A 115,343-nucleotide genomic window follows, 5' to 3' on the forward strand; every position below is an offset into this window, starting at 1 on the left:
TCGAACTCGACGTCGCCGACGGCACCAGCGATGCCGATCTCGACGCGATGTGCGCAAAGCTGCTCGCCAACACGGTGATCGAAAACTACCGCATCGAACGCGCCTGACCACCGCGAAGGAGCCTTGCTCATGAAGACCGCCGTAATCGTCTTTCCCGGCTCCAACTGCGATCGCGACATGGCCGTCGCGCTCGAAACCGTGACCGGCGTCAAGCCCGCGATGGTTTGGCACCGCGAGACGGCGCTTCCGGACGGCACCGATTTCATCTCGCTGCCTGGCGGCTTCTCCTATGGCGATTATCTGCGCTCGGGCGCGATGGCGGCGCGGTCGCCGATCCTGCGCGCCGTCGCCGACGCTGCGACGCGCGGCGTGCCGGTGCTGGGCGTGTGTAACGGCTTTCAGGTGCTGACCGAGGCGCAGTTGCTGCCGGGCGCGCTGATGCGCAACGCGGGCCTCAATTTCGTCTGCCGCACGGTGCCGCTGACTGTCGCCAACAGCCAGTCGCTGTTCACCGCCGCCTATCGCGCGGACGAGACAATCCATATTCCGGTCGCCCATCATGACGGCAATTATTTCGCCGACGCCGACACGCTCGACCGTATCGAGGGCGAGGGGCGCGTGGCCTTTCGCTATGCCGACAGCGTCAACGGCTCGGCACGCGCCATCGCAGGCGTGCTCAACGATGCGGGCAATGTCCTCGGCATGATGCCGCATCCCGAACGCGCGATCGACCGCGCGCATGGTGGCACCGATGGGCTACGCCTGTTCGAAGCTGCGCTCGGCGTTCTCGCCTGATATAGCCGCCGGCGCTGGCGCATCGGCGCGCGGCCCCAGCCAGCGTCCGACGATCAACAGCACCGTCGGCCAGAACATCGTGTTCCAGATATCGTGCCAGTGCGCGGCGTCGGGCTGGATCGCCGAGCGGCCGATCTCGGCCTGAAGGTCGAGCCATTCGCCGCCGCACGCCATGACAAGTACCGCAACCCAGGCGATCAGTCCGCCACCGCGCCGCCGCCAGATCAGCCGCACCGCCAGAAACAGCGCCAGCCCGAAATAGATATGCAGCGCGTCCTTGCCGAGCCCGACCGAGGCGACGATCGACAGCTTGTGCTCCTCGAACAGCGCGGCGAGCAGGGTCAGCGTCACGCGGATCAGACCTTGGCGCGGAAGGGGGTAAAATCGGTTCCCTCGTCAAACACGTCGACGCCCTCGCGGCGCTTGAGCGTGCCGACCACCAGATAGGTGACGGGGGTCAGCGCCGCCTCCCAGGCGGTCTTGATGAACCATTGCGACAGCACGACCTGATAAAGCTGCTCGGGCGGCCAGCCGGCGAGTCCGTAAAAGGCGAGCGGGTAGAAGATCAGGCTGTCGAGCCCCTGGCCGACGATCGTCGAACCGATGGTGCGCATCCACAGATGCCGGCCCCCGGTCCACAGCTTCATGCGCGCGAGGACATAGCTGTTGGCGAATTCGCCGACCCAGAAGGCGGTCATCGAGGCGATGACGATGCGCCAGCTGTTGCCGAACACGAATTCATAGGCCGCTTGCCCCGGCCAGTCGCGCGCCGGCGGCAGCGCGACGACGACCCATGCCATGAACGCCATGAAGACGAGCGCGGCGAACCCGGTCCAGATCACCCGGCGCGCCCGCGCATAGCCATAAACCTCGGTCAGGACGTCGCCGATGATATAGCTGATCGGAAAGAAGAGCACGCCCGCGCCAAAGGCCCATTCGGTGCCCCAGGGCAGGGTGACATAGCTCGGTTTCGATGCCCCGATGATGTTGCTGAGCAGCAGGATCGCGACAAAGGCCGCCATCACCAGATCATAATAGCGGAACTGGTGCACGCTGGCGGCGCGGACGTGCACGGGATGGGCGGGCGGCGGAGACTCGGTCATCGACGCATTGCTTAACCGGCTTTGCAGCCCTCGCAAACCACGCTATTCGCGCGATCCACAGCCTTGGTGCACGCGCCCGTAGCTCAGCTGGATAGAGCACCCGCCTTCTAAGCGGGTGGTCGCAGGTTCGAATCCTGCCGGGCGCGCCAATCCCCCATGAAAGTACGAACTTTGTCGTCGGCTGGCATTTCGCCTGCCGCGGCGAGTTCGAGTGCACGATTGGGGCCGCGGATGATAATCTGTTCGCGGCTCATCACCACCTCGCCGACGAACGCCCGGACATAGCGGCGGCGGACCTGCGGCTCGCCGCCATCGCGGAGCTTGGCCCGCATGGCGGCGGCGAACCGCTCAATCTTTTCGGGTGTGATCCGGCTGCTCTTGGCGCCGATCTGACGTTCGAGCGCGACAATCTCCTCGGCGACCGAGGTGAGCCGCAGTTTGAGCGTTGCCAGCCGTTCCTTGAGAAATGGGTCGTTGGGTGCGGTCGCGCCACTCTCGACCATCATAAACAGCGCGCGGATGGAGTTGGTCACCTCGGTTTCCTCTGTGCGAAGCACGGCGACCTGCTTTCGGCGGCTAGCGTCCGCTGCGGAGGACGCGTCGAGCATTTCGCCGAGCAGAGCCGTCAGGCGCTCGGGCTGGAACAGGCGCGTCTCCAGCGCGGAAACGACGGCTTCATCGACTTTGTCCATCGGCACATTGTTACCGCCGCAGGAAAGGTCCCCTTTCTTGCGGCGGTTGGAACACGCATAGTACCGGTAGCGCCCACCCTTGCCAGTCATCAGCATCATCGTTGATGTACAGCCATTGCAGCCACAGCGACCAATGCCAGATAGTAGCACCGGTGACGTATGCGACCGGGGTGCCGAGATGCGCGGGTTCCGTGCCTTCAGGCGCTTCTGGACTGCCTGGAACCGCTCCTCGCTCAGGATCGCGGGCACTTTGACCTCGATCCACTCCTCACGCGGTCGCATTTCTCCGGTGCGGCTGTTGCGGCATCCGTAATAGTGGCGACCTGCATAAGTTTCGCGGGTCAGAATCGCATAGATCAGACCCGTATGAAAATGCTGATTGCGGTGTGTGTAGCCCCGCTCGCGCAGCCATTTCACGATCGCGTTGATGCCAAGCGGCTCGGTCTTGCCGTCACCTTCGAGATAGAGCCGAAAGATTAACGCGACTAGGGGGCGTTCAGCCGAGTCGATCGCCAGCTTCTTCTTATCCTTCTTGTCGCGCCGTTCCGCGACATATGTGCGGTAGCCAAGTGGCGGTGCCGAGCCGTTATGAAATCCGGCCTCCGCATTGGCGGACATCACTATCTTGACCTGTTCGGCGTTGATCTCGCTCGAAGCAGCATCGAGCGAGGTAAAGATGGATCGAATGAGCCGCGCATGCGGGCCTTCGCCAACGTCCTGCGTCGCCGAGATCAATTTGACGCCGGCCTTCTCGAGCTTCCGGCGGTATCCCTCGCTTTCATACTCGTCGCGGAAGAATCTACTGAAATTGAAGACGAATACGGCGTCGTAGCGTTTCGGCTGCGCGCAGGCGTCGGCGATCATCCGCTGGAGAGCCGGACGGCGGTCGGTCAAGCCGGACTTGCCCGCCTCGACATAGGTTTCGACGATCTCGTAGCCACGCTCCACGGCGGCGCGGGCGATACCCCTTTCCTGCTCGTTGAGCGAGGTTTCGTGCTCTGCCTGACGTTTGGTGCTGACCCGCACATAGGCGCAGGCGCGCAAGGTCATCTGATCAGTCGTCATCGGCAAGTATCCTCGCAAGATCGTCGGCCAAAAGGGCCATCAGCCATTGTGACTCGCCGGGCAGAAGAGGGAAAGAGTCCGCGAGACGATCGATCACCTCGAAGGAGATTTTAGCTGTCCCGGCGCGGGACGACCGATGTCGGCGGTGTTCGCCGCCATCGGCCTCCCCAGGCCGGTTGTCAGAGGTGGGCGCGCCCACGGTCAATCCCTCCGCCAACCCTCGTTCAGTTATGCTGATCCAGACCGAAATGGTGACGGATCACCGCGATGCAGGCTTCGGCTGCGGCTTGGCGTTCCTCGATCGACATATCCGAGACGTCAGGCAGGCTGATGCGGTCGATGTCGTCGGAGAAGCGTTGATAGGCGGCTACCGGCTGGTCGTCGTGGCCGAAGATATCTTCGCTCTTCAGCGGAACGACCGGCTTCGGTTTGACCGTCTTGTTGTCACTCGACGCCTGTGCATCGCCGTCCGGATAAAGCGCAGCCAGCGCTTGGCTGGACTTTAACCTTTCGCCGTTGGCGGCGATGTCCTCGGCGAGTTCGAGCATCGCCTGGAACGCCTCGGGAGGCAATTCCTTCTGCCGCGTCAGGATAGTGGTCCCATAAGAGATTGGAGCCATGTCCGGCTCTTCCAGGATATCGAACAGCATCGGATAGGCCTGCCGCATTCGGGCGGCGATCAGCATGTTGCTAACTTTGTCCTTGGTCAGCCGCGGATAGCGTTCGGCGATCGCGCGCTGACTGATCCCGTTCACCTGCTGGAGGTTGAGCAGCGCCTGGGCCTTCTCCATGGAGCTGGCTTCGATCGTTCCGAGCGCGGTGTCGCACACTGCAACCACTGCATCCGCTTCGGTGCCGGCGTAGCGCACACAGCGAATCTCGACGTCCTCGTTGCCGGCATGCGTCACTTTGAGCGCGTGCCAGAGAAAACGGCCATCGATGATCGGGTAGACACCATCGACCTCATCGAGAACGACGAGCGGGCGAAGGTCATCCGGTTCGGCGGCGGTTAGCGCGAGTGCGTGGAAGTGTTCTCCCTTCTCCCGCGATCCGGCGCGCGGGTGGTAGACCCACTCGGCCAGCTTTGAAAGTGGGAGGCGGAATTCTCCGGGCACCGGCGGCGCGCTGGCGAATGTGCTCGTGAAGTCCCCATCGCCATTCCCGTCGGCGGTGCCTTCGCTTGCGATAACCGCCTCGGCTTGGCGCGGCGCAAAAGCATGCTGGCCCGGGGTCAGCTCGTTTGCAGAAGCCTCAGTGGCGGGCGGCGGCGTGCCGTTGCTTGCTGCCGTTGGTTCGATGGCCGGCTCAAGCTGGGCGGGGTCGGCCTCGAAGGCTTTTTCGGTATTCTCGTCGGTTCTGTTCATGACTGGTCTCCTGCGAGACCCGGCGCATCATGCGCCGCGTCATCGCAGGCAAACCGATCAACCGATTCGCGGCTTGAACCCTCCCGGACAGGATCGGCATTCCAACTGCTCGCTCAAGTGTTCAACGCTCCTTCGCTTGCAATAGCGACCAATTTGTCATCACGATCGCGCCACCAGCGTTCGGCATGTTGTGGATCGAGAGTGATGGGGCTGACCGCGGGAAGCAGGGCGGCGACCTGAGTGAGGGCGGCGTCGCGCCAAGCGCGCTTCTTGGACGCTGATGGGGAGCCGTCGCTGCACCCTCCTTCAACCTGCAGACGATCGAACATATCGCGGAACAGGTCTTGGATGCGTTCGACTGGATGCTGGCGTGGCAGCCCCGTCGCGATGTCGGTCGCTACGACTGGGCGGCAGCCGACGCGTGTCGTCTGCGCTAATGTTGCGTTCAGAGCATCGCGTTTATTGGCCTCAGCCGGATCATAGCGGACATACCGACAACAGTGACGCAGAAACGATACCTCGGCTTTGGGTCGCAGCCACGCCTCGAAGAGGAATCCCTGCGTCCAACCAGGCTGATAGAGCGCTTTCAGTGCATTCGCCCGTTCCATCGCGCGGTCATAGGGGCTGGATCGCCGCGGTCGATCGCAATCGGCATTTCCGGGGATGGGCCATGCCATGCCACCCTGGTGGGCCAATACTTCCACTTGATCCGCCAATGAAGGATTCCGGATCAGGGTCGGCACCACCGCATCGCGCCAAGAGGCATCGCTGCGCCGCAAGCCCATTGCGGCGAGCCCCTCGTTGAGCTTGTCGCGCGGCAGCATTGATCGAGCGGTGGCAGGGCAGATGTTGCTTGTGATCACCACCGCCAGTTCGAATACCAGCGCGCGTCGCTCGTCACTAAGATCGCGAGCGCCACCGCGCTTGTCTCGGAGCCAGAAGCCGTTCTCCCACCGCGCCATATTCCAGATCATCTGGATCAAGGCGACCGGCGCGAGCATCGCGGGTTCGACCCCAAGAAACCACTGCCCCGGCATATTCCCTTCAATCCATTCGATACGCCCTGTTTTCTCCCAAAAACCGCGCGCGTTGAAGAACGCGGTGCGTGCGCCTTCAAGGATCGGGTCTGCTGTCTTGGGCTTCACCTGCTTCGAGTTCATCGTCGGGTGAAGGCTACGAACATGTGCAACCGAACCGTAGATGAACGTCCCAGTTGGGTCCCTGTGAGTGTGCATCGCCGCCATAGACGTGGACGACTTCAAAGTTGTCTGGATTGAGTAGCGAGTGACGCCGCCCGCGAACTTTAGCGTATCGATGATCTCGAACAGCCGTTCGAACTCATTCATCAGCGACGCACCGTTAAGCAGGTGAATCGCAAATTTGCGAACGCTCTTGCGATGGGGCGGTCGCAGCAACCCACAACGGCGGGCGGTTTGCACTTGCTTCATGGCCGACCTCATGTCCCGGCGCCAGATTGTGACGTATAGTGCCGTATGATCGCGCTGGAGCGCGACCAGGTTGTCGCGGTGGATCGCGGCGCTGTACGAGAGTAGCGCTTCCTGCATTTCATCCGTCACGTTGGCCGCGTCATATGCGAGCAAATGAATGAGCGCGGGGGCGACACCATTGGGGACGCCCAGCGCCCCGCGATCTGCCTCGGCGATGTTCTCGGGATCGCGGCGATAGATGAGATGCGGCAGCGCTCGCGAAGAATAGAGCGGGCTATAGCGCTGGACGGTGAACCAATCGGTCTGCGCTTTGCCAGCCGGCAGTGGCACGCCGTCGATTGTGACGACCAGGCCATCGAATTTAAAGCCGTTCAGCTTACTGAGCGCGGCCACGATCGCTTTGTCAGGTGCAGGGATATGTGCGTGCTCAATCACCAGCTTCTCGTGGAGGGCAATGACCACGGGGTGGTCAATACACAAGATGTCGCGCACACCGACCATGCGCCGACCCGCTCTGGCCGCGAGCGTCATTGCTGTCTGTGACACCAACCCGGCGTCGGGATCCTCTTCGAGCCATTCTTCCGACTGTTTTTTGAGTCGATCGGCGATCAACCATATGCCCGGGAACGCCAGAACTTGGGCGCGGGCATGGGGCTTATCGAGGCGGTCGTCATGCATGGCTCGGAAATTTGCGGTCACAAAATATTCCTCTTTGATCGCCAGTCGGCGGCATATGCGGTCCAAGCGGCGTCTTCGCGAACCACCGTCTCGCGATCGAACCTCTCGAGGTCTCCTTGTAGGAGAGAGAGTCGCTCCCAAGAAGTGATCGCTGAGCTGACCGCCTCGTAGAGCCTGTCAGCGGCGGTTATGCTTGCCAGTGCGGGACGCAGTCGGATGAGTTCCTCCGCGATGCAAACCACCTCCCGTTCGATGGCCAGCGGGTCGGCCAGGCGGTGGGCGTGTCCATAGCGATCGACCCAAGCGAACCAGCCGTCCCCGGTCTGCACACCGCGGGCAAAGCGCGGCTGGGTGTCAAGCCATGCCTTTGCTTCCCCTCGCGTTACCGCATCGATAGGCGCGGCGCGCGATGCGCACGCCGCGATCGCACGCCGTTGGATCGCGGTCATTGGCTCGGCGAACATCCGTGCTGGAGTGTCGGACGTATCGTCCATGGCGTCGAGTAGTGGAGCTTGTTCACTGTGCAGTTCTACCACGAGCAGCACGTCGGCAATCATCGTCGGCAGCCGGTCGATCCTTTCGGCCAGCATCGCGGCCTCAGCCCGCGTGGCGGCGATCGCGTGCTCGTTCCAACTGCCTACGTCGGCGCGCAGCTGCTCAAGTCTTGGCTGGAGTTTGCCGATCGAGGCGCGCGCCGCAGCGCGCAGCTGACGATCGCTTGAGTCTAGGAAATCGAAGTATTGTTCCATCTCTAGCGCGACGTGCGCCGCTTCGGCCTCTATGGGAGCCGGGCTTTCGAGTTCGTGCCGCTGTCCGTCGCGATCGATCCAAACGAACGCGCTCACGCGGTAAACTCCCGATAATTCAAGTTGGCGCCGTGAGTTTCCAGCCAGTCGGCGGCGTCGCCGCGCGAAAGATGTCCCGGCAAGTCGATTCCGCGCAACCGACAGGTCACGCGCATGAGCCAGCGTTGGCCGCGCGTCATGCCCTCCGTGCGCCAAGCGCCATTGAGATGAAACTCCTCGTCCCGTGTGAGCCATTGGTTGCGATCCTCATCGTAGGCGGCAAGACGGCGCATCCAGGTCTCATATTGACCTCGCGCAGACATATCTCGATGATTGCCATCAATCATCGTCACGATCGCTTGTCCGAATGACAACGACGGATCGGCATCGATCAGTTCGTCAATGACACCACAGACCTGATCAGCCCGAAAGGCCAGCATCCCCGCCAACGCATCGGCGTCGATCGCCGATAGGCCATGGTTCGCCAATACGCCGCCCAGAGCGATCTTGTGGTGCACCTCGCTGGGCTCGGCAACCACGGTCTTGTAGTGAGGCGCAATGAGTGCTCGGCGGCGCTCTGTGATTGCAGCCCGGTCCTCGCCTAACCGCGCGATATCGGCGTCGGCCTGGGCCAAAATTCGGTCGATGTCCGGCTGGCCATCGGCGTTATCGTCAATTTGCGAATTCATCGTCGCTTCTCCTTTTTGGTTGAAGCAACACCATCGATCGAGTCGATCGTTGAACCTTCCCGGAGACGTGTCCGGGAGGGTTCGCTGATTCGAAGGAGATAGAGTTGGGAGGCATAAGATTGGCGCAAGAAATGTTTCACCGATGGCGAAACCCTCGACACCCTCCCGGGCACTTCGGAATGCCCCCCAACGCAAGGAGCATCGCTATATCGATGCTCTCATCAGCGACGATTTCGGTCGCCCTTCTAAGCTGACTATCCAAAGCGCCAACAGCTTCGCGAAGAAAAAGTTGGATGCCGCTTCACAGTCGCTACAACTCAGGAACGAACAACAGCAAAAGAAGGCCCGCCGGATCGAGGTCCGAGACTGGCGCAATGCGGAGCGCTACATCGCCGCTGAGCTTCGGGACAGCGATCGTCGCTCCCGTGCGCTATGGCGTTCGCTGAATACCAAGGTACGGCCAGACCAAAAAGTCCGTCATACGCCGCCGAGAGAGCGGAAACGCGCGTGGCCGTTCGCATCTGTCGCTTTGCCGAGATATGATGGCCCAGTGATCGACCGGAACCGCCAAAGAGGCGTGTTCATGCGTATGCGCTATTATTCGCGCAAAACCGCCAAGGCGGGCGTGTCGCAGCGGGTCGCCCTATACTGCTACCATGGAGCCGAACTCGACGAGGACGGCGATCCATATGTTGCGACAAATGTCGGCTATAGCATTGAGGAGGCGCTGTGCGGCTTTGACCATCTCGAGCAGATCAACTGGTCGGCGCAGAAGAATGCGAAGCTGCTGATGCACGGCATCCTTGCCGTGGACCATCGACAGTCACCGGACGAGATGATGGCCTGTGGAGTTCGCTGGGCCGAGGGCGCGCTCGGTCGGTTTGATCTGCCGTACCTGGTCACGCTGCATGCGCCGCCGCCAGACGGCGACCAGCGCAACTGGCACCTGCATATCCTCTGGTCATATCGGCCAATGGTTCGCACTGGAGACCATGAATGGGACGTCGGCGCAATGCTGCGCACTGACCTCGACAACCCCAAGGCAATGAAGGCCTTCCGTGAAATGTTCGCCGCCGTTATGACCGAGATGTCTTATGAGGCCGGACAAAACCAGGTCTGGACCGCCAAGAGCAATGCCGACCGCGGACTGCCGCACGAGCCGCAGGTTCATCTCGGCGGTGCAAAGACCAATATGGCGCGTGATGGCGAATATGTTGCCGAGAACGAAGATAACCACGAACGCGTCTTGCGCTCGAAGGCGGCAGCCATCGACGACGCGCTGCGCCATGCAGATGCGGTACTGACCAACGCCCAGATAGTAGCGCGCGCCCTAACCAGGCGTTTCGCTCGGTTACCGATGCTATCGATGCCAGTTCCGCAGCGGGCAGCCTCGGCATTGACGTCGGTGAATACAGAAATCTACAGCGTCGCGCCGCCTCTCTCGATGAAGACGATCGATGTGCCGGCAGTCCCACCGATCAGGCCCGAGGCGACCCGCCTCGTCGGTTCTATGCCGGTGCGTGAGCGAAATATTGCCCGCCGTTCAACGGCGGCGGTCTCGCTATCAGGATGCCCGGCGGCAACTCCGCGTCCGGCGCGGATCGAAATCGCAAATTTGCGAAATTGGCGGCTTCCACCGCTGGCATCGAACCGCGAGCCGAACGTAAAGCTGCCAGCGATCGCGAAGTCGGCAACGATGTCAAAGGTACCGTTTCCGACGCAAGCGCTCCTGCTCCGATCGGTCTACAAGCGTGATCAGAGCATTGAACCGCCGCGCCCTGTCCGGCCGATTGTCCCGCAACTGTCGGAATTCGCAACATCTTGGACCCGGCCAGATTTTGCCGACCCGGATATTCTTGAACGCGTCCTCGCTCGTAACGACGCTGAGCGGAAGCGTGACGAGAAACGCCGCAATCGCGAGGAAGAGACATCCGTGCGCGCGGCCCAGGCTGCCGAAGCAGCCGCCAGCCAACAAGCCACTACACAGCCTCAACCAACGGAGCCGCGCGCGGGAACATCAAATTCCCGTAAGAATGCTTGGCACCTTGCACGTGCAAAGCGGCTCAAGGCGATGATTGAATCGGATGAAGCTGAGCGGCCTGTCGATGGTGCACTGCGCCAACCGGGACGCGCGATCGAACGGCCAGGCGAGAAGCGAGAGGACAAAAATCCGTCAAGTCAATCCCCATTCCCGCGTTGGCCGGGGCAGGGCGTCTCCGAATGACCGCAGCTACTCCGGATCGCCGCTTTCCGACTTGAGCGCATCAATTCGCGCATCGCACGCCGTCACCACACGTCGCCCGTCATACATTACACCGCGATATGCAGTGCAAAAACATTCCAGCGTCGCGTGACGTGGCTCTTCGCTTGGTTTGGAGGGCGGGTGCTCCAATTTATACCACTGCGCCATCGGACAGGCGACGCAAACCGGCACGCGCGCCATACCAGTCACGAGTTCATAATTTTCGTCGAGCGTGGGGCTCAATTCATCACCCCATCCTTGCAGGAACCGACGGTCATTTTCGTTCATGTCCGGTTGAGTGGACGAAGTTGGATTAAGATCGGGCTAAATTGTGGTCTGTTTCTACATATTTGTCCGGGTCTGACGTGCCAGGCACGCGATAAGCGGACGGGTCGAGTCCATACTACTGCGGGCGGCGGATCGAGATGCGACTGCGGCACTGAAAAGCGTTGGTTCCGCCAGGCCGCGCTGTCCGAGACGGTGCTGAGGGTTTCCATCTAACGGCCTACGCATGTGACCGGGATGGAAAAGCTGCCGCGACTGCCTCTCCTGCAGCCGGGTGAAGAGGGGAGGAAAAGCCTCGCCTCCGCTCGGCGGTAAGCAAACAGGAGAAAATCCATGACCATTCCTAACGACGCCGCCTCGTTCGAGGCGGCGCTTCATCTCTGCGCGTCACGCGAGGATGTCCGCATCCTCCGGCGCGTGCGACCGATCCACGAACTTGTGAGCGACGGACCGCCAATTGGGCGAACACGGCGCATCGCGATTGTCGATACGGAAACGACCTCGGTCGATGTCCAGACCGCCGAGGTCATCGAAATTGCCGCCGCGGTCGTGCTGGTCGACGAAGCCGGGGAAATTCGCGCCATCGAAACAGCGCTTCGCGGCTTGCGCGATCCTGGCATTCCGATCCCGGCCGATGTGCAGCGGCTAACCGGAATATCGGACGACGACGTGGCAGGGCGGGCGCTGAACGTGCCGCGCTGGGAAGCGCTGCTCGGCCGCTCTGACCTGATTGTCGCGCACAATTCCGCCTATGATGCCCCAATTGTCGAACGCCTTTTGCCCGGGATCAAGGGGCATGCCTGGGCCTGTTCGATGCGCGAGATTGATTGGGCGGCGCATGGATTCGATGGCGCCAAACTCGGTCACCTCCTGATGCAGATTGGCTACTTCACCACCGGGCATCGGGCGGACGCCGATGTGATCAGTCTCGCACATCTGCTGACACATCGTCCGGACGGCGTGCGGCCGCTCATGGCAGAGCTGATCGCTCGGGCAGCGCAGCCGTCGCTGCGGTTCGAAGCGACGGGCGCGCCGTTCGACAAACGCCATCTCCTCAAGGCGCGCGGCTATCGCTGGGATGCGCGCGAGAAGGTCTGGTGGCGCGAGATCGCCGAAGCGGCGCATGAGGCGGAAGCTCTGTGGCTCGCGCGCGATGCCGAGCTCCGCGCAACACCGCGCGTGAACCAGCTCAGCTGGAACACCCGTTATCGATAGAGCGAGAGGGCCTCGCTGCTCTGGTCGCGCGAGCAGCGAGGCCAGCGAGCGTCGTTATGCCGCGACGCTTCGCATGAAGGTGAGGTCGCAATCTCTGCCTTCAGAGATCGGCTTAGCCTTCAATTTTCAAGATCCGGTAAATCGACGGCCTCCGGCAATTGATTGGCGCCGACAGGCGCAAGCCACCGCCGATGCGGCGGAATTGAGCACCGTGAGAGAGCGGAAAAAGGCTCCGGCCAAAGCGGTCGTCACCCAAGAGTAAGGAAGATAGCATGAACGACACGACGATGCAGGCGCTGCAGCACCAGAAACACGCCTGGGCTCTGCGCCACGAAATGGGCTTTCCGGCAGACCACAAGCTTACCCCGTCAATCGAATTTGGCACCGGTGGCGCGATCGACGGCGGCATCGTGCGCGAACTGGTTCTCCGCGCGATGGATCGGGACCAAGACATCATTTATGAAGGTCAGTCTCACACCGGCAAGTCCGGGTCGCGTGAGTATCTGGCAGTTATGCGCAACCAGCATTTGATCCACATCTTTCGATGCCGACCCTGGTCGGGTGACAGCAATGCGCCGGTCATCCTCGTGTCGGAATGCGGGAAAGTCACGATCCGGCTCGGCAGCGATGGCGCATTCGAATGTCTGGCGGGAGCGCCCTCCGACATCGCGGGCGGACATTGTCGAGCCTTGGCCCGCATAGAACGCGTCGCCGCCGAGGCGCGCACGCGTATCAAGACGCACACGTCCCAGCCGCGCTCCAGCGACAAATAATTAGGCCGGTGACGGCACCCATCATTCTCAAAACCACTGAACACCGCGGCGGGGCGAGCCTGCGGCGCATTCCAAAGGAAATATCTATGAAATACGAACCCCGTATCGGCGTTGAACGCCGACCGCGCTCCTATATTGTGCTCGACGTCGAGTCCGCCGTCATCGATGAAAGCGGCCATCGCCGTTACCAGGCCACGGAGCGGTATAGCCCCGGTAACGATAACAACCAGCCCGCGCGTCGCGGTTATACGCGAAGCGAAGATCCGCTGACCTGTCCGCGCTGGGTGTTCCAGACCATCGTCACCGCCTCTGTGATGGTGCTGACCGAGCATGCCGACGGCAATCTTGATATCGCGCAGTTCGTGACATTGAGTCAGCCGGACCATGACCAGCGGGCGATCGTGGCCGGCCTGTTCCAGCTGCTGCAGACTTGGCCAGACGCTGAGCTCGTGACGTGGGCGGGCATGGTGCACGACATTCCGTTGATCATGATGGCGGCATACAAGCATGGCCTGACGCTTCCCCGCGGCTGGCGCTGGCTGTCGTTCGGCGGCAACGATCCGGCTCGCCACCTGGACTTCGCTCGCATCGTGACGGGTGGGTTCAAGATGAAGCCGATCCATCTGGCCGAGGTGCTGGCTGCACTCGATATCCCGGCAAAAATGACGGCGCCGGCGTTCGCGGTCACGGGGCTCATTTATGCGGGCGAATGGGATGCCGTTCAGGAAGCCTGCGAAAGCGATACGATTGGCGTCGCATGGTTGCTTGCACGCTGGCGGCGGTGCCATGACGGGCGCGCCGATATCGACGTCGCGACGGATCGTCTCCTTCGCCGGATCATCGAGCTACGCGAGGGGCGCGGCTACGTCGCCGAACTGCAAGCGCGGCGACGACGATTTCTTGTGGAGGCAGGTCGCCGGGCGATGGCGGCCTGAAAAGTAACTTGCTTCCGGAGCGAACACGACTTGTGAACGAATGGTCAAATTTCGCTCGAGCAACGAGCCTTTGACCCACTAATGCAATGGGCTGGGCCGTGCAGTTGATCAGCACGGCCGGAGCCTTCATGCGTTAAGCTTCAGCGCGGTACCACTGCGCTATAGACGACGATGCCCAAATAAACGAAGCGGGGCGCGCAATAGACTGTCCGCCCCCTCCTCCATCGCTATCGGCTTAGAAAGGTCGGAAAGGCTATACCGCATTTCCCTCAACCATTCTTCGAAACCTTCTTCGCCCGCAATATCAATGCCTTCCAGAAACTCTCCCGTTGACTGCCGGACGACCTCTTCATCACGTATATCGGCTTCTACGAAATGAAGGTTGAGCCTAACTGTTCTGGAGGTAGTTTCTACCAGCGGAATAGGCAGGCTTTCAGTCAGCTTGCGCAAGCCATGGAGCTCGCGGCGCAGGCTGGTCTGCGCTTGCCGTAACTCGCGTGATCCCCAAAGTTTGTCTTGAATCCAAGCTCGCCAGCGCTCGCCAGAATTTGCGCTTGCGAGTAGTCCGAGCAGCGCAATCGCTTTTTTGCTCGTGACGTCGAGCCGATGGCCGTTCGGAGCGATCAAATGAAAGGCACCCAGAAATTGCATTTTATAGCGGACGCCTTCCGTCACCCGCTTTTCTTTACCGTCTCGCATGTTCCGCCCACCCCCACGTCGTTGCGCCATCCCCAAATTGTTGCAGTGACGTCGGAATTAGGGCGCACGTGGGGGGGCGAGCAACGCTGAAAATGGTGCCGGACGAATTAATCACGATCAGAAAACGATCTGCTGACGCGTCGATCACGACGCGCGAACGTATCAATCGGCATCTGCATAACTGACCAGCCGCGCAAGCCGGTTTGAATCAGGGGGAAAGTTCAACGTCAGAAAATTTCGGTGTCAGCGATCACGCGCACGGATCCGCGCGCCACTATCCGTATCACTTAATTTTTGCATGCAGAGGAATAACTATGTCGATTAACTCCGCTTCTCGTTTCCGTCGCCTTGCTAAGGGCGCTCTACTCGTATCTGCCGCTTTTCCGGTTTCGGCGCTGATCGTTGCGGATAGCGCGAATGCAGAGCAAACTGTGGAGGTTAGCGGACCGGAATCCGCCGCGAGCGTTCAAGCAAAAGTCGACGCTGCTAAAGCAACGCCCGATCGCGACATTGCAATTACGGTGACGTCGAAAGGTGCAATTTCGGGACCTGGAACCATCGGCATTGCGCCTCTGGGGGGGCAAGGCGACGGCGTCATTAACTTCGGCAATGTCGGTAGTATCGGAGCGGTCGACAAGGCCGGTGCGGTGACCGATTCGGTCGGCGTTGCGCTAAACGGGTCGTCGGCAAAGGCGGATAATACGCTGACCGCCACCAATAGCGGGCTAATCACAGGCGGTTTTTCGGCGACCGGCTTTGGCGGCACCGTGTCGCTCGACAACAGCGGGACGATCTACAACGGCGTTACGCTGATGGGTGCCGGCGATGTGTCGCTGACCTCTGCGGGCGCCGTTCGCTCGGGCAACGTAAACGTCCAGTCGACGGTTGCGCAGGCGACCACCAAAGCTGGCGATACGACGACCGACGTCTACACCAGTGGTGATGTCAAAGGCGTGATCGGCGATGTCGCCAGCGCCGACGGCAAGACCAAGGGCAGCGCCGTGTTCGTCGGTCCGGTCGGCAATGTCGATGTGACGGCAAAGGGCGTTGCGGGGACTGTCACCGGCTATACGGTCGGCTCGTCGGTCACTGTCGTAAACACGGCAGCAATTCCGCTTGCTGACAAATCGGTCGTAACCAGCGAGACCAGTGCGACTTATGAGGCGGGCACGGTCAAGATCGCCACGGCGGCAACCAGCAAGCTCGACGCCGTCAACGGTGTTGCCAATGGCAATGTCGATATCACCGTGGCGGGGACGGTCGAAAATGGCGTGAACGCGGTTCCGGTCTTCAATGTCAATTCGACGAGCAAGACCGTTCAGACGCGCGACAGTAAGAATGCCGTGGATCTCGAGCGGATCGACAGTTTTACCCGTGAAGCGGTGGCAGGCGATTCGACGATTAGGATTGCCGAAACGGGCGTGGTCGGCGGGGCATTCGCTCAAGCGACGCGGGATGCATCGATCAGTCATGCTGGTGAAGTCAAGGGTGCGCTGAATGCAATTGGCGGTGCTGGCGCAACGACCGATAGCGGCAGCACGACGACGACGCGGAACGACACGGGCAATTTGCTCAAGATCGTGACCGCGAACAACTCGGCGAGCGCAGTGGGCAAAGCGACGATCGAAATCGCCGAAGGCGCTTCCGTAGGGGGCGGCGTGTCGGCTACGGCGACCAGCGACGCATCGGTGATCAACGCCGGTGCAGTCGATGGCGCCGTTACCGCACGCGCCGGCAACGGCGGGGCGAGCAGTTTCGATCAGACGCTGATTTATGACGGAAAAGGTGGCCTCCTCGGCAACACGACGAAGACGACGAGCGGCCCCGCGGCCGGCAACGCTTCGGTCGTCGTCGCCGAAACCGGATCGATCGGCGGCAATGCCCTGGCGACCGCTACCAATAATGCCTCGGCGGACAATGCGGGTGCGATCGACGGAAATTTGACGGCGACCGCGGGCAACGGCAACGCTAACGCGACCAGTCAGGCTCTGGTGTTCGACAGCACTGGCGCTCTCCTCCTCAGCGACGTGTATGAAACGAGCGATACCCGTTCGAAGGGCAATGCTTCCGCCGTCAATGCGGCGACCGGTAAAGTCGGTGGATCGGTCAACGCCAATGCCACCCAGGATATTTCGATTGCCAATGCCGGCACGGTCGGTGGCGGCGTAAACGGCAATTCGTCGGGCAGCGATTCGACATACAGCCGCACCATTCTGACCCCGGCGCCGGTCGTCGATGCCACAGCCGGGACGACCACGACAAAATACAGCTTTGCCGACGAATCGGCGAACACGTCGACGACGGGTAAGGTGGGTTTCACTAACGCGGCGGGCGGCGTCATCGGCTTCAACGGGGTCGGCAACGTCAACCTGACGGCGGGCGGCGATATCACCATCCTGAATCAGGGTGAGGTTCGCGGCACGACCTATGCGGCGAGCAGCAGCAGCAAGTCTGCGAACGCCAGCAGCTATAATTCGACCGAGGTGCTCGACGGCAAAGGGGGCCGTTCCTTCACCGAGGATCGGACGAGCAAAGGCAGCAGCACAGCAACGGGCGGCAATGTCGCCGGTACCTACGCGGGCGCCAATGGGACCAAGAATTTCGTGCCGGGTGCCAACGGCACCATCACCCAGATTGCTGATCTAGCCAGCACCGCGACTGTCACAGGCGCTGTCTTCGGTAACGTAAACTCCTATGCGGGCAATTCGGGGGTGGCGGGTTCGTCCTTCGCGAATAGCAGCAGCGAGACGACCGTGCTCGACGTCGATGGCACCGGAACCTTCTCGGGCAAATATGCCGAATCGTCCGAAACGACGGCGATCAGTGGCGGTGACAGCAAGGTGACGATCGCCGGGCGCGTCGCAACCGGAAATGCCGGCGGGGGAGGCTTTGTCTATTCGCAGGGCACCAACAGCTCGTCAGTGGTGGTCAGCGACTCGGTCGAACAGGGCGTCACCAGCAACGCTTTTGGAGCGTCGGCAGGAAAGGCCGAGGAAGCGGGCAGCATCGCGCAGACCGTCACCAAGGGTACCTATGTGACCGACGAACTGATTGTGAAGAGCAGCAGCGCATCGGTGGTCAGCGATGGCGCCAGTTCGGCATCGATCACCGGCAAGGCGACCGCCAGCCAGGATACCGTCGGCGGCTCGGTCACGATCAACGGTGTGAAGTCCGCGTCGGCTGATGTCGCTGCCAAGGCAATCGTTGGCGGCGACCTGACCGTCAGCGCGAACAATGGAACCGACTTTGCGAGCACTACCGAGCAATCCTATGTCCGCGACGCCAAGACTGGCGTGGCGACCGCATCGGAAATCATCAGCTCAACCAGCGGTGCTGCGGCCGCGCAGGGCAACGCTCAGGCGACGATCGCCGGGACCGTCGAAGGCGGCACCTATGTGGCCGCGGGTCGCGGCGACGCGAAGGTCACTTTGACCGGCGTCTCGGAAGACTATGTCTCTGCGGTTGCGAGCGGCAGCGTCACCAAGACGACGGTCGAGCGCGAATGGACCGGCAAGACCAAGTCGGGGTCCGCTGACTTCGGCACGCTGGTCAGCAGCCTGACCGGACGGACGCTCGGCGAAAGCGTGATCACCGAGACGACTGTTGTCGGGGGTAAGGCCTCGATCGTGATCGACTCGGCTCAGGCGCTGAAGGACAAGGCGATCGCCGCGACCGAAGGCAACGCTTTCGCCTATGGCGTCGGCGGAGCATCTATCTCGGTGACCAAGGGGTCGATCGTCGGCGGTGATGCCAGCGCGATCAGCTATGCCACGAACAATGTTACGACTGCGACGACGACGAATGATGGCAAGGGCACCGTTACCCAAACCGCCTCGTCGACGAACACGATCGTCGGCGGTCCGGCTTCGGTCGTCAACGACGGTCAGGTGAAGGGCAATGTCCTTGCGGACAGTGCAACGTCGGCGACCGTCAGCAACAGTGGCAAGATCGCCGGTAGCGCGACGGCGCGTTCGATCGTCACCGCGACGGACAGCAGCAGCGTTACGACGGACGTCGGCAAGGCGTCGCTCCAGACGATTACCGAGACTTTCACCCCGGTCGTGGCGCTCGGCAAGGCCAGCGTGACTAACGCGGCGGGGGCGGTCATCGGGGGCGACATCAATGTTGCCGCCGGCGAAGGCGCTGTGACGAACAACGGTATTGTGGGCGGCACCACCGTCCTCGGCCAGAACATCGACACCGCGTCGCGCACCGAGGTTCGCACGGACACATCGACCGAAACCACCTACACGCCCGCGGCTGCACTGCTGGCGCAGACCTACACGGCCAATCAGAACGGCGTGTCGGGCGGCTTCTATGTCGGCGGCGGTCTCGACAATGATCCGACCGGCGAAGGTGCGGTCAAGTCCAGCGACGTGAAGGCGACGATCAATCTCAATTCGGGGTCGGCGACGCTCGGCAGCATCTTTGGTGAGCGTGACGAGGATGGTAACCGGACGACCGACACCACGGTCAATCTGGTAGGATCGGGCTTCCTTGGTGCCGATGAGATCGTATATCCGGGTGCGCCCACGTCGGTGCTTGCCGACAAGCGGAATCCGGTCCTGTCGCTTGGTAAGGACGCGCAGGCTGTCTTTGGCGGTTCGAACTATCAGGTTCGCGTCGTCGGCGTCGAAACGCTGAACAAAGAAGGCGCGGGGACGTTCGTGATCAACGGCGCGGCCTATGATCCCGGCCTGCCCGGCGGCGAGCCCGCCTACACTCTCGATGTCGGTAATTTCAACATCAAGGCAGGTGAGGTTCAACTCACGACCAGTCAAGCTGTTGATGCCGAATTCGGTATTCGCGGCGCCATCAACAACGCTGCGACGCTGGTCATCGGTCGCCGGATCACCCCGGGCCAGAACCAGTTCGGTAACAGCCTGGTTGGCCAGACCGAACTGATCGACGGCATCACCATCCGTCAGGTTGGCGATTATAACCAGACCGCGGCTGGCACGACGGTCGTCGGGCTGACGCCGACGCTGATCCGCGTTTATCCGAGCTCAGTGTCGTCCGGTGCGACCCTGCCCGAGCCGCTGGGTCCGGTCACCGGCGGCGTCAGCGTGGGCTACTTCACCACGCCGGCGCTGGCGGGGGTTGATGTCGATCCGTCGCGGGTCAACATCACGGGTAACTTGAACCTGGCTGGCAAGGTCGCGGTGAATGTCTATCGTGACAGCCTCTACGCCAATGGCGACGGCTACACGCTGTTCACCTATACCGGCACGGGAGCTGTTTCGGCCGCCGCCGCACCGACCCTGACTTCGCCCTTCGTCGGATTCACCCTGGTGCATGATACGGCGAAGAAGGAAGTTCGTCTGGAAGTGAAGCGCAGCAGCTATGCCGGCGGGGCGAACAACCCCAACGCCGTTGCCGCTGCGACCGGTCTCGACTCGGCGCTAGCCTCGGCCATCGGTCGTATCCGTACCGACGCGGCGGGCGGCGCGGGCTTCGCGTCGGTGACCGAACTCGGCTATGCGCAGGACATCGCCAACGTCGCCACGGCGCTCGACTTCCGTCTCTCGTCGGAACAGGCCGCGGAGCTATTCAACGAGTTGTCGTCGGGTGAGATTTATGGCTCGCTTGCTGCGGTCGATCAGAATGGCGTCTTTGGCCAAACGCTCGACATGCTGACCAACCGCCGCTCGTTCGGGGGCGATTTCGCGACGCAGCTCTGGCTCAATCCCGTCGGCAACTGGGGCAAGTTCGGTGACGGCGATGCCTTCGGTGCTTCGGACATCCGTGCGAACAGCTACGGTCTCGCCGGTGGTCTCGACTTCGCCTATGCTGCGGACGGTGCCTTCGGCTTCGGCGGGGCCTATGCCGAGCACGACATCGCCGCGCGCGGCACACCGGAGGCAGTTGATGGCCGCACCTGGACGGTGGGCGCTTATGTCACGCAGGGCTTCGGACCGATCTATGCCAATGCGAAGCTGGCCTTCGGCTGGACCAACTATGATGCGACCCGCACGATGAGCCTGCTGGCGCGGACCGCGGAAGCATCGATCAACGCCAAGCAACTAGATGTCAGCCTTGAAGCCGGTTATGACTATCGTACCGGCAGCATGACCATCACGCCTTATGGTAAGCTTGTCTTGCGCAGGACCTCGCTGGAAGGTTTCACCGAAACCGGAGCGGGTGCGTTCAGCCTCGATGTGGAAGGTCGCAAGAAGACGGTCTTCTCGCCGGTTCTGGGCGTGAAACTCGGTACCGAAACCGAGCTTTCCGACAGCGTCACGATTCGTCCCTTTGCTAAGGCGTCTTACACCTTCCAAGGCAATCTGCCGAACGACGTGACGGTTAGCTATGTCGGCGGTGGCGATGCGTTCGTTCTGCGCGGCGCGGAACCCGACAGCTTCGGGATGGTCGAGGCTGGGTTCGAAGCGAAGGTGGCCGACCGGTTGAACCTCTTCTTCACGGGCAGCCAGACCTTCGGCGGCGACAATAAGGTGACGGGCCTGCGTGGCGGCGTGACCTTCCAGTTCTGATTTCAGACTAGTCCACTGGGTTACCCCCGTGGGGGGCGTGTCCAAAGCACGCCCCCCTTTTTTTGGAGAATTGATATGTGGAATGCGGGATACGTATCGGAAGTAGACTACATTTACGGCTATTTCTCCGAGCTGGCGCCGGTACGCTTAAAATTCGCCCTACTTTCCCGAGGCGTTTCGCACGATGTTGGCGATAGCCCCAGTTACCTTGAACTGGGTTTCGGCCACGGTCTTTCGCTCAATATCAATGCGGCGACATCGTCCGGGCGATTCTTTGGCACGGACTTCAATCCTTCGCAGGCGGCTTATGCGGCCCAGATCGCTCGGGCCTGCGGTAAACCACTGGGCATCTTCGATGACAGTTTTGAGGAGTTCGCGCGCCGAGACGATCTGCCGCAATTCGATATCATTGCGCTTCACGGTATCTGGTCTTGGGTAAGCAACGAAACGCGCGACGCGATCGTGGAAATCGTGCGATTGAAACTCAAGCCGGGAGGCATTCTCTACATAAGCTATAACTGCAAACCAGGCTGGTCGCCGATTGAACCGCTTCGCCATCTTCTCAATCTGCACGCTGCGAAAGCAGCCGCAGGCGGCTTGCTGGCACGAGTGGATGAATCTCTTCATTTCGCGCAACGTGTGGTGGACGCCAGCGCAGGCTACTTTGATCTATACCCTAGCGTCGGAAATATGGTGGAGTCGATCAGGAAACTTGATCGGAGTTACGTGTCGCATGAATATTTCAATCGCCATTGGCTCCCAGAATCCTTTTCGGAAGTATCGGCCCGTTTGGCTGAAGCTAAAATGGATTTTGCCGCATCGGCCAGCTTGATCGATAATATGCCCGGCTTAGGTGTGCCATCTCATTGCCAAGGTCTTTTGGCCAGCATCTCGGATCTCGCTCTCTATGAAACCACGCGGGACTATATCGTAAACCGGCAGTTTCGACGGGACATCTATGTCAAAGGAAAACGGCAGATGTCTGTCGCCGAAGTAGCTGATCGATTGGAAGCATACAGTTTTCTCACGTTAGCAGAAACAGAGCAACTTCCGCTGACGCTAACGACTGCCGGCGGATCGGCGACACTGCGTTCTGAGATATATCAGCCCGTATGGGAGGCCCTCATGGCTTCCAATGGGGCAGCCGTGCCGTTCGGCGTGCTGGTCGACAGGATCGCGAGCGTCGGAATTACACGCTCGCAGCTTGCCGAGACCCTCTTCGTGCTGACGGGCCGCGGCGACGTCGCTCCGACATCGCAATCTGCAACTCCAGAGGATGACCGCATAGCATCGGTCGCACTGAATATGGAACTCTGTCGCCGATCCAAATATTCTTCGGGTGCGAACAACTTGGCGGCTTCGAACATTGGTTCCGCAGTCCCGGTCACCCGCGTTCAGCAGCTTGTGCTGCTCGCGTTATGGGAGGGCGTTGATGAAGTAGAGACAACGGTCTGGAGATGGCTCTCGGAGCAAGGAGAACGTCTTATCAGTGAGGGAGTAACGTTGGAAACCGTTGAAGAGAACCTCGAGGAGATCAGAAAGATCCATGGGGAGGTGACGTCGAAGCTATTGCCGCTCCTGCGACGTTTGGGAGCCGCTCCTGTCTAAGTGTTCAGCCCTGACAACCAGCGGATCAGATTGATGATGGATCGATCCGGCTCTGAAGTCCAGATTTGCCGATGTATTCATAGGGGTCTAACACGGAGTGTCTTGAGTCTGCAAACGGAGTCGTAGGCGGCCAGTCGACCAAGTGCGTGCGCAACTGATCGTGGCTGTCATAATGGAAGCGCTTGACGGTGGTGTCGTTGATGGTGGGTTCATCGGCTCGACTTGCCGGTTGGTCCAGGGATGGTTCGGCAAGGTGAGCCAATGGTCGAATTCGTTGGCCTCGCCTATCATGTCGAAGCACATCGCGCGTCCATGTGGTATTGCGGTTGCGCGGCTGGTCGGCAAACTAGATGCTATTATCAGTGAGAATCGATCCGGTAGGGCACGTCCTCGAGCAGTAGTTCCAGAAACGCCCAGGCTGTTTGCCTATTTGCCCTTGCTACGAATTGGGTGAGTGCGAACTTGCTGGTGCGATCCATGGCGACGAATAGATAGGGCTTGCCTTTGGCAGTCAGGACCTCGGCGACATCCATGTCGAAGAAGCCGATGGATAGTGTTGGAAGCGTTGCCGCGAGGGCTTGTCGCCCTCGACGCCGGGCAGCCGTGAGATGGCGTGGCGTTGCAGGCAACGGTGTAGCGCCGACCGCGTCAGATGCGGGATCGTCGGCTGCCGGGCATAGAGACAGTCGCCCAACGGCAATAGAGTGTTCGCCGAAATTCGACGACCATCGCTTCCTTAGCTTCTGTGAGGGTTGGGGAATGAGGGCCTGTCGGCCCGGTCTTCAGAGCCTCGACCGTCGTCTGCTTACGCCACTTCGCCTCCCTCTTCGGATTGATCCCCAGCTCCCGGCTCAGCGTCGCGAGCGAAGCTTGCGATCGCTGTACTGCTGCTCCGGCGGCGTACGCGATCGTGGCGCACCCGTGATGTATTCGGCCCCGAATGCCTCCTTCCATTGCAACGAAAGGGTCGCACCATAAATCCATAGGATCAAGCACATGGAAGCCAAATTTGAGCCAAAGGAAGTTTTTTTTATAGACTTACCATACGTATTCTATAACCTGCAAAAAATACGACGAGGGGGTGAAAGCGGCCTCGCGGTGGGAAGCAATATAGTTACGGTTGGCCAAGCGCGATAATGCCGTTTCGGCATGATATTTAGCGTTTGCCGTTAAATTGGATTGCCCACATGTCCTTCTATGCAGTCTCGTCTACCTCAAATTGCATCGCATCGTCGCAGCATCATATCGCCTCCGATATTGCAAATGCTTCTGAATTGCACACCCGATTTTCCAAAAGAGATCTTTCAACTTATAGCTATAACCTGCGTTTTTTAGGCTCTTTTGGACTGGTCGGGCCCGACGGGCGTTGGATTGAAGTGACGCGTAAAAAAAGTATCGCGCTTCTGGCGTTGTTAGCAACCGGGATTAATGGAGAACGGTGGCGCTCTTGGCTTCAAGAAAAGTTGTGGGGTTCATTGGAGCCTCAATGTTCCCAAGCCGCACTGCGACGCGAAATATATTATTTGCGGCGACTAGGGAATGTCTACCAGATCCCATTGTTGATAGCCAACTATCGTGTGGTTAAGCTAAATATTTCAGTCGTAAATATAGACTTTCTTTCTAGAGAAGTTGACGAATACGACGAATTTCTCGAAGGTTTTTCTCTTCTTGGGGAACCAGAGTTCGGCTATTGGTTGAAAAAAACTCGCCAAAATATTAGTAAGTCTATGACAATAAATAGTAATATTTCGGCCCGTGCAGCAGCCCTTCGGGGGCATCTATAACACATTGATCTAGGCGCTGGATTTCCGTTAGCAGGAATTAGAGTTTAGAAGTTTCTGCAGTATCATCCAACCTTGGACCACGGGGGTCTTTCCGCCTTGCTCACACCGGTGGGCTGTTGCACCGGCTGAGTTTGTCGGCCGTACACGATCAATCACCAGATAGGTTAATTGCGTCCAGGCCTGCTGCCTTGGCTTCTGAAAAGGCGCGAAGGGCTATCTCGTTAGCGAGACTGGCGATGCTTTGAATGATCGCGCAGAGCGAACGCGCCTACATCCCGCTCTAGGGCGTCGCGCATCACCCGTCTAAGAACTTGAAGTCAGATTGAGCAACGGCTTGTGAGAATCTGCTACGCCCATTTTTCTGCTCACTCACGCATATAATCGTCCAAATCCGCAAAACGTATCGCTACCGCCACAGCAAACTCTGCAAGCATGCCCTCGCGCGGATTAGAGCGAATAAATGGGTACCCTGCCATAAAGCAGACCCTAGCAATCTAGTGAGAAAGATATTTTCCAGTGATTTGAGTGCCCTTCATTGTTATGCTGGGCGCACCACTTCGGAACAAGGCTGGGCACAGTGCGCGCCTTTTTTTGGCGGCTCCCGCGACCAGCGCTTGGAGCAGATTGCTTTTCAATCCGAGATCCGAACCTCGCCGGTATCGACCCACACGCGCTGTGCAAGCGCGCGCGTGTTTATCGACTTTTTGATCGAGAACATGCGTTAATCCGTGCCAGCCAGTGATCGTGAACGAAGCAAGAGCCCGGGGCTGTTTTCGACGAGCCGATCTGGGTCGCTTAACGCTCGCCGTGTCGGCGATGGCCGGTCTGCCAAAATCGAGAGAGGGCCCGCGCCATACCGCCGCGCTGGGAAGGGCGATGCAAATCGGGCGCAGCATGACGCGCCGGCGGGATGGATGGTATCATAATTCGTCAACAAAGTGGTATGACAAAAAGAAGGATATTTTCGCTGCCTTGTTGACAATATAGGTATGAAGATTATGCCTAGCCGAAATACCAAGCCAATTGGGGAGAGGCATGATGCGGGATTATGTTGGGCTGCGCCGCAAGGCGCGGGCGTCGCGGCTGGTGACGGCATGGGTTTCCGGGGTCGCGCTCTGCGCGCTGCTCGCGCCCGCCAGCGCCCTGGCTCAGGAGCAGGTGCAGTCGGACGATGCTGCGGACGACAATGCGATCGTCGTGACCGGCATCCGTAGTTCGCTGCAGAGTGCGCTCACTGAAAAACGTAACGCCGACAATCTGATCGAAGTCATCCAGGCCGAAGACATCGGGAAATTGCCTGACCAGAATCTCGCCGAGGTGCTCGAGAACATCACCGGGGTGCAAATCACGCGCGAAGCCGGGGTCGGTACTGGCGTGCAGATTCGCGGCACCAACGACAATCGCGTCGAGATCAACGGCGTTTCGACCGTCGGCTCCGGGTCGGGGCGGGGCGGCATCAGCTTCGAGGATGTCAGCGCGTCGATCATCGCGTCGGTCGAAGTGACCAAGGCTCCCGAGGCAAAGACGATCGAGGGATCAGTGGGCGGCACCATCAACCTGCGCACCATTCGCCCGCTCGACCTGAAGGAAATGCTGCTCGCGGCGCGCGTTCAGGGCGAGCATAGCGAACTGTCGAAGAGCGTCCGCCCGCGTATCTCGGCAACGTTCGGCGACAAATGGTCGACGGGTATCGGCCAGATCGGACTGGTGGTAAGCGGCAGCTACACCCAGCAGGAGGCGACGTCCTTCCGTCCGCGCGTCGATCGCGACGGCGGGCTCGTCGAAAATGTCAACGCGACCGTCGTCCGCAGCGGCGTCGCTGAAAATCAGCCGACGCGCCGCCCGGCCGCCCAGGACTTCGACTTCGTCGGCATCCAGTTCCTCAACCAGGAGCTCGAAAATTTCGAATATGAGACGAAGAATTTCGCCGGAACGCTCGAATGGGCGCCGAGCGATCATGTGAAATTCTATTTCGATACCATCTATAACGACCAGCAGCGGCGGCAGGACAGCTCGCGCGTTCAGGGGTCGGGGGTCAACGCGCTGCTCGACTACAGCGTTCCGACATCCTTCCAGACCGTGGATTTCGGCTCGCTCGACGGCGTGAAGCTCGGCAGTATCCGGGTCGCCGAGACGGGCACGATCGAGCCCAATATCGCGGTCGATCGCGACGACCCCAATCTGCGCTTCTCGAGCGATGTCGGGGCCCGCCTGACCAAGAGCGAAATCTACCGGCTCGGCTCCGAGTTCGACGCCGGGCGGCTGACCGGACGCGTCGAGGCATCGCGTTCGATTTCGAACACGCGAAATCCCGATCTCAGCACGACGCTGAATTTCCTCAACCCTAATGCTCCGGTCTTTACCGGGAACGACAATGCGGTCCCCTTCATCTACGACCTGTCGGGCGGATCGCTTGCCTTCGGGATCAATTTTGACTCGCCCTTTGCGCCGACGGTCGAACAATTGCTCGACCCCGCCAATGTCGTGTTGCAGCAGGTGTCGATCGGCAATGACAGCACGCGCAACAAGGAAGACGCGGCGCGCATCGATCTGTCGCTCGATGTCGCGGACCTGACGCCCTTCTTCACCTCATTCGACGTCGGCTATCGCTTCAACCGGTCGTCCAGCACCTTCAACGATGTCGGCTCGACGCTCACGCTCAGCAGCCTCAACGACAGTCCGCGCGGCACCTTGTTTGCCGATCTGCTGGTTCGCGGTCCGAACAATTTCGGCGACGCCGACGGCCGGACGCTTTTCTTCAAGGACTTTCTGCTTATCGACCCCAACCGCGCCTTCAGCGATCGCGAGGGTACACTCGACATCCTGCGCGCCGCCTTGCTGGCGGCGCCCGGCCAGCGCGCACTCAACGACGCATCGGCCAATTCGGCGGGCTATTTCTCGATCAACGAGACGACCAACGCGGTCTATGGTCAGGCCAATTTCGAGATCGGCCCGGTACGCGGCAATTTCGGTCTTCGCTGGCTCGACACCAGCCTCGATTCGATCGGCAATTCGATCACCGGCGCCAATGTGACGCAGGTCGTCACCCGGGGCGGCTACAGCAAGCTGTTGCCGCGGCTCAACCTCGTCGCCGATGTTGCGGACAATATCCTGCTGCGCGCCAGCTGGGGCCGCGACATCAACCGCCCCGATTTCGACCTGTTGTCGACCTCGGTATCGTTCGTCACGAGCGAAAACGCGGCGGTCTCGATCGGCAATCCGAATCTGCGCCCCGAAACCGTCACCTCCTATGACGCCTCGATCGACTGGTACTTCGCGCCTTCGTCGGTGCTCAGCGTCGGGGTGTTTCACAAGAAGCGTACTGACCTTTTCGTCACCCAGCTCGAAGATGCGCCGCTTGACGCCAATGGCTATCGCGACATCACCGCGCCGTGCGAGGGCGGCGGCATCTATAATCCGATCGGGTTTCGCAACCAGCTATCGCCGATCGGCGGATCGGGCATGTGCGTCCCGATCCTGACGACGATCAACGACAGCGGCAGTACGACGCAGACCGGCGTCGAAGTCGCGCTGCAATATGATCTGTCGCAGTTCGAGGAAACATTGGGCTTCGCATCGGGCTTCGGGATCGTCGCCAACTACACCTATCAGAAATTCGGCGGCGGCCAGGCGGTCAACAGCTCGGCGACGCGCGGCACGGATATCTTCAATGCTATCAACGGCATCTACGATGATGCCGATTTCGTGCCGGTAACCGCGAAGCAAGGGCTGCTCGACTTTTCCAAGCACGCCTATAATCTGACACTCTATTACGAAAAATACGGGCTCTCGGCCCGCGCGCGCTACACATGGCGGAGCGCGTTCCGGACGCTGGACACCGTCGGCGGCGCGACGCTTGCGAGCACCTTCGGCTTTCCGGTCGTGACCGCGGCGCGGGGACAGCTCAATGCGAGCATTTCTTACGATATCAACAGCTTCCTCAGTGTCGGGGTCGAAGGGGTCAACCTCTCCAAGTCGAAAATCTCGCAATATTGCGTCAATGACGGGGCACTGCTGTGCTTCGAGGGGCTGCCCGATCGCCGGATCACCTTCGGCGCGTCGGTGCGTTTCTAGGGCGCTCGGGGTGACGGCGCAGGGCAAGATAAAAGGATGAGGCATTGAAAATCGGTTCGGTTCTGATCCTCGCGCTTCTCGCGTCCGCCGCGACGCCGGCGAACGCGCGCGACCTGCTCGTGTCCGATCCCGCGCAGTTCCGCGCGGCGGTCAAGGCGGCGAAACCCGGCGACGCCATCCTGCTTGCCGACGGCGAATGGCGCGATTTCCAGGCGCTGTTCGTCGGCACCGGTACCGCGACGAAGCCGATCACCCTCGCGGCGCAAACCAAGGGCAAGGTCGTTCTCACCGGTCAGTCGAACCTGCGACTGGCGGGGCGCCACCTCGTCGTGTCGGGCCTCGTCTTCAAGGATGGCGCCAGCCCGACCGCCGAGGTCATCTCCTTCCGGCGCAATTCGTCCGACCTGGCGCGCGATTCGCGTGTCACCGAGGTGGTGATCGACGGTTTCAGCAAGGCCGACCGCCGCGCAGAAGATATTTGGGTCGCGCTCTATGGGACTGGTAACCGCGTCGATCATTCGCATTTCGAGGGCAAGACAAACAGCGGCGTTACCCTGGCGGTCATCCGCAAGGCGGGCGATCCGCTCGATAACCGGCACCGCATCGATCATAATTATTTCGGACCGCGCCCGCCGCTCGGATCGAATGGAGGCGAGACGATCCGCATCGGGACGAGCGAGGAATCGCTGTCGGACAGTCACACGCTCGTCGAGCGCAACATCTTCGATCGCTGCAGCGGCGAGGTCGAGATCGTTTCGGTCAAATCGGGTGGCAATATCATTCGCGAGAATCTTGTGCTCGCCTCGCAGGGCGCTTTCGTGCTGCGGCACGGCAACGGCAATATTGTCGAACGCAACATCTTCTTCGGCCAGGGGGTTCCCGACACCGGCGGCGTGCGCGTGATCAATCGCGATCAGATCGTGCGCGACAATTATCTGGAGGGGCTTGCCGGCACCTCGTTCAAGAGCGCGATCAGTGTGATGAACGGCGTCCCCAATTCGGTGATCAATCGCTATCATCAGGTCGCCAATGCGCGGATCGAGGGCAATAGCATCATCGACGTCGCGCGCATCACATTTGCCGCCGGAGCCGATGCCGAACGCTCGGCCCCGCCCGTCGACAGTCGGTTCGATCGCAACCTGATCGTCGGGGCTAAGGGACAGGACCCCTTCCGGGCGGAAGGCGCAATCGACGGCATTGCGTTCGCCGACAATGTCGAGGCGCGCGTGGCGACGCCGCTGCTTGGCGCAGGGGTCGAGCAGCGCGAGGTCACGCTCGAACGCGGCGCGAACGGCCTGCTGTATCCGACCGACCCGGCGCTCGCGGCCATTGGCGCACCGCGCGATCTTCGTCCGGTGACGCGCGACGAAGTGGGTGTCAGCTGGTATCGAAGCACAGCGCCCGAAGCGGCGTTCGGCGCTGGCGTCACGCGCCGCGTTGCCGCGGGCGCGTCGCTCGCCGCGGCGGTCGCAGGCGCGCAGCCCGGCGACACGCTGACACTTGCGACTGGCACCTATGATATTCCAGCGCCGCTGACGGTGCGCCACCGGCTGACCATCGCCGGCGCCAAAGACGCAAAGCCCGTGCTCCACATCGTCTCGCAGCTTGCGCGGATCGTCGGCGGCGGTGGTTTGCGGGTAGAAAATCTGGCGATCGACGCGCACGCCGCCGAAGGCGCCGGGCCGTTGATCGCGATCGAAGCGGGCGCTGCCCCCAATTATGCGGTCGCCCTCGACGGCGTGTCAGTGCGGGGACCGGCCAAGGGGCGCCTCACCGGGGTCTCGATGGCGCCGGGAACCTTCGCTGACGACATCATCATTGCGAACAGCAGCTTCGCCGACATGGGTGTCATTATCGACGGGACCGGCGAACAGGAGCCGAAAGGCTGGTATCCGATGGAGCGGCTGACGATCGCGGACAGCAGTTTTGCCGCCGTCGGCATGATTGCCGATCTGCTGCGCAAGGGGACGGACGAAAGCACCTTCGGTCCGTGGTTTGCGATGACCGGGTCGAATGTGGTCGACAGCGGCACTGACGGCGTGGCGCTGCGCATTTCGGGTGCGCAGCATGTCCGTATTGCGGCCAATGCGTTCGCGAAATCGGGCGCGATTGCGATCATTCATTCGGTCGGCGCGCCCGACACACGGATCAGCGGCAACAGCTTTGCCGCCACCCCGGCGCCGCGGGTCGATGAACTGGTCTATAAAGGCCCGCTGCGCGCAGATCTGTCGAACAATGCCATGGAGGCGCGGCCATGATGCGATCCCTTGCGCTTCTGCTCGCCGCTGCCATGCCTGCCACGGCTGCCGTCGCCGCGCCGCCGCCTTCCGCAGAGCACACCCGATCCTATGCGCCGTTGTTCGCGGCCGAAGTCGAAGCGGCGAAACGCGATGTCGAGGCCTCGATCCGGGCAGGGATCAATGTGCCCGTGCCGAAGGATCCGGGCGGCGGCTTCACCCACGAACAGCATAAGCGCAATTACCGGATCATCTTCGAGGGCGGTCAGCTCTACCGGCTTACGGGCGACGTGCGCTACCGCGACCATGTCCGCGACCTGCTGCTCGCCTATGCCAAGCTTTATCCGACGCTCGGGCCGCACCCGGCGGCTGCGAACCAGGCGGCCGGCCGGCTGTTCTGGCAGAGCCTCAACGACAGCGTCTTCCTCGTCAATGCGGTGCAGGGCTATGCGCAGATCCGCGATGCGCTGACCCCCGCCGAGCGCGCGCGCATCGACGATGGCGCGATCCGTCCGATGGCGAAATTCCTGTCCGATGGGTCGCCTGAGGTGATCGGCCGGATCCATAATCATGCGACCTGGGCCTGCGCCGGCGTCGGGCTCGCGGGCTATTTGCTGGGCGACCGTGATCTGGTCGACAAGGCTTTGCTGGGGCTCGACAAGAGCGGCAAGACGGGCTTCCTGCGCCAGCTCGACCTGCTCTTCTCGCCGGACGGCTATTACGCCGAAGGCCCCTATTATCAGCGCTATGCCTTGATGCCCTTCGTGGTCTTCGCTGCCGCGATCGACGCCAACGAACCGCAGCGCAAGATCTTCGACTATCGCGGCGGCATCGTCCTGAAAGCCGTGCGAACCGCCATCGACGTCACCCACGACGGCTATTTCCTTCCGATCAACGATGCGATGCCCGACAAGAGCTTGCGCACCGATGAGCTCTATCAGGCGGTTGCAATAGCCTATGCCGCGACGCGCGATCCCGTCTTTCTGTCGATTGCCGAGCGGCAGGGGCATACGGTGCTGACACCCGCGGGCGAAGCGCTGGCGGTGGACGTTGCGGCAGGCAAGGCAAAGCCGTGGCCCTTTGCCTCGCGGCTGCTGTCGGACGGGCCCGACGGCAAGGGCGGGGCGCTTGTCCTGCTGCGCGATCGGCCGACGGCGACCGGCCCGCTGCTCGTCGTCAAAAATACCGTGCAGGGCATGGGGCACGGACATTTCGACCGCCTGAACTGGCTCTATTATGACGAGACCGGCGCGGTCGTCACCGATTATGGCGCGGCGCGCTTCCTGAATGTCGAGGCGAAGCGCGGCGGACGTTACCTCCCCGAAAACGACAGCTGGGCGAGTGCGACGGTGGCGCACAATACGCTCGTCGTCGACGAACAAAGCCATTTTGCGGGCGACTGGAAGGTGGGAGAGAAAGTTCCCACCCAGCAGCTCGCGAGCCGCCTCGATGGTCCCACGCGCTATTCGATCGCGGCGATCGACGGCGCATACAAGGGTGTCGCGATCCGCCGCGCGCTGTTGCTGCTCGACATCGACGGGCTCGGCAATCCGCTTATTCTCGATATCCTCCGTGGAACTGGCGGCGGCAGGCATCGCTTTGACCTGCCGCTGCACTTTTCCGGACAGATTATCGACAGTGATATCGTTTTCGATCGCAAGCTGGCCGAGCGGCCGGTGCTGGGCACCGCAAACGGCTACCAGCATCTGTGGATCGATGGCGTGGGCAGCGCGGCGGACAAGGTGGCGGGCAAGGCAGCGCGGCTCACCTTCATGCAGGGCAACCGCTTCTACAGCTACCATATGGCGCCGCCCGCGGGCGCCCGCTTCATCCTCGCGGAAAGCGGCGCAAACGACCCCGAGTTCAACCTGCGCCGGCAGCCTGTGCTGATCCAGCGTATCGACGGCGCCGATAGCGCGACCTTCGTCAGCCTGCTCGAACCGCATGGGTCCTATGACGCATCGGCCGAGACAGTCGTCGGCAGCCGCGCGCGGGTTGTGGGACTCGACCACCGCCGCCTCGGCAATGTCGACCTCGTGGCCATCACGCTGGCCGGCGGCCGCCGTCTGGCGGTCGCGGTGGCCGATAATGTCGCGGCGGACGCACTGCACAGCGTCACGATCGACGGTGCCGCGCATTCATGGACCGGCCCCGTCGGCCGCTTCGATCTTGCCAAGGGAGGCGCAAAATGAAGGGCGGCCTGCGCTGGTGCGTGATCGGCCTCATCGGCCTCGCCACCGTCATCAACTATATCGACCGTAACGCGCTCGCGGTGATGTGGCCCGAAGTGTCGAAAGACATTGGCGCCACCAAGGAAGATTATGCGCTGCTCGTAACAATCTTCATGATCGCCTATGCCTTCGGTCAGTCGCTGTTCGGGCGCGTGTTCGACGCGATCGGGACACGGATGGGCTTCACCATCTCGATCCTTTTCTGGTCGCTGTCGATCGCGGCGCACGCGCTTGTCCGATCGATGCCGCTGCTCGGCGTGCTGCGCGCGACCTTGGGGCTCAGCGAAGCGGGGAACTGGCCAGGCGCGGCCAAGGCCAATGCGCTCTGGTTTCCCTCGCGCGAACGCGCGCTCGCCCAGGGCATATTCAACGCCGGTGCGTCGCTGGGCGGGATCGTCTCGGCCCCTCTCGTCGCATTGCTTTTCGTCCAGTTCGGCTGGCACGGCACCTTCCTGATCGTCGGTATCTTGGGCTTCGTCTGGCTGGTTCCGTGGCTATGGTTCTACAAAGGCGACCCTGAAAATCATCCCTGGCTCAGCGAAGCGGAGCGTCAGCATATTCTGACCGGCCGTGCCGAGGCCGGGCCGGGCGATGATCGCCGCGTGCCGCTCGGCGAACTTCTCCGCCATCGGCAGAGCTGGGGCGTCATCCTGTCACGCTTCTTCCTCGATCCGGTGTGGTGGTTGTTCGTATCGTGGCTGCCGATCTACCTTGCGGAGACCTTCGGCTTCGACGTGAAGCAGATCGGGCTGTTCGCCTGGGTTCCCTTCGTCGGCGCCATGCTGGGCAGCCTGTTCGGCGGTTGGCTGGCGGGGCGGATCATCGCTTCCGGCGGGAGCGTCCACAAGGCGCGCACGCTGACGATCGGCATTGGTTGCGCGATCATGCTCCCCACGCTGCTTGCGACGATCGGTGCGGACGATCCGCTCAGCGCAGTCCTGCTGATCGCGGGGATATTGTTCGGTTTCCAGATGGCGATCGGCAATATCCAGACGCTGCCGAGCGATTATTTCGGCGGCGGGGCGGTCGGTAGCCTTGCCGGGATCAGCGGCACCGCCGCGGTCGCCGGGACGCTGATCACCACCTGGCTCGTGCCGGTCCTCACAAAGAATGGCTATGCGCCGATCTTCGCGCTGTCGGCGGCGATCGTTCCGCTCTCCTTCCTCGCATTTCGACTGATCGGCGGCCGCGTCGAACCCGTCGCGACTGCGCCCCGCAACACCCAAGAATAAGGAAAAGAATTCGATGAATCTCCAAGGAAAAACTGCGCTCGTCACCGGCGGCGGCCGCGATATCGGCCGGTCGGTATCGATCGCGCTCGCGCGCGCCGGAGCGCGCGTTGCGATCAATTACAACAGCGGTCGGGAAGCCGCGGAAGCAACGCTGCAGGCGATCCGCGACGCGGGCGGCGACGCCTTTCTGGTCCAGGCCGACGTGACTGACAGCGCCGCGGTGCGCGCAATGCTCGACGAGGTCGGCGTCGCGTTCAGCGGCCGCCTCGACATCCTCGTCAACCTTGCCGGCGGAATGGTCGCGCGCAAGACGCTGAGCGAGATGGACGAGGCCTTCTTCGACCATGTCATGACGCTCAACCTCAAATCGGTCTTCCTCGTCCTCCAGGCTGCCCTGCCTTTCCTCGGCGAGGGATCGGCGGTGGTCAATGTCTCGAGCCAGGCCGGACGCGACGGCGGCGGCCCCGGCGCATCGGTTTATGCCACCGCGAAGGGCGCCTTGATGACCTACACGCGGTCGATGGCAAAGGAATTGGGGCCGCAGGGTATCCGCGTCAATGCGGTTTGCCCCGGACTGATCGGTACAAGCTTTCACGACATTTTTTCGAAGCCGGAGGGCCGCGCGGCGACCGCCGGAAACACACCGCTGCGCCGTGAAGGCCATCCCGACGAGGTCGCGGATACCATCGCCTATCTTGCATCGCCTGCGGCGAGCTTTCTTGCCGGCGTCTGCCTCGACGTCAACGGCGGGCTCTATTTTTCGTGACGATGTAGTCCATAGCAGAAGGGACAGGATATGCGCTGGTTAGCCATTCCGCTGTTCGCCGCCGCGCTTGCCGGCGGCGCGCAGGCCAAGGAGCGCGAGCGGACCGATGCCGAGCCGCTTTCGCCCTACAAGATCATCCTCGTCGGCGATTCGACGATGGCGCCGCACAGCGGCTGGGGCGGCGCCTTCTGTGCCGGCCATGTCAAATCGTCGGTGGCGTGCGTCAACGCCGGGCGCGGCGGTCGCAGCACGCGCAGCTACCGCCAGGAAGGAAGCTGGGACATCGCGCTCGGCGAAGCGAAGGTGCCGGGCTATCGCACAACCTATGTGCTCATCCAGTTCGCGCACAATGATCAGTCGAGCAAGGCCGAACGCTGGACCGACGAGACGACCGAATTTCCTGCAAATTTGCGGCGCTTCGTCGATGACGTGCGCGCGGCGGGAGCGGTCCCGGTGCTCGTGACGCCGCTGACGCGCCGCGAGTTTCGCGATGGCGAGCTTCGCAACACGCTTGCAAGCTGGTCGGATCAGGTTCGCAACGTCGCCAAGGCGATGGACGTGCCGCTGGTCGATCTCAATGCGTTGAGCGCGGCGCAGGTGCAGAAGATGGGCGCCGAGACGGCGACGCAGCTGGCGCAGGAGCCGCCGAGCGACGAGGAGCTTGCCGCAGCCAGAGCGGGGACCACGCTCGCGGCGCGTCCCGCGCCGCCACCGCCGCCGCCGATTACCGGCAAGGGCGCGCGGGGGCAGGTGACACGCAAGTTCGATTATACGCATCTGGGCGCCGTTGGCGCGGAAGTCACGGCGCGCCTTGTTACGCAGGCCCTCGCTGTCGCGGTGCCGGGGCTGGCGAGCCAGCTCGTCCCCTGACGGGGCTCGATTGCGGGGCGTAAAATTGGTCATACCAATTTAGCTTACACAATGGTTGACAAAATATATGCAATGTTCGACCATATTGGTCAGAACAGAATCAAGATATTCGAGGGAGAGACGGCGTGAAGGTTCAGCAGCAGGTCGATAATCGTGCGCTTCGCGCGGCTTTGCTGGCGGGGGTCGGGCCGCTGCTGCTGCTTGCGGCCCCAGCGGCGGCGCAGGATGCGACCGGTTCTGCTGAAGGCGCGGCGACTGATGATGATGCGATCGTCGTCACCGGCATCCGCGAGACGATCCAGAATTCGATCAGCGTAAAGCGCCGCGAGACGGCGATCGTCGACGCGCTGTCGGCGGACGATATCGGCGACTTGCCGGCGCTGTCGGTGGGGCAGGCGATCCAGACGATCACCGGCGCCACGACGCACCGCGAAAAGGGCGATGCGTCCGAAATCGCGCTTCGCGGCCTTGGCCCTTTCCTGTCCAACGCAACCTTCAACGGCCGCGATGCGACCAATGGCAGCGGTGACCGTTCGGTGAACTTCAATCAGTTTCCGTCGGAACTCGTCAACAATATCAAGATCTACAAGACCCAGCAGGCCAATCTGGTCGAAGGCGGCGTTGCGGGCACGATCGAGATCGGTACGCTGCGTCCGCTCGATTTCGGCAAGCGTCGCATCCAAGGGGAAATCAAGGGGCAATATAATCCCTATGGCAACCGGATCGTCGGATCGGGTGGGACCGGCTGGCGCGGCACGCTTAGCTATGTCGATCAGTTCGCGAACGATACGATCGGCATCTCGATCGGCTTTCAGCGCAACGACACGAACAACCCCGAAGAAACCTATGCTGCGAGCACCACGTGGAGCGCATGCCGCGCCGACATCGTGGTGACGAACAACAACTGCACCGAACTCGCTCGCGAGGATTATGGCAGCGACATCCCCTATTATCTGGTCCCGAACAGCTATATTTTCCGCCAGATCAGCGAGACCGACCAGCGCGACGCCGCTTTCGGTGCGATCCAGTGGCGCCCGTCGGAACGGATCAACGTCAATCTCGACGTCCAATATTCGGACCGCACCTATGTCGAGAGCCGGCGCGATCTGACGCTGTCCGAAGCGCGGCGCAGTCTCGTCAACGTCGAATATGACGCCAACGGTATCGTTCGCCATCTGGAGGGCCAGAGTTCGCTCGAATCCAATGGGTCCGAACTTTCGCGGTCGGAAGAATATCTGGGCGGCGGCCTGTCGGTCGAGTGGAAGCCGAACGACCGGCTGACGCTGACGGCCGATGGCAGCTATTCGCGAACGATCCGCAAGGAAATCGAGCGCAACTTCCGCCTCCGCACCGATCCGACCGACGTCAACGGCGTGCGCACCGTCTTCAACAATATGCGCATTCCCTACACTTATGATCTTGCGCCGGGCAGCTTCGTCCCGACGATCACGATCGATCCGCGCTTCGATCTCGACAACCACGACCTCTTCTGGGACGATGCCCGCTTCCGCCGCGACGAGGCCAAGCGCCGCAACGAGATTGTCGCAGGGCGCGTCGACGCGATTTATGAAATGGACGGCTTTTTGCGGAGCATTTCGGCGGGTGCGCGCTGGGCGCGGCTGACCTACCGCGACTATGATGTCCGCAACGGCGACTTCAACCAGAATCCGGCCCGGACCGAGGATCAGCGGATCAACAATCTCTGCCGTCAGGCCTTTCCGCAGCGCGATTATCTCACCGCCGCCGACGGCAATGACATTCATAGCTGGGCGACCTTCGATGTCGACTGCCTGTTCCGCGAATATCTCGGCACCGAAGATCCCGGGCTTCCCGACGATATCCGTTCGGTCGCCAACCGCGACGTCACCGAACGCACGCTCGCGGGCTATGTGATGGCCGAATATGAAGGCGATCTCGGCAATCTTCCGGTTCGGGGCAATTTCGGCGTTCGCGTGGTCAAAACCGATGTGACCTCGAACGGGCTGCGCAGCGACCTGGTTATCGTCGACAATGGCGACGGCACCATTCGCCTCGACGACAGCGGCGAGTTCGACACGGTCACGATCAAGAGCGGGACGACGCGCATCCTGCCCAGCGTCAACGCGATTTTCGAGGTCGCGCCAAACATGCTGCTGCGTCTCGCCGGCTACCGCGCGATGTCGCGCCCCGCACCCAGTGCGCTTGGCGCCGGGCGGACCTTTACGCTCGAGGATGGCGGTAGCTTTACCTCGGTCCAGGATGCGATCGAAAATGCGCGCGCAAACGGCAGCCCGCGCCTCAAGCCGCTGATGTCCTGGAATGCCGATGCGGCGATCGAATGGTATCCGAACAAGGATAGCCTGTTGTCGGCGACCGTCTACTACAAGCAGTTCACCGGCGGCTTTCAGCCGGTGGTCTATGACGAAAGCTTCACCGTCGACGGGCAGGACGTGATCGTTCCGGTGATCCAGACGCGCAACAGCCCCGACAAGTCGCGCATTTACGGTATCGAACTGACCGCTGCGACGCGCTTCAGCTTCCTGCCCAAACCGCTCGACGGTCTGGGGGCAAAGGTCAGCTATAATTATGCCGACGCCAATTTCGAAAATCAGGATGTTCGCCTCGGCGACGTCTATGATCCCGAAACCGAAACGGTATCGCCGGGGTTGATCGCGCCAGCCGGTCTGTCAGGCTATTCGAAGCACGTCCTTTCGGCGCAGGCCTATTATGAAATCGGCCCCGTATCGCTGCAGGCAATCTATAATTACCGGTCGAAATATTATCAGGACTTCGTCGGCGGCAACAGCCAGCTGCGCTACGTCGGGCCCAGCGAAACCGTCGATTTCCGCGCCTCGCTGGCGCTGATGCGGGGTGTTTCGCTGCGCTTCGAGGCGATCAATATCTTCAACGAACCGAAGGCGACCTACATGCCGGTCTATGGCAGCAGCCGCCAATATCATTATTATGGGTCGAAATATTTCATCGGCATCCGGGCGCGGATCTAGCTTGTCCCGCCGGCTTGTCCTCTCCGGCGTTGCCGCGATGGCGGCGCTCCTCTCACCAGGAGCGTCGGCCACGGATGAAATCGCGCCCGGTCGCGTCGTCAAGGACACCGTTTACCGCACAGTGGGTGACAGGCCGCTGCGTCTCGACCTCTATGTTCATCCAGCCGTCCGCAAGAAGCCGGGCCCGGTCCTCATCCATTTCCACGGCGGCGGCTGGGCCCGCGGCGCGCGCCCCGAAAGCTGGACCGGCTTCCGCCCCTATATCGCCGCCGGCTTTTCGGTGGTTACGGTCGAATATCGCCTCGCCGGCGCGGCGCGGGCACCGGCGGCGGTCGAGGACGCGCGCTGCGCGCTCCACTGGGTCGACGCCAACGCCGAGCGCTATGGCTTCGACCGCGCCCGGATCGTCGTCGCAGGCACGTCGGCGGGTGCGCATCTGGCTTTGATGGCCGGGCTGCTGCCTGACGAAAATGCCATCGATCCTGCCGAATGTCGCGGCGTGGGCCGCGCTGCGGCGGTCGTTGATCTTTATGGTCCGACCGATCTGACAGCGACGAAGGACGCTTCGGGCGCGCGCCACGCCACGGTTGCAAACTGGATCGGGGAGGGGGATGGGGCCGACACGATGGCGCGTCGCATGTCGCCGATCGCCTGGCTTCGCAGCGATGTTCCGCCGGTCTTTATCGGCCATGGCGATGCCGACCCTGTGGTTCCGGTTACCCAGTCGATCGACCTCAAGCGGCGGCTCGATGAACTCGCGGTTCCGGCCGACCTCTTCATCGTACCCGGCGGGGGGCACGGGAAATTCGATGCGGACAGCCAGCGGATGATGACGGCGCGCGCTTTGGCCTTCCTCTGCGGCCGCCGCATTCCCGACCCGCGCGCGTGCGCCGAGAAAAACTGAAACGGCGGACGGTGATGGGCTTCAAACTTGTCCTACCTGATTGTATAGACTTCCTGACATTGGAGCGGGGAGTATATTGACGATGGCCGAACGCCGCCTTTTCGAAGAGATTGCCGATACGATCCGCCGCCTCATTCACGACGGAACCTATCCGCCGGGAACCCGCCTCCCCGGCGAACGCGAATTGTCCGAACAGTTCGAGGTCAGCCGCGTGACGATCCGCGAAGCCGAGATTGCGCTGCAGGCAACCGGGTGGATTCACATTCGGACGGGCGCGGGTGCCTATGTCGCGACGCCGCTTCCCGACGACAATTCGATCCTGCCCAAGGTCAGCGCGTTCGAACTGACCGAAGCGCGCTCGCTGTTCGAAGCGGAGGCGGCGGCGCTGGCCGCCCCGACGATCTCGGCCGAAACGCTGGCGAAGCTCGACGAACTGCTCGCGGCAATGGCCGACGATGGCAAGAGCGAAGAGGAAGTGAGCGCGATCGACCGCGAATTTCACATGACGATTGCCGCGGCGTCGAACAACAAGGCGATCATCCACGTCATCGAACGACTGTGGCGGATGCGTCTGGAACTGCCCGAGGTCAAACAGAGTCACTCGCTCGTCTGCCGCAAGGATGGCAGCGCGCGGCAGGCCGAACATGCCGATGTGGTCGAGGCCTTGCGCCGCCGTGACGCCGCGGGCGCGCGGCTCGCGATGCGCCGGCACTTCAATCGCCTGCTCGAATCGATGCTCGACGAAACCGAAGAGCGCGCGCTCGACGAACTGCGCCGCCGGGCAGCCGAAAGCCGCGAGCGCTATCTGCTGAGCGCGAAGCTCGCCTGACGATGGGACGCCCGCCCGGATGACCGTTCAACTTCGCGCCGACGATGGGACGGCTTCCCTTGCAAATGCCCGCCGGCGCGGGACGGCGCTGCCGGCTTTTCCCCAGCCGCTCCCCGCGTCACTCGACGAAGCCTATGCCATGCAGAACCGGATCCTGATGTCTTTGGAGATGCCGGTGCTGGGCTGGAAAGTCGGCCGTATCCCTGCGCCTATGGTAGCCACGCTGGGCGCCGAGCGTCTCGCTGGGCCGGTTCTGCGCTGCACTACGCTCACGGTATCGCCGGGGGAGGCACGGGTCTTTCGCGGCGGTGCGGGGGCGATCGAAGCCGAGGTGATATTGCGGCTCGACGCGGTGCCCGGCCATATACCGCCCGCCGATCGCGTGCTCGACTATATCGGCGAGATTCGCGCAGGGTTCGAAGTGGCCAGTTCGCCCGCGCCCGACGTGCATGATCATGCGCCCTGGTCGATCATCGCCGACCTCGGCATCAACAATGGACTGTTGCTGGGGCCATTGCTCGACCGGGGCATATTCGACCAGCTCGACGTCGAAACGATGGTCGCAGGAACGGTGGTCGGCCGCGGGCGCGCGCGCGATGTCCTCGACGGGCCGCTGGGATCGGTGCGCTTCCTGATCGAGCAGCATCTGAAGGGGCGTATCGCACTCGAGCCGGGGCAATGGCTGTCGGCGGGCGCGATAACGGGCGTACACCCGATCCGCGTCGGCGAAACCGCACATGCGACCTTCGGCTCGGCGATTGCCATTGGCTGCACCGCGATAGCCGAAACCGGACTGGAATAATGACAGCAAAACCCTTTACCGTCGCCTGCTTCGGCGAAATCGTGATGCGCGTGTCGGTGCCGGATGGTGAAATGCCGCTGCAATCCCCGCGCTTCGATGCCTTTGTCGGCGGGGCCGAGGCCAATGTTGCCGTGGCGCTTGCATCGCACGGCTTGGCAGTCCGCATGATCAGCGCTTTGCCCCGGGGCCCCATCGGCGACGCGGCAATCCACACGGTTCGCGCGCACGGGGTCGACACGACCCGCGTCGAACGGCGCGAGGGACGGATGGGCCTTTATTATCATATCCCCGGCGGACCCGTACGGCCGGCAGAGGTGCTGTATGACCGCGCAGATTCCGCCTTCGCGGCGATGGCGGCAAGCGACTGGAATTGGGCCGAACTGCTCGCCGGCGCCGACTGGCTGCACCTTTCCGGCGTGACCCCCGCGCTGGGCCCGCAATCGGCGGAGGCCGCCCTGGCGGCGGTGGAGGCGGCCAGTGCGGCGGGCATCGGCGTCTCTTTCGACGGCAATTGGCGCGGCCGCCTGTGGGAGAAATGGAACGACGATCCGGGCGCGATCCTCCGCCGGATTGTGTGCAGAGCGAGCATCCTGTTCGGCAACCATCGCGACGCATCCCTGCTTCTGGGCCGCGCGTTTTCGGGCGACGGCGAAAGCCGGCGCCGGGCCGCCGCGCTGGCGCTTCTCGAAGAATATCCGTCGCTTCAATATGTCGCATCGACGGCGCGGCGTATCGTCGGCGCGACCGATCACCGCATCGCGGCCCGGGTGGACGCCCGCGACTGTTTCGCAGCGACCCCTGAAATCCGGATCGAACCCATCCGGGACCGCGTCGGCACGGGCGATGCGTTTGCCGCAGGTGTTCTCGATGCGATCTGGCAAGGCAGCGGGGCAGAAGGCGCGGCGCGGTCGGGCCTCATTCTGTCGGCGCTGAAACATGGCGTGCGGGGCGATTTTGCGCCTTTTCCCCGCGCCGTGACGGACGCGACGTTTTTCGAAGCATCCGATGTGGTGCGCTAAAATCGCTAGGTGCCCGCTTTACCGCCTGCTTCGGGCATCTAAAATGCGGATCGAGGCAGTAGCCAACTGACATCCGCTTCCGGATCACCCTCGATCTAGATGCGACGGCAGGAAACGACTGATTGCGGACCTCTGGATATTAAGTAAAGCTCAGGTCCTGTGACAGACTTTTGGCCTTTGGGACTGGCAGCCCTTGAGGCGATCGGGACAGAGTCTGCCGAATGGGCAGCGATTGTCGATCAGCTTTCCAAGCGCGGTAAGGTGCGTTCACGGGACAACACAGGTGGCGGGATCTTCGTGGAGATAGAGCCTGGGCCCGGTGGTACTGAGATTGTCCGGAAACTTCAGGCTTCTCAGAAAGATGTGTGGCTCAGCGTCGAGCGGCTGGATCACGGCCTCGGGATTATCCTTCATCTGAAGGGTGATGGCATAGCACTCCTGGAGGGGTATGCGGTCGGTCTCGAGGACACATTGAAGATCGATTTTGAGCGCGCCCGCTTCGAAGTCACTAACAAGCCCGGACCGCTAGCAACGAACGACAGCTAACCACCCCATTTAAGACGCCAAGTAGCGGAGATGGGACGCGAGGCGCAATCGGCGAGCGATAGCGAAACGGCATGGCTCATCATTGCTACGCCGGGCGTGCCATGCCTCCATGCTCATTTCCACGCTGTCAGCCCGATCGAGCGCGTCCCGGCGCAAGGGGTTTGTGCCGCGTGACATGTTGCTTCGATGCGGGCGGGATGGCCGGCATCCGCATATGTCTTTCAAAAAATGGCATCTTCGGGCGCGGGCGGTCGTGTCGTCGGCGGCGGCTGGTGGTCTGCGCAACAAGCGACATCCCTGATATGGCCATTTTGGAATAGTGATGCGTGCATAATCTATTATATCGATATAATGTGGCGACCTATCCATACCCGGCGATCAACAAGGCCAGTGTCGACAGTGCCGCATTTGAAGGCAAAGGCGCATGGCTGCTCGGGAGGTAGAAAATGGGATCTAGGTGGAATCTGCGCTGGGCGCTTCTGGCAACCGCGGCGGCACAATTGACGCCGGCGACGGCATTTGCGCAATCGGCACCCGACGAGGCTGCGGCCGCGGCACCGGGCGACGAAATCGTGGTGACCGCGCGCAAGCGCGAGGAGAGCCTGCAGGATGTGCCCATCTCGGTTCAGGCGTTCAGCAGCGCGGCGCTCGAACGCGCCGGAATCAAGGATTTCTCCGAAGTCGCTTACCGCGTTCCGGGCCTGAAGCTCAGCGCCGAGCGCGCGGTCGATACCGAACTCTTCATTCGCGGCATCGGCTCCGATATCCAGGGCGCGGGCGCCGATGCGGCGGTCGGCATCTTCGTCGACGGCGCCTATCTGTCGCGCGGCACGGGATCGCTGCTCGACCTCTATGACCTTGAACGCGTCGAGGTGTTGAAGGGACCGCAGGCGTTGCGCTTCGGCAAGAGCGTCGTCGGCGGCCTGATCAATTATGTGACCAAGAAGCCCGGCGATACGTTCGAGGGGCGGTTCGAGGCGACCTATGGCAATTACAACCGCCTCGACGTCGCCGGATCGGTGCGCGGGCCGGTGTCCGACACGTTGAGCCTGGGCCTTGTCGCCAGTTCGCGCAGCCATGACGGTTATGCGAAGAATCTGCGCGGCGGCGACGAGGAAGACCAGAATATGCAGTCGGTGCGTGCCCAGCTCCGCTGGCGACCGACGCCATCGCTCGACGTCAATCTGGCTGCCGACTACACCCGCCACCGCGACGGGGCGCGCTGGGTCGATATCCTCATTCCGGGCGACAGCGAGGAAGTGACCTATCTCAGCTATTATGCGCCGACGATCGACAGCCTGCCGGGCTTCGTGCTGCCGGACCGCAACGCGCCCTTCAAGAGCGCCGATCCGCGGTCGGGAAATCATAATTTCACGGGTTTCCAGAACAGCGACATGTACGGGGTCAGCGGCACGATCGACTGGCAGGCCGGCGGAGGGCTCAGCGTCACCTCGCAGACCGTCTATCGCGACAGCTCGCTGAAGGCGCGCGAAGACGGGTCGGGGATGCTTTTCAACTTCCCGATCGATCCCGCGACCAATGCGCCCGACATCACCTCGGCGATGGTCGCCGGGCTCGATACTTATCTCGCCACCGTTCCCGACAGCTATTTCGACAGTGGCAAGGGCGAGGATGTGACGCAATTCTCGCAGGAGCTGCGCCTGCGCTGGGACAATGGCGGTCCACTGCGCGTCGAGGGCGGCGCCTATTATCTGCACGAAAATATCCGCCGCGCCGAGGATGTGAACTTCCTCTTCCCCGACTATCAGGCGATCGAGGAATTCGCCTTCGCCATGGCCTATGGCGGAACGCCCGCGACGCCATCACCGGGATCGAACCACACCGTCACCACCTCGCGCAACGATAATGTCGGCGTCTTCGGCGAGCTCAGCTACAGCATCACCGACAAGCTGACCTTCGAGGCCGGGCTGCGCTATGCCTATGACCACAAGCGCTATTCGAACAACCGCTCCGGCGTGTCGTTCGAGGGTGAGGCGGTCAATTTCGTGGTCGGCGAAACGCGCAGCTGGGATGCATGGTTGCCGAGTGCGACGCTGCGTTTCGAACCGAGCAACGATGTCACGCTCTACGCCCGCTATGCCAAGGGCTACAAGCCCGGCGGCTGGACCGGCGAGGATGCAAACACGCCCGCAGAGGCGCTGGTATCGTTCGACCCGGAAACCGCCAACAGCTTCGAGGTCGGCGCAAAGCTCGCGCTGGCAGGCCGGCGCCTGTTCATCAATGCGGCGGCCTATCACACCAACTATGACAATCTGCAGACCAACCAGTTCCTGTCACCGGGGCCGGGAATGCCGCCTGACAATTTCGTCTTCAATGCGAAGAATGGTACGCGCGCCTATGGCCTGGAACTCGATTTCCAGGCCCGTATCACCGACGCCTTCACCCTGTCGGGCAATTATGCCTATTCGCGCTGCAACTTCACCGGCGAACTGATCATCGACGACGAGGGAACCGATCTCGACGGCAACACCTGCCGCCGGACGCCCAAACATGCCTTCAATGTCGCCGCCAATCTCGACCAGCCGATCGCCGATAATCTGGTGCTCGTTCTGGGTAGCGATTTCCAATACACCGGCGCGAATTTCTTCGACAATCCGAACACGCCAATCCTGAAGTTCGACTCCGAAATCCTGCTCAATGCACGGATCGGCCTGCGCGATGCCGACGACAAATGGGAAGTGACGGCGTGGGCGAAGAATCTCACGAACGAGCTCAACTTCACCAGCAAGCTCGAACTGTTCGGAACGATCTATTCGACCTACATCCCGCCGCGCACCTATGGCGTGACGGCCCGGTTCCGCTTCTAGGGTCGATGCGGACAACAACGATCGTCATTGCGAGGAGCGAAGCGACGCGACAATCCAGAGCTCGCGTAAGCCGCCTTGGATTGCTTCGCTTCGCTCGCAATGACGATGTGGGTCAACGAGAAGGAGGAATCATAATGAAGCGCGGTATCAAGATCATGGCGGGGACCAGTCTGGCAGTCGCCGCTCTGCTCAGCGCGACCGCGCCTATGGCGGCGGATTGGAGCGGCAGTCATGCCGACGCGCCGATCGACGTTCGCGATCCCTGGCTGAAAGCCTGGATCGCGGCGACGCCCGACAATCCTCCCAAGGATCCGGTGCCGGGCGTCGATTATGGCATGAATCCCGACGGCAGCTTCCGGCATCCGGTCGCGACCCGATTGACTAACGATCCGCCGTCCTTTCCGGGGCAGCTCGATCATTGGGACCAGAACAGTTACGCCAAGAATGTGAAGGTCATCGCCTTCTATCCTACGGTAACGTCGCCCTGGCATGCGTGGGCGAATGTCGTCGATTTTTCCGGCCGCCGCTATCTTTACACCCACGACCGCGACTATCTGCGCATCCTTGACGTCACCGATCCGCGCAAGGCGAAGATCGTCTGGTCGAAGGGCGGCGTATGGAGCGCCAAGGGATCGAGCGAGGCGTGGGATCCGTCGGCGGTCACCGATTATTTCGGCGGCGTCACGGTGGCTTGGAGCAAGAAGCTGCAACGAAATGTCCTGGTCGCCTCCTACGAGATCGGTCGTTTCGGCCTGATGGAGGACAAGCGCCGCGAGCCCGACAAGGTCGCCGCGCAGCGGCACTATAATTCGCTCAAGGGTTTCAAGGTCTTTGTTATGAACGGGCCGACGCCCGACAAATGGAACCTGATCGCGACGCGCACCACCGACTACAAACATCCCGATGCGCCGGTGGGTGAACAGCAGGGATCGGGCGCGCTCGACGCGGCGACATGGTTCGGGGGAAAATATATGCTTCTCTCGTCGGCGCCCGACGACAGCTATTCGCTCACCGAATATCCCGACTATCTCTATTCGCCCGGCTATCAGGTCTGGGACATGGAGGACCCCGCCGATCCGAAGTTCGTTTCGCAGATCACCGTCCCTGGCCAGCGCCTCGGCGATCCCGAGAGCGAGGCTGCGTACCGCGCCAATCCGCGCGCGGGCAACCGGACGAGCTGGATGGGCTCGCGCTATCCGATCGTGACGTCGAAGCCGGTCGAGGCGGGTGGCAAGATCGGCTTCGGCGGCATGGGCGGCCTCGGCTTCTACAGCTTCGACCTCAGCGACCCGGCGAACCCGAAGACGCTCGGCCATCTTTCGGTGCCGCCGAGCTACGCGGGGACCGAGTTCGACAATGTCGATGTCAGCCAATATGACCGCACCGGCTTCGTTTTTTCCAACGGCTATCCGATGAACGAAAGCTGTTACGAGCCGTTCAAGCCGATCTATTCGATCGACGTGCGCGATCCCGCGCATCCTAAGATCGCGGCGACTTTCCCGCGCCCGACGCCGCCGCCCGAGGCCTCTTTTACCGATTTTTGCCAGCGGCGCGGCAGTTTCGGACCGAAACGGTCGGGCGGGCTGACCCAGCCCCAGCGCGGCCGGCAGGGCCTTGCCATCTATGCCTTTTACAACGCCGGCATCCAGATTTTCGACGTCAAGGATCCGGCAAAGCCGGCGATCGCAGGCTATTTCGTTCCGCGCTTCGCCAATGAAAAAGAAATGCCAGACTATACGTTCGGCAATTCGACGTTTGCGGTCTACACCGAATATGACCGCAACATCATCTGGGCCTTTTCGGTGAACGGCGTCTACGCGCTGTCGAGCCCGCTGCTCGGCAAGCCGAACCTCGGCGCGCCAAAGAATATCTGGCCCGTGCGGAAATAGAAAGTTGTTCGTCACCCCGGCGAAGGCCGGGGTCTCGCCGGGGCGGTGAGACGCGAGGTCGGGATCCCGGCCTTCGCCGGGATGACGGAAGAAATGTTTTAGAAGGACAAACCGATGCGCACAGCCACGATGGGGCTGGCGGGGGCCTTGCTCCTTGCCGGATGCTCGAACACGCCCGGTGAACAGGCACCGGAGGCTCCCGCCGAACCCGCGGGCGACAATATCCTGCATATCAGTAGGGGCGGCATCGCCGAAGCCGACGGGAATGAGGCGAAGCGCCACTGGTCGACCTGGGCGATCAACCTTGTCGACGGCGGGCCTGCCTATGGCTGGCTGTCGGACAAGGGCGTCACGCTTCCGCACGCGCTGAATTTCGAGCTGGCTGGCACCGCAAAGATCGATGCCGTCGCCCTCGACAACCGGTTTGAGCCGGTGGTGCGCGAGGACGGATCGATGTCGCAGACCGCCGAAGGATCGCCGGTCCGGCGTTTCGCGCTGCTCGGCTCGAACAAGGGGCCGGAGGGACCCTATGAAATGCTGGTCGAGGGGGAAGCGAAAGCGGACGCACGAACCGTCGTGAAATTGCCGACGCCAGCATCGGCGCGCTGGCTCCGACTGCGCATCGACAGCAATTGGAAGGGCCGCGGGCCGACGCGGCTTTCCGATCTTGCCGTGCTCGGCGCGCTCGATCGCCGCGGCGACGCGGCGGTTGCCGATGCCGATGCGAGCGGGGTCTATTCGCACGAATATGGCCCGATCCTGTTGCGGCAGCAGGGCAATGAGATATTCGGTTGCTACACCGACGGGCTCGGCACCCTGCGCGGGACGGTATTCGGGCGCATCATGCGGCTTGCCTGGTATTCGAAGGAAGAGGGCAGCATCGGCGCGGCGACGCTGGTCGCGGCGAACGGCAAGCTCTATGGCTTCTGGTATCGCCCCGAAGACAAGATGGGCAGCCCGTGGAATGCGGTGAGGGAAGGCGGCCTTGCGGGCGCCGACCTCGGCAAGTGTCGCGCGGCGCTCTATCCGTCTTCCTGATATCGAGGACGCCCTTTTCATGACCCTGCCATTTGCCGTTGCAGCACCTACTGCCGAGATTGCCGGCAGCGCCGATCGCTTTCCGGTTCGCCGTATTTTTTGCGTCGGCAAGAATTACGCCGATCATGCGCGCGAAATGGGCGGCGATCCGACGCGTGAGCCGCCCTTCTTCTTTTCGAAGCCCGCCGACGCGCTGGTCGGAGCGACCGCCGACATCGCGATGCCGCCGCGCACCGACAATCTGCATCACGAGATCGAGCTGGTGGTGGCGCTGGGCAAAGGCGGTGCGAATATCGCGGCGGCCGACGCTCTGTCGCACGTCTTCGGCTATGCCGTCGGCAACGACCTGACGCGCCGCGATCTTCAGGCCGAGGCCAAGGCGGACGGGCGGCCGTGGGACATGGCGAAGGGTTTCGACCACAGCGCCGTGCTGTCGCCGATCCGTCCCGCGGCCGCGGTCGGCCATCCGGCAAGCGCGCGTATCTGGCTGTCGGTCAATGGCGAGCCGCGGCAGGAGGGCGACATCGCCGACATGATCTGGCCGGTGGCCGACATCATTGCCGAACTGTCGGCCTATGTCGAACTGCGGCCCGGCGACCTGATCTACACCGGCACGCCCGCGGGGGTGGGCCGTATCGTCGCGGGCGATGTCGTCGAAGGCGGTGTCGACGGCATCGGGACCATCGCCAACCGCTTTCTATAACCGCATCGATATATCATGACGGCCATTCGGTATTTTTTGTGTATGGCTTCGGCGCCTAGGCCGGTCGCGAAACTGGCTCTCGGATGAAGGATCGCACATGACATCGACCACAGTCGCCCGCAACGTCGTAACGGGGCTGCGCGATCTGGGCGTCCGCCATATCTTCGGCGTGCCGAGCGGCGGCTGGGTCGATTATATGGAAGCGATCCGCACGACCGACGGTATCGATTTCGTGCTGGCCAGCCACGAAGGCGGGGCGGGCTTCATGGCCGACGTCTGCGGGCGACTGACCGGCGTTCCGGGAGTGTGTTTCGGCACCTTCGGTCCCGGCGCGACCAATCTTGCGACCGGCGTCGGCGGCGCGACGCTCGACCGATCGCCGATGATCGCGCTGACCGACGAGATGCCGGCGCCGCTGCGCGGCCGCACGGTCCAGATGGGGATCGACCATCAGGCGCTGTTCGCGCCGCTGACCAAGGCGACGATGCGGATCGCGGCGGACAGCGCGGCCGACACGCTGGCCGAAGCGGCGCGTATCGCGCTGTCGGGGCGCCCCGGCGCAGTGCATGTCGGCCTGCCGCAGGGAATGAGCGCGCAAGCGGTCGAAGCGCAGGCGATCGGAACGGTCGAGGCCGACCCGCTGCCGATGCCCGACCCCGCCGCGACCGACGCGCTGGTCGCCGCCTTTGCCGCCGCCGAAAAGCCGGTCCTCGCGATCGGTCTCGGTGCCGTTCATGCCGGGGTGCAGGATCGCATCGCCGCGCTCGCCGAGCGCTTCGGCCTGCCGGTGCTGCTCACCCCGATGGCGAAGGGCATGATCGCCGAGGATCATCCGAATTACGCCGGGGTGCTCTTCCATGCGCTCTCCGATATGGTCGGCCAGACGCATGCCGAGGCTGATCTGGTCGTCGCGATCGGTTACGACCCGATCGAGTTCAATTACGAAAGCTGGATGAAGGACGGGCTGGCGCTCGCCAGCGTCGACGTCGCGCGCGTCGATATCGACCGCGACAAGCATCCGGTCGCCGCCGAGGTCGTCGGAGCGATCGCGCCGGCGCTCGACGCGCTGCTGGCGCTGCCCGCTGCCAGCAAGGACTGGGATCTCGCCGGGCTCGCGGCACGCAAGGCGGAGATGTTCGCGAAGCTTGCGGGGCGGGACGGCGCCTTCGGGCCTTGCGCGGCCCTCGACGTGCTGCGCGACGTGCTGCCTGACAACGGCATCATGACGTGCGATGTCGGCGCGCACACGCATCTGATCGGCCAGCACTGGCGCACGCCGAAGCCCGGCACGCAGATCATGACCAACGGCTGGTCGGCGATGGGATTCGGCCTTCCCGCAGCAATTGCTGCGAAGCTCTGTCGCCCCGATACGCCGGTATGCTGCGTGCTCGGTGACGGCGGTTTCCTGATGACCGCGGGCGAACTGGCGACCGCGGTGCGCGAAAAGCTGCCGCTGGTGATCGTGATCTTCACCGACAACGACCTCGCGCTGATCCGCATCAAGCAGGAAAAGAAATCCAATCCCATCTATGGCACCCCGGTGCGCGCCGAGGGAACGATCGGCGGCCCGTCGCTGTTCGGTGTGCCGGTAACGGTCGCGCGCGATCCGGCGGAATTTCGGGCGGCACTCGACGCGGGCTTTGCCGCGGACGGGCCGGTGATCGTCGAGGCCCTGCTCGACAGCCGCGAATATGACGATCTGGTGCTGCGCAAGGATAAGCCATGATGCACGCCGCCTTGGGCAGCGAACGGTCGCTGCTGATCGGCGGCCGCTGGGAAACGGCGGAGCAGGTGATGCCGGTGTTCGCCCCTTGGTCGGGCGAAGCGCTCGGCTCGGTCGCTTGCGCCGATCCGTCGCACGTCGCGCGCGCGGTGGCGAGCGCGCTGCGCGGCGCCGAGGCGATGCGCGATCTGTCGAGTGGTGCGCGGTCGCGCATCCTCCACGTCGCTGCGACCGCGCTGGAGGCGGAAGCCGAAAGCTTCGCCGCCGCGATCACTGCGGAAACGGGCAAGCCGATCCGTGCCGCGCGGCGCGAAGTGGCGCGCGCGGTCAACACGCTGCGATTGTCGGGCGAGGAGGCGGTGCGGCTCGCTGGCGAGACGCTTGCCTTTGACAGCTATCCCGGCGGCGAAGCGCGGTCGGGCCATTATGTCCTGGAACCGGTCGGGGTGATCGCGGCGATCACGCCGTTCAACGATCCGCTCAATCTTGTCTGTCACAAGCTCGGTCCCGCCTTCGCCGCGGGCAACGCGGTTGTGCTCAAGCCCGCGGAGCAGGCGCCACTCGTCGCTATCCGGCTCGCGCGCCTGCTGCTCGCCGCCGGCCTGCCCGGCGAAGCGCTCAACCTGCTCACCGGGCGCGGCGGCGATTTTGGCGACGCGCTGACCGGCCATCCGGACGTCGCGATGGTCAGCTTTACCGGCGGGGCAAAGGTGGCGCAGGCGATCTGCCGCGCGGCCGGGATCAAGCGGCTGGCGATGGAGCTTGGCGGCAACGGTCCGGTGATCGTGATGGACGATGCCGATGTCGGGAGGGCTGCGGCCGCCTGCGCGGCGGGCGCTTTCGGCGCGGCGGGGCAGAATTGCGTCGGGGTGCAGCGAATCTATGTCCATGATGCGATCCATGACGTCTTTCAGGCCGCGCTCGTCGCCGCGACCGAAGCGTTGCGCGTCGGCGATCCGCTGGACCCGGCAACCGACATCGGGCCGATGATCGGCGGTGACGAGGCGGCGCGCATCATCGCCTGGGTCGACGAAGCGGTCGCGCGCGGCGCCACCCTGCTTACGGGCGGCGAGCGGGCCGGGGCGCTGGTGCGGCCGACGCTGCTTGCCGATGTTCCGGGCGACGCGCCGGTGGTCTGTCACGAAGCCTTCGGTCCCATCGCGAGCCTGTTTCGCTTCACCGATCTGGACGAAGCCATCGACGCCGCGAACGGCGCCGACTACGCGATACACGCGGCGATCTTCACCGAATCGCACCGCACCGCCCGCCATGCGGCGCGGCGCCTGCGTGCGGCGGGGGTGATGATCAACGATTCGACCGACTACCGCCTCGATGCCATGCCGTTCGGCGGTGCCGGACGCGGGAATATGGGGCGCGAGGGGGTGCGCTTTGCGGCGCGCGAAATGTCGCAGACGAAGGTGATTTGCTACCATGACGCTTGATAGTCTCGATCGCGCCGCCTGTGCGGCCATGGATGCCGCCGATCCGCTCGCTCCCTTGCGCGATCGCTTCGATATCCCGACGGGGATGATCTATCTCGACGGCAATTCGCTGGGCGCGATGCCGAAGGGCGCGGCGGCGCGCGCGCACGACGTGGTGACCCGCGAATGGGGCGCCGACCTGATCAAGAGCTGGAACAGCGCGGGCTGGTTCGACCTGCCGGTGCGCCTCGGCGACAAGCTTGCCCCGCTGATCGGTGCGGGGGACGGCGAGGTAATCGTCTGCGATTCGACAAGCCAGAATCTGTTCAAGGTGCTGTCGGCGGCGGTTGCGCTACGCGCCGAGCGACGGGTGCTGATCCTCGAAGGCAGCAATTTCCCGACCAATAATTACATTGCCCAGGGCGTCGCAGCCGCGACCGGCGGGCGCGTGGAGGTGCGGCTCTGCGAAAAGGACGAGATTGCGGGGGCGATCGACGAGGACACGATCGCGGTCGCGATCACCCACGTCCATTACAAGACCGGGCATATCCACGACATGGCAGCGATCACCGCGTCCGCGCAGGCGGCGGGGGCGCTCGCGATCTGGGATTTGTGCCACAGCGCGGGCGCGATGCCGGTCGACCTGGGTGGCGCGGGCGTCGATTTCGCGGTCGGCTGTACCTATAAATATCTGAACGGCGGTCCGGGCTCACCCGCCTTCCTGTTCGCGGCAAAGCGGCACCAGGGTCAGGCGCTGCAGCCCGTGACCGGCTGGTGGGGTCATGCCGCGCCCTTCGCTTTCGAGCCCGGCTATCGGCCGCAGCGCGACATTCGCCAGTTCCTGATCGGCACGCAGCCGATCCTGTCGATGGCGCTGGTCGAGGTCGGTCTGGACATCCATCGCGCCGCTGACATGAACGCGATCCGCGCCAAGTCGATGGCGCTGACCGACCTGTTCATCCGGCTCGTCGAGGAGCGTTGCGCCGGCCATGGCTTCACCCTTGCGTCGCCGCGCGAAGCGGCGGCGCGCGGCAGTCAGGTGTCCTTTGCGCACGCCGATGGTTATCCGATCATGCGCGCGCTGATCGCAGCGGGCGTGATCGGCGATTTCCGCGCGCCCGATACGGTGCGTTTCGGCTTCACGCCGCTCTATGTCGGCTATGCCGATGTCTGGGATGCGGTCGACCGGCTGGTGACGATCATGGATGACGGGATATGGAAACGACCCGAGCATCAAATCCGCGACGCGGTGACCTGAGCGCGGGGGCAGGGGGAATGACGATGGACGAACAGGCCTATCTCGACCGTGAGGCGGGGCTCGAGCGCGGACTCAGCAAGGCGCAGATCATCATGATCGGCCTTGGCGGGGCGATCGGCACCGGCCTGTTCATGGGATCGGGCATCGCGATCGGCTACGCCGGGCCGGGCGTCCTGATCAGCTATCTGATCGCGGCACTGGTCGCGGTCATCATGGTCTTCAGCCTGTCGGAAATGGCGGTCGTCCATCCCACCGCGGGTTCGTTCGGAACCTATGCCGAAATCTACCTTGGCCCGATGATGGGATTCATCGTGCGCTATACCTACTGGATCCAGCAGGTGCTGTTGATCGGCAGCGAGGCGGTTGCGGTCGGCATCTATATGGGATGGTGGTTGCCCGACACGCCGGTGTGGATGTGGGCGCTGGGCAGCGCGGCGACGGTCGTCTGGGTCAATACGCGCGCGGTGCATAATTTCGGGTCGGTCGAATATTGGCTGACCGTCATCAAGGTGTCGGCGATCGTCGGCTTCATCATCGTGGGCCTGAGCCGCATCTTCGGTATCGTCGGCGATCCGGTCGGGCTGCACAATGTCACGGGGCTCGCTGGCGGTTTCCTGCCCAACGGCTTTTCGGGCGTCTGGATGGCGGTGCTGATGGCGCTGTTTTCGTTCATGGGGCTGGAGTTCGTCGTCGGCACCGCGAGCGAGGCGAAAGACCCGAAAGAGGCGATACCGGCGGCGCTGCGCACGATGGCGGCGCGGCTGTTCCTCTTCTACATCCTCGCGCTGTTCATCATCGTCGCCTTCCTGCCGTGGACGGAGTCGGGGGCGAAGGTCGTTACCGAAAGCCCGTTCGTGAAGATGTTTGCCAGCGCGGGGATCCCCTATGCCGCCGGCATGATGAACTTCGTTGTCGCGACCGCGGCGCTGTCGGCGATGAACACCAGCATCTATCTGGGATCGCGCATGCTCTTTTCGCTCGCGCGCGGCGGCTATGCACCGCGAAAGCTGGGTGAGCTGAATGCCCAGCATGTCCCGATGCGCGCAACGATCGTCACCGGCGTCGGCATCCTCCTCGCCGCCTCGCTGTCGATCCTCACCCCGCTCGCCTATAATTATCTTTTCGGGATCGTGCTGTTCGGTGGTTTGCTCGTCTGGGGTGCGATCCTCGTCAGTCACCTGCGTTTTCGGCGGCGCCATCGCGGCGCCGATTTGCCGGTGCAGACGCCCTTCTTCCCTTATGCCCAGCTTCTGGGGCTGGCGCTGCTGGGGGCGATCGGTGTGACGATGGCGGTCGATGCCGACTGGCAGGTCGCCGTCTTTGCGGGTGGTCCCTGGCTGTTGCTAATCGCTGCTGCCTATTTCGTCTGGCGGCGTGTGTCGCCCTCGGCGGAAGCCGGCTGATCCTGCCCCAGTTCGCTGCGGATCTCCGCGGCGACCTCGTGTACGACGTCCATGAAATAGGCGGCGGCCGCCGACAGTTCGACATTGGCATGCCTCGTCGCGCCGATCCGCGAACTGGCGCCTTCGAGTGTCACGGGCAGCGCGACGAGACCCGCCTGACCGATCCCGACCTGATGCGGCATCGCCGCCACCATGTCGGTGCTCATCAGCAGGGCGTGATTGGTCAGGATCGACACCGATTCTATCACGTCGAGCGGCGGTTCCAGATCTTCGTGGCGAAAGGCCTGGTCGATCTGGCGGCGCAGCGATGTCTGCGTCGGCGGCATCACCCACGCCTGATCGACCAGGTCGGCGAGCGTCAGCGCGTCACGCTGCGTCAGCGGATGGCCCGCGCGCACCATGATCGATACGGTATCGAGGTACAGCACATCCTGCCTCAACCCCTCGCGCTCGCGATATTCGGGCAGGCGGCCGAGCACGACGTCGATGTCACCGGTGCGCAGGCCGGGCATCAAGCGGTCGATCGTGCCTTCGGCGACCGTCACCGCGATCCCGGGACGCCGCTCGCGCAGCCGCGCCAGCGCGCGCGGTAGCAGCGATGTCGATGCCGCAAGCAATGTGCCGACATGGACGCGCCCCGACAGACCTTCTTCCAGCGACTGCAGTTCCTCGCCGGCATGGCGAAGCTGCGCAAGGATCAGCTTGCCATGCTTGATCATGACCGCACCGAAATCGGTCGGGGTGACGCCGCGCGAAGAGCGCTCGAAGAGCTGGACGCCCAAGGCGTCCTCCAACTCCTTGATACTCTTCGTGGCCGCGGGCTGGGCGATGTTGAGCGCCTGCGAGCCTTTCAGCACCGTGCCTTCGTCGGCGATGGCGGTCAGCAGCCGCAACTGACGCAGCTTCAGGCGTCCGAGCAGGAAATTCTCGTGAAATTTTGGCATGATGTATCTCCCACCCGGTTCGGACAGGATATAGCCATTTTGTAATAGCGAGGGCAAGTCTCGGGATTATTGTTGATAGCTACCCGTCGTTACTCAACCGCATGGCCCGCGCGCTTCGGCGACCCGCGGGGTGTTTGAAGGACAAGGGTGCGGCGACAATCATGATGGACAATCCAGCGCAACGGGCGGCCGTGATCGACATGCACAGCCACTTCTTTCCGGCGATGGATGCCGCCTATCGCGCCCGCGCCGAAGCCGACGGCCTGCCGTGGCTGCGCGATGACGGCGACGGCAGCGGCTTCATCATGTCGGGCGCCAAGATGTTCCGCCCCGTCGACGATATATTGTGGAATCCCGCGCGCCGCGTCGAAGCGCTCGACCAACAGGGGATCGACCTGCAAATCATCTGCGCGACGCCGATCATGTTCGGCTATAGTCGGCCCGCCGGGCAGGCGCTCGAATGTGCGCAGCGCTTCAATGACGCGGCGCTCGAATTTTGCGGCCACGCGCCGCATCGGATGAAGGCTCTGGCGCAGGTGCCGTTGCAGGATATCGACCGCTCGTGCGGCGAGGTCAGCCGCGCGATGGAATGCGGCCATCTTGGCGTCCAGATCGGCAATCATATGGGGCTGCGCAACCTCGACGATGAAGGCATCCTGACCTTTCTCACCCACTGCGCCGAAGTGGGTGCGGCGGTGCTCGTCCATCCGTGGGACATGATGGCGCGCGAACGCATGCCCAAATATATGCTGCCCTGGCTCGTCGCGATGCCCGCCGAGACGCAGCTTTCGATCCTGTCGCTGATCCTGTCGGGCGCGTTCGAGCGCCTGCCGAAAAGCCTGCGCATCTGTTTCGGTCACGGCGGCGGCAGTTTCGCCTTTCTGCTCGGCCGCGTCGAAAATGCCTGGAAATATCGCGACATCGTCCGTGTCGATTGCCCGAACCCGCCCTCGACCTATGTCGATCGCTTTTTCGTCGATTCAGCGGTGTTCGACCCGCGCGCGCTGACCCTGCTCGTCGAAGTGATGGGCGAAGACCGTGTGTTGCTCGGTTCGGACCACCCGTTCCCACTCGGCGAACAGGACATCGGCCAGCTCGTTCGCGATCACAGCGGTCTGTCGGGCGCGCAGAAGGCCAAGATATTCAGCGGCAATTCGCGCAGGTTTCTGAATCTGTAGCGCACACCGTCTTTCGCGCCCGACCGGCGCGTCAATGCGCCGCCGCGCCGCCGAGGCCGTCGATCTTTTTCGATTGCTTGGCGATCAGGCCTGGGAAGAAGCGCGCGAGGCGGCCGAGGCGGCGCGCCATCTTGCCGACGGGGACATGCACGCGGTCGCCGTGAACGGCATCCCATGCTGCCTTTGCGACATCTTGCACCGGCGAGATTTCGAAACCGCTCGCCGACAGGCGGTCGCGGGCCGGCTCGTTGCTGTCGGCGCTGACCTGGTCGAGCAAAGGCGTGTCGATGAAGCCGGGCATCAGCGAGCGAACCTTGATCCCATATTTGGCGAACTCGATCTCCAGCCCCTCGGTCAGCCCGCGCACCGCGAACTTCGTCGCCGAATAGACGGCAAGCCCGGCGACGCCATAGAAGCCCGACGCCGATCCGGTGTTGAGGATCGCCGATCCGGGGGTCGCGCGCAGCAACGGCATCGCCATGTAGATGCCGTTGACGACGCCACCGAAATTGATCGCAATCAGCCGGTCCGCCTCTTCGGGCGGCATGTCGAGGAACTGGCCGCCCGATCCGATACCGGCGTTGTTGAACAGGACGTCGAGGCGACCGCCGCTCGCGGCTGCGAATTCGGCAAGGGCAGCTTTCCATTGGTCGCGGTCGCGTACGTCCATGACGTGGCGCGACGAGGCGCCGTCGGGAAGCAGCGCGGCGGTTTCGTCGATGCCCTGCTTGTTGACGTCGGCGATCCCGACGAACCAGCCCTGCGCCGCAAAATATTGCGCGGTGGCGCGGCCGATGCCCGATCCGCCGCCGGTGATGAATATCGCCTTCCGTGCCATCCCGTCCTCCCTGACATGTTTGTCAGTAGAGAACAGGCGAAGTTGACGCGCCCGTCAAGCGCAATCGCGGCGCGCGGCGCAAACGGGCTTTGACAGCGATGCGCGCGGCGATATGGAGCAGGTGGGGTCGCAGGGGAGTATCAGACGATGAACAAGCTGTTTTTGGCCGCCGCACTGGCGGTCGTTTCGATGCCGGCGGCTGCAACCGCACAGGCTCCGAATGCCGCGCCGACGATCGGCGACTATGTCGCGGCCATGCGAACGACAATCGGAACGGTATTCGAGGGCGGTATCCAGATTCAGGCCGTGGATGCCGAGGACAATACGCTGGTGATCACCGTAACCGGTCCCGACGGATGGCGAGCCGACGCAACGCCGCAGCAGGTTTCCGATGCCCTCGTCATAGGCTTCTGCGAAACCTCGCCCGAATTCTTCCGGTCCAGCCACATCACGATGCGTGTCGATTCGATCGATACGAAGGCGAAACAAAAGGGGCCGCTGGTCTCCGACTGTCCTTCGGGCGGCACGTGAAGGCGGCACAGGCCGTCACGCCGCCTCTGGACCTTCGCGCCTTTTCACCCTATGTTCATGCAGCAGCGCGTTATATGCAGCGCGTTGGATTGGAATAGGGGCGATTCTTGCGGTTATTGCTGACCCTTTTGGCGCTGCTCACCGGCTTCGCGACCGCGGACCGGGCGATGGCGGCGCCTGCCACGCCCGTGGCAATGGGGTCGCTGGTCATGCTCGCCGAAAGCGCGAACAAGGCCGAGGCGAGCGATAGCGAACGCCGACCAACCACCGCTACCCCGACCCGCCGCACGACGAGCGGCGGCAGCGGCAAGCCGCGCAAGGCGGCCCCGCCGCATCTTCCCGGCCTCCTCACCGGCAGCGACCGCGCGCTCGAATAGCCTTTTGGCGATGCCCTGACGGGCCAGGCTCCGAATGATCGGGGCCTTTTTCTGCATATTCGTGCGGCGCGTCCGCCACCCTTTTCGATAATCCAAGGAAATCCGCCATGTTCGGCAGCATTGCCAAGAGCCTGTTCGGCTCGTCCAACGACCGCTACGTCAATTCGATCCGCAAGACCGTCGCCAAGATCAACGCCTTCGAGCCCGAAATGGAGGCGAAGAGCGACGAGGAATTGAAGGCGCAGACCCCGAAGTTCCGCGCCCGGCTCGATGCCGGCGAAACGCTCGACGACATCCTGCCCGAAGCCTTTGCGACGGTTCGCGAAGCGGCAAAGCGCACGCTCGGCATGCGCCATTTCGACGTGCAGATGATTGGCGGCATCGTCCTCCACCGCGGCGAAATCGCCGAAATGGCGACGGGCGAAGGCAAGACGCTGATGGCGACTTTGCCCTGCTATCTGAATGCGCTCGAGAGCAAGGGCGTTCACGTCGTCACCGTGAACGATTATCTGGCCCGCCGCGACGCCGAATGGATGGGCACCGTTTATGGCTTTCTGGGGCTGACGACCGGGATCATCGTTCCCAACCTCAACGAAACCGAACGCCGCGCCGCCTATAACAGCGACATCACCTATGCGACGAACAACGAGCTGGGTTTCGACTATCTGCGCGACAACATGAAATATGACCGCGGCCAGATGGTCCACCGCCCGTTCAATTTCGGCATCGTCGACGAAGTTGATTCGATCCTGATCGACGAAGCGCGTACGCCGCTGATCATCTCCGGCCCGACCGACGACAAATCCGAACTCTATATCCGCGTCAACGAAGTGGTCCTTCAGCTCGGCGAAGAGGATTATGAGAAGGACGAAAAGGCGAAGTCGATCAGCCTGACCGAAGAAGGCACCGAGCATGTCGAGCGATTGCTCGAAAACGCCGGGCTGCTCCAAGGCAGCAACCTCTACGACATCGAGAACACGCAGGTCGTCCATCACGTCAACCAGGCGCTGAAAGCCATCGTGATGTTCCGCCGCGACACCGACTATATCGTCAAGGACGGCAAGGTTGTCATCATCGACGAATTCACCGGCCGCATGATGGATGGCCGCCGCTGGTCCGACGGCCTGCACCAGGCGGTCGAGGCGAAGGAGGGCGTGAATATCGAGCCCGAAAACCAGACGCTCGCCTCGATCACCTTCCAGAATTATTTCCGCATGTATCCCAAGCTGAGCGGGATGACCGGCACCGCGGCGACCGAGGCGGCCGAATTCTTCGAAATCTACAAGATGAACGTCGTCACCATCCCGACGAACCGCCCGATCGCGCGCATCGATGAGGAAGATGAATTCTACAAGAATATCACCGACAAGTTCGGCGCGATCGCACGCACGATCCGCGATGCGAACGAGCGCGGCCAGCCGGTGCTGGTCGGCACGGTGTCGATCGAGAAGTCCGAGCTTCTGTCCTCCTATCTCGAAAAGGAAGGCGTGCCGCACAGCGTCCTCAACGCGCGCTTCCATGAAAGCGAAGCGCATATCGTCGCGCAGGCCGGTCGCGCCGGCGCGGTGACGATCGCGACGAACATGGCGGGCCGCGGCACCGACATCAAACTCGGCGGCAGCGAAGAATTCCGCATCGAGGACGAGCTGAAGGACATGCCCGAAGGCGCCGAACGCGACGCCGCCGAGGCACGAATCCGCGAGGAAGTCGCCGCTGAGCGTGAGGCGGTGAAGGCCGCCGGCGGGTTGTTCGTGCTCGCCACCGAGCGCCACGAAAGCCGCCGCATCGACAACCAGCTGCGTGGCCGTTCGGGCCGTCAGGGCGACCCCGGCCTGTCGAAATTCTACCTCTGCCTCGACGACGATCTGCTTCGCATCTTCGGTCCCGACACGCTGTTCGCCAAGATGATGAACAAGAATCTCGAGGATGGCGAAGCGATCGGATCGAAGTGGCTGTCGAAGGCGATCGAGACCGCGCAGAAGAAGGTCGAGGCGCGCAACTACGACATCCGCAAGCAGGTCGTCGAATATGACAACGTCATGAACGACCAGCGCAAGGTGATCTACGAACAGCGCGGCGAGATCATCGACAGCGAAACGGTCGATGACGCGATGACGGCGATGCGTGCCGAAACGGTCAATGCGATCGTCGCCGATGCGTGCCCGCCGGGCAGCTATCCCGAGCAATGGGACATCGAGGCGATGAAGGAGCGGGTGGCGAACATCCTCGACCTCAGCCCGCCGTTCGATGAATGGATGCAGGAAGATGCGGTCGATGCCGAAGTCTTCGAGGAGCGCATCCAGCAGATGGCCGACGCGGCTGCGGCCGAAAAGGCGGCGCAGGTCGACCAGGAAAGCTGGCGCGGTATCGAAAAGTCGATCCTGCTCCAGACGCTGGACCATCATTGGAAGGACCATCTCGCGACGCTCGACGCATTGCGGCAGGCGATCTTCCTGCGCGCCTATGCGCAAAAGCAGCCGATCAACGAATATAAGGCCGAGGCTTTCGGGCTGTTCGAACGGATGCTGCAGAATATCCGCGAGGATGTAACGCGCACCGTGGCGCGGATCGATTTCCAGTTCCAGGAACCCGAACCGATGCCGTTGCCCGACCTGCCGGACTTCCTGACGACGCACATCGATCCCTTCACGGGCGAGGACAACAGCGCCGATATCGACGGCGGATCGCTGGGCGTGATCGCCGACACGCTGCCGCCGATGCAGGTGCCGCGCCCCGATCTTCCCGAAGGCGAAAATCCCTATGCGGCGCTGGAGATCAGCCGCAACGCGCCGTGCCCCTGTGGTTCGGGCCGCAAGTACAAGCACTGCCACGGGCAGCTTTGACGGCATAGGACGGCGGGGCCGCGCGCCGGTGCGCGCGGCCCTTCGCGCCGTGACGAGGCCGCTTGCCATCGCGCGGCGGCGCGATTAGCATCTTTCCCATAAGCTTGGTGGCCGTGTAGCCGCCGGGCGACGTAGCAGGTCGGAACAGGGCGCCGCGTTTATCGTGCGCGGTTGGCGTAGCTGTTGCGTGGAAAGGGTCGGAGCATTTCCTTCTTCGACGAGATGATAACCGGGGGTGGCGGGACCAGGCCGCCCTATCGCGAATATTGCGAATGGTTCGATGCCGAGGATGCCCAGCGCATCCAGCGCAAGACGCAGCAGGCCGAAGCCTTTTTTCGCACCACTGGCATTACCTTCAACGTCTATGGCGAGGCCGACGCCGACGAGCGGCTGATCCCGTTCGACGTCGTGCCGCGGATCATCGCGGCGGGTGAGTGGCGCCGCCTGTCGCGCGGGATCGAGCAGCGGGTGCGCGCGCTCAACGCCTTTCTCTACGATATCTATCACCGGCAGGAGATTTTGCGTGCCGGCCGGGTGCCGACCGCGTTGATTGCGCGCAACGATGCCTTCCTGCCGATGATGATGGGCATGGATCCGCCGGGCGGCGTCTATACCCATATCAGCGGCATCGATATCGTCCGCACCGGCGCCGACGAATTCTATGTGCTGGAGGATAATGCCCGCACCCCGTCGGGGGTGTCCTACATGCTCGAGAATCGCGAAACGATGCTCCAGATGTTTCCGGAGCTGTTCGCGAAAGTACCGGTGCGCGAGGTCGGCGACTATCCGATCAACCTCCTGAAATCGCTGTCGGCCTGTGCGCCGCCGATGTGCGGCGGTACGCCGACCGTCGCGGTGTTGACGCCGGGCATCCACAACAGCGCCTATTTCGAGCACAGCTTCCTTGCCGATCAGATGGGCGCCGAACTGGTTGAAGGGCATGACCTGCGCGTCGTCGATGGCCGGGTCGCGATGCGCACGACGCAGGGCTATCGCGCGATCGACGTCCTTTACCGCCGCGTCGACGATGATTTCCTCGACCCGCTGAATTTCCGTCCCGATTCGATGCTGGGGGTGCCGGGGATATGGGACGTCTATCGCGCCGGCGGCATCACGATTGCCAATGCGCCGGGGACCGGGATCGCCGATGACAAGGCGCTCTATAGTTACATGCCCGACATCATCGAATTCTACACCGGCGAAAAGGCGCTGTTGCCCAACGTGCCGACGTGGCGATGCAGCGAGCCCGAACATCTGCGCGAGGTGCTCGACCGGCTTCCCGAACTGGTGGTGAAGGAAGTGCACGGGTCGGGCGGCTATGGAATGCTCGTCGGGCCGGCCGCGAGCCGGAAGGAAATCGCAGCGTTCCGCGCCAAGCTGGAGGCCAACCCCGGCAATTATATCGCCCAGCCGACCCTGTCGCTTTCGACGGTCCCGATCTTCACCAAAAAGGGCCTTGCGCCGCGGCATGTCGATCTGCGTCCCTTTGTCCTGATGTCGCCGCAGGGCATCACCATCACCCCCGGCGGCCTGACGCGCGTCGCGATGACCAGGGGATCGCTGGTCGTGAACAGCAGCCAAGGTGGCGGCACCAAGGACACCTGGGTGTTGGAGGACTGACGGCGATGCTAGGCAAAACCGCAGGCAGCCTCTTCTGGATGGCGCGCTATCTTGAACGAAGCGAGAATAATGCGCGGCTGATCGACGCGGGCTTTCGCATCGCGCTCACGCGGTCGCAGACGGCGCCCGCCGAATGGCGCTCGATATTGGAGACCGCGGGGGTCGATCAGGCATTCCTGGCGACGCACGATGATTACAGCTCCGCGCGCGTGGTCGATTTCCTGCTGCGCGACCCGGCCAACCCGTCGAGCATCCTGTCGATCGTCAAGCACGCGCGCGACAATGCGCGCACCGCGCGCACCGCACTGACGCGCGAGGTGTGGGAGGCGGTGAATACGAGCTGGATGACGTTGACCGACCTGCTCAAGCGGCCGGTGCGTGAGGACGATCTGCCCGACGTGCTCGCCGCGATCCGCCAGCAGAGTGCGCAGGTGCGCGGTGCGCTGACCGGCACGATGCTGCGCAACGATGGTTATAATTTCGCGCGGCTGGGCACTTTCCTCGAACGCGCCGACAACACGGCGCGCATTCTCGACGTAAAATATTATCTGCTGCTGCCCTCGGTCGCGCATATCGGCACCTCGATCGACAATGTGCAGTGGGAAACGATCCTGCGGTCGGTCTCGGCGCACCGCGCCTATCGCTGGCTTTACGGGGCCGAGATCAGCGCGCTCAAGATCGCCGAATTCCTGATCCTCTATGGCCAGATGCCGCGCAGCCTCGCCTTTTGCTGCGCCAAGATGCAGGATAATCTTGCCTGGCTGCAGCGCGGCTATGGCGAAGAGACCGAGGCAGGGCGGATGGCCGACGCCCTGTGCCGGCAAAAGCTCGCGGGGCCGATCCAGGCGATCTTCGATGGTGGCCTGCACGAATATCTGACCGATTTCCTGTCCGCCAATTCGGCGCTCGCGATGCAGATCGAGCGCGATTACCGTTTCGTGGAGTGACGATGTTCCTGCGTGTCGATCATACCACCCATTATCGTTATGACGCTCCCGTCGGCTATGCGCTGCAACAACTGCGCCTGACCCCCAAGGACCGGCCGGGCCAGCAGCGGATCCACGACTGGACGATCGAGGTCGAGGGCGGGGAAAAGCAGCTCCATTATGTCGATCATCACGGCAATGGCGTCGATCTGATCGCGGTGCACGGCGGCGATGCCGAACTTGTCATCCGGTGCCACGGCGCGGTCGAACTGCTCACCACAGACGGGGTGATCGGGGCGCATCGCGGGGCGATGCCGCTGTGGACCTTCCTCCGCCCGACGCCGCTGACGCGTGCGGGACGGGGCGTGCGCGCGCTGACCGCCGGATTGGGCCGCGACTTCGCGAACGATATCGAACGCGCGCATGCGCTGTCGGCGGCGATCCTCGACCGGCTGGCCTATCGCATCGGCGTCACCGATGCCGAGACAACCGCCGAACAGGCGCTGGGGGGCGAGGGCGGGGTGTGTCAGGATCACGCCCATATCTTCATCGCCGCGATGCGCCATCTGGGCCACCCTGCGCGTTATGTTTCGGGCTATCTCAGCATGGACGACCGCACCCATCAGGACGCCACCCACGCCTGGGCGGAGGCGCATTTCGACCATATCGGCTGGATCGGCTTCGACGTCAGCAACGGCCATTCGCCCGACGAGCGCTATATCCGCGTCGCGACGGGGCTCGATTATCGCGATGCCGCCCCGGTTCGCGGCATGCGCTATGGTGCGGCGCAGGAAAATCTGGTTGTCCAATTGCAGGTGCAGCAATAATCGGGACATCACAGGGGCGGGACGGGGATTCGATGACCTATTGCGTGGGCATGCGTTTGAACAAGGGGCTGGTGTTCATGTCGGACACCCGCACCAACGCCGGCGTCGACGACATATCGCAGGTGCGCAAGATGCGCAGCTGGCACGTGCCGGGCGAGCGCGTGATCACGCTGATGTCGGCGGGCAATCTGGCGACCACGCAAGCGGTCGTCAGCCTGCTCGACGAACGCACCAAGGCGCCTGAAGAACGCCAACCGTCGATCCTGCAGGCGCCGTCGATGTTCCAAGTCGCGACGATCGTCGGGGAAACGCTGCGCCAGATCGTGCTGCGCTACGGCGCCGAAGGGCCGGCCGCCGAATCGATCTTTCGCGCCTCGTTGATCGTCGGCGGGCAGATTGCCGGCGCCGAACCGCGCCTGTTCCTGATCTATCCCGAGGGCAATTTCATCGAAGCGGGGGAGGATAATCCCTTCTTCCAGATCGGCGAAACCAAATATGGCCGCCCGATCATCGTGCGGTCCTACGATCCCGCCATGTCGTTCGAGGATGCGGTCAAGCTGCTGTGCGTCTCGTTCGATTCGACGATCCGCGCCAACGCCGGGGTCGATCTGCCGATCGACCTGAAGGTCCACGAACGCGACGATTTCCACGGCGTCCACGAACGCCGTTTCGAACGCGACGATCCCTATTTCCACAATGTGTCGCACGGCTGGGCCGAGGCGCTGGGCATCGCCCTGGCCGAACTGCCGGACTTCCATTTCTAAATCCCCCTCCCGCTTGCGGGAGGGGTTAGGGGTGGGGTCTCGCGAAGCGAGAATTTCGACGTTGGTGAAATGCCCACCCCGCTGCGACTAACCAGCAAGCTGGCAAGTCTCGCTGCCCCTCCCGTACACGGGAGGGGTTAGGGTTACCGGTTCTTCCGCCCTTCGATCAGCCCGTCGACCAGGCTCGGGTCCGCCAGCGTCGACGTGTCGCCGAGCGAGCCGAAGTCATTCTCCGCGATCTTGCGCAGTATCCGCCGCATGATCTTGCCCGACCGGGTCTTGGGAAGGGCGGGGGTCAGGTGGATATGGTCGGGCGTCGCGATCGGGCCGATTTCCGTGCGCACCTGCTGCCGCAGCGCGGCGGCAATCTCTTCGGTCGGCTCGACCCCGGCGTTGAGTGTGACATAGGCGTAGATGCCCTGACCCTTGATGTCGTGCGGGAAGCCGACGACCGCGGCTTCGGCGACCAGGTCGTGCAGCACGAGCGCGCTTTCGACCTCGGCAGTGCCCATACGGTGGCCCGAGACGTTGATGACATCGTCGACCCGCCCGGTGATCCGCCAATAGCCCTCGGCATCGCGGCGGCAGCCGTCGCCGGTGAAATATTTGCCCTTGTAGGTCGAAAAATAGGTCTGGATGAAGCGGTCATGGTCGCCATAGACCGTCCGCGCCTGCCCCGGCCAGCTGTGCGTGATGCACAGATTGCCCTCAGTCGCGCCGCCGACCTGTTCGTCGGCAAGCACCGCGCCATCGGCATCGACCAGCTGCGGCCGAACCCCGAAGAAGGGGCGCCCCGCGCTGCCCGGCTGCATCGGATGCGCGCCGGGAAGCGTCGTGATCATGATGCCGCCGGTCTCGGTCTGCCACCAGGTATCGACAACGGGGATGCGGCCCTTGCCGACGAGCTGGTGATACCAGCGCCATGCCTCGGGATTGATCGGTTCGCCGACGCTGCCGAGCAGCCGGAGCGTCGAGAGGTCGTGGCGTGTCACATAATCGTCGCCTTCGCGCATCAGCGCGCGGATCGCCGTCGGCGCGGTGTAGAGGATGTTGACCCGGTGTTTGTCGACGACCTGCCAGAAGCGGTCGTGGTCCGGATAATTGGGCACGCCTTCGAACATCAGCGTCGTCGCGCCATTCTGAAGCGGCCCGTAGACGACATAGCTGTGCCCCGTGACCCAGCCGATGTCGGCGGTGCACCAGAAGATTTCACCCGGCCGATAATCGAACCCGTACCAGAAGGTAGATGCGGTCCACACGCTGTAGCCACCGACAGTGTGCAGCACGCCCTTGGGCTTGCCCGTCGAGCCTGATGTGTAGAGGATGAACAGCGGGTCTTCGGCGCCCATCGGTTCGCACGGGCAGTCCGCGCTGACATCGGCCGACAGCGCGTCGTACCAATGGTCGCGGCCTTCGCGCATCGCGACGTCGCCGCCGGTGTGGGCAATGACGAGCACGCCCTTTACGTCGACGCGCTCGAGCGCCTTGTCGACATTGGCCTTCAATGGGATCGTCTTGCCGCCGCGCAGCCCTTCGTCAGCGCAGATCACCCAGTCGCTGCCGCAATCCTCGATCCGCCCGTGGATCGCCTCGGGCGAAAAACCGCCGAAGATGACGCTGTGGATCGCGCCGATGCGCGCGCAGGCGAGCATCGCCATCGCGCCTTCGGGGATCATTGGCATATAGATGGTGACGCGGTCGCCCTTGCGGACGCCCATCTTCTTGAGCGTGTTCGCCATGCGGATCGTGTCGGCGAGCAGCGCGGCATAGCTGATGTGCCGCACCTCGCCATCGGGGGCGTCGGGTTCGAAGATGATCGCGGTGCGCATCCCATGGCCCGCGGCGACATGGCGGTCGAGCGCATTGTGGCAAAGGTTGAGAACGCCGTCCTCATACCATTTGATGCTGACGGGATCGTAGGACCAGCCCGCGATCTTCGTTGGCGGCGTCATCCAGTCGATGCGCTGTGCCTGATCGGCCCAGAAACCGTCGGGATCGTCGATGCTGGCGGCGTAGAGCCGGTCATAGTCGGCCGCGCTGCAATGCGTGTTCGCGGCGGCATCGGCGGGCACGGGGACGAAGGGTTCGGAGGGGGGTAGTTCGGACACTGCATCTCTCCTCTATTTGCTATCCCCTTAGCCGTTCGCATCGAGCGAAGTCGAGATGCCCTATCGTCCTTGCGCGCCGTCGTGGTGTCTCGACTTCGCTCGACACGAACGGGGGAGGAGTATTATGCGGCTGCCCGATGACGTGGACGAAAGGACGAAGGATGGCCGGGATCGAGAAAATGACGGCAGGCCTGCTCGATACGCTCGGCGTGGAGCGCGCCTTATACACCCAGGGTTCGATGCCGTCCCATTCGCCGCTGACCGGCGAGCAGATCGCGGCGGTCCGGATCGCCGATGCCGCCGACACCGACGCCGCGCTCGCCGCCGCCGGTGCGGCGTTTCGCGCGTGGCGCGACGTGCCCGCCCCGCGCCGCGGCGAGCTGGTGCGGTTGTTCGGTGAGGAACTGCGCGCCGCCAAGGATGATCTTGCGACGCTGGTGACGATCGAGGCGGGCAAGATTCCGTCCGAAGGCGCGGGCGAGGTGCAGGAGATGATCGACATCTGCGACTTTGCGGTCGGCCTGTCGCGCCAGCTTCACGGCCTCACCATCGCGACCGAGCGACCCGGGCACCGGATGATGGAGATATGGCACCCGCTGGGCGTCGTGGGCGTCATCTCCGCCTTCAATTTTCCGGTCGCCGTCTGGGCATGGAATGCCGCGCTAGCGCTCGTCTGCGGCAATAGCGTGGTTTGGAAGCCTTCCGAAAAGACGCCGCTTACTGCCTTGGCGACGCAGGCGATTTTCGAGCGCGCCTTGCGGCGGTTCGGCGACGCGCCCGCGGGATTGTCGCAAGTGCTGATCGGCGGGCGCGAGACAGGCGAGGCGCTTGTCGATGATGCCCGCGTCGCGCTCGTCTCGGCGACGGGATCGACGCGCATGGGCCGCGCCGTGGCGCCGCGCCTCGCGCAGCGGTTCGCGCGCGCGATCCTCGAACTCGGCGGCAATAACGGCGTGATCGTCGCCCCCTCGGCCGACCTCGATCTCGCGCTGCGCGGGGTCGCGTTCGGCGCAATGGGCACCGCGGGGCAGCGCTGCACGACGACGCGGCGGCTGTTCGTCCACGACATCATCCATGACGGCTTCGTCGCCAGGTTGAAGGCGGCCTATGCCAGCGTCGGCGTCGGCAATCCGCTGGAGAGCACCGTGCTGGTTGGCCCGCTCATTGACCGCGCTGCCTATGAGGCGATGCAGGCAGCGCTGGCGGCGGCAAAGGCCGCGGGCGGCGTCGTGCATGGCGGCGATCGGGTCGGCGAAGGCGCGAGCTATTATGTTCGCCCCGCACTCGTGGAAATGCCCGGGCAGGTCGGCCCGGTGCTGGAGGAGACGTTCGCGCCGATCCTCTACGTCATGCGCTACGACGATCTCGACACCGCGATCCGTCTGCACAATGATGTGGCGGCGGGACTGTCATCGGCGATCTTCACCACCGACCTGCGCGAAGCCGAGCGCTTCCTGACCGCGAGCGATTGCGGCATCGCCAACGTCAATCTCGGCACATCGGGCGCCGAGATCGGCGGAGCGTTCGGCGGCGAGAAGGAAACCGGCGGCGGACGCGAGAGCGGGTCGGATGCGTGGCGCCAATATATGCGCCGCGCTACGAACACGGTGAACTATTCCGACGCGCTTCCGCTGGCGCAGGGTGTCAGTTTCGATCTGGGTTAGCAATCCTCGCCATTGCGAGCGAAGCGAAGCAATCTCCAGCTGTCGGCTAGCGCAAGGTCGATAGCTGGGGATTGCCGCGTCGCCTTCGGGTCCTCGCAACGACAAGTTTCGTCAGCCTGCCCGCCATCCGAAGCCTTCGTCGAGCGCCACGATCTGGCCCGCTGCACCGACCGGTTCGGCCTTGCCGTCGGTCAGAATTGCCAACATCGTCGCATCCTCCACATCGACATGTGCGAGCGTGCGCTCTCCTGCCGGAGTCCGTGCCACCACGACGCCCGCCCTTGGCGCGCCATCACGGCCGTAGAAGATGGTGTAGCTCTCGATCGTTGCCGGTCCTGTATAATCCTCGACCAGATCGGGCACCGGTCCGCGCTTGGCCTCGGCTTCGGCCTGATAGTCGAAATCCTGCGGGAAGCTGGCCGCGGCGATCGGCTCCTTGCCCAGCACAATGCAATGATTGTCGGTGGCGAAGCCGCCATTGGCGAAGAGGAAGCCGTAGCGGCCATCGCGGCGGAGTTTATCCACCATCGAGACAATTGCGTGGCTCATATAATTGGCGATCGGGCCGCCGCCGAAGGTCAGCCCGCCGAACACCGTAGCGGGGCGGTCGACCGGCCAGCCGAGCGTGCGGCGTGCCATCTTCGGCACGCAAGGGAAGCAGCTGTAGAGTTCGACGAAATCGAAATCCTGCGCGGTCATGCCATTGAGCGCGAGCGTGCGGTTGATCGAGGTTTCCATGCTGACGCTGCCGTTATAGCGATCGCGGCGGAGGATGCTCGGCGGCTCCTTCGCCGCGGCGCCCATACCCACGTAAATCAGCCGATCTTCGGGTATGCCGCGCCGCCGCGCTTCGGCCAGGCTGGCGACGAGGAAGCCCGCACCCTGATTGACCGACGAATTGGCGACCATCAGCTTGGAGTAAGGAAAGGCGATCGGCCGGTTGCGCTCGTCGACGCGCAGGATGTCGGCGGGGGTTGCGGGCTTGCGGATCCAGGCGCCTTCGTTTTCCGCCGCAACCTCCGAAAAGCGCGACCAGATTTCGGCGCTTTCATCCTGTGCTTCGGCGAGGCTCTGGCCCCAAGCGGCGCGCGTCGCATTTTCATAGAGCGGATAGACGTCGACCGGCGCGGCGAGGCCGTGCTTCTGCGCATAATCAGGCTCGTGCCGCGTCGCGACCTTGCGGATCGCGTTATAGCTCTTGTCCTCGCCGCTCGCGGCCTTGGCGGCGCGGCCCGCGGCGGTGCGCAGCGCTTCGGCGCCGACGATGGCCGCGAGCTTCACCTCGCCTGCGCCGATGCGGTTCGCCGCTTCGTTGAGCAGGCGTACCGGCGTGTCGCCGTGCGGCGCCGCCGACTGGTAATTGATCGCCGGGCTGGCGCCGATGGCGGCGGCCAGCGGTTCGGGCAGCTTGCCAAGGCTATGAAAGCTGATCTGGTCGACGATCGCGAGGCTGTCGATCTCGGCGAGCGGCACGCCGGCGTCTTCGGCGGCGACCCGCAGCGCCGCGACCATCAGCCCGAGCGAGTCGAGGCCTTCGTCGGGGTCGGCGGGGCGGTCGTTGACCTGGCCGACGCCGATGATGACGGGAATGCGCTCGGGATCGGTCATGGTCATGTCAGCGCGCTTTCCATTCGGGCTTGCGCTTTTCGGCAAAGGCGCGCGGGCCTTCGCGTGCGTCCTCGCTGCGCATCAAGGCGCTGCGTTCCAGGGTGTTGTGCTCCCAATAGGGCGCGTCGGCGGCGATGCGGCCGTCCTGGATGCCAAGTGCGACGCGCTTCGATGCCTGCACCGACAGCGGCGCGTTGGCGGCAATCTTGTCGGCGAGCGCAAGCGCGGTCGGCATCAGCTCGGCGAGCGGGACGACATGGTTGACGAGGCCGAATTGCGCCGCGCGCGCGGCGGGGATCGGGTCGCCGGTCAGCATATGCTCCATCGCCAGCTTGCGCGGCATCTGCTGCGCAAGGCGGAAGGCACCGCCCGCAGCGGCGAACAGCCCGACCTTGACTTCGGGCAGGCCGAATTGGGCATGCTCGGCAGCGACGATGATGTCGCTCATCAGCGCGATCTCGCAGCCGCCGCCGAAAGCGAAGCCGTTGACCGCGGCGATGATCGGCTTCGAGATCGGGTGCGACACCATGCCCGCGAAGCCCCATGCAAGCTGATCGGGGTCCGACGGCGCGAGGCTCTCGCCGCGCGACAGGGCGACGAGGTCGGCGCCGGCGCAAAAGCTCTTGTCGCCCGCGCCGGTGATGACGACGGCGCGGATTTCGGGGTCGTTCTCGGCGGCTTCGAGCGCGGTGCCGATGCCGACATGGACCGCGGCGTTGACCGCGTTGCGCGCCTCGGGGCGGTTGATCGTGACGATCAGCACATGGCCGCGGCGTTCGGTAAGAATGGTGGTGTCGGTCATCGCGAATCTCTCCCTTTCGAACGAGTATCGCGGGAGGTTGACGTTTACGTCAACTGGAAAGCTGGGCCAAAAAACGGTGTGCTCCCGCGAAGGCGGGAGCCCATCTCCGGAAGGTGCCATTTTGAGCCGGCGGGAAATGGATCCCCGCCTTCGCGGGGACACACGACTGTTTTGGGTTTTGTAGGGGTCAGATCGACTGCCCGGTCTTGGCCCAGTCGGCCAGGAAGCCTTCGATGCCCTTTTCGGTCAGGACATGCTTGAACAATCCCTTGATGACCGACGGCGGCGCAGTCATCACATCGGCGCCGATCTTGGCGGCTTCGAGAACATGGATGCCGTGGCGCACGCTCGCGACCAGGATTTCGGTCTCGAAGGCATAATTGTCGTAGATCAGCCGGATGTCGGCGATCAACTGCATGCCGTCGAAACCATTGTCGTCGTGGCGACCGACGAAGGGCGAAACGAAGGTCGCGCCCGCCTTCGCCGCGAGCAGCGCCTGCGTCGCCGAGAAGCAGAGCGTGACATTGACCATCGTGCCGTCGCCGGTCAGCGCCTTGCAGGTCTTGAGCCCGTCGATCGTCAGCGGCACCTTGATGCAGACATTGTCGGCGATCTTGCGGAGGATTTCGGCCTCCTTCATCATCGTTTCATGATCGAGCGCAACGACCTCTGCCGAGACCGGGCCATCGACGAGTGCGCAGATCTCCTTCGTCACTTCCTTGAAGTCGCGGCCCGACTTGGCGATCAGCGACGGGTTGGTGGTGACGCCATCGAGCAGCCCCGTTGCGGCCAGTTCCTTGATGTCGGCGATTTCGGCGGTGTCGGCAAAGAATTTCATGGCGCGGAGCTTTCCTGTGCGAAGGTGATTCGGGTTTGAAGCTGCCGTAAAGCGGTTTGATCGTCATTGCGAGCGAAGCGAAGCAATCTCCAGCCATCGCCTTGCGCAAAGTCGAGAGCGGGAGATTGCCGCGTCGCTACGCTCCTCGCAATGACCGAGAGGAAAGCGCTGGCGTTCCATCTTTGTTCCGATTATGCGAACCGCATGGCCAAAGCAAAGCGTCAATATGTCTGCCAGAATTGCGGGTCGGTCTCGTACCGGTGGCAGGGGCAATGCGCCGATTGCGGCGAGTGGAATACCCTGGTCGAAGAGGCGAGCGAAACCGTCTTTTCGGCGAAGCACGACCTGTCGAAAGGCGGCCGTTCGCTGGCGCTCGAGACGCTGGGCGAGCATAGCCCGATGCCGGAGCGGATGCTGTGCGGCATCGCCGAATTCGACCGGGCGCTCGGCGGCGGCTTCGTCGCCGGATCGGTGACGCTGATCGGCGGCGATCCGGGGATCGGCAAGTCTACCTTGTTGTTGCAGGCGGCCGGGCGGCTCGCGAAGGCGGGCAAGTCGGTCGTCTATATCAGCGGCGAGGAAGCGGCGGGTCAGGTGCGGCTGCGCGCGCAGCGGCTGGGGCTCGGCGATGCGCCGGTCGCGCTGGCGAGCGCGACGTCGGTGCGCGACATATTGGCGACGCTCGACAGCCGCGACGCCGATTTCGTCGTCATCGATTCGATCCAGACGATGCACAGCGACCTCATCGACAGCGCGCCGGGAACGGTGAGCCAGGTCCGCGCGAGCGCGCAGGAACTGATCCGCTATGCCAAGGACGGCGTCGCGGCGATCGTCCTCGTCGGGCATGTCACCAAGGATGGCACGATCGCAGGTCCGCGCGTCCTTGAACATATGGTCGATACGGTGCTGGCGTTCGAGGGCGAGCGCAGCCACCAGTATCGCATCCTGCGCGCGGTGAAGAACCGCTTTGGCGGCACCGACGAAATCGGCGTCTTCGCGATGGGTGAGGAGGGGCTGGGCGAGGTCAGCAACCCATCGAGCCTGTTCCTGACCGACCGCAGCCGCGACGTGCCGGGATCGGTCGTCTTCCCGGCGCTGGAGGGGACGCGCCCGGTGCTGGTGGAGGTGCAGGCGCTGACCGTGCGGCTGGCGAGCGGCGCGACGCCGCGGCGCGCGGTCGTCGGCTGGGACAGCGGGCGCCTGGCTATGGTGCTTGCGGTGCTCGAAGCGCGCTGCGGGCTCCAGATGGGCGGCGCGGAAGTCTATCTCAACATCGCGGGCGGCTATCGCCTGACCGATCCCGCCGCCGATCTGGCGGTCGCTGCAGCGCTGATCTCGGCGTTCAGCGAGCGGCCGGCTCCCGCCGATGCGATCGTCTTCGGCGAATTGTCGCTGTCGGGCGAAATTCGCCCTGTTGCGCACGACGCGCTGCGCCTGCGCGAAGCCGCGAAGCTCGGTTTTTCAAAGGGCTGGGGGCCGAAGGGGATGAAGGCTGTGAACGGCATCGGCGTTACCGGCTTCACGCGGCTCGGCGAACTCGTTGACCTGATGCTCGGGCGCGACTAGCGACCGGCAGATGGGAAGTCTGACGGCTCTGGATATCATCGTGCTGACGCTGGTCGGTGGCGGCGCAGTGCTCGGTTTTTCGCGCGGGCTGGTGCAGGAGGTGACGACGCTGCTCGCCTGGGTGCTGGCGATCGCGGCGGTGCGCTTCTTTCATCCGGCGGTGACCGAGTTCGTGTCGCGTTGGGTCGGAACCGCGGGCGGAGCGGCGATGCTCGCCTTCGTTCTTCTCTTCGGTATCGTCTTCGGCCTCGCCAAATGGGGTTCGCGCGCGATGGGGCAGCGCAGCCGCGCCTCGATCGTCGGCGGTATCGACCGTGGGCTCGGCGCGGGTTTCGGGGCGGTGAAGGGGCTGTTGATCGCCGCGATCGGCTTCATGCTCGTCACGCTTCTCTATGACATCGGCTATGGCAATGCGCAGCGTCCCGAATGGATGGAGCAGAGCCGCACCTATCCCGCACTCAACGCGACGAGCGCTGCGCTGAGCAAGGTGATCGCCGAGCGGCGGGCCGAAGCGCGCGCCGCCGAAAGCACGACCGTGAAGCAGGACGCGCCCGACGCGGCCGCGAAATGAGCGCGCCGCTGTATAACCGCGACATATTGGCGCTGGCAGTCGCCAATGCCGATTATCCGCCGCTGCCCGAGGCGCGGCATCATATCTCGGCGCGCGCGCCGCTGTGCGGCAGCGCGATCATTCTCGACCTCGACGCCGACGAGAGCGGACGGGTGACGAAGGTCGGCCTGCACGTCGAAGCCTGCGCGCTGGGGCAGGCGTCGGCGGCGCTGGTCGCACGCTACGCGCCCGGCCGCGCGCTCGGGGATATTCGCGCCGCGCGCGACGCCATCGCCGGCTGGTTCGCGGGCGAGGGCGCGATGCCCGACTGGCCCGGCTTCGATCTGCTCGCGCCGGCGCGCGACTATCCGGCGCGGCAGGGCGCAATACTGCTGCCTTTCGATGCCGCCATCGCCGCGCTTGAGGATGACGAGGTGACGGCATGACTTTTCTCGTCGCGGCAACGGCGCCCGCCGTCACCGAGGTGGCGGCGCGCACCCCGACCGATACGCTGTTGTTTGAAGGCGCGGTGCTGCTGGGCGTTGCTACGTTGTTCGTGTTGATCTTCCGCCGTTTGGGGCTCGGCGCGGTGCTCGGCTATCTGATCGCCGGCGCGCTCGTGGGGCCGCACGGTCTGGGCCTCGTTGGCGGTGGCGAGTCGAAGCTGCAGATCGCCGAGATCGGCATCGCCTTCCTCTTGTTTCTCGTCGGCCTCGAACTGCATCCGCGTCGGCTTTGGCAGCTGCGCCGCGCCATTTTCGGGCTCGGGCTGGCGCAGGTTGTCGTCACCGGGCTGATCCTGACCGGGCTGATCTTCGTTACGCTGGGCTTCAGCCCCGCAGCGGCGCTCGCGCTTGGCCTGCCGCTCGCGCTGTCGTCGACGGCGCAGGTGCTGCCGAGCCTCAAAAGCTCGGGCCGGATCAACTCGCCTTTCGGCGAGAAGGCCTTTTCGATCCTGCTCTTTCAGGATCTGGCGATCGTGCCGATGATCACGATCATCGCCGCGCTGTCGCGGGCGCCCGCCGACCCTTCGGCGCCGCCGGGCACGCTGTTGGCGCTCTATACGCTGCTCGCCATCGCGGGGCTGGTTCTCGCCGGCCGGTTCGTCGTCAATCCGCTGCTGCGTCTCGTCGCGCGCTATGGCGAGCGCGAACTGTTCGTCGTCGTCGGCCTGCTCGTCGTGCTGGCAAGTTCGGCGCTGATGCACAGCCTGCATGTTTCGACCGCGCTGGGGGCTTTCGTCGCGGGCGTGATGCTCGCTGATTCGCCGTATCGCCACGAGATAGAGGCCGATGTCGAACCCTTCCGCCTGATCCTGCTCGGCCTGTTCTTCCTGGCCGTTGGCATGGTGCTGGACGTCAACGTGATCCTCGCCGATCCGCTGCGCGTCCTGCTGCTCGCGGCGGGTCTGGTCGCGGTCAAGGTCGTGGTGCTGACGCTGCTCGTGCGCGCGTTCGGCAAATCGTGGAAAACCGCGCTCGGCCTCGCGCTGCTGCTCAGCCAGGGCGGTGAATTCGGCTTCCTGCTCTTTACCCAGGCCGCCGACGCGCTGCTTATCGCGCCCGAGGCGGCGAGCCTGTTCAGCGCAGTGGTGACGCTGTCGATGGTATCGACGCCTTTCCTGATGCTATTCGCCCGCAACCTCGAATTCTCGCCCGATCGCGATGGCGACGAACTCGAAGGACCCGACGATGCGCCGCGCGGCTCGGCGCTCGTCATCGGCTATGGCCGCTTCGGCCAGATCGTGGCGCAGATGCTCCACGCGGTCGATTGTTCGGTCACGCTGATCGACAAGAAGCCGAGCCAGATCGAATTGTCCGGCCGGTTCGACACCAAGGTCTATTTCGGTGACGGGCTGCGGCTCGACCTGCTCCGCCGCGCGGGCGCGGAGGAGGCGCGGGTCATCATCTATTGCATCGACGACGCCACGGTTGATGCCGAAGTATTGCGTCCGATCGTGGAAGCCTTCCCGCAGGCCAAGATACTGACGCGCGTTTTCGACCGGCGCCAGTTGATGGCGATCGAGGGTGCGGGAACGGCAGGCGCGGTGCGCGAGGTGTTCGAAAGCTCGATCGCGTTGGGGCTCATGGCGCTCGAAAAGCTCGACGTCGATCCGCGCCAGATGGAAGATGTCGAGGCGGCGCTGCGCCAGCTCGACGCGACGCGCCTCGCCGCGCAGATGGACGAAGGCGACCTCGCGGCGGGTAAGGATCACCGTTTCAAGCCCGGCGGTGGCCGCGAGTCGGCAAGCGTGCTGGAAAAATTGCGTCAGCGGCGTCAGGAGGCAAAGGCCGCCGCGCGTGACGAGGAAGCGATGCAGGCGGCCGACCCCGAGTCGGCGTGACGCGTCCGCGGGCAGCGGCGTCTGGCGCCTAAGCCGCCTGCGCGTCGAGAAATTCCGCTACGCTGTCGAGCCCATATTCGTCGGTGACGAAACTCCGGCCGATACCGCGCGTCAGAATCAGCGGCAGTTTGCCGCCGCGCACCTTCTTGTCGTGCGCCATATGCGCCGCAAGCGCCGCGCCGCCGGTATTGATGCCCGCGCTGGCCAGGCTGTGCGGCAAGTCGACGCTCGCCAGATGCGCGCGCACCCGTTCGGCATCGGCGGCGGAGCACAGGCCCTTCGCCGCCGAAAACCGATGCGCGAGGACCATGCCCGCCGCAACCGCTTCACCGTGCAGCAGTCGCGCTGAATAGCCCGTTTCGGCCTCAAGCGCGTGGCCGAAGCTGTGGCCCAGATTGAGCAGCGCGCGGATATCCTGCGTCTCGCGTTCGTCGGCGGCGACGATCCGTGCCTTAGCCGCGACGCTGTGCGCGATGGCATAAGCGCGCGCGGCGGTATCGCCGACCAGCAGCGCGGCGCCGTTCGCCTCACACCAGGCAAAGAAGTCCGCATCGTCGATCAGGCCATATTTGACGACTTCGGCATAGCCCGCACCGAGTTCGCGGCGGGGGAGGGTGGTCAGCGTCGCGGGGTCGATCACGACCAGCGCCGGCTGATGAAAGGCGCCGATCAGATTCTTGCCCGCGGCGACGTTGATCGCGGTCTTGCCGCCGACGCTGCTGTCGACCTGCGCAAGCAATGTCGTCGGCACCTGGATGAAGGCGCAGCCGCGCTTGACGATGCTGCACGCAAAGCCGACGAGATCGCCGATGACACCGCCGCCGAGTGCGATAACATGATCGCTGCGTTCGACGCCTTCGCCGATCAGCCATTCGGTCAGCCGCGCCAGACCCTCCCAGCTTTTCGTTGCTTCGCCTGCGGGCAGGACGAGCGAGGAAAAGGAGATGCCCTCTGCACCCAGCGCGGCGCCGACCTTGGCCAGATAGGCATCGGCCACGTGGGTATCGGTGACGATCATCGTGCGCGGACGCTTCAGTAGCGGGGCGACCTGCGCGCCCAATTCGTCGAGCAGTCCCTCGCCGATCAGGATCGGATAGCTGCGCGCGCCGAGTTCGACGGTCAGTCTGGTCATTGCGGCTTCCATTGCGACAGCGCCTCCAGGATCGCGCGCACCGTATGTTCGTGCGGATTGCTTGCCGAGCTGACGCGGATATGCGCCTCGGCATAGACGGGATTGCGGACCGCGGCGAGTTCGCGCAGCACCTCACCGGGGTCGCGGTTCTTGAGCAGCGGGCGATGGCTGCGGCGCCCGACGCGCTCGACCAGGGTCGCAACGTCGGCATCGAGCCAGATGCACAGGCTTTTGCCCAGGATCAGCGCGCGCGTCTCGTCGTTCATGAAGGCGCCGCCGCCCGTCGCGAGCACCAGCGGCCGACCGGCGAGCAGGCGCGCGATCACGCGGCGTTCGCCGTCGCGGAAATGCGCTTCGCCGAAGCGCGCGAAAATGTCGGATATCGTCATGCCGGCGGCGCGTTCGATCTCGTCGTCGGCGTCGGCGAAGCGCATGCCGAGGCGCTGCGCCAGGCGGCGGCCGATCGTCGATTTGCCCGATCCCATCAATCCGACGAGCACGATCGGCCGCGCGCGAATTGCGGGCGCGATGTCCGGGGCCGGGCTTTTCGGGTTTCGCGACATGGTGCGCGCGGCTATACCGCAGGAACCGCGCGGAACAATGATTTTGCTGCGCCGCGCAAATTTGGGTCGAGCCGGCACGGGTGGCACAGGATATTGCGCGTAACGCAAGGATCGGGAAAAGGGCGCTGGGTCGCCGGGATTTTCGCCCTGGCGCTGCTGCTGGCGTTCGGACTGTTCCTCTATTGGCTGGGACGACCGATCGAGGCGAAGATGATTGAGGTGGACGTGACCGACAAGATTGCCGAAAGCGCGGCACAATGACAAAGAAAATGCTCGCGCTGACCCTGGGATTGTCGGGAACCGCACTCGCGGCTGCGCTCGTGCTTCCGGCGGTCGCGCAGGAATCGCTCTTGCCCGAAGGCTTTGGCAAGCCCGCCGACACGCCGGCACCGCGCCCGGCGCCGACGCCATCGCCGACCCCGGCGCCCTCTTCGACCGCAGCGCCGAAGGGCGGACCCGCTGGTGCCCCGCCCGTTGCGCCGCCGACCGTCGCGACGCTTGACGGCGGCGACACCGACGCGGGCGATGAGGCCAGCGATGGCGAGGAAGGCACGTCGGGCCAGCTCAAATACGACCTGCCGCCCGGCGCGCGCCGGCTGTTGACGCGGGTTGGCCCGCTGACGCCCGAAACCGGCGGGATGGCGCCCGATGCCTTCGGGGTGCGCGGCCAATATGCGGCGGCGATCATGCGCAGCATGCGCGGTCAGGTCGCATCGCGCTGGGGCCAGATATTGCTGCGCCGCGCGCTCGCGTCGGCGATCGACACGCCCGATACGATCAACGGCGCCGACCTTGCCGCCGACCGCGCGGGGCTGCTCTTGCGGCTCGGCGAATCGACCACCGCGCGGATGATCGTGCAGTCGGTCGATTATGACCGCGCGACCCCGCGGCTCGTCGCGACCGCGCAGCAGACCTATCTGGCGAATGCCGATCCGTCGGGGCTTTGTCCATACGTCCCCGCGGGGCTTGCCCATGGCGACGAACAAAGCTGGCGGCTCGCCGCGGCGATGTGCGCCGGGATGTCGGGCGAGGCCGGACCCGCGGGCTGGGCGATCGGCCGGGTACGGTCAAGCGGCAAGATCAGCAATTTCGACATTCTGCTCGCCGAACGTGTGCTCGGCGCAACGGGCGCCGGCCGCCGTTCGACAACAATCGAATGGGACAAGGTCGGGCGCCTGACGAGCTGGCGCTTCGGTCTGGCGACCGCGACGGGAATCGACATTCCGGCACCGCTGCGCGCCACCGAGGCCGGTTCGATCCGAAGCTGGACGGTGCTCGCGCCGATGACCCCGATGGGCGACCGCATCGCTGCCGCTCCCTATGCCGCATCGCGCGGCGTGCTATCGAGCGAAGCCTATGTCTCGCTGCTCAGCGCCGCGTCGAGCGAGGAGGAGCCCCCCGAAGCGCTCGCGGCGCAGACAGATCTACTGCGCAGCGCGTTCAGCGGCGCCAATGCCGCCGATCGCTATACCGCGATGGAGGAATATTGGTCCGCGGGCACCGGTGCGACGGCGCGCTATGCCGCGCTTGTCGCAACCGCGCGAGCCGCCGCCGCGCTGCCCACCGGCGCCGATGTCGGCGCCGATCCGTGGCAGTTGCTGGGATCGATGCTGACCGCGGGATATGACAATCGCGCGGTGCAATGGGTGTCGAAACTGTCGGTCGGCGGCCACGGCTGGGGCATCATGGCGGTCGGGTCGCCGCGCCCGCTGACCGGTGTCGGCGCCGGGTCGATCGGAAGCTTCGCCAGCGACGACGACAGCGCCGAAACCTTGCGGTCGAAATTCCTGCTCGCGGGTCTCGCGGGCCTCGGCCGCATCGACGCCGGGCAGGCGTCATCGGCGGCCAGCGACCTGGGGGTCGATCTGGGCAAGCAGACGCGATGGACGCGCGCAATTTCTGAAGCCGCCCAGCGGCGCGAACCCGGCATGGTCGCGCTGCTTGCCGCGGCCGGGATGCAGGGCGAATGGGACAAGATACCGCCCTATCACCTCTATCATATCGTCCGGGCGCTCCACGACGTCGGGCTCGACGCCGAAGCCCGGATGATCGCGGCCGAAGCGCTGGTGCGTGTCTGACGCGCGCCTGATCGACCGCTTTCTGGAGATGATGTCCGCCGAACGGGGGGCATCGCGAAACACCATCCTCGCTTATCGCCGCGACCTCGAACAGGCGGCAGAACTGGTGCGCGGTTCGCTCGGCGATGCCGACGCCGCCGCGCTGCGCGGATTGATGGCCGCATATCGGACGCTGGCGGCTAGCAGCGCGGCACGCAAACTGTCGGCGCTGCGGCAGTTCTTCGCGTTTCTGGAGGATGAGGGCGAGCGCACCGATAACCCGGCGCTCGACATCGCGCGTCCCGTCACGCGCCGTCCGCTGCCGCGCATTTTGTCGCACGATGATGTCGACCGGCTGTTCGCGCAGGCTAGCGAGGAGGCAGCGGGGGAGGCAGCGCCCGCGAACGCCATGCGCATGCTGCTGCTGCTCGAACTGCTCTACGGCTCCGGACTGCGCGCGAGCGAGCTGGTATCGCTGCCGCGCCGTGCGGTTGCGGGCGAGCGGCAATTTCTGATCGTGCGCGGCAAGGGCGACAAGGAACGGCTGGTGCCGCTGTCCGACCGGGCGCGCGAAGCGCTCGATCGCTGGCTGCCGCTGCTCGCCGATGGAACACCCTGGCTGTTCCCGTCGGGCAAGGCGCATGTGTCGCGCGTACGGCTGTTCCAGATGCTGCGCGAACTGGCGGCGCGCGCCGGGGTCGATCCCGCGGGGGTCAGTCCGCACGTCCTGCGCCACGCCTTCGCCACCCATCTGCTGGAGGGCGGGGCCGACCTGCGCGCGTTGCAGATGATGCTGGGCCATGCCGACATCGCGACGACCGAAATTTACACCCATGTCGATAGCCAGCGGCTGGTCGAGCTGGTCAATCGGCGCCATCCGCTGGCGCAGATGCGGGCCGTTGACGTTGCGGCGCCTTCGGCCTAGCGCTCCCCTATGACAGCCTTTCTCGATTTCGAAAAACAGGTCGCCGCGCTCGATCGCCAGATTGCCGAATTGCGTGAAATGGGGGACGATCCGTCGCTCAATATCGATGGCGATATTGCCCGGCTGGAGGACAAGTCCTCGAAGATGCTGCGCGATATCTATGCCAAGCTGACGCCCTGGCAAAAGACGCAGGTCGCGCGCCACCCCGACCGGCCGCATTTCAAACATTATGTCGCGGGCCTGTTCGACGACTGGATGCCGCTCGCCGGCGATCGCAATTTCGGCGACGATCAGGCGATCCTGGGCGGCCTCGCCCGCTTTCGCGGTCGGCGCGTGATGGTGATCGGGCATGAGAAGGGCGACGACATTCCGTCGCGCATGAAGCATAATTTCGGCATGGCGAAGCCCGAAGGCTATCGCAAGGCGATCCGCCTGATGCAGCTTGCCGATCGTTTCGGTTTGCCGGTGGTGACGCTAGTCGACACGTCGGGGGCCTTTCCCGGTATCCAGGCCGAAGAGCGCGGCCAGGCGGAAGCGATCGCGCGGTCGACCGAACAATGCCTTGCGCTCGGCGTTCCGATGGTTGCAGCAATCGTCGGCGAGGGCGGCTCGGGCGGCGCCATAGCGCTTGCGGCCGCCAACCGCGTGTTGATGTTCGAACATGCCGTCTATTCGGTGATCTCGCCCGAAGGCTGCGCGTCGATCCTGTGGCGCACCGCCGACAAGGCGCCCGATGCGGCAACCGCGATGAAGATGTCGGCGCAGGATCTGCTGGGACTGAAGGTCATCGATCGTATCGTGACAGAGCCCGTCGGCGGCGCGCACCGGGCGCCCGAAGTCGCCATCCAGTCGCTCGGCGATGCGCTCGCGCAGGAACTCGACGGCTTGCAGGGCCAGTCGCGTGAGCGGCTGCGCACCGACCGCGAAGATAAGTTCCTTGCGATGGGGCGCGCCTGAACGGAACCGCCCGCGCCTGCTTCGCGTTCGACTCCCGACCGGCGGGCGTCCCATGACCGCTTGCCTTGATCCCGCGACGGGATAAGCCGGCGAGAACGAACCAAAGGGAGGCAAATCGATGACGAAACGGATCACGGCGCGGCTGGCGATGCTGCTGGCGGCAACGGCGCTGGTCGGTGGCGGGGTGGCCGAAGCACAGCTCAAGGTAATCCGCACTGCGACCAGCATTTCGCCGGCCGAGCGCAAGCAGGGCGATGAGGCGCATCCGCAGCTGCTCGCCGAATTCGGCGGTGCCTATGCCGGGCCGCAGGCCGCCTATGTGAACCGCATCGGTCAGAATATCGCCGTGCAGTCGGGCCTGTCGCGCAGCCCGAGCGACTTCACCGTGACGCTGCTCAATTCGCCGGTGAACAACGCCTTCGCGATCCCCGGTGGCTATGTTTACGTCACGCGCCAGTTGATGGCGCTGATGAACGACGAGGCCGAACTCGCCGGCGTGCTCGGCCACGAAGTCGGCCATGTCGCTGCGCAGCATAGCAAGAAGCGCCAGTCGGCGGCGACGCGCAACACCATCCTCGGCGTCCTCGCGTCGGTGCTCGGCGGCGCGATCGGCGACAATGGCGGGCTGCTCGGCGGGCTCGGCGGCCTGTTGCAGAATAATGCGATGCAGGTGGCGCAGCTTGCGACGCTGGGCTTTTCGCGCTCGCAGGAACTCGAGGCCGATCAACTCGGCGTCCAATATCTGAAGCGCGCCGGCTATGATCCGATGGCGCTGTCAACGATGCTGGCGAGCCTTGCGAACCAGACCAACCTCGAGGCGCGACTGTCGGGCGGCGACGCGCGATCATTGCCCGAATGGGCGAGCACCCATCCCGATCCGGCGTCGCGCGTGCGCAATGCGCAAACGCTCGCCTCGCGGGTCGGCACCGGCGGCGTGCGCAACGCCGACGCTTTCCTCGCGTCGGTTGATGGCGTGCTCTATGGCGACGACCCGGCGCAGGGCGTGGTCGAGGGCAGGGACTTTCTGCATCCCGACCTGCGTCTGCGCTTCACCGTGCCGAACGGCTTTGCAATGCAGAACAGCACCAGCGCGGTGTCGATCAGCGGCAATGGCGGGCAGGCACAATTTTCGACCGCGGCGTATAGCGGCGACATGACCGCCTATATTGCCAATGTGTTCAAGGCGGTTGCGGGCGATGCCAAAATCACGCCCGGCACCGTTCAGCGCACGACGGTGAACGGCATCCCCGCCTATTTTTCGTCGGCGCGCGCCAATAGCCAGTCGGGGCAGGTCGATGTGACCGTCTTTGCCTATGAATTTGCGCCCAACAGTGCTTTTCACTTCGTGACCTTGGCAAAGGCCGGCGGATCGGGCGTCTTCAACCCGATGTTCGGCAGCGTCCGGCGGCTGACTGCAAGCGAGGCCGCCGCGATCCGGCCGCGACGTGTCGATGTGGTGACGGTGAAGAGCGGCGACAGCGTCGCGGCGCTGGCGAAGCGCATGGCCTACAGCAATTATCAATCGGAGCGGTTCCAGGTGCTCAACCGCCTGTCGGCCACGAGCCGGCTCGCTCCGGGGCAAAGGGTAAAGCTGGTCGTCTACGCCAATCGCTGACGATCCGACGCAAAAAGGGCGGTGGCTTGGCCACCGCCCTTTCCTGTTTGATCTCCATCGCCGAAGCGGTGGATGTCGGCTCGATTAGGTGCCGGCGTTCTTCAGACCGCTGTCGACCTTTTCGAACGTGCCCTTGACGCTCGTGCCGACGTTGCCCATCACGGTGATGCCCGCGACGGCGATGAGAGCGGCGATCAGGCCGTATTCGATGGCGGTCGCAGCCTGATTGTTGCGAACGAGCTTCTTGAAGAATTTCATGTCTGGTCTCCTGACAAGTCACTTACCCTGTTGACGGTCTGGTCGTGGTCAACGGAGCAAGATTAGGATCAATTGGTTTTGAATTTCTTAATGCCGACGCGCCGAAATGCTGTTTCCGGAGTCCCGTTTCAGCACATCAGGCTCCATCCATCGCTGCGACGGATTTTTCCGACACGTTGGTCCACATCGCGTTGGTCGATTTGCCGACGGCGGTGATGGTGACGATCGCGGCCAGAAAGATCAGCGCAAGGATAAGGCCATATTCTACGGCTGTGGCGGCCCTGGTCGACCGCAGCAGCCCATGAAACTTGTTCATTGTTCCGCCCCTGACTGAAGTTATAGTTCCCGAGGATCGGGAAAGTGTCACAGGAAGGTTAACAATTTGGCCGCATCGCAGGGCGGAAATACCGCGTCCGACAGCCTTGTGGTGGTCGCCGCGGCGCTGGTGGATCGCGACGGACGCTTGCTGGTTCAGCAGCGCCCCGAAGGCACGTCGATGGCGGGGCTGTGGGAGTTTCCAGGCGGCAAGCGCGAGGTCGGCGAAACCCCCGAGCAGGCGCTTGTACGCGAACTTGCGGAGGAACTGGCGATCGACGTCGATCATAGCTGCCTCGCGCCCGCTTGCTTTGCGAGCGACATGCTCGGCGATCGGCATCTCCTGCTTCTGCTCTATGTCTGCCGCAAATGGCGCGGTACCCCGGTGGCGCAGCATGCGACCGCGCTGCGCTGGGTGCGGCCGGTCGAGCTTTACGCGCTCGATATGCCGCCCGCCGACAAGCCGCTTATCGGCCTCCTCGAAGCGCTGATCTAGCGGCTGTAGGAGCGGCCGGGCGCCGGTGGTTCGCCGTTCGCCGGTTCGTCCCATGCGACGAAGGCGATATCGTCGATCCGCACCGGCTTTCCATCGACTTGCAGCAGCGGACGCAGGGGCAGTTCCTCGTCACCGGGCGCAAGGTCGACGTCGAAGCGGAAATCGGTCCAAGCGCCGCCGGTCAGCGCGGCCGTGCCGATCGGCTGCCGCGGTGCGCTTTCGATCGCCTTGGTCATGCCGCTGCCCTTCGGTTGCAACTGGACGAACGCCGCGAGCGTCGCGGCGCTAGCGCTGCGCGCGCGGCCGACCAGCGTGTAGCGGCGCGCATTCCCGTTGCGGAAGAATGTCGTCGGCGCAACGGTGGCCGATGACGCCGCCGCGTCGGGACGCAGCGCGAGCGCATGCCCGCCGCCAAAGCCGCCGGCGACGAAATCGACGCTGCCATTCTCGCTTGCCCAACTCCGGTCGGTCGCATCGTCGTACCGCGCTGCCTCGAAATCGCCGCGCAGGATCAGGTCGCGGCCGGTCATCGCGCCGGTGGCGGCGGCGCATGGGGCGGCCGGGTCGAGCGCATAGCGGTAGGCGATGACCCCGGAAATCGACGTCGCGGCGCATTCGCGCGGCGGCGCGGGCTGCCGCTGCGGGTTGATTACGCCATGTCCGCCGGACAGGGCGATCCGCGTACCGCGCTCCGCCGACAGGTCGATAATGCGGTGAAGCGCCGCCTGGCGGATCGCGCCCGTCGCCGGAACGGGACGATAGTCGAGGAGCTGGATCGGCAGAATTTCGGCGCGAAACAAGGTGCCGCCGTCCATCCAGACTTTCAGCGCATAGGTCGCCTGCGTTTCGGGGAAATATTGGTCGAAGACGAAATTGCCGAGCGAATAGGCGATCAGCCGCCCCTTATAGAGTTCGAGCCCGTGCGACACATGCGGGTGATGCGACACGACCAGCACCGCGCCCTTGTCGATCGCCAGCTTCATCCGCCGCTCGCTGATATCGGTGGGGCGGTCGCTATATTCGCTGCTGCCGTGGTACTGGACGATGGGCATGCGCCCGGCTGCGACTTCGCGGGTGACGGCGGTCTCGATATTCTCGTCGCTGCCGAACGTGGCCCCGCCCTTGGCGCTTTCGGCGACCTGATTGGGTTCGACGCGTCCCTTCCAGCCGACGAAACCGAGCATCGCATAGGGCTGTCCACCAACCTCGATGCGGGCAGCCTTCAGTGCTTCCGATTCGTTCCGGCCGGCACCCGACCAGGGGAGTTTCGCCTTGTCGAGCGCCGCCAGTGTCGAGGCAAGGCCCGGTTCAACATAGTCGTAAACATGATTGTTGCCGAGCGTGACATAATCGATCCCGGCATCTGCGAGCACCTGCGCCGCATCGCGGTGGGTGTAGAAGACCACCGTCTTATCGGGTGCGTCGCCCAGATCCTCGGCCGCGAGCACCGTTTCAAGATTGACCGAGGCGAGGTCGGCGCCCGCGAAATAACGACGCATCGGTGCGAGCAGCCGCGCCATGTCGGCGGCGCGGGTCGCCGGATGGATCAATGTGCGTTCGCCCCAGATCGGCTTTTCATAGCGGCGCGCCATCATGACATCGCCGCCGAAGAAGAATTCGACGCGGCCCGGCGCGCGCGCCACGACTTCGAGCTGCGGCAGCACGCGCTTGCCGTCCTTCGTGCCCAGTTCGGCGGCGGCGAAGGCGAAATCGGCGTCGAAGACCGCCGGACCGCGCAGGCTGATCCGGTAATCGGCGGCGTCGGGCAGCGATGCCGTAAGGCTGCCATCGCGCGCAATCGGCACCGGCTGGCCATTGATGCGCGCTTCTATCGCCTGGACATCGACCGTGCCTCCGACGACCGCGACCGTTCCGTCGATGCCGCGGATCGACGCGGGCGCTTCGGCGGCTGCGGCGAGAGGTGCGGTGAGCGGCACGCCCGCGGCGAGCGCGGCGGCGGCGCCCAAATGTCCCCAGAAACGCATCGGTCGCGCCATCACAAATCCTTATTTGGCGAAGAGTTGGTCGAGATCGGCAAAGGCCTTGAACTCGAGGGCATTGCCCGCCGGATCATGGAAGAACATCGTCGACTGTTCGCCCGGCTGGCCGGGAAAGCGCGTGTGCGGTTCGATGACGAAGCGGACGCCCTGATCCTGGAGCCGCGCCGCGAGCGCGCGCCATTCGTCGGGCGGCAGGACGACGCCGAAATGCGGGACCGGCACATCATGGCCGTCGACCGGATTATGGCCCGCCACCGCATCGCGCTGCGCGACCCGGTGCGCGACGATCTGGTGCCCATAGAGGTTGAAGTCGATCCAGTCGCTGTCGCTGCGCCCCTCGGGGCAACCGAGGACGGTGCCATAGAAATGCCGCGCCGCGTCGAGATCATCGACGGGAAAGGCAAAATGAAAGGGCGTAAGCTGAGCCATATCACTCATCCTTCAAATTTTTCGCCAGAAAGGCGAGGACGTCGCTTTCCGTCGCCGACTTGGCTGCGGCATTGGCGGCAACCGACTGACGCGATTCGGTGGGGGTGTCATAGCCGTGCGTCGCGCCCTTGAAACTGGTCAGCGTGATGTCGCCGCCCTTGTCGCGGCTGCGCGCGACCAGCTTTTCGCAGGAAGCGGGCGACACCTCCTCGTCGGCGGTGCCGATGAAGACGCGCACCGGCGCGTAGGGGCGATAGCCCTGCTTGTCGAAACGGCGCTTGAGCCCGCAGCCGGGGTAAAGCGCGATGCCGACGCGAAAGCCGATCCTGCGCATGTCGCCCGGCTTGTCGTCGGCCATGGCGGCGAGCGTCGCGCTCGCGCCGTTCGACCAGCCGAGGAGCGCGACGCGCGTACCCGCCACATCGGCGCGCTGCTGAAGATAGCGCAGGGCGCCATAGGCGTGGAGGGGGCGGTAGGTTACCTCGTTCACTTCGGCGGGGCGATCCTTGTAGGTGCCGGCCCGGAAGCCCGTCGGATAACCGAGCGCGCCGAAGTCATCGACCATCAGCGCCACATAGCCGCTACGCGCGAGCAGGCGCCCCCATGCCCGATGCCGCGATGCGAGGGTCGCCGCATCATATTTCCCCTTGGCAAGCGACGAATAGGCGCCGGCGCGTCCGTGCATCATCACGACGGCGGGCGATTGCGCGGGGGCATTGTCCGCCTTGAAGACATAGCCCTTAATCATCGTCTTGCCGTCGCGGCTGGGGAATTCGACCGCTTCGACCGACACGCGCTGCGCAGCCGCGGGAACGGCGAGGGTCATGCTGGCTGCAAGCGCCGCGAGCGGGATGAAACGCATCATCGTCATTTCCTTTCGAGCGTGATCGTTCGCGCGACGCCGTCGCGGCGCGGGTCGGCGGCGCCATCGAAGCGGCCATCCCGGATCATGACGCCGTGGAGTCCCGAATCCTCACCCGATCCGGCACGGACTTCGACGCCGCGCCGCGCCATTTCGGCGCGCATTGCGGGCGGAAAGCGGCTTTCCTCACCCGCGAAGGTTGCGCCGCGCGCGACCAGATTGGGGAGCGCGACCGCCTTTTGCAGGGGCAGCCCCCAATCGATTACGCCGACCAGCGCCTTCGATACATAGGCAAGGATCGCGTTGCCGCCCGGCGACCCGATCGCGCCGGCAAGGCTGCGGTCGCGGTGCAATATCACGAGCGGGGTCATCGAAGACCGCGGCCGCTTGCCCGGCGCGATGGCATTGGGACCAGTGGGGACGAACGAAAAGTCGGTCATCTGGTTGTTCAGGAAAAAGCCGTCGACCATGCGCCCCGACCCGAAATAGCTTTCGACCGTGGTGGTCATCGACACCGCATTGCCGTCGCCGTCGATGATCACGAAGTGCGAGGTGCCCGGAACTTCATCGGTGGCGTCCGCCGCCGCGACGATTGCACCGGGCGGGGTTCCGGCAGACGGCGGCGGCCCGGCCCGGTCCTTGATGAGCGCGGCGCGGGCAGCGACATAGGCGGGATCGAGCAGCCCCTTGACCGGGACGTTCGGCACATCGCCGACATAGGCGTCGCGGTCGGCATACATCAGCCGGCTCGCTTCGGCATATTCGACCCAGGCGACCGCGTCGTCGGGGCCGCGCGCCGCGATATCGCTATGTTCGATCATCGCCATAAGCTGCAGCAAGCCCACCCCGCTCGACGGCGGCGGCGGCGCGCAGAGCAGATAGACGCGATAGCCATTGCACAGCGCCTGCCGGACCACGGGGCGATAGCCGGCAAGATCGGCTGCGGTCATGCTGCCCGGCAAGGCGCCTTCGTGCAGACGCGCGACAATGCGCGCGGCAGTAGCGCCGCGATAGAGGGCGTCGGCGCCCTCGGCGGCAAGGCGCTGGACGAAGGCGGCATAGGCGGGATTGCGCAGCGTGTCGCCGGCGCGAACCTTGCCGCCATGTCCGTCGCTGAAATACCGCACCACATCGGGCGCGCTCGCCTGCGGATAGGGGCCATGAACGAAGCGTTCGAGGCGAGCGGTGACGGTGAAGCCTTCGCGTGCCGTCCGCTCGGCACTGCCGAAGAGGTCGCGCCAAGCCAGTTTTCCGCGGTCGTGCTGCGCCATTGCCAGCATCGCCACCGCGCCCGGCACCCCCGTCGCGCGGCCGCTGAGCACCGCGGTCCGGAAGGGCAGCGGTTTGCCGTCCGCATCGAGGAACATGTCCGAGGTCGCACCGGCGGGTGCGGTTTCGCGCCCGTCATAGACGGTGACGCCGCGCGTGGCGGCGTCATAATAGACCATGAAGGCCCCGCCACCGAGCCCCGAGCTTTGCGGTTCGACCAGCCCGAGCATCGCCTGGACTGCGACGGCTGCGTCGACGGCGTTGCCGCCGCGACGCAGCACGTCGAGTCCCGCTTCGACCGCGAGTGGATGCGCGGCCGCGACGAACGCCTGTTCGTCGGCGGAAGAGGGAGCGGGCGGTGGAGCGACCGTTTGCGGCGGCGCGACCGGCGCGCAGGCCGCGAGCAGGCCGGCGGCGAGCAGGATCAGGCGGCGGCGCATCATGGTTCCACCGCCAACGCGCCGGGGCGCCGCGGATCGGCGGCGCCGAGGAACAGGCCCTTGTCGATCATGATCGATTGTTCGCTGCCCATTGTCTCATCGCTGGTGATCGGATGGCCCATCGCCTTCAGCGCGGCGACGGTGTCCGGGTTGAAATTGGGTTCGACGCGCAGCGTGTCGCTCGCACCCTGATAGATGCGCGGTTGGTGCGTCGCTTCGGCGATGTTCATGCCATGATCGATGACGTTGACGAGAACCTGCACGACCGAGGTGATGATCGTGCTGCCGCCGGGGGTTCCGGTGACGATCCACGGCTTGCCGTCCTTCATCACGATCGTCGGCATCTGCGTCGACAACATTCGCTTGCCCGGCTCCATCGCGTTGAGCGGTGGCGGTGTGCCGGTTCGCTGTGCCTCCCAGGCCTGTTCGTGGCTGAAATTGTTCATCTCGTTGTTGAGGAGGATGCCCGTTCCCGCGATCATTACCCCCGATCCGAAGTCCGAACCGAGCGTGAAGGTCGTCGAGACGACATTGCCGTCCTTGTCGGCGACCGAGAAATGCGTCGTCGAGGGGCTTTCGTAGCGGAGCGGGTCGCCGAAAGGCATGGCGTCGATCGGCTTGGCGCGCGCAGGGTCGATCAGTTTCGCGCGCTCGGCGGCATAGGCTTTCGAAATGAAACCGCCGACCGGCGCGGTGACGAAGGCGGGATCGCCCAGCGCGCGGTAGCGGTCAACATAGCCGAGCTTCATCGCCTCGGCCATCACATGCAGCGACGCCGCCGAATTGGCGCCCATCGCCTTGATGTCGAAATGTTCGAGCTGGTTGAGGATATTGAGCAGCGTTGCCCCGCCCGCGCTCGACGGCGGCGCGGTGTAGATGGTGTAACCGCGGTAGCTGCCGACCAGCGGGGCGCGCTCCTGCGGGCGATAGGCGGCGAGGTCGTCGAGCGTGATAAGCCCGCCATGCGCCTTCATGTCGGCGGCGATCCGGCGCGCGACTTCGCCCTTGTAAAAGCCGTCGGCGCCATGCTGCGCGATCTCGCCCAGCGTCCAGGCGAGGTCGGGGCGCTTCATAACCTCGTCCTTTTGATACAGACTGCCGTCGGGCTTGTAGAAGGCGGCCTTGCCCGCCGCGCTCTTCGACAGCCGCTCCTTGCCCCAGCTGAAAACGAAAGCCTCGTCGGCGCTCAGCCGCACGCCGTCGGCGGCCAGCGCGATGGCGGGAGCGACAATCTTGTCCCACGACAGCTTGCCCCATTTGCGATGGGCATAGTCGAAACCCGCGACCGTTCCCGGCACCGCGGGCGCCAGATAGCCGTAGCTGGCGACCGCGCGCTCCTTGCCGCGATTGTCGACGAACATGGCGGGGGTCGCGGCGCGTGGGGCGACCGAGCGGAAATCGATCACGCGCACCTCGCCCGAGGCGGCGTCGTAGACGCTCATATAGCCGTCGCCGCCGATATTGCCCGCGCGCGGCAGCGTAACCGACAGGGCGAAGCCGACCGCGATCGCGGCATCGACGGCATTGCCGCCTTCGCGCAGGATCTTCGCGCCGACCTCGCTGGCGATGGCGTTCTGGCTGACCACCATGCCGCGCGTCCCCATCGTCGGCGAATGGATCGACGGATATTCGAGGAGGTGGCGGCTCTGCGCGACGAGCGGCGCCGGAAGCGTCAGCGTCAGCGCGAGCGAAGCGGCGATCAGGCGGCGGAAGATCATCGGCGGACCCTTTTCTTATTCTCTGACGGCCGGTCGGGAAGACGGCGCGGGAGGGGGAGCCCCCACGCCGCCTGTTCCGGCGACCCGGCGGCGGTCAGAAACGCTTGCTGATCGAAGCGTAGAACTGACGGCCGCGGTTGCTGTACAAATCGCCGATATAGCCGAAGCTCTGATCGGCGAGCGGCGCGAGCTCGTTGAACAGGTTGCGCACCCCGATGCGGAAGCGCGTATCCTTGAGCGGGCCCTTCTCGGCCTCATATTGCACATAAACGCTGTGCGACATGTAATCCTTGACGCGGAACAGCGTCCCGTCGGCCAGCGCCGCCGAGGTGTCGTTCACCGGGCCGACATAGCTGCCGTACCAGCCCGCGCCCCAGCCCTTGTAGCGCCAGGTCAGGCTGGCCGATCCGCGCCACTTCGGACGGCCATTCTGTTCGACGAGGCTTTCGGCGCCCGAGATGATGATTGTCGGATCAATGTCGCCCGACGTCTGGGCATCGAGCAGCATCTGCTGCATGTCGCCCGGCACCTGATAGAATTCGAGCAGGCGCGCCGCGTTGACGCGCAGGCTGATGTCTCCGATGCCGGTGTTGCGCACCTGATAATAGAGGCCGAAGTCGATACCGCGGACGCGGCGCGGGCTGAGGTTGGTGTAATTGTCGATCACCTGGATCACGTCGCCGACTGGCGCGATGCCGGTGCCGTCGAAGTCGTCGACATCGGCGGGGGTCGGGTCGGCCCGCTGAACATTGGGGTTCGACGAACCCTGCAAACGGAGCAAATAGTCGAGGATGAGTGCATTGGAGTCGCCAAACAGGCCGATCACTTGCTTTTGCCGGATTTCCCAATAGTCGGTGGTCAGCGTCAAACGACCCGCCGCGCCGAAATTCATCTGGAAAGTTCCGCCGACCGACAGGTTTTGAGCCGTTTCGGGTTTCAGCTCCTTGCTGCCCGACCGGTTGCTGACGATGCCCTGTGCCTGACCGCACTCGTCGAAATTGGCGATGCGCGCCGCGCGCAGGTCTGCCTCGCAGCGGATCCAGTCGGTGCGCGTGTTTGACCGCTGGATACCATTTTCGAACAATTGCGGCAGGTTCGGCGCGCGGAAGCTTTCGGACCAGCTGCCGCGCAGCTGGAAGTTGCGCACCGGATACCAGGACAAGGCGATCTTCGGCTTCGCAACCGATCCGAAGCCCTGATAGGATTCGGCGCGGCCCGCAAGTTGCAGGTCGAGTGCATGGACCAGCGGCACATTCATCTCGGGCGAGACCAGCGGCACCGCAAATTCGAGAAAGGCCGACAGCACATCGCGCGACCCGCTGCTGTCGGGGGTCGGGCTCGCGCCCATCGCGTCGCTGCCGTTCGACGAGCCGTCGGGCGCGACATAGAAGATCGTGCCGTCGAGCCGGTCGTCGCGATCGTCCGCAAAGGTTTCGTGACGGAATTCGACGCCGGTCGCCATCCCGACCCGGCCGCCCGGCAGTTCGAACAGGTCGTTCTTGCTGAGCTTGAAGTCGGCGAGGTAAAGCTCGGTCGTGCTGATGCGGCCGATATCGACCATGAAGCTGTCGATCACCTCCTGCGGATTGGGCGAGGAATCGAGCGTGCCGGGATTGAGCGGATCGCCGCCGTTGAACGGGTTATAGGCGGTCGCATCGGTACGGCTCAGCGCTTCTTCGAACAGCGTCATCGAAATCGTGTGCATGCTGTCCTTGGTCCGGGCGCGCGAGTAAAGCGCCGCGGTGTCGAAATCGAAGCCGAGCAGCTTGCCGCGCAGTCCGCCGAGGAAGCGGGTGGTGTCGTTCTTGACGTTGACGATCGTCGGGCCAGCATCGACGGGGCGATAGTCGATCAGTTCGATCGGCACCCCGGCATCGGACACGCCGGTCAGACCCGGAATCCGGTTCGGGCTGCCGACCGGACCGAAGGGGTTCCAATAGCCGTTGGCGGGGATGATGAGCCGCTGGCTCGACAGGTTGGTTTCGGTATCGCGGTAGGCGCGATAATCCGAATGATACCAGCCTGCCTCGGCGTAGAATTCCAGCCCCGAATCAAATTCATGATTCAGGAAGCCGAACAGGTTGAAGCGATTGTTGCGTCCCAGGATCGTGCGCAGATAGTTGGTGTCGTACCGCAGATTTTCGTCGCTCGAGACGGTCGAGAGCGAGCTGTTGTCCCAGCAGGTGCCGGCATATCGGGTCGGTGCGATGCAGCCGTCGTTGGTGTCGGGCTGGACATGGAAGATGCCGCTGGTGGTCAGCGCGACGCCGTCGATGCGCGCCGTCGTGGTCGAGGGGGCGTAGCTGTTCGTCAGACGCTGGAATTCGCCCCAGATCGTATCGACCGATGTGTTGCGGAAATCGGTATCGCCCTCGAACGCCGTCCCGACGAGCAGCGGCCGCAGATCCGACGAGCGCGAGTTGTAGCGTTCGCGCGCATAAAGCGGGTCGCGGTGGTTGAACGACCCGAACAGCGAAATGTTGGTGCGGCCGTCGTTGAACGTGTGGCCCGCTTCGAACGACAGTTCATATTCGCGCTGGTCGCTGTCATCGGTCAGGCTATATTCGCCGGTGACGCGCAGCCCCTTGAAATTGTCCTTGAGCACGGTGTTGATGACGCCGGCAACCGCATCCGATCCATAGATGGCGGCGGCGCCGTCGAGCAGAACCTCGACGCGGCGGACCCCCGTCACCGGGATGGTGTTGGTGTTGACGCTTTGCACCGGCACCAGATTTTCGGACTGGGTGCCGGGGTGCAGCACCATGCGGCGCCCGTTGAGGAGGACGAGCGTGTTGCCCGTGCCCAGCGCGCGCAGGTTGATCGACGCGACGTCGCCGCGCGCGTCGTTGATGCCGCCGGCGTCGCGGCTTTCGTTGAAGGCGACATCGCCCGCCTGCGGAATGGCGCGGAACAGATCGTCACCGCTCGTCGCGGCAATGGCGTCGATATCCTGTTCGTTGAGCAACGTCAGCGGCAGCGCCCCGGCGACGTCGGCGCCCTTGATCTGTGATCCGGTGACGACGATCGCTTCGCCCGAATCCTGTTCGATATCCTCGGCGATTTGCGGTTCGGGTTCGGCGCGGTCCTGCGCCATGGCGGCGGTTGCACTGGCGAGCAGCGAAATGCCGCCCATCAGGCTGATGAATTTTTGACCCCTGTTCATGCTATTGGCCCTTCCCTGAGATTTGGCAGATAAGCGATTGTATTTTTGTATTAATCCTCTCGATCGATAAGCGCGGCGACGCGCGCGGCCGACCCGGCGGCATAGGTCCAGCCCAAGGCCCCATGTCCCGTGTTCGCGATCACCCCCGGCGCGATCGGCCGCGTGATCGGCAGCGAATCAGGGGTCATCGGCCGCAGCCCCGCCCAGCTCGATTCGATCGCGTCATAGGTCGCCGCTTCTGGCAGCGCGGCGCGGGCGCTGGCGATCAATGTGGCGAGCCGCCGCGGATCGACCGCGGCGTCGCGCCGCGCCAGGTCGGCGAGGCCGGCAATCCGCATGCGATTGCCCAGCCGGGCGAAAACGACCCGGTTCGCAGCATCGGTGATGCTGACCGTCGGCGCCGCTTCGCCCGGCGCGGCGGTGATTGAATAGCCCTTCATCGGCACGATCGGCAGGCGGACGCCGAAACTCCGCGCCAGCGCGAGCGATCCCGTGCCCGAACATAATAGGATCCGGTCGGCGGCGAACCGCCGACCGTCCCGCGCGACGATCGCGGGGCGCCGCGCGTCGGGCTCGATCGCGGCAATGTCGGTGCGGAACCAGCTCGCGCTTTGTCCATGCGCCGCCAAGGCCGCCCGTGCGCCATTGCAGAAGCGATAGGGGTCGCCCACTTCCTCGCCGCGGTCGAACACCGCGCCGGCGATGGCCGGACGAATCGCGCCGAGGGCCGGTTCGATCGCCACCGCTTGGCCGGCGTCGATCAGGCTCTGCTTCGCGCCATGTTCGGCCTTCATCGCGGCGACACGCTCGGCCGCCGCAAAGCTTTTGGCGCTGCGATAGAGGATGAGCTTGCCGGGGGCGCTGCGCGCGAATTCGATGCCGTGTCGCTGCGTCAGCTGATCGAGCGCCGCGCGCGATTCGATGGCGAGCATCATGCCGGCCAGCGTGTTGCGGCGGAACCGCCCCGCCGAGGCGTTGCGCAGAAAGGCGATACCCCAGCGCAGGAAATCGGGATCGAGCGACGGTGAGAGGCGAAAGGCCGGATCGAGTCCCATCAGCAGCCGCGGCAATTGCGCGACGGTCGACGGGCTCGCGAATGCGTCGGTATAGGCGTAGCTCAACTGCGCGCCATTGGCGAAGGAGGTGCCGAGGCCCGGGCCCTCGGCCGCGTCGACTGTCCGCCGTCAGCGCCAATGGCACAGATTTGAGGTTGTGATTTAAGGAGGATTTGGGCTTCGTCGTAGTGACGAAGGAACGAAGATGAAGCCCAAATCCTCCTTGAAAAAATCGGCGCCGAAGGCCCCAGCTGAGCGGGTGGTGAAGGACATACGGCGTGCGACGCGCCGGCACTTCTCTGCAGAGGACAAAATCAGGATCGTGCTGGAGGGGCTGCGCGGCGAAGACAGCATCGCCGAGCTGTGCCGCAAGGAAGGCATCGCCCAGAGCCTGTATTACACCTGGTCGAAGGAGTTCATGGAAGCGGGCAAGCGTCGTCTGGCCGGCGATACCGCCCGAGCTGCGACCACCGGCGAGGTGCACGATCTGCGCCGCGAAACCCGTGCCCTGAAGGAATGCGTGGCCGACCTGACGCTGGAAAACCGTCTGCTCAAAAAAAGCATGATCGCGGATGGGGGCGACGAAGAATGAGGTATCCCGCATCTGAGAAGCTCGAGATCATCAGGATCGTCGAGCAGTCGCATCTGCCCGCCAAGCGGACGCTGGACCAGCTCGGCATCCCCCGCCGGACCTTCTATCGATGGTATGACCGCTACCTCGAAGGCGGGCCGGAGGCGCTAGAGGATCGGCCATCGGCGCCGAGCCGGGTGTGGAATCGCATCGGCAACGATATCCAGCAGCAGATCGTCGAGATGGCGCTGGACGAGTCCGAGCTATCGCCCCGCGAGTTGGCTGTGCGCTTTACCGACGAGAAGCGCTACTTCGTGTCGGAATCGACGGTTTACCGGCTTCTGAAAGCCCATGACCTGATCACCAGCCCGGCCTTCATCGTGATCAAGGCGGCCGATGCGTTCCACACCAAGACGACGCGGCCGAACGAGATGTGGCAGACCGACTTCACCTACTTCAAAATCATCGGTTGGGGCTGGGTGTATCTGTCGACCGTGCTCGACGACTTCTCCCGCTATGTCATCGCCTGGAAGCTTTGCACCACCATGCGCGCCGGGGACGTCACCGACACGCTGGAACTGGCGCTTGAAGCCTCGGGCTGTTCGTCAGCCAGGGTCGTGCAAAAGCCCAGGCTGCTCAGCGATAATGGTCCGAGCTACATCGCCGAGGAGCTGGCCCAATGGATCGGTGCCAACGGTATGAGCCATGTCCGCGGCGCCCCGATGCATCCCCAGACCCAAGGCAAGATCGAGCGCTGGCACCAGACCCTCAAGAACCGGATCCTGCTGGAAAATTACTTCCTGCCCGGCGATCTGGAGACCCGGATCGAGGCCTTCATCGACCACTATAATCACCGCCGATATCACGAAAGCCTCGGCAATGTGACGCCCGCCGACACCTACTTCGGCAGGGCAGACGCCATCATCCAACAGCGCGAAAGGATCAAACGGAAGACCATCGAACACCGACGCTTGCAGCACCGCAAGCTCGCCGCTTAATATCAACCCCAGGACGAGGCCCGCGCTCCGCTAATCAACGCCGCGATCTGCGCCAAATGTTCTGACGACAGACATGCCTTGGGTCGCCAGGAATTCCTTCGACGTCAATGCGGCGGTGAAGGTCGCGTTGCCGTTGAAAGGCGAATTGTCGAGGCGGTTGTTGAGGCAGCCGAGGATGCCGGTCGGATCGCGCTGGCAGAGCTGCTTCTGGATACGCGCGCGATTGTCCTTTTCATGGAAATAGGACGCCATCAGGTCGATGGTGGTGTCGGGCGTCGGTTCCCAGCGCAGCGAGCCGCGGACCGAGTAGAGGTCGCGGTCGTCGATGCGATTGCCGAGATAGAGGTTCTTCGTATAACCGTCGCGATTCAGATAGATGCCCGCGACGCGGATCGCGGCGGTATCGCCGAGCGGGATGTTGACCATCCCTTTGCCCTTGATCGAATTATAATTGCCATATTCGCCTTCGGCCGAGGCTTCGAACGTGTCGAGCTTGGGCTTGGCGGTAATGACGTTGACCACGCCCGATGTCGCGTTGCGGCCGAACAGCGTTCCCTGCGGGCCGCGCAGCACTTCGATGCGTTCGAGGTCGAAAAATTCCGTTTCAAAAAGGCGGGTCGAAAAGAGGGGGTCGCCGTTGAGGTGGATCGCGGTCGCGCTGTCGCAGGTCGTGCCGACGCAAAGATCGCCGATGCCGCGAATCGTAAAGCTGGCGCTGGTGAAGTTCGTCTTGGTGAAGGTGACGTTCGGCAGCGTGAGCTGAAGGTCCGACGGCGTCTTGATCTGCTGCGCTTCCAGCGCTTCGGACGAAAAGGCGCTGACGGCGATCGGAACGTCTTGCAGACGTTCGGACTGGCGCTGCGCGGTGACGACGATTTCGCCATAGGGGTCGGAGCTGGAGCCGCCGCTCTGCGCATGGGCGGGCGTTGCCACCGCCATGGCCAGGACGGACGTTCCAATCAGTGCCTTGAACTTCATCTATTCCTCCCTTTTTCGACCCCGCAATCCACGGGTTCGCCCAAATTCAATTTGTGGTCAGGGGAGGGGATTCGACCGGGCACGCCAGAAGGTGCCGGGCCGCGGGGGCCAAGCGCCAGTGAGTATCCCACCTGCCAGCGGTGCTGGTCATCGTCCTCTCCCACCGGCGTCGGGGAAAACGCCGGCCTCTCCGGATTACGGTCCGCTTGAGCGAACTCTGTAATGTTTGAAAACTGCGCTGACTTTACCAAAGCGTCAAGTGGCTTGTTGGCGGGAAAATTCGAAAGGAAATTGCGGCTCTGCACAATCGGAAAAGGGTTGGATTCCGCAACGTAAAGCATCGGCGACCGAACAAAAACTTGCGCGCACGCTCTTGCTTATCGGGGCAATCGTCCCGAAATGTGCGGCAAGAAAGCAACAGTGAAAGCGGGGATATGACGAGCAGCACGACCGAAATCGGACCCGACGGCAAGGTGGTGGTTCCCGATCATGTCGCCGCCGCGGTGCGGACGCTGATCGAATGGGCGGGTGACGATCCGGCGCGCGAGGGCCTGCTCGACACGCCCAAGCGGGTCGCGCGGGCGTGGAAGGAATATTGCAGCGGCTATGGCGAGGACCCGGCGGTCCATCTGTCGCGCACCTTCGAAGAGGTCGGCGGCTATGACGAGATCGTGCTGCTGCGCGACATCCCCTTTCAGTCGCACTGCGAGCATCATATGGCGCCGATCACCGGCAAGGCGTCGATCGCCTATCTGCCGCGCGAGCGCGTGGTCGGCATTTCGAAGCTTGCGCGCGTGCTCAATGGCTATGCCCGCCGCCTGCAGGTGCAGGAGCGGCTGACCGCCGAGGTCGCCAAGTGCATCTGGGACAATCTGCACCCGCATGGCGTTGCGGTGGTGATCGACGCACAGCACGGCTGCATGACCGGCCGCGGCGTGCGCACCCCCGGCGTCGGCATGGTCACCAGCCGCGTCCTCGGCTGCTTCCTCGAAGATCAGCGCAGCCGCAAGGAAGTGCTCAGCCTGATGGGCTATTGATGCGCGTCGTGATCGTCAGCGTGTTTGGGAAGACGGCCGGTTAGGACCGATTGGGGTCGTCGGCCGACCTTTCTTCCATTGTCATCCCGGCGAAGGCCGGGATCTCATCCTATCGTGGTAACGCACCGGCGAGATCCCGGCCTTCGCCGGGATGACGAGAGTGATTAGACAACGTCAGCTCCCGACCCAAAAACCATCGTCCCGTCAGCCGAGCAGCGCTTCCTCGACTTGTCCGAGTCGGTCCTTGCCGAAGAATATCTCGTCGCCGACGAAGAAGGTCGGGATACCAAAGGCGCCGCGCGCGACCGCGGCTTCGGTGTTGGCGGCGAGCTTGGCCTTGATCGCATCCTCCTGCGTGCGCGCCAGCAGCGCGGGGCCGTCGAAGCCGTTTGCGGTCAGGAAGGCAGCGGCGACCGCGGGATCATCCATCTTCAGCCCGTCTTCCCACATCGCGCGGTTCACCGCATCGATATAGTCGTCGAGCACGCCTTCGTCCTCGGCGACGACCGCGCCGCGCATGATGAGCAGCGTGTTCACCGGAAAATGCGGGTTGAGCCGGAATTTGGTGAGCCCGTGGCGCGCGATGAAGCGCCGCATCTCGAGATTTTCATACGCCATCTTCGCCGGCGCGTCGGCATATTGGATCATCGGCGCCTTGTTGCCGGTGGCCTTGAAAATGCCGCCGAGGAGGCAGGGGGTGATGATCAGATCGGCGCCTGTGCGGTCGAGCAGGTCGGGTAGTATCTTCATCGCCAGATAGGCGTTCGGACTGCCGAAATCGAAGATGAATTCGAGGGACTTTCCTGCGCTCTTGCTCACCATTTTTCTCCCCAGGGGCGAAGGTCGAGTTCGTGCGTCCACGCGCTTTTCGGCTGGCGGTGGAGCATCACATAATTGGCGGCGATGGCCTGCGGGTTGAGGATCAGATCCTGCGCCTTCGCGTTGTCGAAATCGGGATGACGCCCCTTGATGAAATCGGTGTCGATCGCGCCGTCGATCACGACATGCGCAACATGGACGCCCTGCGGCCCCAGTTCGCGCGCCATCGATTGCGCCAGCATACGCAGCGCCGCCTTGGCGCCCGAGAAGGCGGAATAGCCCGATCCGCCGCGCAGGGATGCGGTGGCGCCGGTGAAGATGATCGTGCCGCGGCCGCGCGGCGCCATGCGCTTTGCCGCCTCGCGCCCCATCAGGAAGCCGCCCAGGCACGCCATTTCCCAGACCTTGGTGTAAACGCGCAGCGTCGTCTCGGTGATCGGGAAGTTGACGTTCGCGCCGATGTTGAAGACCGCGACCTCGACCGGTCCGACCTCGGCCTCGACCCGGTCGAACAGGGCGATCATCGCCTCTTCGCTACGCGCGTCGCCGGGAAAGGCGCGGGCATCATGGCCGTCTTCGCGGATCGACTGCGCCAGCGCCTCGAGCGCATCGGCGTTACGCTCGCGGCGGTTGACGCAGGCGGTGAGGCCTTCGGCGGCAAAGGCGCGGGCAATCGCGCCGCCGGTGGCGTCGCCGGCTCCGATGATGACGGCTGCGGGGTTGGGCATGCGCGACTCTCCTCTTGCGACAGATTGTAGCTATGATAAACATAGTGACAAGAGGTTTTTGTCGGTGGGATGAGAATGCCGATGAAGAGAATGACAAGGGTATAGGGACATCATGCCCAAACGCGCTGATCTTTCGGATACATTTTGCCCGGTCGGCCGCTCGGCCGAAATCCTGGGCGACCGCGCTGTGCTGCTGATCCTGCGCGACCTGTTCTTCGGGCGCCGGCGGTTCGAGGCGATCACCGCGAACACTGGCCTCGGGCCGCAGCTCGTGTCGGCGCGGCTCAAGCTGCTGGTGCGCGAGGGTGTGGTCGAGCGTCATGTCTATCAGGATCGGCCCCTTCGCCACGAATATCGACTGACCGCGAAGGGCAAGGATCTGTTCGACGTGCTGTACGCGATGCGCAATTGGGCGGAGCGCTGGGCCTATGCGCCGGGAGAGACGGGAGGCGGACCGGCGATGCGCTATATTCACCGCGCCTGCGGCGCCGATGTCGGCACCGAGGTCGTCTGTCCGGGGTGCGGCGAAGCGCTCCATTATGGCGATTTGAAGGGCGAGCCTTCGGCGCCGCTTCAGGCCGAGCAGGCGGCGCGGAGCGGCGGTTGAAACCCCTCCCGCATACGGGAGGGGCTGAACAATTTACGCCTTTTCCAGCGTGCATTGCAGCGGGTGCTGGTTCTGCCGCGCGGCGTCCATCACCTGATTGACCTTGGTTTCGGCGACTTCGTAACTGAACACGCCGCACACTCCGACGCCCTGTTGGTGCACATGTAGCATCACCTGCGTCGCGCGTTCGATGTCCATGTTGAAAAAGCGCTGCAGCACCATCACGACGAATTCCATCGGCGTATAGTCGTCGTTGAGCAGTAGCACCTTGTACATCGAGGGCTTTTTGGGTTTCGCGCGCGTGCGCGTCGCAATGCCGACGCCGGGAGCGCCGGGCGTATCGTCATCCTTGCCCGCCATGGCGCGGACGATGTGAGGAATGGAGGCGGGAAGCATCATCATCGGGAATATCGCAAGCCGGGGCGGAATCGCAAGAGGGCGGGGATGCATTAACCCCCTTTTCGTCGCCCCCGCGAAGTCGGGAGCCTCTGGCAAGAGTGCACCAAGTCGATTGCGGCCCCCGCCTTCGCGGGGGCGACGATCAGGATAAAAACAAGAGCCGCCCGTTTCGCGAAGGAAACGAGCGGCCCTGTATGTGTCGGCGCGGGGTCGGGAGGAGGGGAGAGAGAGCCCGCGCCAACGAGGGAAGAAAAAGGCCCTTAGGCTGCCTTCATCTTCGAGCTGATGACCGACACGCGGTTCGAGATCGGCGCGAAGCTGTCGTTGGCGAGCTTCACGACCATTTCGCTGGTCTTCGAGGTCTGCGCAACGGCGGCGTCGAACGCCTTCTTGCTGTTTTCGGCATAGAGCTTGAAGAACTCGGCCGGCGACTTGACGGCGGTGTAGCCCTTCAGCGCGGCGGTGGTGTCTTCGAAGCTCTTGCGAGCGAAGGCGACGCCTTCCTGGCCGAGCGTTTCGAAGCCCTTGGCCGCGATCTTGCCCGATTCAACCATGGCTTCGATGTTCGCCTTGTTGAATTCGACAGCTTCCTCGGCGAGCTTGCTGCTCTTGCTCATGGCTTCCTTCGCCTTTTCGTTGAATTCGGCGGTCATCGCTTCGGCGCGGGTCTTGGCGTCTTCGGCGAACTTCTTGACGGTGTCGTTCATGGTCTTGAATCCTTTGGAGGCGGCGGCAACCGGCTTCGGCGCGGCCTTTGCTTTGGGGGTGATGGTCTTGGCGGCCGCCTTCTTGGGGGCGACCTTCTTGGCGGCCGGTTTTGCGGCCTTCTTTTGGACCGGCTTGGCCTTGGCCTTCACGGTCTTGGTCTTTTCGGGCGACGGAGCGGCAACCGCAGGCGCCACGGGAGTCGCAACCGGCTTGGCGGCGGTTTCCAGCGTCGCGGCTTCGAAAGCCTTTTCGGCACTATCCATCTTGGTAGCCATCGGAACAACTCCTTTATGTTGCACTGCACAATATAGGAGTGGATCGGCGATTTCAAGGGTATTTTTGTGCAGCGCACAAAAATTGTCGATGAACCGCCGCAGCTGATTGATAATCCCGCGATGTTACCGCTGTTTGACGTAGCGTCCGGGCGCGTCCTCGATCGCCTTTTTCTTGCCCTTGCCGGGCACGCGTGCGCCTTTGGCAGGCGTCCTGTCGCCGTCCTGATCGGCGATCCAGCCGATCCAGTGCGGCCACCAGCTTCCCTTGGTCTCGGTCGCGCTTGCCTCGAATTCGGCGAGCGAGGCGGCGTCATTGTCGCCGGTCCAATATTGATATTTGCCCGCCGCGGGCGGGTTGACGACGCCGGCGATGTGACCCGAACCCGCAAGCAGGAAGGTTTTTGGCCCCGACAGATGGTCCATCAGCCGCCAGACGCTGGCCAGCGGGGCGATATGATCTTCGCGTCCGGCCTGGATATAGGCGGGGGTGGTGATTTTCTTGAGGTCGATCGGGGTACCCATCACCGTCAGACTGTTCGGGATGACCATCCGGTTGTCGCGGTAGAGGTCGACAAGATATTGCCGGTGCCATTTCGCCGGCAGGTTGGTCGTGTCGCCGTTCCAGTAGAGCAGATCGAAAGGCGGATAGTCGTTGCCGAGCAGGTAATTGCTCACGACATAATTCCAGATGAGATCTCGGCCGCGCAGGCTGTTGAAGGTTGCGGCCATATAGCGGCCGTCGAGAAAGCCGCCGGCCGACAATTGCTGAAGCAGCGCCAGATAGCCGTCGTCGACGAACAGCTTGAGTTCGCCCGCCAGTTCGAAATCGACCTGCGCGGTGAAGAAGGTGACCGACCTGACCTTGTCGGCATCGCCCTGCGCCGCGAGCATTGCGAGCGTGGCGGCGAGCGTCGTCCCGGCGACGCAGTAGCCGATCGCGTGGACATGCGGCACGTCGAGCAGGTCGCGCACCGTGTCGATCGCATCGACCTGCGCCGCGATATAATCGTCCCACACGACATCCTTCATCGACGCGTCGGCCGATTTCCACGACACCATGAAGACGGTCAGCCCCTGTTCGACCGCCCAGCGCACAAAGCTTTTCGCGGGATTGAGATCGAGGATGTAGAAGCGGTTGATCCACGGCGGGAAGATGACGAGCGGGACGGTGAAGACGTCTTTCGTCGTCGGCTCATATTGGATGAGCTGATAGAGATCGGTTTCGTGGATCACCTTGCCCGGGGTCGTCGCGATGTTCACGCCGACCTCGAACGCATTCTTGTCGACATGGCTCAACTGTCCGCGCGCAAGGTCGGCGAGCATGTGCCGTAGCCCCTTGAGCAGGCTTTCGCCGCGCGTTTCGACCGCGCGCTTGATGACTTCGGGATTGGTGACGGCAAGGTTCGTCGGTGACAGCGCGTCGGCCATCGACTTTGCGGCAAATTCCATCTTGGCCCGCGCATCGGCGTCGAGCCCCTGAAGCTGGCGCGTGGTTTCGAGCAACTGGTCCGACAACAGGCCATAGGTCTGCCGGATCAGCGCAAAGGCGGGGTTTGCGGTCCAGTCGGGGTCGGCGAAGCGGCGATCCTTGGGCGCATCGGCCGCCGCGGAGGGCATGAAGGACGGCTGGATCGCGGCGAGCGACGACCAGAAATGCACGCCCTGTTCCCACATCTTCGCGCCCTGTTCGGCCCAAAGCTGGGTCGCCGGATTGTCGATCCATCTGGCGGGATCGAACAGCGGCCGCGCATCCTTTTCCTCGTCGGCCTGACCCAGCGCGAATTCGAGCATCATCTGCTGCGCGCGCGCCATCACGCTGGCCCAATGCTGCATATCGTCGGGGGACGGGAGAAAGGGATTCGGCGCCTCGGCCGCGGTGCCGTCATTCTTGTCTTTTTCGCCCGCGTCGCTCATGCCGGTTCCCGCTGGTCAGCCTCTCGTCTGATGCGTATAACAGCCGCCGACGCGGCTGGCGAGGTGCCGATCGCGTTTCGACCGACTAAACGCTTACGAAAAGGAGTTGTTCTAGTTCCCCATGTCCGACGATGAATTCTACCGCATCAAGCGCCTGCCGCCCTATGTCATCGCTGAAGTGAATGCGATGCGAGCGGCCGCGCGTGCCGCGGGCGAGGACATTATCGACCTGGGAATGGGCAACCCCGACTTGCCGCCGCCGCAGCATGTGATCGACAAGCTGTGCGAGGTTGCGCAGAAACCCGACGCGCACGGCTATTCGCAGTCGAAGGGCATTCCGGGGCTGCGCCGGGCGCAGGCCAATTATTATGCCCGCCGCTTCAACGTCGATCTCGATCCCGAGACCGAGGTGGTGGTGACGATGGGGTCGAAGGAAGGGCTTGCCAGCCTCGCGACCGCGATCACCGGCCCGGGCGACGTCGTGCTGGCACCGAATCCTAGCTATCCCATACACACCTTCGGCTTCATCATCGCCGGTGCGACGATCCGCAGCGTGCCGACGACGCCGGACGAAAATTACTGGCGCGCGCTCGACCGCGCGATGGCGTTCACCGTGCCGCGTCCGTCGATCCTGGTCGTCAACTACCCGTCGAACCCGACCGCCGAAGCCGTAGATCTCGCTTTCTACGAGCGGCTCGTCGCCTGGGCGAAGGAAAACAAGGTCTGGGTCTTGAGCGACCTTGCCTATTCGGAGCTTTACTACGACGGCAATCCGACCCCCTCGATCCTGCAGGTGCCGGGCGCGAAGGATGTGGCGATCGAATTCACCTCCATGTCGAAAACCTATTCGATGGCCGGGTGGCGCATGGGTTTCGCGGTCGGCAACAAGCGGCTGATCGCGGCGATGACGCGCGTCAAATCCTATCTCGATTACGGCGCCTTCACCCCGATCCAGGCCGCGGCCTGCGCCGCGCTCAACGGGCCGCAGGATATCGTCGCGAAGAACCGCGAGCTGTACCAGAAGCGCCGCGACGTGATGGTCGAAAGCTTCGCGCGCGCCGGCTGGGATATTCCGAGCCCGCCCGCCTCGATGTTCGCCTGGGCGCCGCTGCCACCCGCGCTGAAAGAGATGGGCAGCCTCGAATTCTCCAAGCAGCTTCTGACCCATGCCAAGGTCGCGGTCGCCCCCGGCGTCGGCTATGGCGAGGACGGCGAGGGCTATGTCCGCATCGCGATGGTCGAAAACGAACAGCGCATCCGTCAGGCGGCGCGCAACGTCCGCAAGTTCCTCCAGATGCATGGTGTGAACACGCCGTCGGTCGCGGCAGGATAGACGCGATGTTCGAAGGGGCGCCGACAATCGCCCAGACGATCCAGTTGTCCGTCGCGCCGGTGTTCCTGCTCGTCGCGATGGGCAATTTGCTCAACGTCTTCACTGGCCGCCTCGCGCGCGTCATCGACCGGTCGCGCAAGCTGACCGAACGTCACGCGACGACGACGGGCGTCGAACATAGCCGTCTGGTCGAAGAATTGCGCGTGATCGCGCGCCGGATGCGCGTCATCAACACCGCCATCCTGTTCGCCGTATGCGGCGGGCTGGTGGTGTGCATCCTCGTGTCGCTGCTGTTCCTGCAATATACGGCCGGCTTCCATCTCGGCGTCGCGGTATCGCTGGTCTTTGTGCTGGCGATGCTGTTCCTGCTGCTCTCGCTCGGCATGTTCCTCTACGAAGTGCGCCTCGCGACGCACGCCATATTGATCCCGACCGAATATCTCGAGCGTAACTAGCGTCAGGGCGTAACGCTGGCGCGATAGGTTGGCGCTACGCGTTTGCGGCTTGCCTGTTCATAGGCATATCCGGCCGCCAGAATATCGCCGTCGCTCCATTTGGGGCCGATGAAGGAGAGGCCGATGGGCAGCCCTTCGACCGCGCCCATCGGGACGGTGAGGTGCGGATAGCCGGCGACGGCGGGAAGCTGGCTGACGCCGGGGCCGGTATAATGGTCGCCGTTGACGAGATCGGTGGTCCAGGCGGGGCCATTGGTCACGCCAACCAGCAGGTCGGCGCCGCTTTCGCGCAGCAGCCGGTCGATGCCGTCCGGTCCCGCTAGCCGCGCCGTCTTGGCCTTGGCGTCACGATAGAGCTCGCTGTCGAGGCCGCCCTTGCTTTCGGCAAGTTCGAACAGTGCCTGGTCGAACCAGCGCATCTCGGCGGGCGTCGCCTTGTTGAAGGCGATCAGGTCGGCGAGCGAGCGCGGCGCGCCCTTCCCGGGTAGCCCGGCCAGATAGGCGGCCATGTCGGCCTTGAGTTCGGTCATCAATATCTCGAACTCGGCATCGCCCAGGCCGTCGAGGCCGCTACGGCTATCCTTGATCTCGACGATCGTCGCACCGGCGGCGCGCATCGTGTCGAGCGCGGCATCGAACAGCGCGCCGATGTCGGCGCGGCCGCCGATGCGATCGCGCAGCACGCCAACCGTCTTGCCGCGCAGCGCGTCCGGCGACAGCGCGGCGGCAAAGTCACGGCGGTGCGCGTCGGCCTCTGCCGTCGCCGGGTCGGCGGGATCGCTGCCCGCCAGCACCGACAACAGCGTGGCCGCGTCGCGCACCGTCAACGTCATCGGTCCCGCCGTATCCTGACTGTGGCTGATCGGGACGACAAGACTGCGGCTCACCAGGCCGACGGTCGGTTTGAAGCCGACCACGCCGTTCATGCCCGCAGGGCAGGTGATCGATCCGTCGGTCTCGGTCCCGATCGTCAGCGGCGCAAGGCTGGCCGCCGTCGCTGCACCGCTGCCCGCCGACGAGCCGCATGTGTTGCGGTCGAGCGCGTGCGGATTGCGCGTCAGTCCGCCGACGGCGCTCCAGCCGCTGGTCGCGTCGTTCGAGCGGATATTGGCCCATTCGCTGAGGTTGGTCTTGCCCAGGATCACCGCGCCGCCTTCGCGCAGCCGCGCGACCAGCGGCGCATCGCGGCCGGTGATATTGCCTTTCAGGGCCAGCGAACCGGCGGTCGTCGCAACCGGCCCCGCCGCCTCGATATTGTCCTTCAGCAGCACCGGAATCCCGTGCAGCGGGCCGCGCACATGCCCCGCCTTGCGCTCCTGATCGAGCCGATAGGCCTCGCTCATCGCGCCGGGAAACACCGCGATCACCGCGTTGAGTGTCGGGCCCGCCTTATCGATATTCCGGATACGCTCGAGATAGGCGGCGGTAATGACCTCGCTGCTCGTTTCGCCCGCGGTCATCTCCGCCTGCAGAGTCGCGGCATCCTTGCCGGCGACATCGGGAAGCGGCGGCGGCATGGCGGCGGCGGGGACGGAGGCGAGCAGAGCGGCTGTCAGCAGCGAAATTTTTTGCATGGCGCGAATGCTGGCAGCCGTAACGGCAATTGCAAGTGCCATTTTACGCTGTGCCGCCCCGGCGTTGACAGGGTGCGGCCGGGTCTGCACCTTCGCCCCCATCGGGAGAGAAAAATGTCGGAAAAGCCAGCTCTTGCCCTTGGTGCAGGGTCGCAAGCATCAACCAGCGTCGCCGCGAAAACGCGCACGATGCTGTGGGTGCTCTTGATCGTCTATATCCTCAATTTCCTCGATCGGCAGATCGTCAACATATTGGCCGAGCCGATCGCACGCGATCTCAAGCTGTCCGATTCCGACATCGGCCTGATGACGGGATTGGCCTTCGCGCTCTTTTACACCTTCCTGGGTTTGCCGATCGCGCGTTATGCGGACCGTCCCTCAACCAATCGCGTCGGGCTGATTTCGGTGTCGCTGGCGATCTGGTCGGGGATGACCGTGCTGTGCGGCATGGCGCAGAATTTCGTCCAATTGCTGCTTGCCCGCATCGGCGTCGGCGTGGGCGAGGCCGGGTGCACACCCGCGGCACATTCGCTCATCACCGATGCCGTCGAACCCGCCAAACGATCGTCCGCCATTGCCTTTTACGGGCTCGGGATTCCGATCGGCAGCCTCCTCGGCCTGATCGTCGGCGGCATCGTCAATGATCTTTGGGGCTGGCGTGTCGCCTTCATGGTCGTTGGCGTGCCGGGATTGCTGCTTGCCTTCATGGTCCCGATGTTCATCAAGGAGGTACGCGCGCGGGGCGCTGATGCCGCTGCGACGACGGGCGCGAGCGGCGCCCTGTCGATCGGGCAGGCGCTGCGTGAAGTGTTCAGCACCCGGGCCTTCGTCTACATCGCGATCGCGGCGTCCTTCACCGCCTTCCTGGGTTATGGCAAAGGCGTCTGGGCGCTGATCCTGTTTCAACGATCGCACGGGCTGAGCGCGGGCGAAACCGGACTTTTGCTGGGCGTCGCGCTGGGCATCGCGGGCATTTTGGGAACATGGCTCGGCGGCTATTTCGCCGACCGGTTCGGCAAGACCGACCGCCGCCACATGCTCACCACGCCGGCGATCGGCATGGCGGTCGCGGCGCCGATCCTGTTTCTGGGCTACGCCGTCACCGAATGGCATGTCGCGATCGCGCTGCTGTTCGTGCCGACCGTGCTCAACGCCGCATATTACGGCCCGACCTTCGCCTGCGTCCACGGGCTGGTGCAGCCCGAGGCGCGCGCGATGGCCAGCGCGGTGATGCTGTTCCTGCAGAATCTGATCGGCCTCGGACTTGGCCCGCTCCTTTTCGGCATGGCGTCGGAAGAGCTCAAGCCCACCCTCGGCACCGAAAGCGTCCGCTATGTCCTCTATGGCGCGGCGTGGCTCGGGCTGATCCCGGCTTTCTTCTTCTGGCGCGCCAGCCTGCGGCTCGGGAAGGAGCTCAAATCGGGTTAGAAGGGCGGCGGCGCTTGTTCGCGCTGCGCCTTCGCGGCGTCGGTCCACCAGGCAAGGTCGTCGGCGAAGCGCGGAAAGGCCCGTGCCAGCCGCTCGCCGTCCTCGCCCGCAGGCCCGCCGTCGGCATCGAAAGCACCGCCGATGCGCGCGAGGCTGAGCGGGGTCGCGGTGACCACCATGCCCATCGCGCCAAGCGTCGTGCGCCACGCGGTCGCGGCGCGGATGCCGGCGAAGGGGCCAGCCGAATAAGAGGCGATGGCGGCGGGGCGCCACGCGAATTGGGGAAGATAATGGTCGACCAGATTCTTGAGGCCCGGTTGCAGCCCGCCATTATAATCGCCGGTCACGAAGACGAAGCCGTCCGCCGCGGCGATCCGGTCGGCGAGCGCATCCATCGCGGCGGGGGCCTCGCCCGCTGCGAAATCGCTGTGCCGTCGGTCGAGCATCGACAGATCCACCGCCATCGCATCGACCAGTTCGGCGCGGTCGCCGCGCGCAGCAAGGGAATCGACGATCCAGCGGGCAAGCTTGATGCCCTGCCGGTCGCGGCGATAGCTTCCGTAGAAGACCAGGATAGTGCGGCTCATCGGCCGACCGTGCCACGCCGCGCCGCCGAACGAAAGCGCGTCTTGCGCCGCACCGCGCGGCAATTCTAGAGTGATCGGGACCAAGGGGGGGATTATGCGGGTTTATCGTACACCGGACGAATGTTTTGCGGGCCTGACCGACTGGCCTTTCGCGCCGCGATATACCGAGATCGCGGGCGGCCTGCGCGTCCATTATGTCGACGAGGGCGCCGCCGATGCACAGCCGGTGCTCATGCTGCACGGCGAGCCGACGTGGAGCTATCTCTACCGCCACATGATCGGTCCCGCGGTGCGCGCGGGCTTCCGGGCTGTTGCGCCCGACCTCATCGGCTTCGGTCGCTCCGACAAGTCGCTCGACCGGTCGGCCTACAGCTATGCGCAGCAGGTCGCGTGGATGCGCGCCTGGATCGAGGCGCTCGACCTTCGGAACATGATCCTCGTCTGCCAGGATTGGGGTTCGCTGATCGGGCTGCGTCTGGTCGCCGAAATGCCCGAGCGCTTCGCGGGTGTCGCGCTGTCGAACGGCGGACTGCCCGAGGGGCAGGCGGCGCCGCGCGCCTTTGCGATCTGGCGCGCCTTTTCGCGCTACAGCCCGCTGTTCCCGATCGGCCGGATCGTCAATGCGGGAACGAAGCGCCCGCTCAGCGCCGAAGAAATCGCCGCTTATGACGCGCCCTTTCCGACGCGCGCGTCGAAGGTCGCAGCGCGCATCTATCCGTCGTTCGTGCCGCTGGGCGACAATGTCGCGGTGCCCGATCAGAAGCGCGCATGGGCCGCGCTCGAACGCTTCGACAAGCCCTTCCTCTGCTGCTTTTCGGACGGCGACCCGATCACGCGCGGCGGCGATGCCCTGTTCCTCGGCCGCGTGCCTGGAACCGCCGGCATGCCGCACCGCACGTTGAAAGGCGGGCATTTCATCCAGGAGGATGACCCGGCGGGCTTCGTTTCTGCAATCGAAGCCGTCGCCGCGGCGGGGCGCGGGGTGTCAGCCGGGTAGCGGTAGCACGCGGCTCTGCTTGACGACGCCGTAGGCCAGGCTGGTGTCGATCGACGCGATGCCGTCGATCGCGTGCAGCCGTTCGCGCACGAAGCGCTCGTATCCGTCGAGGTCGGGTGCGACGACACGCAACAGATAGTCGATATCGCCCGTCATCAGGAAGCAATCGAGAATATCGTCGATGGCGCCGATCGCCCGCTCGAATGCCTGCACGGTCGCCTGATCATGCTTGCTCAGCCGGATGCCGACGAACACGGTGATCGGATAGCCCATCGCCTTTTGATCGACGAGCGCGGCATAGCCGGTGATGACGCCGCGCTCTTCGAGCAGACGAACCCGGCGCAGACAGGGCGACGGCGACAGGTTCGCCGCCGCGGCCAGATCCTGATTGCTCAGTCGGCCGTCGTGCATCAAGGCGCGGACGATCTGGTGATCCTTGCGATCCATGGGGCAGTCCTTGGCAGAATGTTCCAATATACTTGCTGCTAGTGGCATATATTGGAAGCACCTGCCACCGGCCATTTGATACAAGCGGCGCTCGTTCACCGCAGGAGTCGCGCCCGTCATGTCGTCCTTTCCGCTTTCGGGTTTTGCGACCCGCGCCATTCATGCCGGCTATGACGCAAAGGCCAATGACGGCGCGCTGGTGCCGCCGCTGCATCTGTCGTCGACCTTCGTATTCGAAACCGCCGAGGCGGGCGCCGAGATTTTCGCCGGCGAGCGCGAAGGATATTTCTACAGCCGCATCGCCAATCCGACGGTCGACCTGCTCGAACGGCGCATGGCCGCGCTCGAAGGCGCGGAAGCCGCCGTCGCGACGGCGTCGGGGATGGGCGCGATAACGGCGGTTTTCTGGTCCTTTCTGAAGCCCGGCGACGAAATCATCGTCGACCAGACGCTGTACGGCTGCACCTTCGCCTTCATGCGCCACGGCCTTGCGCGCTTTGGCGTCCGCGTCACCCATGTCGATCTGACCGATCCGGCCAATCTCGAAGCCTGCATCTCCGACGCGACGAAGATCGTCTATTTCGAGACCCCCGCCAACCCGAACATGCGGCTGGTCGATATCGCAGCGGTGTCGGCGATCGCGCGCGACCATGGCGCGCGCACCGTCGTCGACAACACCTATGCGACCCCGGTGCTGACGCAGCCGATCACGCTCGGCGCGGATATCGTGGTGCATTCGGCGACCAAATATCTGGGCGGGCATGGCGATCTGGTCGGCGGCATCGCGCTCGGCACTGGCGCCGATATGCAGCAGGTGCGTCTGGTCGGGGTCAAGGACATGACCGGCGCGGTGATGGCGCCGTTCAGTGCCATGCTGGTGCTGCGCGGGCTGAAGACGTTGAAGCTGCGCATGGCGGAACATTGCCGGTCGGCCGCGGCGATTGCGGCGACGCTGAACGATCACCCGGCGGTCGCTGCGGTGCATTATCCGGGGCTGGCATGTTTCGCCCAGCATGATCTGGCGCGGCGGCAGATGCCGGGTTTCGGGGGCATGATCGCCTTTGAACTGAAGGGCGGCTACGCCGCGGGCGTGGCGATGATGAACCGGCTGGCGCTTGTCCAGCGCGCGGTGTCGCTCGGCGATGCCGAAAGCCTGATCCAGCATCCGGCGAGCATGACCCATTCGACCTACACTGCAGAAGAACGGCGCGCGCACGGGATCGCCGACGGGCTCGTGCGCCTGTCGGTGGGACTCGAGGAGGCCGACGAAATCGCCGCCGATCTGACGCAGGCGCTCGATGCAGAGGTCAGCGCGTCCGTCGACGCCTGACCGCTTGTCGCGGCGTCAGTCGCTGAACGGATCGCGGATCAGGATCGTGTCTTCGCGCTCGGGGCTCGTCGATACGAGCGCGATGGGGGTTTCGATCAGTTCCTGCACGCGCTGGATATATTTGATTGCCTGCGCCGGCAGGTCGGCATAGCTGCGCGCCCCTGCGGTCGATTCGCTCCAGCCGTCCATCTCTTCGTAGATCGGTTCGACCTCGGCCTGATCGGCGGCGTGCGCCGGGAAATAGTCGAGGATCTTGCCGCGCAAACGATAACCGGTGCAGATGCGCACCTTGTCGAAGCCGTCGAGCACGTCGAGCTTGGTCAGCGCGATGCCGGTGACGCCCGACACCGCGCAGCTCTGACGCACCAGCACCGCGTCGAACCAGCCGCAGCGGCGCTTGCGTCCGGTGACGGTGCCGAATTCATGCCCGCGTTCGCCGAGTCGCTGGCCGGTTTCGTCCTCGAGTTCGGTGGGGAAGGGGCCGCTGCCGACGCGGGTCGTATAGGCCTTGGCGATACCGAGCACGAAGCCGACGGCTGACGGGCCGAGGCCCGAGCCGCTGGCGGCAGTGCCGCTGACGGTGTTCGAGCTGGTGACGAAGGGATAGGTGCCGTGATCGACGTCGAGCAGCACGCCCTGTGCGCCTTCGAACAGGATGCGTGCGCCCGCCTTGCGGACCTTCTTCAGCCGCTTCCACACCGGCTGGGCATATTCGAGCACGAAATCCGCAATCTCGGCGAGGTCGGCCTTCAGTCGCTCGCGATCGATCGGCGGCTCGCCGAAGCCGGCACGCAGCGCGTCGTGATGCGCGGTCAGGCGGTCGATCTGCGGATCGAGCTTGTCGAGATGCGCAAGGTCGCACACGCGCAGCGCGCGGCGGCCGACCTTGTCCTCATAAGCCGGGCCGATGCCGCGGCCCGTCGTCCCGATCTTGCCCGCGCCCGCCGCGGTTTCGCGCAAGCCGTCGAGGTCGCGGTGAAAGGGCAGGATCAGCGCGCAATTGTCGGCGATCGCGAAATTTTCCGCATTGATCTCGACGCCCTGGCCGCGCAGCTTGGCAATTTCGTCTTTCAGCGCCCAGGGATCGAGCACGACGCCGTTGCCGATGATCGACAGCGTGCCGGTGACGATGCCCGACGGAAGCAGCGACAGCTTGTAGACCTGTTCG

At 63.9% G+C, this 115,343-nt stretch carries 91 protein-coding genes, 1 tRNA gene and 2 pseudogenes (2 of these 94 running past the window's edge); 57 read left to right on the plus strand and 37 right to left on the minus strand.

Annotation, left to right across the window (positions count from 1 at the left end; all coding sequences use genetic code 11):
- Together purS and purQ are read left to right on the plus strand one after the other, a co-directional pair.
- A protein-coding gene (gene purS / locus AOA14_RS11155) for a phosphoribosylformylglycinamidine synthase subunit PurS (protein ID WP_058812514.1) crosses the window boundary here: on the plus strand, positions 1-107 show its 3' portion. It extends 124 nt beyond the left edge of the window; the window shows 107 of its 231 coding nt (coding positions 125-231); its start codon lies beyond the left edge, outside the window; the stop codon is at positions 105-107.
- 22 nt (positions 108-129) lie between these two features.
- Entirely contained in the window at positions 130-795 is a 666-nt protein-coding gene (gene purQ, locus AOA14_RS11160) for a phosphoribosylformylglycinamidine synthase subunit PurQ (RefSeq protein ID WP_062901864.1), read from the plus strand.
- Here purQ and AOA14_RS11165 read toward each other — a convergent pair.
- A complete protein-coding gene (locus tag AOA14_RS11165) occupies positions 757-1,146 on the minus strand; it encodes a hypothetical protein (protein WP_062901865.1) in 390 nt (129 codons plus the stop codon). The two genes, purQ and AOA14_RS11165, sit on opposite strands and share 39 nt — an antisense overlap.
- Positions 1,147-1,151: 5 nt before the next feature.
- Positions 1,152-1,898, minus strand: coding sequence for a queuosine precursor transporter (locus tag AOA14_RS11170; protein WP_062901866.1), 747 nt, complete (start codon positions 1,896-1,898; stop codon positions 1,152-1,154).
- A gap of 72 nt (positions 1,899-1,970) precedes the next feature.
- Here AOA14_RS11170 and AOA14_RS11175 point away from each other — a divergent pair.
- Positions 1,971-2,047 (plus strand) — tRNA-Arg (locus tag AOA14_RS11175).
- On the opposite strand, the gene AOA14_RS20380 is transcribed toward AOA14_RS11175, so the two are convergent.
- The 5 genes from AOA14_RS20380 to AOA14_RS11205 form a co-directional block, all read right to left on the minus strand.
- Entirely contained in the window at positions 2,006-3,655 is a 1,650-nt protein-coding gene (locus tag AOA14_RS20380; RefSeq protein WP_409372295.1) for a recombinase family protein, read from the minus strand. The genes AOA14_RS11175 and AOA14_RS20380 overlap by 42 nt on opposite strands.
- Before the next feature lie 224 nt (positions 3,656-3,879).
- Complete coding sequence (locus AOA14_RS11190) at positions 3,880-5,019, minus strand: hypothetical protein (RefSeq protein ID WP_062901868.1); 1,140 nt, start codon at positions 5,017-5,019, stop codon at positions 3,880-3,882.
- 113 nt (positions 5,020-5,132) lie between these two features.
- Positions 5,133-7,166: a hypothetical protein gene (locus AOA14_RS11195; protein ID WP_238929636.1), complete on the minus strand. Its 2,034-nt coding sequence runs from the start codon at positions 7,164-7,166 to the stop codon at positions 5,133-5,135.
- Positions 7,163-7,990 carry a hypothetical protein gene (locus tag AOA14_RS11200; RefSeq protein WP_062770772.1) on the minus strand — a complete coding sequence of 276 codons (828 nt, stop codon included), beginning with the start codon at positions 7,988-7,990 and terminating at the stop codon, positions 7,163-7,165. The genes AOA14_RS11195 and AOA14_RS11200 overlap by 4 nt, the downstream gene beginning before the upstream one ends.
- Complete coding sequence (locus tag AOA14_RS11205; protein WP_062770770.1) at positions 7,987-8,619, minus strand: hypothetical protein; 633 nt, start codon at positions 8,617-8,619, stop codon at positions 7,987-7,989. The genes AOA14_RS11200 and AOA14_RS11205 overlap by 4 nt, the downstream gene beginning before the upstream one ends.
- A 142-nt stretch (positions 8,620-8,761) precedes the next feature.
- Here AOA14_RS11205 and AOA14_RS11210 point away from each other — a divergent pair, with 142 nt between their 5' ends.
- Positions 8,762-10,843, plus strand: coding sequence for a MobA/MobL family protein (locus AOA14_RS11210; RefSeq protein ID WP_162928357.1), 2,082 nt, complete (start codon positions 8,762-8,764; stop codon positions 10,841-10,843).
- 6 nt (positions 10,844-10,849) lie between these two features.
- Here the strand turns inward: AOA14_RS11210 and AOA14_RS19780 are convergent, their stop codons facing one another.
- Positions 10,850-11,149, minus strand: coding sequence for a hypothetical protein (locus tag AOA14_RS19780; protein WP_162928356.1), 300 nt, complete (start codon positions 11,147-11,149; stop codon positions 10,850-10,852).
- Positions 11,150-11,479: 330 nt separating this feature from the next.
- On the opposite strand from AOA14_RS19780, the gene AOA14_RS11215 reads away from it, so the two are divergent.
- From AOA14_RS11215 to AOA14_RS11225, 3 genes are all read left to right on the plus strand, one after another.
- Complete coding sequence (locus AOA14_RS11215; protein ID WP_062770766.1) at positions 11,480-12,361, plus strand: 3'-5' exonuclease; 882 nt, start codon at positions 11,480-11,482, stop codon at positions 12,359-12,361.
- A 272-nt stretch (positions 12,362-12,633) separates the two neighbouring features.
- Positions 12,634-13,134, plus strand: coding sequence for a hypothetical protein (locus AOA14_RS11220; RefSeq protein WP_062770764.1), 501 nt, complete (start codon positions 12,634-12,636; stop codon positions 13,132-13,134).
- An 86-nt stretch (positions 13,135-13,220) separates the two neighbouring features.
- Positions 13,221-14,069, plus strand: a complete 849-nt coding sequence (locus tag AOA14_RS11225; protein WP_062901871.1) for a 3'-5' exonuclease family protein — start codon at positions 13,221-13,223, stop codon at positions 14,067-14,069.
- A gap of 159 nt (positions 14,070-14,228) precedes the next feature.
- Here the strand turns inward: AOA14_RS11225 and AOA14_RS11230 are convergent, their stop codons facing one another.
- Positions 14,229-14,768, minus strand: a complete 540-nt coding sequence (locus tag AOA14_RS11230; RefSeq protein ID WP_062901872.1) for an AfsR/SARP family transcriptional regulator — start codon at positions 14,766-14,768, stop codon at positions 14,229-14,231.
- A 521-nt stretch (positions 14,769-15,289) separates the two neighbouring features.
- Between AOA14_RS11230 and AOA14_RS11235 the strand changes: the two genes are divergently transcribed.
- Both AOA14_RS11235 and AOA14_RS11240 read left to right on the plus strand, forming a co-directional pair.
- Positions 15,290-21,259 (plus strand): autotransporter domain-containing protein, encoded by a 5,970-nt coding sequence (locus tag AOA14_RS11235; protein ID WP_062770758.1) that lies wholly within the window; start codon positions 15,290-15,292, stop codon positions 21,257-21,259.
- A gap of 75 nt (positions 21,260-21,334) precedes the next feature.
- Positions 21,335-22,867: a class I SAM-dependent methyltransferase gene (locus tag AOA14_RS11240; RefSeq protein ID WP_062770756.1), complete on the plus strand. Its 1,533-nt coding sequence runs from the start codon at positions 21,335-21,337 to the stop codon at positions 22,865-22,867.
- Here the strand turns inward: AOA14_RS11240 and AOA14_RS11245 are convergent.
- Positions 22,864-23,821: pseudogene (locus AOA14_RS11245) on the minus strand (IS481 family transposase). The gene AOA14_RS11240 and the pseudogene AOA14_RS11245 overlap by 4 nt on opposite strands.
- 233 nt (positions 23,822-24,054) lie before the next feature.
- Between AOA14_RS11245 and AOA14_RS19785 the strand changes: the two are divergent.
- The 21 genes from AOA14_RS19785 to AOA14_RS11345 all read left to right on the plus strand — a co-directional run bounded on the left by AOA14_RS19785 (position 24,055) and on the right by AOA14_RS11345 (position 55,408).
- Positions 24,055-24,651 (plus strand): AfsR/SARP family transcriptional regulator, encoded by a 597-nt coding sequence (locus AOA14_RS19785; protein WP_152998661.1) that lies wholly within the window; start codon positions 24,055-24,057, stop codon positions 24,649-24,651.
- Positions 24,652-25,686: 1,035 nt separating this feature from the next.
- The gene (locus AOA14_RS11250; RefSeq protein ID WP_202988241.1) at positions 25,687-28,725 is read left to right on the plus strand and encodes a TonB-dependent receptor; all 3,039 of its coding nucleotides are present in this window, start codon (positions 25,687-25,689) and stop codon (positions 28,723-28,725) included.
- Between the two features lie 44 nt (positions 28,726-28,769).
- Positions 28,770-30,983, plus strand: a complete 2,214-nt coding sequence (locus tag AOA14_RS11255; RefSeq protein WP_202988242.1) for a polysaccharide lyase 6 family protein — start codon at positions 28,770-28,772, stop codon at positions 30,981-30,983.
- Positions 30,980-33,154: a heparinase II/III domain-containing protein gene (locus AOA14_RS11260; protein WP_082819907.1), complete on the plus strand. Its 2,175-nt coding sequence runs from the start codon at positions 30,980-30,982 to the stop codon at positions 33,152-33,154. Before AOA14_RS11255 ends, AOA14_RS11260 begins: the two co-directional genes overlap by 4 nt.
- Positions 33,151-34,425, plus strand: coding sequence for an MFS transporter (locus AOA14_RS11265; protein WP_202988243.1), 1,275 nt, complete (start codon positions 33,151-33,153; stop codon positions 34,423-34,425). Before AOA14_RS11260 ends, AOA14_RS11265 begins: the two co-directional genes overlap by 4 nt.
- Before the next feature lie 13 nt (positions 34,426-34,438).
- Entirely contained in the window at positions 34,439-35,191 is a 753-nt protein-coding gene (locus AOA14_RS11270; RefSeq protein ID WP_062901874.1) for an SDR family NAD(P)-dependent oxidoreductase, read from the plus strand.
- Positions 35,192-35,221: 30 nt separating this feature from the next.
- Positions 35,222-36,061 carry a rhamnogalacturonan acetylesterase gene (locus AOA14_RS11275; RefSeq protein ID WP_062901875.1) on the plus strand — a complete coding sequence of 280 codons (840 nt, stop codon included), beginning with the start codon at positions 35,222-35,224 and terminating at the stop codon, positions 36,059-36,061.
- A 125-nt stretch (positions 36,062-36,186) separates the two neighbouring features.
- The gene (locus AOA14_RS11280; protein ID WP_082819908.1) at positions 36,187-39,045 is read left to right on the plus strand and encodes a TonB-dependent receptor; all 2,859 of its coding nucleotides are present in this window, start codon (positions 36,187-36,189) and stop codon (positions 39,043-39,045) included.
- Between the two features lies 1 nt (position 39,046).
- The gene (locus AOA14_RS11285) at positions 39,047-39,949 is read left to right on the plus strand and encodes an alpha/beta hydrolase (RefSeq protein ID WP_202988244.1); all 903 of its coding nucleotides are present in this window, start codon (positions 39,047-39,049) and stop codon (positions 39,947-39,949) included.
- 82 nt (positions 39,950-40,031) lie between these two features.
- A complete protein-coding gene (locus tag AOA14_RS11290) occupies positions 40,032-40,778 on the plus strand; it encodes a FadR/GntR family transcriptional regulator (protein ID WP_062767146.1) in 747 nt (248 codons plus the stop codon).
- A 19-nt stretch (positions 40,779-40,797) separates the two neighbouring features.
- On the plus strand, positions 40,798-41,580 hold the full coding sequence (locus AOA14_RS11295; RefSeq protein WP_062901877.1) for a hypothetical protein: 783 nt from the start codon (positions 40,798-40,800) through the stop codon (positions 41,578-41,580).
- Positions 41,580-42,599 carry a sugar kinase gene (locus tag AOA14_RS11300; protein WP_062901878.1) on the plus strand — a complete coding sequence of 340 codons (1,020 nt, stop codon included), beginning with the start codon at positions 41,580-41,582 and terminating at the stop codon, positions 42,597-42,599. The genes AOA14_RS11295 and AOA14_RS11300 overlap by 1 nt, the downstream gene beginning before the upstream one ends.
- Before the next feature lie 159 nt (positions 42,600-42,758).
- The gene (locus AOA14_RS11305) at positions 42,759-43,145 is read left to right on the plus strand and encodes a hypothetical protein (RefSeq protein ID WP_062901879.1); all 387 of its coding nucleotides are present in this window, start codon (positions 42,759-42,761) and stop codon (positions 43,143-43,145) included.
- Between the two features lie 446 nt (positions 43,146-43,591).
- Complete coding sequence (locus AOA14_RS11310) at positions 43,592-45,973, plus strand: TonB-dependent receptor (protein ID WP_082819910.1); 2,382 nt, start codon at positions 43,592-43,594, stop codon at positions 45,971-45,973.
- Between the two features lie 134 nt (positions 45,974-46,107).
- The gene (locus tag AOA14_RS11315; protein ID WP_062901881.1) at positions 46,108-47,862 is read left to right on the plus strand and encodes an LVIVD repeat-containing protein; all 1,755 of its coding nucleotides are present in this window, start codon (positions 46,108-46,110) and stop codon (positions 47,860-47,862) included.
- A gap of 114 nt (positions 47,863-47,976) precedes the next feature.
- Positions 47,977-48,900, plus strand: coding sequence for a discoidin domain-containing protein (locus AOA14_RS11320; RefSeq protein WP_202988245.1), 924 nt, complete (start codon positions 47,977-47,979; stop codon positions 48,898-48,900).
- Positions 48,901-48,919: 19 nt separating this feature from the next.
- The gene (locus tag AOA14_RS11325; protein ID WP_062901883.1) at positions 48,920-49,603 is read left to right on the plus strand and encodes a fumarylacetoacetate hydrolase family protein; all 684 of its coding nucleotides are present in this window, start codon (positions 48,920-48,922) and stop codon (positions 49,601-49,603) included.
- A 97-nt stretch (positions 49,604-49,700) separates the two neighbouring features.
- Positions 49,701-51,329 (plus strand): thiamine pyrophosphate-binding protein, encoded by a 1,629-nt coding sequence (locus tag AOA14_RS11330; protein WP_062901884.1) that lies wholly within the window; start codon positions 49,701-49,703, stop codon positions 51,327-51,329.
- Positions 51,326-52,768 carry an aldehyde dehydrogenase family protein gene (locus AOA14_RS11335; RefSeq protein WP_238929637.1) on the plus strand — a complete coding sequence of 481 codons (1,443 nt, stop codon included), beginning with the start codon at positions 51,326-51,328 and terminating at the stop codon, positions 52,766-52,768. Before AOA14_RS11330 ends, AOA14_RS11335 begins: the two co-directional genes overlap by 4 nt.
- The gene (gene kynU / locus AOA14_RS11340; RefSeq protein ID WP_062901886.1) at positions 52,758-54,005 is read left to right on the plus strand and encodes a kynureninase; all 1,248 of its coding nucleotides are present in this window, start codon (positions 52,758-52,760) and stop codon (positions 54,003-54,005) included. The genes AOA14_RS11335 and kynU overlap by 11 nt, the downstream gene beginning before the upstream one ends.
- 17 nt (positions 54,006-54,022) lie before the next feature.
- Positions 54,023-55,408 carry an amino acid permease gene (locus AOA14_RS11345; protein ID WP_202988246.1) on the plus strand — a complete coding sequence of 462 codons (1,386 nt, stop codon included), beginning with the start codon at positions 54,023-54,025 and terminating at the stop codon, positions 55,406-55,408.
- Here AOA14_RS11345 and AOA14_RS11350 read toward each other — a convergent pair.
- A complete protein-coding gene (locus tag AOA14_RS11350) occupies positions 55,363-56,352 on the minus strand; it encodes a LysR family transcriptional regulator (RefSeq protein WP_062901888.1) in 990 nt (329 codons plus the stop codon). The two genes, AOA14_RS11345 and AOA14_RS11350, sit on opposite strands and share 46 nt — an antisense overlap.
- A gap of 161 nt (positions 56,353-56,513) precedes the next feature.
- On the opposite strand from AOA14_RS11350, the gene AOA14_RS11355 reads away from it, so the two are divergent.
- The gene (locus AOA14_RS11355) at positions 56,514-57,530 is read left to right on the plus strand and encodes an amidohydrolase family protein (protein ID WP_238929638.1); all 1,017 of its coding nucleotides are present in this window, start codon (positions 56,514-56,516) and stop codon (positions 57,528-57,530) included.
- Positions 57,531-57,561: 31 nt separating this feature from the next.
- Here the strand turns inward: AOA14_RS11355 and AOA14_RS11360 are convergent, their stop codons facing one another.
- Positions 57,562-58,368 (minus strand): SDR family oxidoreductase, encoded by an 807-nt coding sequence (locus AOA14_RS11360; protein ID WP_062770108.1) that lies wholly within the window; start codon positions 58,366-58,368, stop codon positions 57,562-57,564.
- Between the two features lie 147 nt (positions 58,369-58,515).
- On the opposite strand from AOA14_RS11360, the gene AOA14_RS11365 reads away from it, so the two are divergent.
- From AOA14_RS11365 to AOA14_RS11395, 7 genes are all read left to right on the plus strand, one after another.
- Positions 58,516-58,899, plus strand: a complete 384-nt coding sequence (locus AOA14_RS11365) for a hypothetical protein (protein ID WP_062901889.1) — start codon at positions 58,516-58,518, stop codon at positions 58,897-58,899.
- A gap of 107 nt (positions 58,900-59,006) precedes the next feature.
- Positions 59,007-59,276 carry a hypothetical protein gene (locus AOA14_RS11370; RefSeq protein WP_238929639.1) on the plus strand — a complete coding sequence of 90 codons (270 nt, stop codon included), beginning with the start codon at positions 59,007-59,009 and terminating at the stop codon, positions 59,274-59,276.
- A 107-nt stretch (positions 59,277-59,383) separates the two neighbouring features.
- On the plus strand, positions 59,384-62,119 hold the full coding sequence (secA, locus tag AOA14_RS11375; protein ID WP_062901891.1) for a preprotein translocase subunit SecA: 2,736 nt from the start codon (positions 59,384-59,386) through the stop codon (positions 62,117-62,119).
- Positions 62,120-62,341: 222 nt separating this feature from the next.
- Positions 62,342-63,739 carry a circularly permuted type 2 ATP-grasp protein gene (locus tag AOA14_RS11380; RefSeq protein ID WP_062901892.1) on the plus strand — a complete coding sequence of 466 codons (1,398 nt, stop codon included), beginning with the start codon at positions 62,342-62,344 and terminating at the stop codon, positions 63,737-63,739.
- A gap of 5 nt (positions 63,740-63,744) precedes the next feature.
- Positions 63,745-64,686, plus strand: a complete 942-nt coding sequence (locus AOA14_RS11385; RefSeq protein ID WP_058813208.1) for an alpha-E domain-containing protein — start codon at positions 63,745-63,747, stop codon at positions 64,684-64,686.
- A gap of 2 nt (positions 64,687-64,688) precedes the next feature.
- Entirely contained in the window at positions 64,689-65,492 is an 804-nt protein-coding gene (locus AOA14_RS11390; protein ID WP_062901893.1) for a transglutaminase family protein, read from the plus strand.
- 32 nt (positions 65,493-65,524) lie between these two features.
- Positions 65,525-66,256 (plus strand): proteasome-type protease, encoded by a 732-nt coding sequence (locus AOA14_RS11395; RefSeq protein ID WP_003052754.1) that lies wholly within the window; start codon positions 65,525-65,527, stop codon positions 66,254-66,256.
- Between the two features lie 143 nt (positions 66,257-66,399).
- Here AOA14_RS11395 and acs read toward each other — a convergent pair whose 3' ends face one another.
- Positions 66,400-68,364 (minus strand): acetate--CoA ligase, encoded by a 1,965-nt coding sequence (acs, locus tag AOA14_RS11400; RefSeq protein ID WP_062901894.1) that lies wholly within the window; start codon positions 68,362-68,364, stop codon positions 66,400-66,402.
- A 161-nt stretch (positions 68,365-68,525) separates the two neighbouring features.
- Here acs and amaB point away from each other — a divergent pair, with 161 nt between their 5' ends.
- The gene (gene amaB / locus AOA14_RS11405) at positions 68,526-70,028 is read left to right on the plus strand and encodes an L-piperidine-6-carboxylate dehydrogenase (RefSeq protein WP_062901895.1); all 1,503 of its coding nucleotides are present in this window, start codon (positions 68,526-68,528) and stop codon (positions 70,026-70,028) included.
- Positions 70,029-70,139: 111 nt separating this feature from the next.
- Here amaB and AOA14_RS11410 read toward each other — a convergent pair whose 3' ends face one another.
- The 3 genes from AOA14_RS11410 to fsa all read right to left on the minus strand — a co-directional run bounded on the left by AOA14_RS11410 (position 70,140) and on the right by fsa (position 73,276).
- On the minus strand, positions 70,140-71,642 hold the full coding sequence (locus AOA14_RS11410; RefSeq protein WP_062901896.1) for an acetyl-CoA acetyltransferase: 1,503 nt from the start codon (positions 71,640-71,642) through the stop codon (positions 70,140-70,142).
- Position 71,643: 1 nt separating this feature from the next.
- Positions 71,644-72,438, minus strand: a complete 795-nt coding sequence (locus tag AOA14_RS11415; RefSeq protein WP_062901897.1) for an enoyl-CoA hydratase-related protein — start codon at positions 72,436-72,438, stop codon at positions 71,644-71,646.
- Between the two features lie 187 nt (positions 72,439-72,625).
- Positions 72,626-73,276: a fructose-6-phosphate aldolase gene (gene fsa / locus AOA14_RS11420; RefSeq protein ID WP_058813215.1), complete on the minus strand. Its 651-nt coding sequence runs from the start codon at positions 73,274-73,276 to the stop codon at positions 72,626-72,628.
- Between the two features lie 204 nt (positions 73,277-73,480).
- On the opposite strand from fsa, the gene radA reads away from it, so the two are divergent.
- Genes radA through AOA14_RS11440 form a run of 4 tightly spaced genes read left to right on the plus strand, consistent with a single transcriptional unit; the run spans position 73,481 to position 77,736 of the window.
- A complete protein-coding gene (radA, locus tag AOA14_RS11425) occupies positions 73,481-74,842 on the plus strand; it encodes a DNA repair protein RadA (protein WP_062903130.1) in 1,362 nt (453 codons plus the stop codon).
- A gap of 10 nt (positions 74,843-74,852) precedes the next feature.
- Positions 74,853-75,413: a CvpA family protein gene (locus AOA14_RS11430; RefSeq protein WP_003052779.1), complete on the plus strand. Its 561-nt coding sequence runs from the start codon at positions 74,853-74,855 to the stop codon at positions 75,411-75,413.
- Positions 75,410-75,838, plus strand: coding sequence for an iron-sulfur cluster assembly scaffold protein (locus AOA14_RS11435; protein WP_062901898.1), 429 nt, complete (start codon positions 75,410-75,412; stop codon positions 75,836-75,838). The genes AOA14_RS11430 and AOA14_RS11435 overlap by 4 nt, the downstream gene beginning before the upstream one ends.
- Complete coding sequence (locus AOA14_RS11440; protein ID WP_062901899.1) at positions 75,835-77,736, plus strand: cation:proton antiporter domain-containing protein; 1,902 nt, start codon at positions 75,835-75,837, stop codon at positions 77,734-77,736. Before AOA14_RS11435 ends, AOA14_RS11440 begins: the two co-directional genes overlap by 4 nt.
- Positions 77,737-77,764: 28 nt before the next feature.
- Here the strand turns inward: AOA14_RS11440 and aroB are convergent, their stop codons facing one another.
- The gene (aroB, locus tag AOA14_RS11445) at positions 77,765-78,868 is read right to left on the minus strand and encodes a 3-dehydroquinate synthase (protein WP_062901900.1); all 1,104 of its coding nucleotides are present in this window, start codon (positions 78,866-78,868) and stop codon (positions 77,765-77,767) included.
- Positions 78,865-79,431 carry a shikimate kinase gene (locus AOA14_RS11450; RefSeq protein ID WP_062901901.1) on the minus strand — a complete coding sequence of 189 codons (567 nt, stop codon included), beginning with the start codon at positions 79,429-79,431 and terminating at the stop codon, positions 78,865-78,867. The genes aroB and AOA14_RS11450 overlap by 4 nt, the downstream gene beginning before the upstream one ends.
- 93 nt (positions 79,432-79,524) lie before the next feature.
- Between AOA14_RS11450 and AOA14_RS19790 the strand changes: the two genes are divergently transcribed.
- From AOA14_RS19790 to AOA14_RS11470, 5 genes are all read left to right on the plus strand, one after another.
- Positions 79,525-79,692: a hypothetical protein gene (locus AOA14_RS19790; RefSeq protein ID WP_186403454.1), complete on the plus strand. Its 168-nt coding sequence runs from the start codon at positions 79,525-79,527 to the stop codon at positions 79,690-79,692.
- Positions 79,689-81,509: a hypothetical protein gene (locus AOA14_RS11455; RefSeq protein WP_062901902.1), complete on the plus strand. Its 1,821-nt coding sequence runs from the start codon at positions 79,689-79,691 to the stop codon at positions 81,507-81,509. The genes AOA14_RS19790 and AOA14_RS11455 overlap by 4 nt, the downstream gene beginning before the upstream one ends.
- Before the next feature lie 28 nt (positions 81,510-81,537).
- Positions 81,538-82,413 carry a tyrosine recombinase gene (locus tag AOA14_RS11460; protein WP_238929779.1) on the plus strand — a complete coding sequence of 292 codons (876 nt, stop codon included), beginning with the start codon at positions 81,538-81,540 and terminating at the stop codon, positions 82,411-82,413.
- Positions 82,414-82,422: 9 nt separating this feature from the next.
- Positions 82,423-83,370 (plus strand): acetyl-CoA carboxylase carboxyltransferase subunit alpha, encoded by a 948-nt coding sequence (locus AOA14_RS11465; protein WP_003052803.1) that lies wholly within the window; start codon positions 82,423-82,425, stop codon positions 83,368-83,370.
- A gap of 118 nt (positions 83,371-83,488) precedes the next feature.
- A complete protein-coding gene (locus tag AOA14_RS11470; RefSeq protein WP_062901904.1) occupies positions 83,489-84,985 on the plus strand; it encodes a M48 family metalloprotease in 1,497 nt (498 codons plus the stop codon).
- 84 nt (positions 84,986-85,069) lie between these two features.
- Here AOA14_RS11470 and AOA14_RS11475 read toward each other — a convergent pair whose 3' ends face one another.
- Together AOA14_RS11475 and AOA14_RS11480 are read right to left on the minus strand one after the other, a co-directional pair.
- Positions 85,070-85,243 carry a Flp family type IVb pilin gene (locus AOA14_RS11475; RefSeq protein WP_062901905.1) on the minus strand — a complete coding sequence of 58 codons (174 nt, stop codon included), beginning with the start codon at positions 85,241-85,243 and terminating at the stop codon, positions 85,070-85,072.
- Between the two features lie 136 nt (positions 85,244-85,379).
- Entirely contained in the window at positions 85,380-85,559 is a 180-nt protein-coding gene (locus tag AOA14_RS11480) for a Flp family type IVb pilin (protein ID WP_062901906.1), read from the minus strand.
- A 66-nt stretch (positions 85,560-85,625) separates the two neighbouring features.
- On the opposite strand from AOA14_RS11480, the gene AOA14_RS11485 reads away from it, so the two are divergent.
- Entirely contained in the window at positions 85,626-86,054 is a 429-nt protein-coding gene (locus AOA14_RS11485) for a (deoxy)nucleoside triphosphate pyrophosphohydrolase (RefSeq protein ID WP_062901907.1), read from the plus strand.
- Here AOA14_RS11485 and AOA14_RS11490 read toward each other — a convergent pair.
- The 7 genes from AOA14_RS11490 to AOA14_RS11520 form a co-directional block, all read right to left on the minus strand.
- Complete coding sequence (locus tag AOA14_RS11490) at positions 86,051-88,051, minus strand: CapA family protein (protein WP_062901908.1); 2,001 nt, start codon at positions 88,049-88,051, stop codon at positions 86,051-86,053. The two genes, AOA14_RS11485 and AOA14_RS11490, sit on opposite strands and share 4 nt — an antisense overlap.
- A gap of 9 nt (positions 88,052-88,060) precedes the next feature.
- Entirely contained in the window at positions 88,061-88,483 is a 423-nt protein-coding gene (locus AOA14_RS11495) for a VOC family protein (RefSeq protein WP_062901909.1), read from the minus strand.
- A 1-nt stretch (position 88,484) separates the two neighbouring features.
- Positions 88,485-89,348: a dienelactone hydrolase family protein gene (locus AOA14_RS11500; protein WP_062901910.1), complete on the minus strand. Its 864-nt coding sequence runs from the start codon at positions 89,346-89,348 to the stop codon at positions 88,485-88,487.
- A gap of 2 nt (positions 89,349-89,350) precedes the next feature.
- Positions 89,351-91,057: a gamma-glutamyltransferase family protein gene (locus AOA14_RS11505; protein ID WP_120694195.1), complete on the minus strand. Its 1,707-nt coding sequence runs from the start codon at positions 91,055-91,057 to the stop codon at positions 89,351-89,353.
- Positions 91,054-92,772, minus strand: coding sequence for a gamma-glutamyltransferase (gene ggt / locus AOA14_RS11510; RefSeq protein WP_062901911.1), 1,719 nt, complete (start codon positions 92,770-92,772; stop codon positions 91,054-91,056). Before ggt ends, AOA14_RS11505 begins: the two co-directional genes overlap by 4 nt.
- 94 nt (positions 92,773-92,866) lie before the next feature.
- On the minus strand, positions 92,867-95,935 hold the full coding sequence (locus AOA14_RS11515) for a TonB-dependent receptor domain-containing protein (protein WP_062901912.1): 3,069 nt from the start codon (positions 95,933-95,935) through the stop codon (positions 92,867-92,869).
- A 50-nt stretch (positions 95,936-95,985) separates the two neighbouring features.
- On the minus strand, positions 95,986-97,056 hold the full coding sequence (locus AOA14_RS11520; protein ID WP_062901913.1) for an FAD-dependent oxidoreductase: 1,071 nt from the start codon (positions 97,054-97,056) through the stop codon (positions 95,986-95,988).
- 139 nt (positions 97,057-97,195) lie between these two features.
- Here AOA14_RS11520 and AOA14_RS11530 point away from each other — a divergent pair.
- Positions 97,196-98,559 (plus strand): IS3 family transposase gene (locus AOA14_RS11530; protein ID WP_409372266.1). Its coding sequence is split into 2 segments (ribosomal slippage): positions 97,196-97,543 and positions 97,546-98,559, totalling 1,362 coding nucleotides; the frame shifts between segments, so codons are not numbered across the junction.
- A 48-nt stretch (positions 98,560-98,607) separates the two neighbouring features.
- Here AOA14_RS11530 and AOA14_RS11535 read toward each other — a convergent pair.
- Positions 98,608-99,537 (minus strand): annotated as a pseudogene (locus AOA14_RS11535) (TonB-dependent receptor); the annotation flags it as partial.
- Positions 99,538-99,971: 434 nt separating this feature from the next.
- On the opposite strand from AOA14_RS11535, the gene folE reads away from it, so the two are divergent.
- Positions 99,972-100,574, plus strand: coding sequence for a GTP cyclohydrolase I FolE (gene folE / locus AOA14_RS11540; protein ID WP_062768919.1), 603 nt, complete (start codon positions 99,972-99,974; stop codon positions 100,572-100,574).
- Positions 100,575-100,778: 204 nt separating this feature from the next.
- Here folE and AOA14_RS11545 read toward each other — a convergent pair whose 3' ends face one another.
- Entirely contained in the window at positions 100,779-101,396 is a 618-nt protein-coding gene (locus AOA14_RS11545; RefSeq protein WP_003048921.1) for a 2-hydroxychromene-2-carboxylate isomerase, read from the minus strand.
- Positions 101,390-102,121, minus strand: a complete 732-nt coding sequence (locus AOA14_RS11550) for an SDR family oxidoreductase (protein ID WP_062901915.1) — start codon at positions 102,119-102,121, stop codon at positions 101,390-101,392. Before AOA14_RS11550 ends, AOA14_RS11545 begins: the two co-directional genes overlap by 7 nt.
- 112 nt (positions 102,122-102,233) lie before the next feature.
- Here AOA14_RS11550 and AOA14_RS11555 point away from each other — a divergent pair, with 112 nt between their 5' ends.
- Positions 102,234-102,728 carry a winged helix-turn-helix transcriptional regulator gene (locus AOA14_RS11555; RefSeq protein ID WP_062901916.1) on the plus strand — a complete coding sequence of 165 codons (495 nt, stop codon included), beginning with the start codon at positions 102,234-102,236 and terminating at the stop codon, positions 102,726-102,728.
- Positions 102,729-102,761: 33 nt separating this feature from the next.
- Here the strand turns inward: AOA14_RS11555 and clpS are convergent, their stop codons facing one another.
- From clpS to AOA14_RS11570, 3 genes are all read right to left on the minus strand, one after another.
- On the minus strand, positions 102,762-103,127 hold the full coding sequence (gene clpS / locus AOA14_RS11560) for an ATP-dependent Clp protease adapter ClpS (RefSeq protein ID WP_051066442.1): 366 nt from the start codon (positions 103,125-103,127) through the stop codon (positions 102,762-102,764).
- A gap of 260 nt (positions 103,128-103,387) precedes the next feature.
- Positions 103,388-104,110, minus strand: a complete 723-nt coding sequence (locus AOA14_RS11565) for a phasin family protein (protein ID WP_062901917.1) — start codon at positions 104,108-104,110, stop codon at positions 103,388-103,390.
- Between the two features lie 123 nt (positions 104,111-104,233).
- A complete protein-coding gene (locus AOA14_RS11570; protein ID WP_062901918.1) occupies positions 104,234-106,024 on the minus strand; it encodes a PHA/PHB synthase family protein in 1,791 nt (596 codons plus the stop codon).
- Positions 106,025-106,145: 121 nt separating this feature from the next.
- On the opposite strand from AOA14_RS11570, the gene AOA14_RS11575 reads away from it, so the two are divergent.
- Entirely contained in the window at positions 106,146-107,357 is a 1,212-nt protein-coding gene (locus AOA14_RS11575; RefSeq protein ID WP_062901919.1) for an LL-diaminopimelate aminotransferase, read from the plus strand.
- 5 nt (positions 107,358-107,362) lie between these two features.
- Positions 107,363-107,812 carry a DUF2721 domain-containing protein gene (locus tag AOA14_RS11580; RefSeq protein ID WP_062901920.1) on the plus strand — a complete coding sequence of 150 codons (450 nt, stop codon included), beginning with the start codon at positions 107,363-107,365 and terminating at the stop codon, positions 107,810-107,812.
- Positions 107,813-107,814: 2 nt separating this feature from the next.
- On the opposite strand, the gene AOA14_RS11585 is transcribed toward AOA14_RS11580, so the two are convergent.
- Positions 107,815-109,386: an amidase gene (locus AOA14_RS11585; RefSeq protein ID WP_238929640.1), complete on the minus strand. Its 1,572-nt coding sequence runs from the start codon at positions 109,384-109,386 to the stop codon at positions 107,815-107,817.
- 114 nt (positions 109,387-109,500) lie between these two features.
- Here AOA14_RS11585 and AOA14_RS11590 point away from each other — a divergent pair, with 114 nt between their 5' ends.
- Positions 109,501-110,814 carry a spinster family MFS transporter gene (locus AOA14_RS11590; RefSeq protein WP_062901921.1) on the plus strand — a complete coding sequence of 438 codons (1,314 nt, stop codon included), beginning with the start codon at positions 109,501-109,503 and terminating at the stop codon, positions 110,812-110,814.
- On the opposite strand, the gene AOA14_RS11595 is transcribed toward AOA14_RS11590, so the two are convergent.
- The gene (locus AOA14_RS11595; RefSeq protein ID WP_062903132.1) at positions 110,811-111,401 is read right to left on the minus strand and encodes an NADPH-dependent FMN reductase; all 591 of its coding nucleotides are present in this window, start codon (positions 111,399-111,401) and stop codon (positions 110,811-110,813) included. The two genes, AOA14_RS11590 and AOA14_RS11595, sit on opposite strands and share 4 nt — an antisense overlap.
- A gap of 94 nt (positions 111,402-111,495) precedes the next feature.
- Between AOA14_RS11595 and AOA14_RS11600 the strand changes: the two genes are divergently transcribed.
- Positions 111,496-112,398 (plus strand): haloalkane dehalogenase, encoded by a 903-nt coding sequence (locus AOA14_RS11600; protein ID WP_062901922.1) that lies wholly within the window; start codon positions 111,496-111,498, stop codon positions 112,396-112,398.
- Here AOA14_RS11600 and AOA14_RS11605 read toward each other — a convergent pair.
- Positions 112,387-112,845, minus strand: a complete 459-nt coding sequence (locus AOA14_RS11605) for an Lrp/AsnC family transcriptional regulator (protein WP_062901923.1) — start codon at positions 112,843-112,845, stop codon at positions 112,387-112,389. The two genes, AOA14_RS11600 and AOA14_RS11605, sit on opposite strands and share 12 nt — an antisense overlap.
- Positions 112,846-112,963: 118 nt before the next feature.
- Between AOA14_RS11605 and AOA14_RS11610 the strand changes: the two genes are divergently transcribed.
- Positions 112,964-114,175 (plus strand): methionine gamma-lyase, encoded by a 1,212-nt coding sequence (locus AOA14_RS11610; protein ID WP_062901924.1) that lies wholly within the window; start codon positions 112,964-112,966, stop codon positions 114,173-114,175.
- A gap of 15 nt (positions 114,176-114,190) precedes the next feature.
- Here AOA14_RS11610 and AOA14_RS11615 read toward each other — a convergent pair whose 3' ends face one another.
- Positions 114,191-115,343 carry the 3' portion of an adenylosuccinate synthase gene (locus AOA14_RS11615; protein ID WP_003048950.1) on the minus strand. The gene runs 137 nt beyond the window's last position, so only the last 1,153 of its 1,290 coding nucleotides appear in the window; the start codon falls outside the window, past its right edge; the stop codon is at positions 114,191-114,193.

It is taken from the genome of Sphingopyxis terrae subsp. terrae NBRC 15098 (assembly GCF_001610975.1).
GTDB classification, from domain to species: Bacteria; Pseudomonadota; Alphaproteobacteria; order Sphingomonadales; family Sphingomonadaceae; genus Sphingopyxis; species Sphingopyxis terrae_A.

Bases quoted from the DNA above. Each gene is read 5' to 3' on its own strand.
- purQ (WP_062901864.1), top strand. From the start codon at position 130: ATGAAGACCGCCGTAATCGTCTTTCCCGGCTCCAACTGCGATCGCGAC.
- AOA14_RS11170 (WP_062901866.1), bottom strand. From the start codon at position 1,898: ATGACCGAGTCTCCGCCGCCCGCCCATCCCGTGCACGTCCGCGCCGCC.
- AOA14_RS20380 (WP_409372295.1), bottom strand. From the start codon at position 3,655: ATGACGACTGATCAGATGACCTTGCGCGCCTGCGCCTATGTGCGGGTC.
- AOA14_RS11190 (WP_062901868.1), bottom strand. From the start codon at position 5,019: ATGAACAGAACCGACGAGAATACCGAAAAAGCCTTCGAGGCCGACCCC.
- AOA14_RS11205 (WP_062770770.1), bottom strand. From the start codon at position 8,619: ATGAATTCGCAAATTGACGATAACGCCGATGGCCAGCCGGACATCGAC.
- AOA14_RS11210 (WP_162928357.1), top strand. From the start codon at position 8,762: ATGGCGAAACCCTCGACACCCTCCCGGGCACTTCGGAATGCCCCCCAA.
- AOA14_RS19780 (WP_162928356.1), bottom strand. From the start codon at position 11,149: ATGAACGAAAATGACCGTCGGTTCCTGCAAGGATGGGGTGATGAATTG.
- AOA14_RS11215 (WP_062770766.1), top strand. From the start codon at position 11,480: ATGACCATTCCTAACGACGCCGCCTCGTTCGAGGCGGCGCTTCATCTC.
- AOA14_RS11220 (WP_062770764.1), top strand. From the start codon at position 12,634: ATGAACGACACGACGATGCAGGCGCTGCAGCACCAGAAACACGCCTGG.
- AOA14_RS11225 (WP_062901871.1), top strand. From the start codon at position 13,221: ATGAAATACGAACCCCGTATCGGCGTTGAACGCCGACCGCGCTCCTAT.
- AOA14_RS11230 (WP_062901872.1), bottom strand. From the start codon at position 14,768: ATGCGAGACGGTAAAGAAAAGCGGGTGACGGAAGGCGTCCGCTATAAA.
- AOA14_RS11240 (WP_062770756.1), top strand. From the start codon at position 21,335: ATGTGGAATGCGGGATACGTATCGGAAGTAGACTACATTTACGGCTAT.
- AOA14_RS19785 (WP_152998661.1), top strand. From the start codon at position 24,055: ATGTCCTTCTATGCAGTCTCGTCTACCTCAAATTGCATCGCATCGTCG.
- AOA14_RS11250 (WP_202988241.1), top strand. From the start codon at position 25,687: ATGATGCGGGATTATGTTGGGCTGCGCCGCAAGGCGCGGGCGTCGCGG.
- AOA14_RS11260 (WP_082819907.1), top strand. From the start codon at position 30,980: ATGATGCGATCCCTTGCGCTTCTGCTCGCCGCTGCCATGCCTGCCACG.
- AOA14_RS11265 (WP_202988243.1), top strand. From the start codon at position 33,151: ATGAAGGGCGGCCTGCGCTGGTGCGTGATCGGCCTCATCGGCCTCGCC.
- AOA14_RS11270 (WP_062901874.1), top strand. From the start codon at position 34,439: ATGAATCTCCAAGGAAAAACTGCGCTCGTCACCGGCGGCGGCCGCGAT.
- AOA14_RS11275 (WP_062901875.1), top strand. From the start codon at position 35,222: ATGCGCTGGTTAGCCATTCCGCTGTTCGCCGCCGCGCTTGCCGGCGGC.
- AOA14_RS11290 (WP_062767146.1), top strand. From the start codon at position 40,032: ATGGCCGAACGCCGCCTTTTCGAAGAGATTGCCGATACGATCCGCCGC.
- AOA14_RS11295 (WP_062901877.1), top strand. From the start codon at position 40,798: ATGACCGTTCAACTTCGCGCCGACGATGGGACGGCTTCCCTTGCAAAT.
- AOA14_RS11300 (WP_062901878.1), top strand. From the start codon at position 41,580: ATGACAGCAAAACCCTTTACCGTCGCCTGCTTCGGCGAAATCGTGATG.
- AOA14_RS11310 (WP_082819910.1), top strand. From the start codon at position 43,592: ATGGGATCTAGGTGGAATCTGCGCTGGGCGCTTCTGGCAACCGCGGCG.
- AOA14_RS11315 (WP_062901881.1), top strand. From the start codon at position 46,108: ATGAAGCGCGGTATCAAGATCATGGCGGGGACCAGTCTGGCAGTCGCC.
- AOA14_RS11320 (WP_202988245.1), top strand. From the start codon at position 47,977: ATGCGCACAGCCACGATGGGGCTGGCGGGGGCCTTGCTCCTTGCCGGA.
- AOA14_RS11325 (WP_062901883.1), top strand. From the start codon at position 48,920: ATGACCCTGCCATTTGCCGTTGCAGCACCTACTGCCGAGATTGCCGGC.
- AOA14_RS11330 (WP_062901884.1), top strand. From the start codon at position 49,701: ATGACATCGACCACAGTCGCCCGCAACGTCGTAACGGGGCTGCGCGAT.
- AOA14_RS11335 (WP_238929637.1), top strand. From the start codon at position 51,326: ATGATGCACGCCGCCTTGGGCAGCGAACGGTCGCTGCTGATCGGCGGC.
- kynU (WP_062901886.1), top strand. From the start codon at position 52,758: ATGACGCTTGATAGTCTCGATCGCGCCGCCTGTGCGGCCATGGATGCC.
- AOA14_RS11345 (WP_202988246.1), top strand. From the start codon at position 54,023: ATGACGATGGACGAACAGGCCTATCTCGACCGTGAGGCGGGGCTCGAG.
- AOA14_RS11350 (WP_062901888.1), bottom strand. From the start codon at position 56,352: ATGCCAAAATTTCACGAGAATTTCCTGCTCGGACGCCTGAAGCTGCGT.
- AOA14_RS11355 (WP_238929638.1), top strand. From the start codon at position 56,514: ATGATGGACAATCCAGCGCAACGGGCGGCCGTGATCGACATGCACAGC.
- AOA14_RS11360 (WP_062770108.1), bottom strand. From the start codon at position 58,368: ATGGCACGGAAGGCGATATTCATCACCGGCGGCGGATCGGGCATCGGC.
- AOA14_RS11365 (WP_062901889.1), top strand. From the start codon at position 58,516: ATGAACAAGCTGTTTTTGGCCGCCGCACTGGCGGTCGTTTCGATGCCG.
- secA (WP_062901891.1), top strand. From the start codon at position 59,384: ATGTTCGGCAGCATTGCCAAGAGCCTGTTCGGCTCGTCCAACGACCGC.
- AOA14_RS11380 (WP_062901892.1), top strand. From the start codon at position 62,342: ATGATAACCGGGGGTGGCGGGACCAGGCCGCCCTATCGCGAATATTGC.
- AOA14_RS11385 (WP_058813208.1), top strand. From the start codon at position 63,745: ATGCTAGGCAAAACCGCAGGCAGCCTCTTCTGGATGGCGCGCTATCTT.
- AOA14_RS11390 (WP_062901893.1), top strand. From the start codon at position 64,689: ATGTTCCTGCGTGTCGATCATACCACCCATTATCGTTATGACGCTCCC.
- AOA14_RS11395 (WP_003052754.1), top strand. From the start codon at position 65,525: ATGACCTATTGCGTGGGCATGCGTTTGAACAAGGGGCTGGTGTTCATG.
- amaB (WP_062901895.1), top strand. From the start codon at position 68,526: ATGGCCGGGATCGAGAAAATGACGGCAGGCCTGCTCGATACGCTCGGC.
- AOA14_RS11410 (WP_062901896.1), bottom strand. From the start codon at position 71,642: ATGACCATGACCGATCCCGAGCGCATTCCCGTCATCATCGGCGTCGGC.
- AOA14_RS11415 (WP_062901897.1), bottom strand. From the start codon at position 72,438: ATGACCGACACCACCATTCTTACCGAACGCCGCGGCCATGTGCTGATC.
- fsa (WP_058813215.1), bottom strand. From the start codon at position 73,276: ATGAAATTCTTTGCCGACACCGCCGAAATCGCCGACATCAAGGAACTG.
- radA (WP_062903130.1), top strand. From the start codon at position 73,481: ATGGCCAAAGCAAAGCGTCAATATGTCTGCCAGAATTGCGGGTCGGTC.
- AOA14_RS11430 (WP_003052779.1), top strand. From the start codon at position 74,853: ATGGGAAGTCTGACGGCTCTGGATATCATCGTGCTGACGCTGGTCGGT.
- AOA14_RS11435 (WP_062901898.1), top strand. From the start codon at position 75,410: ATGAGCGCGCCGCTGTATAACCGCGACATATTGGCGCTGGCAGTCGCC.
- AOA14_RS11440 (WP_062901899.1), top strand. From the start codon at position 75,835: ATGACTTTTCTCGTCGCGGCAACGGCGCCCGCCGTCACCGAGGTGGCG.
- aroB (WP_062901900.1), bottom strand. From the start codon at position 78,868: ATGACCAGACTGACCGTCGAACTCGGCGCGCGCAGCTATCCGATCCTG.
- AOA14_RS11450 (WP_062901901.1), bottom strand. From the start codon at position 79,431: ATGTCGCGAAACCCGAAAAGCCCGGCCCCGGACATCGCGCCCGCAATT.
- AOA14_RS11455 (WP_062901902.1), top strand. From the start codon at position 79,689: ATGACAAAGAAAATGCTCGCGCTGACCCTGGGATTGTCGGGAACCGCA.
- AOA14_RS11460 (WP_238929779.1), top strand. From the start codon at position 81,538: ATGATGTCCGCCGAACGGGGGGCATCGCGAAACACCATCCTCGCTTAT.
- AOA14_RS11465 (WP_003052803.1), top strand. From the start codon at position 82,423: ATGACAGCCTTTCTCGATTTCGAAAAACAGGTCGCCGCGCTCGATCGC.
- AOA14_RS11470 (WP_062901904.1), top strand. From the start codon at position 83,489: ATGACGAAACGGATCACGGCGCGGCTGGCGATGCTGCTGGCGGCAACG.
- AOA14_RS11475 (WP_062901905.1), bottom strand. From the start codon at position 85,243: ATGAAATTCTTCAAGAAGCTCGTTCGCAACAATCAGGCTGCGACCGCC.
- AOA14_RS11480 (WP_062901906.1), bottom strand. From the start codon at position 85,559: ATGAACAAGTTTCATGGGCTGCTGCGGTCGACCAGGGCCGCCACAGCC.
- AOA14_RS11490 (WP_062901908.1), bottom strand. From the start codon at position 88,051: ATGGCGCGACCGATGCGTTTCTGGGGACATTTGGGCGCCGCCGCCGCG.
- AOA14_RS11495 (WP_062901909.1), bottom strand. From the start codon at position 88,483: ATGGCTCAGCTTACGCCCTTTCATTTTGCCTTTCCCGTCGATGATCTC.
- AOA14_RS11500 (WP_062901910.1), bottom strand. From the start codon at position 89,348: ATGATGCGTTTCATCCCGCTCGCGGCGCTTGCAGCCAGCATGACCCTC.
- AOA14_RS11505 (WP_120694195.1), bottom strand. From the start codon at position 91,057: ATGATGCGCCGCCGCCTGATCCTGCTCGCCGCCGGCCTGCTCGCGGCC.
- ggt (WP_062901911.1), bottom strand. From the start codon at position 92,772: ATGATCTTCCGCCGCCTGATCGCCGCTTCGCTCGCGCTGACGCTGACG.
- AOA14_RS11515 (WP_062901912.1), bottom strand. From the start codon at position 95,935: ATGAACAGGGGTCAAAAATTCATCAGCCTGATGGGCGGCATTTCGCTG.
- folE (WP_062768919.1), top strand. From the start codon at position 99,972: ATGACGAGCAGCACGACCGAAATCGGACCCGACGGCAAGGTGGTGGTT.
- AOA14_RS11545 (WP_003048921.1), bottom strand. From the start codon at position 101,396: ATGGTGAGCAAGAGCGCAGGAAAGTCCCTCGAATTCATCTTCGATTTC.
- AOA14_RS11550 (WP_062901915.1), bottom strand. From the start codon at position 102,121: ATGCCCAACCCCGCAGCCGTCATCATCGGAGCCGGCGACGCCACCGGC.
- AOA14_RS11555 (WP_062901916.1), top strand. From the start codon at position 102,234: ATGCCCAAACGCGCTGATCTTTCGGATACATTTTGCCCGGTCGGCCGC.
- clpS (WP_051066442.1), bottom strand. From the start codon at position 103,127: ATGATGCTTCCCGCCTCCATTCCTCACATCGTCCGCGCCATGGCGGGC.
- AOA14_RS11565 (WP_062901917.1), bottom strand. From the start codon at position 104,110: ATGGCTACCAAGATGGATAGTGCCGAAAAGGCTTTCGAAGCCGCGACG.
- AOA14_RS11570 (WP_062901918.1), bottom strand. From the start codon at position 106,024: ATGAGCGACGCGGGCGAAAAAGACAAGAATGACGGCACCGCGGCCGAG.
- AOA14_RS11575 (WP_062901919.1), top strand. From the start codon at position 106,146: ATGTCCGACGATGAATTCTACCGCATCAAGCGCCTGCCGCCCTATGTC.
- AOA14_RS11580 (WP_062901920.1), top strand. From the start codon at position 107,363: ATGTTCGAAGGGGCGCCGACAATCGCCCAGACGATCCAGTTGTCCGTC.
- AOA14_RS11585 (WP_238929640.1), bottom strand. From the start codon at position 109,386: ATGCAAAAAATTTCGCTGCTGACAGCCGCTCTGCTCGCCTCCGTCCCC.
- AOA14_RS11590 (WP_062901921.1), top strand. From the start codon at position 109,501: ATGTCGGAAAAGCCAGCTCTTGCCCTTGGTGCAGGGTCGCAAGCATCA.
- AOA14_RS11595 (WP_062903132.1), bottom strand. From the start codon at position 111,401: ATGAGCCGCACTATCCTGGTCTTCTACGGAAGCTATCGCCGCGACCGG.
- AOA14_RS11600 (WP_062901922.1), top strand. From the start codon at position 111,496: ATGCGGGTTTATCGTACACCGGACGAATGTTTTGCGGGCCTGACCGAC.
- AOA14_RS11605 (WP_062901923.1), bottom strand. From the start codon at position 112,845: ATGGATCGCAAGGATCACCAGATCGTCCGCGCCTTGATGCACGACGGC.
- AOA14_RS11610 (WP_062901924.1), top strand. From the start codon at position 112,964: ATGTCGTCCTTTCCGCTTTCGGGTTTTGCGACCCGCGCCATTCATGCC.